Genomic DNA, 112926 nt, shown 5'->3' with positions numbered 1-112926 from the left:
CAGCGGCAGGTGCCGCGTGGCTGCCACCGAGCGCAGCTCGACCTCGGCATCGAGGACGAGCAGGGCAGGCACACCGTCGGCGGCCGGCGACGCGTTGCAGACATTGCCGGCGACCGAGGCGACGTTCTGGATCTGCACCGAGCCGACCTCGCGCGCCGCCTGTTTCAAGGCATCGAAGGCCGGCGGCAAGGGGTGGCGGACGATGTCGGTCCAGGTCGTGCGCGCGCCGATGACGAAATGGTCGCTCGTCTCGGCAATGCCGCGCAGCGAACCCAGGCCGTTAATGTCGAGAACATTGTCGCGGAAGGGTTTGCTGCCCTGTGCCGGATAGAAATCGGTGCCGCCGGCAAGGATGCGCCAGGCGCCCTCGCCAAGCAAAGCGAGCGCTTCGTCGACCGAGGTGGGTTTCGCGTAACGGATCACGCTTTGCCTTCCAGAAAAGGAACTTTCCGAATCCGGTATTTCCGGCGTTCAAGCCGAGAAATTCATTCGTATGCAAATGATATCAAGCCCGCAGGATTTGTCAAAGCCGGAGTTTGCAGCGACCCGGCCGGCACGCATTTGTTATGTCGCGAGAGGTTGACGCCGCCGGCCATCTGGTCAAGTTTCTGCGTCCGGTCGCGTCAGCGGCATTTTCCACTGGAGCCTGCATACGGAAGAGGAAAGCCCATGGCCGACGAAGCGCTTGTCGTCATCGACCTGCAGAACGATTTTTGTCCGGGCGGCGCGCTGGCGATTGCTGGCGGCGATGAGATCGTGCCGCTGGTCAACGACCTGATCCGGCGAACCGACCATGTCGTGCTGACGCAGGACTGGCATCCCGCCGGTCACTCCAGCTTTGCTTCGAGCCATCCGGGCGCGCATCCCTTCACCATGATCGAGATGCCGTACGGCCAGCAGACGCTGTGGCCGGACCACTGCATCCAGGGCAGCTTGGGCTCCGATTTCCATTCCGGCCTCGCCTGGACCAAGGCCGAACTCGTCATCCGCAAGGGATTCCGGCCTGATATCGACAGCTACTCGGCCTTCTTCGAAAACGATCGCACGACACAGACCGGCCTTGCCGGCTACCTCCGGGAGCGCGGCATCGACACGCTGACCCTGGTCGGGCTGGCGACCGATTTCTGCGTTGCCTTCTCGGCGCTGGACGCCGTTAGCCAGGGCTTTAAAACCATAGTGCGGCTCGATGCCTGCCGCGGCATCGATCTCAACGGCTCGCTCCATGCCATGCTGCAGCGCATGCGCGACGCCGGCGTGACGCTCGAAGACCCTTTGTCGGATTGAACGGATCGTGGGGCAACAGGTAGAGATCCGATGTTTAAAGGCAGGATTGTCGCCTTCGGTGAAGCCAGCCGAATTGCGAAGGGCAATTCGGGGCGATCCGACCTCTCCCCTAGGGGAGAGGAGGCTGCCGGCGCCGAAGCTCGTCTCTTCTCCCCAACGGGGAGAAGGTGGCCGCGTAGCGGCCGGATGAGGGGGCCTTTTTCATATCCGATTCCCCTGTTGGCTGCATGCGCTGCGATAATTGCCGCTACGCTGTTTCCGGCACAAGCTTTCGCGGCGGAGGAACACGGCCTGCCCGGCGCTTCGATGTCGCTGTGGTGGGCGCTGCCCTTTGCCGGGCTGTTGTTGTCGATCGCCACCGGTCCGCTGCTGTTTCCTCATGCCTGGGAGCATCACTACGGCAAGATCGCGGCCCTTTGGGGCGCTCTGGTGGTCCTGCCGCTGGCGGTTGCCTTCGGTGTCCCCACAGCGACCGAAGCGGTGCTGCATGCGTTGCTCACCGAATACATGTCGTTCATCATCCTGCTGTTTGCGCTGTTCACCATTTCGGGCGGCATTCTCATTGCCGGCAACATTCACGGCACGCCGCTGGTGAATGCAGGCCTGCTGCTGGTCGGCGCGCTGCTGGCATCGGTGATCGGCACGACCGGTGCCTCGATGATCCTGATCCGGCCGATCATCCGCGCCAACGACAACCGTCCGTTCAACGCCCATGTCGTGATCTTCTTCATCTTCCTCGTTTCCAACATCGGTGGCTCGCTGACGCCCTTGGGCGATCCACCGCTGTTCGTCGGCTTCCTCAGAGGCGTCGATTTCTTCTGGACGACCGCCAACCTCTGGCGCGAGACGCTGTTCGTCGGCGGTGCCGTGCTGACCGTCTTCCTGGGCATCGACATCATCCTGCACCGGCGCGAGGCTGGCGCGCCGAAGATCAAGGATCCGACACCGGATACCAAGGTGCGTCTGCGCGGCCTGGCCAACCTTCCGCTGCTGGCGGGCGTGATCGGCGCCATCCTGCTGTCGGCAACCTGGAAGCCGGGCGTCAGCTTCTCCGTGTGCGGGGTCAGCCTGGAACTGCAGAACCTGGTGCGCGACGCTCTCATCCTGGCGCTTGCCCTCTTTTCACTTGCCATTTCGCGCAAGGAATACCGCGAAGCCAACGGCTTCAACTGGGGTCCGATATCGGAGGTGGCGAAATTGTTTGCCGGCATCTTCATCTGCATCGTGCCGGTCGTCGCTATCCTGAGGGCCGGCCATGAGGGCGCGCTGGCGCCGCTGGTCGCCCTCGTCACTTCGCCTTCGGGCGGGCCCAATGACCTCGCCTATTTCTGGCTGACTGGGGCGCTGTCATCCTTCCTCGACAATGCGCCGACCTATCTGGTGTTCTTCGAGCTTGCCGGCGGCGACTCCCGGCACCTGATGACGGAATTCGCCTCGACTTTGGCTGCGATCTCGGCCGGTGCGGTGTTCATGGGCGCCAACACCTATATCGGCAATGCGCCGAACTTCATGGTCTACGCCATCGCCAGGCATCGCGGCGTCAAGATGCCGGGCTTTTTCGGCTATATGGCATGGTCGGGCCTGGTGCTGATCCCGACATTTTTGGGTGCGGGTTTTCTGTTCTTCGGCTGATCAGCCCACGCCGACATAACGGCGCACCGCCGACGGGTCGGCACGCAATTCCTCGACATCGACCGTCTCGCGGTTGCGGCCGTTTTCGATGAAGGCAACATGGTCGGCGACAGAAAGCACCGCATCGACACGCTGTTCGACTAGGATGGTCGAAACGCCCATGTCGCGCAGCTTCGACACCGTCTCGCGGATCTTGGCGATCATCGACGGCATCAGCCCTTCGGTCGGCTCGTCGAGCAGCAGCACCTGCGGCTCGAGGCAGAGCGCGCGCGCCATCGCCAGCATCTGCTGCTCGCCGCCGGACAGTGTGCCTGAACGTTGCCGCAGCCGCTGGCGCAGCAACGGAAAGAGGTCGAGCACGTTTTCACGCGCCGCCTTGCCCTTGCCGCGCGCCATCAGCCCGATCTCGATGTTCTCCGCCACCGTCATCTCGGCGAACAGCCGCCTGCCTTGGGGCACATAGGCGACGCCGGCCTTGGGCACCTCATGCGCCGGCAGCCCGGTCAACTCTTGGCCAGCCAGTTTGATCGAGCCGGCGCTCGAGGGAACCAGCCCCATGATGGCTTTGAGCGTCGTCGTCTTGCCGGCGCCGTTGCGGCCGAACAGGCACAGCACCTCGCCCTTGTTCAGCACCAGGTCGAGGCCATAGAGCACCTGGACCTCGCCATAGAAGCAGTCGAGCCCCGAGATGGTGAGTGCTTGAGACGTCGCCTCGGCCTTGTTTGTCTCGGTCATGGGGCGGTCCCCAGATAGGCTTCCTGCACCGCCACGTTCCCGCGGATTGCTTCGGGCGTGCCTTCGGCGAGGATCTTGCCGGCGTTGAAGACGGTGATGCGGTCGGCCAGTTGCATGACCACGGGCATGTTGTGCTCGATCAGAAGCACGGTGGCGTTTTTGGCGATCTCGCGCGCCAACGTGATGAAATTGTCGATCTCAGAGTCGGCCAGGCCTTGCGTCGGTTCGTCGAGGATCAGCAGGCGCGGCTTCAGCGCCAGGCCCATCGCCACTTCCAGCAGGCGCTGATGGCCGTAGGACAATTGGCCGGCCGGCATGTGGGCACGATCGGCTAGGCCGGTGCGTTCGAGTGCTGACATGACAGCGGCCTGTATCGCGCTCTTGGAATGGCTGCCATGCCGCAGCGTCAGTTGCGCGGGCAGCGCGACGTTGGCGTAAACGGACAGGTTGGCATAGACGCTGGTGAGCTGGAAGGTGTAGGCGATGCCTCTGCGCACCCTGACATAGGCAGGCAGATTGGTGATGTCGGCGCCGTCGAAGACGATCATGCCGGCAGACGGCTGGATGCGGCCGCTGACCAGGCTGACGAAGGTGGTTTTCCCCGCCCCGTTGGGGCCGATGACGGCGCGGATCTCGCCCGGCATCAGCGCGAAATCGACATTGTCGATGGCGCGCAAGCCGCCAAAGTTGCGCGACAGGCCCTTGGTGGTCAAAAGCGGCATCATGGCAGCCACCCGAGCCAGCGCTGGCGGATGCTGCCCAGAATGCCTTTGGGGAAAAACAGCACCAAAAGGATGAGCGCGATGCCGACGATCAGCAGATAGGCGGAGGTGTAGCCGCTGGTGATATCAATGACATAGTACATGAACAGCGTGCCGATCAGCGGCCCGAGCGTTGTTGCAGCACCGCCCAGCAGCACCCACAGCAGCGGCAGGATCGAATACTGCACCGAGGCGAAGCTCGATCCGACATAGCCGAACAGCAGTGCATAGGCGGCACCCGACGCCGCGCAGATGGTGCCGGAGATGACGACGGCGGCGAGCTTGTTGGAGAAAGTGTCGTATCCCAGCATCTTCGTCCGCTCCTCGTTCTCGCGGATGGCGACCAGCACGCGGCCATAGCGGGAGCGGACCATGGCCAACTTGACGAGAAGCACGATCGAAAACAGCCCGAGCGCTGTCAAGTAGCGCACCGTTGGATTGGTGAGCTCGAGCGATGTCGTGCCGAAGCTAAGCACCCGCGCCGGCTGCGGCACGACCATGCCCTGGTCGCCGCCGGTCCACGCCGCAAAATAAAGAATGAGGAGATAAAAAACCTGGGCGAACATCATGGTGACGATCATGAAGGCGACACCCGTGGTGCGCAGTGCCAGCAGGCCGATCACCAGTGCCAGGACTGCGCCGCAGGCAATTCCGCCGAGGAAGGCCAGGGGTACGCTCCAGCCGAGCTGGATGACGGCAAGGCCGGCGCCATAGAGCCCAGCGGCGAAGAGCATGGCATGGCCAAGGCTGAGCAGGCCGACATAGCCGAACAGCATGTTGTAGCCCATGGCAAAGACCGCCAGCACCATGATGCGGGCGAGCAGGCCGTGATAGTACTCCGGCAGCAGGAAGCTCAGCACGAAGAGCAGCGCGATGACGCCGAGATGCAGGGCATAGGCTTTTGCCGGCGAAGCTTCGCTCATCGCGATGCCGTCCCGAACAGGCCTTGCGGGCGGAACACCAGCACCATGGCGACCAGCAGCGTTGCGATGATCTTGGCCAAAGTCGGCGAGAAGAACATCGAGATGATGCCGTCGGAGAGGCCGATCAGCACGGCGGCGACGACCGTGCCGCGCAGCGAGCCGAGGCCGCCGATGATGACGACGATGAAGGAGAGCAGCAGCGGATCCTGTCCCATCAGATAATGCGCCTGGCTGATCGGCACGATCAGCACCGCGGCAATGGCCGCCAGCATGGCACCGAGCGCGAAGACACCGCCATAGACACGGCCGACAGGGATGCCGAAGGCCTGTGCGGTTTCGCTGTCATACTGGGTGGCGCGCATGACGAGGCCGATCCTGGTGTGCGTCAGCACCAGCCATGTCGCAATGAGCAGCAGCGCCGAAGTGGCGATAACAGACAGTTTGTAGCCAGAGTAACCGAACCAAGGCAAAAGGATGCGATAGCTGAACGGCGGCTCCACCGGCCGCGCCTCCGGGCCGTAAAAAGTCAGCGCCAATTGCTGGATGATGTAGAGCATGCCGATGGTGGCGACGATGGTGGCTTCCGGATTATAATTGAGCCGGCGCAGCACCAGCCGTTCGGCGACCAACGCAATGGCGCCGACGATCAGCGGCGCAATCACCAGCGCCGCCAGGAAACCGAGCGCAGGGTGACCGCCGATGGCCGTGGTGATCGCCCAGGCGAGCACCGCGCCCAGCATGAAGAACTCGCCATGCGCGACGTTGACGACGCGCATCACGCCGAACACAAGCGACAGGCCAAGCGCGGTCAGCGCCAGCACGGCTGATGTGACGAGGCCTTCGAGGGCGGCGAGGAGTAGGTGGGGACCGAAGTGCATCGGCTACGCACCGGCGGATGCGCGAGGCACCCCCCTCTGTCCTGCCGGACATCTCCCCCGCAAGGGGGGAGATTGGATGTCCTCACTGGTTTCGCCAACCATCAACGCTCGCAGATGGGCACCGCCGCACGAACTGCCGATCTCCCCCCATGCGGGGGAGATGTCCGGCAGGACAGAGGGGGGTGTCTTGGCGCTCACGCTGCTGGAGCTAAGCTCAAAGCGCCTGCGTCGTGTAATCCCCCTCGGCCTCGTAAAGCCCGTCCTCGATCTTGGTCTTGTGCACGACCTTGAGCTTGCCGCCCTCGACCTTGGAGATGTTCTGGATGCCAAAGCACTGGTGGATCTTACCGTTGAAGGTTTTCGGCCCCTGCGGATGCTCCGGACCTTCGGCGAACTCGGTCAGGGCCTCGGTCGCCTCGACCAGCTTGGCGCGGTCTTCCGGACCCTTGTAGCCGGCGTCTTCCATTGCCTTCTTGACGACGTAGAGCGTCTCCCAGCAGCCGAACATGTGGGCTGCGGTGGAGACATCCTTGGGATCGCCGACGGCAGCGCCATTGTCGTCGATGCCGACGGCGGCGCGATAGGCCTTCTGCGCTTCGGAATCGTTGGCCTGCGCATAGCGCGGCGAGCCTTCCCAGAAATGGCTGCCGTCCAGGAATTCGAGGCCGGGGCTGTTGATGTCGGTGGCCTCGAGCGAATCGATGAAGCCGAACAGTTGCGGCCGGTTGGAGCCGTAGAACTCGCCGAGCTCCTTGACGAAGGTGAGCACGGCCGGGCCGACCATGACGTGGTAGATCACCTCGGTCTCGGCCGGGATCTGCGGGAAGTATTTGGTGAAGGACGATTCCGTCGGCGGGATGGCGATCTGCGCGATGACCTCGGCGCCTTGCGCCTTCAGTGCCGGCGGCAGGTAGTCGCGATGGTCGTAGCCGAAGGCGAAATCNATGACCTCGGCGCCTTGCGCCTTCAGTGCCGGCGGCAGGTAGTCGCGATGGTCGTAGCCGAAGGCGAAATCGGGGAAGATCTGCGTCACCTTCTTGCCGGCATTGGCCGCGATCCACGGCGCCATCGACTGGATCTGGCTCTTCACGTCGGTGATGCCGGGCTGGAAGACATAGCGGTTCAGCTTTGTCGAGGCGACGTGATGGCCTTCGCTGACGACGAAATAGGGCATCTTGTTTTCGCCGGCGGCGGGCGCCGAGCCGATGACAACATGCGAGAACAGCGTGCCGAAGACGATGTCGGTCTTGTGCTGGGTGGCGAACTTGCCGACCACCTCGGCGCCACGGCCGGGATCGGTGCCGTCGTCCTCGATGATCACCTCGACCTGGCGGCCGTTGATGCCGCCGGCGGCATTGATCGCCTTGACCGCGGCAGCCGTGGTCTTCTCGTACCAGCGGCCATAGGCAGCGCCGATGCCGGTGCGGTGCGACTGGAAGCCGATCTTGATCGGCGCCGAGCTCTGCGCCTGGGAATAGCGGACGAAGCCGGGGGCCAGGCCGAGGCCGGCGCCCGCGGCCAGACCCTTCAGCGCCGTGCGGCGGGTGAGCGTGGATCTGGAGAGATCGAAAAACCCATTCTTGTCAGTCACGGCAGTTCCCCTGTTCTTGAGTTTTGACTGGCTGTAACGAGGCAAAAAATCGCATGTGTACAAACTAAATCACCAAAGCCCCGACGTGGCAAGCGGGCTTTCCCCCCAAGGCATGCTGGTCGCCTTTTCTCATCCGACCGTCGGCGTGGCAAGCAACCAGAGGCCGAAGACGGTGTAGGCGATCATCAGCAAGGTGAGAGGGAACTGGCTGAGTGCCGCGCGGGAGGGCTGTGGGTGCAGGCGCCAGGCGAAGCCGTGAGCGACGAGGACGGCGAGCACATGGCCCAGGATGATGGCGCCGGCCTGGATATTCCACAGCCACCACGCAGAGTCCGCCCCCGCAACGATGCCGGCCTCGATCTGCATGTCGGCGGTGCCGAACAGGTTCCAGCCCATCGCGAACGGATCGGAAAGTGCCGCAAGCGCATATTGGCCGTCGACGAGCAGCGCCATCAGATAATGCGCAACGTGATAGGCGAGCGCGATCGGCACGATCGACCACACCAGCACGCCGGCCGCCTGGGCGAGGGTGTGATCGCTGCCGGCAAGACGCTGGCCGAGCCGGACGGCAAGCAGGAACACCGCCGCCAGCAGCGCGAATGTCAGGATCAGCCCGAAAGTGCCGCTGCCGATCAGCGCGGTGCGGCCGGGAAATTCGAGCGGGTTGATGCCGAACAGGCCGAGCCAGAAGAAGGTCTTCGACAGGCCGTCGAAGGATACCGACGACAGGGCTAGCAGCAGGAAAGCTATGCCGCTGGCCGGCAAGGGCTCCGCGGCCAGCAGCTTGGCGCCGGGCCAGCAAAGTGCAAGCCGGCCGTCTTGGTTGCGTTCGGCCACGGCGAAGCGCGCCACCATCGAGAAGAAAACCGTCAGGAATTCACCGCTGCGGCTCCAGCCGCGATAGCCGAACGCCAGCATGGCGAGGAAAGAGAACAGCCAATATAGGCCGGCGGCAAAAGCCAGCCGTGCCGGATCGTCGGGCGCGGGATCGATGAGTTCGAACCAGGCGAAGGCGAAGAACAGGATGGCAGCCGGCCAGCAGCCGACCCATCGGGGCAGGCGCCATGCTCCGTGATCCCCGGTCCCGAACAGGCGCGAGGCGAGACGCCATGGTCCATACCAGGGGTTCAGCCATGACCAGAGGTCGCCGAAGACACCCTGCAGCAGCGTGACACCGGCCCACAACAGGGTCCAGATCACCAGTGGCAGAGGATTGGAAAGTGGGTCGCGGCTGCCGAAAAAGCCGGCGGCGATGAGAATTGCAAAGCCGGCGAAGGATAGCAGGCTGATGGCGGCGCGGGTGGCGTCTCTGAGGGCAAACAACGGCAGGCGCCGGCGCCAGAAACGGTCGAGCAAATCCGCAGGCAGCAGCGCCAGCACGAGGAAGCTGATGGCCACGGCGAAGGCGCCGCCGACCAGATAGTAGCCGGTCGGCAGGAGCAGGACATGGCCACGATCGGAGGCGTGCGCGAAGGCGGGGGTGGGGAGGGATACGAATAAGCAAATGAAGCTTGTGATCAAGAGGCGATAACCTTCGCCGCCGCGATCCTTCACACCCCCCTCTGGCCTACCGGCCATCTCCCCCGCAAGGGGGGAGATCGGATGTCGCCCAGGCTTTCGCCAATCTTCAACTTCGGAGAAAAAGGCGGACTGGTCGAAGCGGCCAATCTCCCCCCTTGCGGGGGAGATGTCCGGCAGGACAGAGGGGGGTGTGCGGGAACTCAAGCTATCCGAGATTCCATCTTTGCAGGCGATGCCAGGAGTCCCATCACCCCTCACACCTTGACCAATTGCTCCACGCGGTCCTTCTCGCCAAAGATACTGAGATACCGCTCGATCTCTTTCACATCGCCGGTCGCCTTGGCCGGATTGTCGGAAAGCTTGACCGCTGGTCTGCCATTGGCCTCGGTGACCTTGCAAACCAGCGATATGGCGTCGAGGCTGTCGGTTTCCGTCGGCGCGCAGCCTTCGAAATCATTGGTCAGATTGGTGCCCCAGCCGAAGGACATACGCACCTTGCCCTTGAAGTGGCGATAGGTCTCCTCGATCGTCTCGACCTCGAGCCCGTCGGAGAAGATCAACAGCTTCTGCTTGGGATCCTTGCCCTTGTCGCGCCACCAGGCGAGAATCTTTTCGCCGCCCTCGATCGGCGGTGCGCTGTCGGGGCGGAAACCCGTCCAGTCGGCCACCCAGTCCGGCGCGTCGCGCAGGAAGGAGGCGGTGCCGAACGCATCGGGCAGCACGATCAAAAGGTTGCCGCCATAGTAGCGCTGCCAGTCCTGCAGCACCTTGTAGGGCGACTGTCTCAGTTCTTTTTCCGAGTCGGCAAGCGCGGCGAACACCATAGGCAGCTCATGTGCATTGGTGCCGAGCGCTTCGAGGTCGTTGTCCATGGCCAGCAGCACGTTGGAAGTGCCGGTGAACGCCTCGCCGATGCCTTCCTTCAGCGCCTCGACACACCAGCGCTGCCACAGGAAGGAATGGCGCCGGCGCGTGCCGAAGTCCGAGATGCGGATGCCGGGCAGCGCCTTCAGCCGCTCGGTCTTGGCCCACATCTTGGACTTGGCGCGGGCATAGAGCACGTCGAGCGCGAAAGGCCCGAACGCCCGCATCGCCGCGCGCGATCGAAGTTCATTGATGATGGCGAGCGCCGGGATTTCCCACAGCGTGGTGTACATCCACGGCCCGCTGAAGGTCAGCTCATACTGCCCGTCGCGCTTTGACAGCTCATACTCGGGCAGCCGGAAGCCTTCCAGCCAGGCGAGGAACTCCGGCTCGAAGATCTGCTTGCGGCCATAGAAATTGTTACCGCCGAGCCAGATCATCTCCTTTTTGGAGAAGCGCAGCGTGCGGGCATGGTCGAGCTGTTCGCGCAATTCGCCCTCGTCGATCTCGTCAGCAAGGCGCACCGAGGTCGAGCGGTTGATCAGCGAGAAGGTGGTGTTGACCTTGGGGTACATGCCCCAGATCATCTGCAGCATCAGAAGCTTGTAGAAATCCGTGTCGAGCAGGCTACGCACGATCGGATCGAGCTTCCAGGTGTGGTTGTAGACGCGCCGCGCAATATCGGTCTTAGCCATGTTTCAACACCGCCTTCGCTGCCTGCCATCCACAATCGCGACAGGCCTCATAGCATCGAATCGGCCAGAACGCTGCCCGCTTTCAGGCTGGCCCGACAAAAAGAGCTGCCTGCACGCTGTGGCGCAGAGCCTGGCATCAGTTTGCGGATTTGCCGCCCATCACCCTGAGCGCCGGACGCTTGCGGCGGCTGACGATGCGGCCGGCCACCGGGGCGTCGGCGCGCCCGTCATCCCCGGCCTTCTCGGCGAACAGCCAGTCGATGAACACCTGCACGATCGGTGTCGCCCGCATCTCGTTGCGGCAGACGACATAGAAATCGTCGACCGCCGGCACCGACAGGCTGAACGGCGCGACCAGCATGCCCCTGGCCAGCAGCGCGCTTGCCGTCACGGAGTCGCCCAACGCCACGCCATGGCCGTGCACCGCCGCCTCGGTCGCCATACGCGCATCGCCGAGGTGATGGCGGCGACCCCGCTCCAGGTCCAGCGCATCGGCCGCCGCCAGCCAGGTGTGCCATTCGCGACCGTCGTCGCCATGCAGGAAGACATGGTCGGCAAGGTCCCTGACGCTGCGGATCGGGCGGTTGTTGATCAGTGTCGGGCTGACCACGGGAAACAGTTCGAGGCCCGACCATTTGCGCATCCAGCAATCGGTCCAGCTGCCGTCGCCATAATGCACGCAGACATCGATGGTGGGCGCCCGCAAATCCTTGGGATCGTTGGAAGGAATAAGCGTCAGCCTTATGTCGGGATATTGCGCCATGAAACTGCCGAGCCGCGGTGTCATCCACAACAACAGAAGCGCCGGCACGCAGGAGACCGAAAGTGTGCCGCTGCTCGCCGGCCTTGTCATGCGCTGGGTGGCGGCCGCGATGCCGTCGAAGGCGGTCGACACTGCCGGCAGAAGCTCCGCGCCATGCGGTGTCAGTTTGACCCGCTGACCGACCCGCTCGAACAGCTTGACACTGAGCGACTGCTCGAGCGCCTTGATCTGGTGGCTGACGGCGCCATGCGTGACATTCAGCTCATTGGCCGCCTTGGTCAGCGAGCCATGCCGGGCCGTTGCCTCGAAGGCGCGCAGCGGATTAAGCGGTGGCAGGCGCTTGGTCATGGGTATCAACTTTATTGTGAGATTTTCTCACAGAAAACACCCTAACAATATCAATTGATTTTTCAATGCCGCTGCCAGACACTGAGCCTGGAACAGCATCAAGACGTGAAATCTGCAGGCAGCCAGCGGGACAGCGGCCCGGCCGGATGACGGTCGGTTCGCAGGCGTCACCCGCGTCGGCACTGTATCAGCCCAGGAGGAGCGGACATGGGATACGATCGCGGCAAGCTCGACGCGTTGCGTCGCAAATATTGTGAAAGCCATGGCGGCGAGATGTTCGACCCGAAATTCCGCAAGGTCGCCGACAAGATATTCTCCAAAAGCGGCACGCGGCTGGCGCCCTATTCAGGCATCCCGACCTTCCTCGCCGCGCCCTACCGGGAAATATCGGCCGACAATCCGGATTTCGGCGACCTTCAGGTAGCGATGATCGGAGTGCCGATGGATCTCGGCGTCACCAACAGACCAGGCTCGCGCTTCGGGCCGCGAGCGCTGCGTGCCATCGAGCGCATCGGCCCTTACAACCACGTGCTGGAATGCGCGCCCACACATGAGCTCCGGGTCGCCGACATCGGCGACACGCCGTTCCGCAGCCGCTACCGGCTGGAGACCAGCCATGAGGATATCGAGCGCCGCACCAACCAGATCGTCGATGCCGGCGTCATCCCGCTTTCGATCGGCGGCGACCATTCGATCAGCCATCCGATCCTGAAGGCCGTCGGGAAGAAAGCTCCGGTCGGGTTGATCCATATCGACGCCCACTGCGACACCAGTGGCCTGTTCGACATGACCAAGTTCCACCATGGCGGCCCGTTCCGCAACGCGGTGCTTGACGGCGTGCTCGACCCGACGCGCACGATCCAGATCGGCATCCGCGGCTCGGCCGAATATCTGTGGGAATTCACCTACGAGTCCGGCATGACCGTGGTGCATGCCGAGGAGGTGACCGGTCTCGGCATTCCGGCCATCATCGAGAAGGCGCGCAGAATAGTCGGCGACGGCCCGACCTATGTCTCCTTCGACATCGACAGCGTCGATCCGGCCTTCGCGCCGGGCACCGGCACGCCTGAGGTCGGCGGGCTGACGACACGCGAGGTGCTCGAACTGCTGCGCGGCCTCAAGGGTCTCAACATCGTCGGCGGCGACGTCGTCGAGGTGGCACCGCAATACGACTCGACCACCAACACGGCGCACNCTGACGACGCGCGAGGTGCTCGAACTGCTGCGCGGCTTGAAAGGTCTCAACATCGTCGGCGGCGACGTCGTCGAGGTGGCACCGCAATACGACTCGACCACCAACACGGCGCACGCCGCGGCACAGGTACTGTTCGAGATCCTGAGCCTGATGGTGTTCAGCCCGGCGATCACAGGCAAGGGCGCCTGACTTTCAGAAAAGCAAAGGCGGCCGCCGCGCTGGAGCCGGCGGTCGTGTCAAACAAAGCGTCCAGACAGGGGAATAACAATGACAATCCGCAAGACATTTTCAGCCATCGCCGCCGTGCTGATGCTCGGCACGGCCGGCTTCGGCCTGTCGATTCAGGCCGCCAGCGCCGATGCACTGGCGGACATCACCAAGGCCGGCACCATCAATGTCGGAGTCTTCGCCGACTTTCCGCCCTTCTCCTCGGCCAGCGCCGACATGAGCCTCAAGGGCTATGACATGGACGTCGCGCAATACATTGCCGACACGCTCAAGGTGAAGCTCAATCCCGTCGCCGTCACCGGCCAGAACCGCATCCCGTATCTGAACGACAAGCGCGTCGACATCCTGATGAGCGTCGGCTACTCGAAGGAACGCGAACAGGTCATCGACTTTGCCGCCGCCTACGCGCCCTACTACATCGCCGTGATCGGTCCGGCGGCACTGACGGTCAAGGGCAAGGAAGACCTCGCCGACAAGTCGATCGCCGTCAATCGTGGCACGCTGGAAGACACCTCGCTCACCGAGGCAGCACCGGCGTCGGCCGACATCAAGCGCTTCGACAACTACAATTCGGTGATCCAGGCCTTCATCTCCGGCCAGACGCAGCTGATGGTCGTCGGCAACGATGTCGGCGCGCAGGTGCTGGCCAAGCAGGATGCGCTGAAGCCGGAGCAGAAGTTCCAGCTTCTGACCTCGCCTTCGCATATCGGCCTCAACAAGAACGAGGACGGCCTGAAGAAGGCCGTCAACGATGCGGTCGCCAAGATGCTGGCCGACGGCAAGCTGGACGAAAGCTCGAAAGCCTGGCTGAAGACGCCGCTCAATCCCGAAAACCTCAAGGATTGAGTTTCCGTGGCCTTTGCCTGGCTCCCGGATGCTCTGGGCGACATCGCGCACGGCGCGGCCACGACGATCCTGCTGATCGCCGTGACCACGCTTGCCGGAACGCTGCTCAGCATCCTGGGTGCCGCGGGGCGACGAAACGGCCCGGTTCTGCTCAAGCGGGCAATCGCCTGTTACGTCGAGGTGATGCGCAACACGCCGTTCCTGGTGCAGCTGTTTTTCATCTTCTTCGGGCTGCCCAGCCTCGGCATCCGGCTCGACCCGCTCCTGGCCGCCATGCTGGCAATGACGCTCAACATGGCGGCCTACACCATCGAGATCGTCGGCGCCGGGCTTGACGCCGTGCCTGGCGGGCAGACGGAAGCAGCGCTCGCATTGGGCTTGCGGCCACGCCAGGTCTTCATCAAGATCGTGCTGCCGCAGGCACTCAAGATCATCTATCCCGCGCTGACCAGCCAGATCGTCATCATGATGCTGGAGTCGGCCGTGGTGTCGCAGATCGCCGTGCGCGAGCTGACCTACGAGGCCGACATGCTGCAGGCACGCACCTTCCGCTCTTTCGAGACCTATTTCGTCGTGACGCTGGTCTATCTCGCTCTGTCGATGGCCTTGCGCCGGCTGCTGGTGTCAGGCGGGCGCCGTGCGCTCGGAGCCGGCGTGTCATGATCGAGTTCACCTTCTGGGACATCGTACGCAACCTGCTGCTCGCCGCCCGCTGGACGGTGCTGCTATCGCTGGCCGCCTTCATCGGCGGCGGCATCGTCGGCCTGGTCGTGCTGTTCTTCAGGATCGCCAAGGACAAGTGGAGCAGGCGTGTTGCTTCCGGCTACATCGCCCTGTTCCAGGGAACGCCGCTCTTGATGCAGCTGTTCCTGATGTTCTTCGGCCTGCCGATGCTCGGCCTGCGCATCGAACCGTGGACGGCGGCGGCGCTCGGCCTCACCTTCTTCGCCAGCGCCTATCTCGCCGAAATCTGGCGCTCGGGCGTCGCGGCGCTACCCCTCGGCCAATGGGACGCCGGCGCCAGCCTTGGCCTGCACTATCTGCAGGAGCTGAGGCTGATCATCCTGCCGCAGGCCTTTTCGATCACCCGCGCACCCACCGTCGGCTTCCTGGTTCAGCTGATCAAATCGACCGCGCTGACCTCGATCATCGGCTTCGAGGAACTGGTGCGTACCTCCAACGCCATCAACAATGCGACCTTCGAACCGTTCAAGGTCTACGGGCTGGTGGCTCTGATCTTCTTCGTCATGTGCTTTCCGCTGACGCAATACGCCCGCAGGCTCGAGAAACAGGCGGCTGCCCGCTGACGCGCCAAGGCAGATGTCCTTGCGGTTAGCGCTCGATTTCAGGCCGGCAGCCCAAGCTGCTTGCGCAGGCTCTTGTCGAATGCGGACGCGGGGACGAAACGGCGCAGGAAACTGACCTGGCGCGCCATTTTTCCCGCCGCATAGCGCTTCTTCGGCGCGGGATCTGTCGCCGCGGCCAAAACGGTGTTGGCGACCACTTCGGGCGCATCGCCTTTCTCCATCGATTTCCGCACGGATACAGTCATCCCGGCGCGCGCGGAGTCGTAGATTTCGAGCGACCGGTCGGGGGCGGCAAGATTGTCCTCGAATGCCGTTCGGGTATAGGCGGGCTCCACCAGCGAAACGCGGATGCCGAACGGGCGCAATTCGTGATCGAGCGACTCGGAATACCCCTCGATGGCAATTTGGTCGCTGAGTAAAGCGCGAAATAGGGAGCGGGGATGAACCCCTGCACCGAACTCAAATTCACGATTCTGCCCTTCCCTTGGCTTCGCATTGCCGGCAGCACCGCGTTGGTCACGCGCAAGACGCCGAAGACGTTCACGTCGAACAGCGCCTTGGCCTGGGCGGTCGAGGACTCCTCCGCGCCGCCAAACAGGCCCATACCGGCATTGTTGACAAGCAGGTCGATGCGTCCGGCCTTGGCCAGAACGTCATCGACCATTGTCGCAACGGACGCGTCGTCGGTCACGTCGCAGGTCAGCATGGTCACGCCGGCGGATTGCTGGGAGGCCGTGCGACGGCTGGTTCCGAAGACGAAAGCCGGCGCCCAGCAAGGCGTCGGCGGTAGCGCGCCCGATGCCGGAAGATGCCCCTGTCACCAGGGCGACGCCAGGATTGGTCTTGTTCATGGAAATCATATCCTTCTTTGCGTTGGATTGGATTGGGAAAAGCATGAGGGGCCGGGGCAAAGGGCGTTGGTCATGACTGCGTCTGGCGCTCGCGTCTGGCCACAGGTTAGTTCCAGCGTCTGAACAGGGCGCTGGCATTCACGCCGCCAAAGCCGAAGCCATTGGAGATCGCGTACTCCATCTCCATCGGCCGGGGCGCGTTTGCGACGAAGTCGATGCCGTCGCCGGCCGGATCGGCCTCGCCCAGGTTGAGGGTTGGCGGAGCAATCTGATCCCTGAGCGCCAGGATTGCGAAGATCGCACCAAGCCCGCCGGCCGCTCCGAGCAAATGTCCGGTCGCCGATTTCGTCGCACTGACAGCTATCGCGAAATCGCGCCCGAACACGCTCTTGATCGCTTCGATCTCACCCAGGTCGCCGACTGACGTGGAGGTCGCATGCGCATTGAGATGACGAACCTCGCGTGGCGAAATCCCTGCCTGGGCAATCGCGATCTGCATGGCCCGGCGCGCGCCGTCGCCGTCCTCCGGCCCGGAGGTGACGTGGTGGGCATCCGCGGTCGTGCCGTAGCCGACGAGCTCAGCCAACGGCTTTGCGCCGCGCGCCAACGCGTGGCTCAACGCCTCGATGACCAGCACGCCGGCCCCTTCGCCCATGACGAAGCCGTCCCGCGATGTGTCGAAAGGGCGCGAGGCTTGAGCCGGCGCCCAATTGAAGCCGGTTGAAAGAGAGCGAGCCGCGGCGAACCCGCCGAGACTGACGGTGTTGATGCACGCTTCCGTTCCGCCGCATACGGCGATGTCGGCTTCGTTGGCGCGGATCAGGCGGGCGGCGTCGCCGATCGCCTGGATGCCCGCCGCACATGCCGTCACCGGTGCGCCGAGTGGACCTTTGAAACCACGACGGATCGAGATGTGGCCCGCCGCGAGGTTCACCAGGAAGGACGGCACCGTAAAGGGAGACAGGCGGCGGGCGCCACGCAGGTCCACCGTGCGCACCGCCTCGGTGATGGCGGGGAACCCGCCGATTCCTGAAGCGATGATCGTGGCCGTGCGCAGGCGCTCCGTTTCCAGCGCAGGCTTCCATTGCGCCTGCGCAAGCGCCTCTTCCGCCGCCGCCAGTCCAAACAGAATGAACCGGTCCACCTTGCGCTGATCCTTCGCGGACAGGACGGCATCGGCATCGAAACCGGCCTCCGGATCTTCGCCCAGGGAGGGAACCACGCCGCCAATCTTAACCGGCAGCTCTCCCACCACATCGTCCGGAAGCCTGCGAACGCCGGACCGGCCGGCAAGCAGGCGTGACCAGGACGCTTCGACATTGGCGGCCAGGGGCGTGACCGCTCCCATGCCCGTGACGACAATCCGTTGCATCTGCTCTCCTGCCCTTGGTGTGCCGGCGGCGCTGCTCGCGCCGTTCAAGTGGCGACTGCTTCGCGAACCTGATCGGCCGCCGCATCAAGAAAAGCCCGCGCAAGGTCGGGATCGTTGACGACCCGCGAGAGCACGACCGCGCCGACCATCGTCGAGAGAACGGCCATTGCCTTTTTTCCGGTCTTTTCGCTGTCGCCCTCGCCAACCCAACCGCCGAGCATCTCAAGGTACGCCTTGATGCCGTCTTCGAATGACGCCTTCACCTCGGCACCCTGCCTGGCTGCATCCGAACCGAGCGCAACGACCGGGCAGCCGTCCATCTTTTCCTCGCGATGGTCCATGCTGAGGTAGAATGAGATCACCCCGTAGAGCGGGTTCCCAGGATGTGCCGCGGTCGCGGCTGACCATTTGTGGGTGGCGCTTTCCATCGCCCGCCTGGACGCCAGCGCCGCCAAATCGTCCTTCGACTCGAATTGCTTGTAAAAGGCGCCCTGGGTCAGCCCGGCACCCTTCATCAGATCCTTGAGGCCGATGCCGTCAAAGCCGCGCTCCCGAAAAAGCCGGCTTGCCACATTGATCACGGTCTCGCGGTTTTCCGCGGCCTGAGTGCGACTCACACGCATCGTCATCTCCTTTTTTAGATTGCATTCGTAATCTATACCCTGTATAGAGGGTGAACGCAATCTAAAAAAGGACAAATGAGATGATCCGCAAAACCCTGAGCGCCTCGCTCCTGGCGGCGCTGTTTCTTGCAACCCCGGCTCTCGCCGAGGAAGCCACCATCGGACGCCCGATCGAAGGCGGCAGCCTGCACCAGGGACACCTGGACATGGTGGCCTACTACGTTCCGCGCGGCGACCTGCTTGAGGTCACCGCCACTTTCGCACCGAAGACCGGGGGTGATCCGCTGCGGTTCGTCATGGGCCTCGCCAACAGTGACGCCGTGGCGTTTTCCATACCGGGCCACCCGGGCTCGCTCTACGCGTTCTCAAGGTCCGGTAAGGAAGTGACGGTCTCGACCGGGACCGGCACATCCCTGCGAGCCGATGCGACAACGCCCTGACCTGGCGCGCAGGCCGCGGCCGCGCGATGCTGGCCGGGGCTCTCGCGTCCGATCACGCCATCCCAATGAGCCTGGAGAGGTCACATGCTTTACAGCTATTTTGTCGAGAAATCGATCCGGCAGAGCTTCGACGACGTTAACAACCATCGCTGGGACGCGGCGGTGAAGGCCATCGCGCCGCATGTCCATCACCGGGTTGGTGGCGCCCACGCGCTTGGTGGGGAGCGCCACGACAAGCAAGCCCTGCGCCGGTGGTTCGAGCGCCTCGGCCGTGTTCTGCCCACTCTCCATCTCACGGTCAACCACGTCTGGGTGAAGGGCTGGCCGTGGCATACCACCGTGTTTGCCCAGTGGGATGGCGCCGCAACCCTGCTCAACGGCGATACGTCCTACGTCAACCATGGTCTCCACGTGTTCACGCTACGGTGGGGCAGGGTTCATGCGCTCGAGGAGTTTTACGATTCACAGGCGGCGGCGCGCGGTCTCGCCGCCCAGGCCGCAGCCGGCCTCGAAGAAGCTGTCGCCGAACAGATAACAAGCTAGCAGAAGCGCGGTCCGAGGACGGCCAAGGTTACGGGCCGGTCGCGCTGATCTTTTTCGTCGCGTGCCTTCCGCCTGCGCAGTATGCGCGGAGGGTCGGGAAGCGAGCGCCGGCGCTGGACTGCAAGCCAGGAAACCCAGTGCGGGAGCTGCATCGATGCCGGTGCTGTCGCGGCAACGGTCGAGCCGAGGCAGGCATATAGCTTTCCTGCTAGGAATAGGCCTTGACATCTTGCCGTTCGAATTGTCCATTTGATGCTTGACCGGGCCGAACGGGGCGGCGAGGGCGGACAGGGGCAAACCGGCGCGTGGATAGACAGTCGAGTCGAGTGCTGTTGAAGACGGTTGGGCTGACAAAAGCCTTTCGAGGGCTGGTTGCCCTGCGGGATCATTCCATCGAGCTGCACGAAGCTGAAATCGTTGGGGTAATCGGGCCGAATGGCTCGGGCAAGAGCACGCTTTTCAACCTGATCACCGGCTTCTCCCAGCCGAATTCCGGTAGCATCGAGATGGAGGGCCGTTCGATCGTCGGCCTGCGCACATCGCAGATCGTCGCGATGGGCATCGCCCGCACCTTCCAGGGTTCTCGCCTATTCGGCAGCCTCAGTGTCGCACAGAACGTGCTGACGGCGGCGCAGCTGCGCCATCCTGTCGGGCCCGCCGATACCGTGCTGCGCGGTCAGCGCTATCGCGAGCGGGTGGCCGCGACGCGGCAGCAGGCCGACGAACTCCTCGACCTCATGGGCCTGACAGATCAGGCCGGCAGGGTCGCCGCGGATCTTCCCTACGGCGATCAGCGGCGGCTGGAGATTGCGCGTGCGTTGGCGACCAGCCCGCAGCTGCTGCTGCTCGATGAGCCCGCAGCCGGGCTTGATTCCAACGAGACCAAGGTGTTGGCGGCGCTGATTCGGACGATCCGTGACCGCTACGGCGTAACGGTGGTCGTTGTCGAGCACGACATGGACCTGATCATGGCGCTGTGCGAACGCATCCAGGTGCTGGCGACCGGCGAGGTGATCTGCGTCGGAACACCGGAGCAGGTACGCGAACACCCGAAAGTGCGGGAGGCGTATCTTGGCCACGCCTAGCCCCGTTCTGCTCAGCGTCGAGAACCTCGAGGTCAATTTCGGCGCGGTGCGTGCGCTGAAGGGCATTTCGCTCGACGTCCATGCCGGCGAGGTGGTGGCGTTGGTGGGGGCCAACGGCGCCGGCAAGAGCACGACCTTGCGCACCATTTCCGGCCTGTCGCGGCCGCGCGGCGGCAAGATCATCTTCGATGGCAAGCCGATCGGAGGTATCGCTCCGTCGCGTATCGTAACTCTGGGCATCGCGCAGAGCCCGGAGGGCAGGCGCCTGTTCGGCGGCCTGACGGTGGCCGACAATCTGCGGCTCGGCGCCTGCACCCGCACCGACAAGGAGGCCATCGTCAGAGATAGCGAGCGCATGTTCATGCTGTTCCCGATTCTCAAGCAGCGGCTGAAGCAACTGGCCGGCACGCTGTCGGGCGGCGAACAGCAGCAGCTTGCTCTGGCGCGCGCGCTGATGGCGGCGCCGCGCCTGCTGCTGCTCGACGAGCCTTCGCTCGGCGTTGCGCCGCTGCTGGTGCGCCACATCTTCAGCGCGCTTGCCGAACTGAAGCGCCAGGGCATGACGATGCTGCTGGTGGAACAGAACATCACGCTGGCGCTGGACCTCGCCGACCGTGCCTATGTGCTGCGCACGGGTCAGGTGGCGCTGTCGGGCCGGTCCGCGGAACTGCGCGACAGCGAACGCGTGGCGCAGGCATATCTCGGGGCGGCAACATGACCCAGCTGGACTATATCCTGCAGCAGATCGTCAACGCGGTGAGCCTCGGCAGCCTCTACGCGCTGGTGGCGGTCGGCCTGTCGATCGTCTTCGGCGTCCTCAAGCTTACCAATTTCGCGCATGGCGACGTAATGATGGTGGGCGCCTTCGGGGTAGCTCTGCTGGTCGGGATCGGCGTTCCGTTCCCTGTCGCGGTGATCTGCGGCATCGCCGCGGCGGCCGTCGCGGGCTTCCTCATCGAACGCATCGCCTATCGTCCGATCCGCGACGCGCCCGACGTTGCGCGACTGCTCACCAGCCTCGCCGTCACCTACATCATCGAGAACGTCGGAATCCTGGTGTTCACCTCCTCGCCGCGCAATTTTCCACTCCCCGATATTCTCAACACCTCCTGGGAAATGTCGAACGGCGCCATCACCTTCACTAGCATCAATCTCCTGACCATCGCGCTGACCTTCGTGTCGCTGCTGCTCCTCGGCTGGTTCATCACGCGCACCACGACCGGGCTCGGCATGCGCGCCGCAGCCGAGGACATGTCGGCGGCACACCTTGTCGGACTCAACGTCAACCGGCTGATCATCGTCGCCTTCATCGTCGCATCCGCCTATGCCGGCCTTGCCGGCATTTTGTGGGCGGCACAGGCCGGCGTGGTGCAGCCGCAGATGGGCTTCACGCCGCTCCTGAAGGCTTTCGTGGCGGCGATCATCGGCGGCTTCGGGTCGATCGCGGGCGCCCTGGTGGGCGGCTACATATTGGGCGCGCTGGAGATCTTCATCGTCGCATTCCTGCCGAGCAGCGTCTCGTCCTATCGCGACGCAATCGTCTTTGCCGTGCTGATCGCCTTTCTCCTGGTGCGCCCGGGCGGGCTGCTCCAGCCAAACCGGGAGATAAAGCTGTGAGCCGGGAAGCGCGGATCACACTCCTCGTCCTCGTCGCCCTGGTGGCGGGAGCAGCTGTCGCTTTCGGTGCGCCGCACGTGCTGAGCGACTATTTCGTCCGGATTATCCTGCTGATCGCGCTGAATGCAATCCTGGTGCTGGCGCTGTCGCTGAGCAACGGTTTTACGGGCGTGTTTTCGCTCGGTCATGTCGGCTTCATCGGCGCCGGCGCGTATATATCGGGGATACTGTCGATTCCCGTACAGCAGAAGATGGCACTGCTGCCGCATCTGCCGGCGTTTCTGCATGCTTTCAGCCTCCCCTTCCTGCCGGCGACGCTGGTGGCAGGTCTTCTGACGGCGCTGCTTGCCGTGGTCGTCGGTTATCCCTTGATGCGCCTGTCGGGCTATTTCGTTTCGGTGGCGACGATGGGATTCTTGATTATCGTCAACGTGGTGCTGATCAATGCGTCGGATTTCACCCGAGGCGCCCGCACTTTCACCGGTGTGCCGCTGGAGACGACGTTGCCCTGGGTGATGGGTTGGCTCGCCATCACGGTGTTCGTTCTGGCGCGCCTGGTCTATTCGCCTTTCGGGCGCGCCATGAAGGCGGTGCGCGACGACACAATCGCGGCCAGCGCTGTCGGCATCGGCGTGTTGCGGACCAGACTGATCGCCTTCGTCATCGGCGCGTTCTTCTCAGGCGTCGGCGGGTCGCTCTACGCACATTATCTCGGCTCGTTTTCGCCGAACACCTTTTACTTCGCGCTGACCATGAGCCTGATCACAATGCTGGTGCTAGGCGGCATGGGCTCCCTGACCGGCGCGGTGGTTGGCGTCATCTGCGTTTCGCTGTTGTCGGAGGTCCTGCGCTCGGTCGAACGCGGCTTCACGATCGGCGATTTCGCGGTGCCGGCCCTGTTTGGCGCCAGCCAGATCGTGCTTGGCTTCATCTTCATTCTAGTCATGATCTTCCGGCCGAAGGGGATCATGGGGGACCGGGAACTTACGTTCGGATTAACCCAAAGATCGGCAACGGTGAACCAGACAGAGGAACGAAAACGATGATCAAACTCACTCGACGCGACACCATCGGCCTAGGACTGGGCGCATTCTTCGCGCTTGCCTCGGCCAGCACGGCACTTGCTGCCGACACGATCAAGATCGGCTATCCGGCAAACCTGACCGGCATTCAGGCCTCGCTCGACGGTCCGATGCTGAATGGCGCCAAGCTGGCGGCAAGCGAAATCAACGCCGCCGGCGGCGTGCTCGGCCAACAGATAGAACTGGTGATCTACGACTCCAAGAGCGATTCGACGACGATCTCGACCGTCGCCAGCCAGTTGATCGACAGCGACAAGGTCGTCGGCATCATCGGCTTCGCCGATTCCGATTCGGTGCTGGCCATCGGACCGCAGGTCCAGAAGGCGCAGATCCCGTTCATCACGCCCGGCGCGACCTCGCCGAAATTGCCGAGCCAGCTCGGCAACGAGATCTTCCTCGCCGCCTTCGGCGACAACGTTCAGGCTGCGGTTGGCGCGGAATTTGCGCTGAACAAGCTGAACGGCAAGACCGCCTACCTGCTGACCGACATCGGCACCGAATACACAACGCTGCTGTCGGACTACTTCGTCACCGCCTACGAGCATGGCGGGGGCAAGATCTTGGAGCGCGACACCTACAAGATCGGCGACAAGACCTTTACCGCGCAGATCGCCAAACTGAAGGCGCTGTCACCGCAGCCCGACTTCGTCTATGCCTCGTCGAATGCCGAGGAAATCGGCCTGATCTTGAAGCAGATGCGCCAGGCCGGCATCAACCTGCCGGTGGTCGGCGGCGACGGTTACGACACGCCCTTGCTGATCCAGGTCGGCGGCGACGCGGCCAAGGACACCTACTTCACCACCCATGCCTATATCGGTGAGGGCGCCACCCCGAAGGTGCAGGCCTTCATCGACGCCTACACCAAGTCGGCCGGCAATGCCCCGGAGAACGCGTTCGCTGCGCTCGGCTACGATTCGGTCAAGCTGATGACCGACGCGATCAAGCGTGCCGGTGCGCCGGATCCGGCCAAGATCCGTGACGCGCTGGCCGCTACGTCCGGGCTCGACGGCGTGACCGGAACGATCACCTACCGCCCGGGCATTTCGGTGCCGGACAAATCGGTCTCGGTCATCGGTGTCAAGGACGGCAAGCTTGTCCTTGCAAGTGAAGCGGCACCGACCTTCGTCGCGGAGCCGTGATCTTGTCCACTCCGGGTTCCCTTTGGGACATCTACAGGTCGCGGCTCTCCGCCGCGACCTTCACCGACCTGACGCATGCGTTTCATCCGGGCCAGCCGCACTTCCCGGCCTTCCCGGACGAGGAGCGCCGTGCGTTGCTCGATTTTTCGAAGGGCGACGCCTTCCAGGTCCACCACTACGCCTTCGTCGGACAGTGGGGCACCCATGTCGATCCGCCGGTGCACTTCATCGACGGCGGCCGCTCGATCGACCAACTGTCGGTGGCGGAGATGCTTCTGCCGTTGGTCATCCTCGACATCAGCGACAGGGTCGCCGCCGATCCCGACGCGACGCCGACGCTCGACGACATTTCCGCCTGGGAGACACGGAACGGCCGTATCCCGGAAAAGTGTTTTGTCGCGCTTCGCACCGGGTGGTGGCCGCGCTGGCCAGACCCCGTGGCGTTTCAGAACAAGTCGGCCGACGGTATCTCGCATGCGCCGGGCTGGTCGAAGCCGGTGCTGGAGGAACTTTTGGAACGCCGCGGTGTCGCTGCCATCGGGCACGAGGGCATGGACACCGATCCCGGCCGCGCCACTTCCGCGGGTGACGCAAGCCTGGAATACTATGTGCTGTCCCGCGACTGCTGGCAGATCGAGCTCCTGGCCAATCTCGACAAGGTGCCTGACGCCGGCGCGTTGATAATGGCAAGCTGGCCAAAGCCAAAGGCCGGATCCGGCTTCCCGGCTCGCGCTGTCGCCATCCATGAAGCGGCCGGCTGAACGCGTGAAACCGCAGCTGGCGGCGTCTAGGGGCCGCCACACAACGATCACCAGACACACGGAATTCAGACATGGATATAGACACAGTCCGCGATGCTTTTCCGGCGATGGCGAGAGGTGCCGAGCCGAAGAAGCGGATTTTCTTCGACAATCCCGCGGGAACCCAGATGGCGAGCCGTTCGATCGAGAGCATGACGCGTGCCATGATCGAGACCAACGCCAATCTTGGTGGCTATTTCGAAACCTCACTCGCGGCCCAGGCGATGGTCGACGACGCGCATCAGGCGATGGCCGATTTCTTCAATGCCGCGGACCGGCGTGAGGTGGTGTTCGGCCAGAACATGACGACGCTGACTTTCGCCGTCTCGCGCGCCATCGGCCGCGATCTGAACGCCGGCGACGCCATCGTGTTGACGCGCATGGATCATGACGCCAACGTCGCACCCTGGCTGATGCTGGCGGAGGATCGCGGGCTTGAGGTACGCTGGATCGACCTCGATCCAAAAACGTTCGAACTCGACCTGTCGACGCTGGAGGCCACTATCGACGAGGAGGTCAAGCTGGTCGCCGTCGGCTATGCCAGCAACGTTACCGGCACGATCAACGACGTGAAGCGGATCGCGCAGCGCGCACGCGCGGTCGGGGCGCTGAGCTATATCGACGCGGTGCAGTTCGCGCCGCATGGAGTGATCGACGTCCAGGAGATTGGCTGTGATTTCCTGGTTTGCTCGGCCTACAAATTTTTCGGACCGCATCACGGGGTGTTGTGGGGCCGGTTCGATCTGCTGCAGGCGCTGACCGCCTACAAGGTGCGCGCGGCTTCGAACACGCCACCTGGAAAATTCGAGACGGGGACGACAAGCCGCGAGGCGCTTGCCGGGGTGCTTGGCGCCGTCGAGCACTATGCCTGGCTCGGACAGTCCTTCGGCAACGTCCACCCGCAGGCGACGCGGCGCGAGCGCATCGTCGCCGGCATTGAAGTCGCCGACCGTTATGAGCGTGTCCTGACAGCACGGCTGATTGCCGGATTGTCCAGAATTGATGGCGTCTTGGTCCAGGGTATAACCGATGTGGCGGCGCTGGCGCGCCGGGTGCCTACCGTGTCGATCACCGTTGACGGAACCGATCCCGCCGATATCGCCAAGGCGATGGCAAAGGAAGGCATCTATCTCTGGCATGGCCACAATTACGGTTTGGAGCCAATCAAGCGGCTGGGGCTTGCGGACCGCAACGGCGTCGTCCGCATCGGGCTGGCCCATTATAACACCGAGGCGGAAGTCGATTTTCTGTTGGCGAAGCTGGCGGACTGGATGAAGACGCGGACCTGACATGCGCGACAGAAACGGAACCCCGAGGATCGGCGTCAAGCTGCGCCATGCCAGACAGGTGCTTGGCCTCAGCCTGGAAGAGCTCGGCGCCCGCATCGGGCTGACAGAGGGTTATCTCTCGAAGATCGAAAACGACCGCGCGACGCCCTCGATGGCGGCTCTGCACCGGCTGGTGCAGGCGCTGGGCATCAACATGAACGCTATGTTCGGCACGCTGCAGCACAATGCCTCGGAAGTGTTCGTGTTGCGGCAAAACGAGCGTCCGCACATGGAGACGGGACATCGGCGCTCGGGCAACCATGTCGTGCTCGAGCAATTGGTGCCATCCGGTCCGGAATATCTGCTGCAGATCAATGTCCACGTGATCGAGGCCGGCGGCGGCAGCCTCGAGTTGATCAGCCACAAGGGACAGGAATTCGGCTACGTGCTCGAAGGTTCCGTCGAGTTGCTGGTCGAGACGAACGTGGTGGCGCTCGAGGCAGGCGACGCGTTTTATTTCAACTCCGAACTCGGCCACGGCTACCGCAATATCGGTTCGACCACGGTCCGTATCCTCTGGGTCAACACGCCGCCGACATTCTGACCGCCTCTATCGCGGAGTTGTGAAGGCGTTGTTCAATGAGCCAACGCCCACAGGACAACAGCCGCCGGGCCATCGGCCGTTCTGTTTCAATGCCCGAACGCGAGCGGCGGCGCCAACCGGTCGCGCCGCAGCCAGCGCGCCAGCAGCAGCGCGGCCACCACGGCCAGCCCCGTCGACAGGCCGATCCAGATGCCGACGCCATGCAGGCCGAAATGGAAGGCGAGCAGCACGCCGAGCGGCAGGCCGACGCCCCAATAGCCGATCGCGGCATAGATCATCGGCACCTTGGTGTCATGCAGGCCGCGCAGCATGCCGGCGGCCACCGCCTGGGCGCCGTCGAAGACCTGGAACAGCGCCGCGAAGACCAGGAACGACACGGCAAGTTCGATCACCCTGGCATTGGCCGGATTGCCCAGATCGATGAAGGCGCTGATCAGCGGATGCGGCCACAGGATCATCACCAGCCCCATCAGCGCCATGAACGAGACGCCGATGACAAAGGCGGTCCAGCCGGCGCGCGAGACGCCTTCCGGATTGCCGGCGCCGTGCGCAAGGCCGACGCGCACCGTCACCGCCTGGTTGAGGCCGAGCGGCACCATGAAGGAGATCGAGGCGATCTGGATGGCGATCGCGTGCGCGGCCAGGGAATCCGCGTCGATCAGGCCCATCAGCAGGGCCGCCGCATTGAAGATCGTCACCTCGAAGGCGAGGATGCCGGCAATCGGCAGGCCGAGCCGCAACAGGCCCTTGAAGCGCGGCCAGTCGGCGCGCCAGAAACGGCCGAACAGACGGTAGCGGCGGAACTTCTTCTCCAGCATCACCACGGCAGCCATGCCGATGAACATCAGCGCTGAGGACAGCGAGGTGGCAAGGCCCGACCCGGCAATGCCCATTGCCGGCACGCCGAGATTGCCGAACATGAACACCCAGTTGAAGAAGACGTTGCAGGCGACGGCGACGAAGACGATGACCAGCGCCCAGCCCGGCCGTTCCAGCGCCGAGATGAACGAGCGCAGCACGATATAGAAGTAGAAGGGCAGCACCGCCCATTCGAGCCAGCGCAGATAGATGCCGGCCTGATGGGCCAGAACCGGGTCCTGGCCCATGGCCAATAGAATGCCCTCGCCGTGCCAAAGCACGAGCCAGATCGGGATCGAGATCAGGATCGCCAGCCACAGGCCCTGGCGCACGGTGCGGCGCAGGTCGCGCACCGAATAGCGGCGGCGGCCGAGCTCGGTAGCGATCATCGGCGAGGTCGCCAGCATCAGGCCGAGGCCGAAGATCAGCGGCATGAAATAAAGGTTGGCGCCAAGCGCGCCGCTGGCCAGCGTATCCGGGCCCAGACGACCCATCATCATGACGTCGGTGGCCGTCATCGCGGTCTGGCCGAGATTGGTCAGCACCATCGGCCAGGCGAGCGCCAGCGTCGCCCTGATTTCCTGACGCCAAAGATTTTCCGGCGCGCGAGCGCCGGCTTCGATCGCAGACATTGTTCCGCTCTTTCCAGCTACGGCACGTCGGCCAGAGCCGGAAGCCGCATGTCAAACGGCAAAACCTTCGGTTTCGCCACGTTTGCGTCAGCTTCTGGACGAAACGCGACATGAAGGCAAGAGAGGAGGGACGGGAACGGATTGAGCCAGCGACCGGCCCGATGCTCTAGCGGATCGCGTCCAGCATCCGGCGCTGGCGGTGCATCTCGAGGAAAACCTTGTAGTCGCGCTCGAAACGCCCTGATGATTTCGGGTTCGACGGGCGCGTCCTGCCGCCTTGCTGCATGGCAAGACAGGCGGCGTTGAGGTCGGGAAACAGCCCGGCAGCGGTGGCGGCGATCATGCCGGTGCCGAGCAGCACCGCCTCGTCGGCCAGCGGCTCGATCACCGTGCAGCCGGTGGCGTCGGCGTAGAGTTCCATCAGCAGCGGGTTCTTGGTGTGGCCGCCGGTGACGTGCAGCGTGTCGATCAGATAGCCGTTCTCGTTCAGTGCCTCCAGCACGTGGCGCACGCCGAGCGCGATGCCGACGGCGGTGCGCCAATAGAGCTTGCACAGGCTGTCGAAGGAGGAATCCAGCGTCAGCCCGCTGACGACGCCGACGGCATGCGGATCGGCGAGCGGTGAGCGGTTGCCATGAAAGTCGGGCAGCACATGCAGCCTTGCGGCGAGGCTGTCGCCCTCGATGGCGCGCAGCTCGGCGACACGCCTGGCGATCTTCGCATGCATGGCGGCATCCGGCTCGCCGCCGGCGCCGTGCCAGCGGATGATGTGGTCGAGCAGGGCGCCGGTCGCCGACTGGCCGCCTTCCGACAGCCACAGCCTGGGCAGCGCCGCGCCGTAATACGGCCCCCAGACGCCGGCGAAAGGCTGCGGATCCGGTGACATCGCCATGACGCAGCTCGACGTGCCGGCGATCAGCGCCAAATGCCGGCCGATGTCCTGTTCGTCGCCGGCAAAGCCGCCGAGCACGCCAAGCGCGCCGGCATAGGCATCGATGACGCCGGAGCCCACCCGGCATTTCTCGCTCAGCCCAAGCTCGGCCGCCGCTTGCGCCGTCAATCGACCGATATCGGCGCCGACGGGACTGGCCTTTTCCGGCAGGCTGCCGTGCTCGAAAAGATCGCCGAGGCCGACGAGCTCGAAGAAGTCGCGCCGCCAGCCTGTCTCCTCATGCGCCAGATAGGTCCATTTGGCGGTCAGCGTGCATTGCGAGCGGGCCAGCGAACCCGTCGCTTGCCAGGTCAGGAAATCGGTCAGGTCGAATAAATAGCCGGCTTCATTCCACGTGTCCGGCAAATTGCGCTTCAGCCACATCAGTTTCGGCGTCGCCATTTCCGGCGACATGACGCCGCCGATGTAATTCAGCACGGCGTGGCCGCTTGCCGTGCATTCGTCGGCCTCGGCGATGGCGCGGTGGTCGAGCCAGACGACGGTGTCCCAGCGCTTGTCGCCCGTGACCGAGACACTGAGCTGGCTGCCTTGCCGGTCGCGCACCACCAGCGAACAGGTGGCATCGAAGGAGATGCCGACAATGTCCTCAGGCTCGACACCGGCTTTTTCGCGGGCAGCGCGCACGGCGGTGCAGACGGCCGACCAGATATCGCGCGAATCATGCTCGGCGTGATCGGGCTTCGGCTGGTTCATGGCGATCGGCCGCTCGGCGCGGCCGAGCAAGGTGCCACTGGTGTCGAGAATGCCCGCGCGAGCGCTCCCGGTGCCGACATCGACCGCGCAAACGAACTGTTTCGTCAAGATGCTCTGTCTCTCGCTCCCAAGCCTGCAATCAGATCGGGCAATTGCAGCATGTCAGCGAATATAAAGTCCGGTTCACTCGACGCAAGCCGCGCTTTCAAGGCGGGATTGCCGGCATGCGATCCGCCGGTGAAGGCGAGCACGCGCATCCCTGCCGCCCGCGCAGCAGCGATGCCGGCCGGGCTGTCCTCGATGACGAGGCATTTGCGCGGATGGGCCCGCATGCTGGCGGCGGCATGCAGGAACAGATCCGGCGCCGGCTTTCCCTTGGCCACCATGGTGGCACTGAACAGATGCGGCTCCATCAGCCCAAGCAATCCGGTGACGTCGAGCGCGTAGCGGATGCGGTCGAGCGTGCCTGAGGACGCGACACAGTACGGCAGCCCAAGCTTGGGCAGCATCTTCCTGACGCCGGCGATCGGCTTCAGCTCCTCGCGGAATTTGCGCATCAATTCGACGCGCATCTCGGTCAGGTGCAGGTCGGTGATATCGAGCCCGAAGTCGCGGCCGAGGATCTCGCGCACGCTTTTCATGCTCTTGCCGAGGAAATGCTCGTAGGCGGCGTCCTCACTGACGCTGCCGCCGGCAAGTTTGACCATGCCAAGCAGCGCCGAGACGGAGAGCGCCTCGCTGTCGACCAGCACGCCATCACAGTCGAAGATGACCAGCTCAGGCGTCATGATGGAGAATGGCTCTCAGAGCTTGCCGGCGAGGTAGCGCGTCAGCGTCGCGCGCGCGCCATTCGCCCACAGCACGTTGAGCGCATGGGCAAAGGCCTCGACAAACGCCGTCGCGCGGCCGACATCGCCATAGATGTCCTCCATGGCGAGCCAGGCGGCGGGAGCATCCTTTGCCGCCTTTGCCGTCGCTTGCAGCCGGTCCCAGCTCGGATCGTTGGGCTCGATGACGGCACCGCTGTCGGTCGTACCGAAGCAATAGCGGCACCAGAGCGCTGATTCCAGCGCCAGGCCGACGACGCTTTTCCCGGCCTTCAGCCGGTCGGCGATGGTCGGGATGATGAATTTCGGCTGGCGGTTGGAGCCGTCGAGGCAGAGCCGGCGCACCGTGTCGCCGATCTTGGGATTGGAGAAGCGGCTCTCGATGAGCTGGTAATAGTCTTCCAGGACCGTGTCCGGCACCGGCGGCACGGTCGGGATGATTTCGTCCCGTTCGAGCTTGGCCAGAAACCCGCTCACCAGCGGCTCCTGCATCGCCTCATGGACGAAATGGATGTCCATCAGCCCGGCCGGATAAGCGATGGTGGCGTGGCCGCCATTGAGGATGCGGATCTTCATCAATTCGTAGGGCGCAACGTCTTTGACGAACTGCACGCCGACCTTTTCCAGTGGCGGCCGGCCGCCGGTGAAATGGTCCTCCAGCACCCACTGCCGGAACGGCTCGCAGAACACCGGCCAGTTGTCCTCAAGGCCAAAATCCTTGGCGAGAATGCCGCGTTCGCGATCGGTGGTCGCCGGCGTGATGCGATCGACCATGCCGTTCGGAAAGGCGACATGCTCGCTGGCCCAGTTCGCCAGATCCTCGTCGATCAAACGGGCCAGGCCGATGACCCCGTCCGAGGTGACATGGCCGTTGTGGGGGATGTTGTCGCACGACATCACCGTGAACGGCACGGTACCCTCGTCGCGGCGGCGCACCAGCCCGGCAAGGATGATGCCGAACACCGTCTTCGGCGTCGCGCCGGGCTGCGCATCGGCGACGATGTCGGGATGGGTCGGGTTGAACACGCCGGAGGCCGGGTCGATGAAATAGCCGCCTTCGGTGATGGTCAGCGAAACGATCTTGATGGCCGGGTCGGCCAGCTGTTCGATGATGCCGGCCGCATCGCCGGGCATCAGGAAGTCGATCATGGCGCCGGTGACGCGTGCGCTCATATGGCCGCTGTCCTGCTCGACCACGGTGGTCAGCCAATCCTGCTCTTCCAGTTTGCCGCGACCGATCTTTTCACCGTCGAACACGCCGGCGCCGATCAGCGCCCAGTCATGGCCGATGCCCGCATTGAACAAATCGTCGAGATAGACGGCCTGATGCGAGCGGTGAAAATTGCCAACGCCGAAATGCACGATGCCGGCCTTCAATGTTGCGCGGTCATACTTCGGACCGGCGACCTCAGTGGGCAGCTTGGAGAGGTTTGAGGACGAGAGTTTCACGGTCATCTGTTTTACCCTTTGGCCGGATTTCGGCCTTCGTTACGCTCCTCTCCCGGTCGGGGAGAGGATAAGGGGTGGCACTTGCTACGCGCCCGCTGATGTCGGCCTCTGCTCCTCGCGGAGGTACGAGGAGCAGAGGCCGTCCCCCGCCCTCAACTCATCCACTGGCCGCCGTCGACATTGTAGGTCTGGGCGACGACGTATTCGGCGTCGGCGCTGGCGAGAAAAACCGCCATGCCGGTAAGGTCCTGCGCCGTGCCCATGCGGCCATAGGGCACCGCCTCGCCGACCAGTTTCTTCTTCTCGCCCCTCGGCCGGTTTTCATATTTGGCGAACAGCGAATCGACGTGATCCCAGTGCTCGCCGTCGACCACGCCAGGGGCAATCGCGTTGACGTTGATGCGGTGCTTGATGAGGTCGAGCCCCGCCGACTGGGTCAGCGAGATGACGGCGGCCTTGGTGGCGCAGTAGACGCCGACCAGCGCCTCGCCGCGGCGTCCGGCCTGGCTCGCCATGTTGATGATCCTGCCGCCCCGGCCAGCGGCGATCATCGAGCGGGCGGCAGCCTGCAGCATGAACAGCGTGCCGGCGACATTGACGGAAAACAATTTGTCGTAGCTTGCCTTGGTGATCTCGACGATCGGCGCCAGGTCGAACAGGGCGGCGTTGTTGATCAGGATATCCAGGCCACCGGTCTTCGTCTCGACGGCTTTCACCGCCGCTTGCCAATGGCGACCGCGTCNACAGCGTGCCGGCGACATTGACGGAAAACAATTTGTCGTAGCTTGCCTTGGTGATCTCGACGATCGGCGCCAGGTCGAACAGGGCGGCGTTGTTGATCAGGATATCCAGGCCACCGGTCTTCGTCTCGACGGCTTTCACCGCCGCTTCGATCGAGGCGAGGTCGGTGACGTCGAGCTTGACCGCATAGGCCTTGCCGCCGATCTCGGCGGCTGTCTTCTGCGCCGCCTCGAGATTGATGTCGGCGATGGCGACGGTTGCGCCTTCGCCGGCATAGGCTTCGGCGAAGGCTCTGCCGATGCCGCGGGCCGAACCCGTGATCAGCGCGGATTTGCCGGCCAGTCTCATGCTCACATCGCCTTTCCGTCGGCGCCGAAGCGGTGCAGCTTGGCCTTGTCCGCTGTCAGATAGATGGTGTCGCCGTGACGGACGGCGAGTTCGCCGTCGGCGCGCACTGTCAGCGGACCGACGCCATCGGACTGGACGTGCAGGAAGGTGTCGGAGCCGAGATGTTCGGCGACGCCGACAGTGGCTTTCCATTCGCCCGCCGTGGTCGAGATCTCCAGATGCTCGGGACGGATGCCGATGGTCTTGGCGCCGTTTTTGGCAGCCGGCGCGCCTTCTATCAGGTTCATCTTCGGCGAGCCGATGAAGCCGGCGACGAACAGGTTCTTCGGCGTCTTGTAGAGCTCCATCGGCGAGCCGACCTGCTCGATGTTGCCGGCGTTCAGCACGACGATCTTGTCGGCCATGGTCATGGCTTCGACCTGATCGTGGGTGACGTAGATCATGGTGGTCTTGAGCTGATGGTGCAACTCGCTGATCTCCAGCCGCATGGTGCCGCGCAGTGCCGCATCGAGGTTGGACAGCGGTTCGTCGAACAGGAAGGCGGTCGGCTGACGCACGATGGCGCGGCCGATGGCGACGCGTTGGCGCTGGCCGCCGGAAAGCTGGCCGGGCCGGCGTTCGAGATAGTTGGTCAAGTTGAGCACGCGCGCCGCGTCTCCCACCTTCTTGTCGATGGTCGCCTTGTCCTCACCGGCCATCTTCAGCGGAAAGCCGATGTTCTTGGCCACCGTCATGTGCGGATAGAGCGCGTAGGACTGGAACACCATGGCCAGCTTGCGCTTGGCCGGTGCCTCGCCGGTGACGTCGCGGCCGTCGATGTTGATGGAGCCGCCGCTGGTGTCCTCGAGCCCGGCGATCAGGCGCAGCAGCGTTGACTTGCCGCAACCCGACGGGCCGACGAAGACGACGAACTCGCCATTCTCGATCACCAGGTCGAGACCGGGGATGATGGACGTCGCTCCGAAGGATTTGGAGACGTTCTTGAGCGTGATGTTTCCCATGATTTCCTCCCCGAGGGGTTATTTCTGCCGATTGCTTCGAACAATTCCGTTATTTCACCGCACCACCAATTATTTGACCGCACCAAATGTCAGGCCGCGCACCAACTGCTTCTGGCTGAACCAGCCCATGATCAGGATCGGCGCGATGGCCAGCGTCGAGGCGGCCGAAAGCTTGGCCCAGAACAGGCCTTGCGGGCTGGAGAACGAGCTGATGAAGGCGGTCAGCGGTGCGGCTTCCGTCGTCGTCAGCCGGATTGTCCAGAACGCCTCGTTCCAGGCCAGGATGATGTTGAGCAGCATCGTCGAGGCGATGCCCGGCACCGCCATCGGCGTCAGCACATAGACGATCTCGTTCCACAGCGAGGCGCCGTCCATGCGTGCCGCTTCCAGGATCTCTCCCGGTATTTCGCGGAAATAAGTGTAGAGCATCCACACCACGATCGGCAGGTTGATCAGCATCAGCATGATCATCAGGCCGATGCGGCTGTCGAGCAGTCCTGTGTCGCGGAAGATCAGGTAGATCGGGAACAGCACCGCGACCGCGGGCATCATCTTGGTGGACAGCATCCACATCAGGATGTCCTTGGTCCGCTTGGTCGGCGAGAAGGCCATCGACCATGCCGCCGGTATGGCGACCAGCAGGGCCAAGATGGTCGAGCCGACCGAGAGCAGCACCGAGTTGAAGAAGAACTTGAAGTAGCCGCTTTGCGCCTGAACCTCGGCATAGCTCTCGAACGTTCCCGACGGGATGATGCTGAAACCCTGGATGGCTTCCTGCTCCGACTTGAACGAGGTGATGATCGTGTAGAGGATCGGGAAGAAGATCAGCAGGGCGACAATCCAGGCGGCAACTGTCGCAATCGTCTTGTGCTGGGTGGTGACTGAGCGTGCCATCGTAGCCTCCCTTACTTGTCCAGGTTCTTGCCGACCGCGCGCATGGCGAAGAAGGCAACGATGTTGGCGAGAATGACGGCGATCACACCGCCGGCGGATGCCTGGCCGATTTTGAACTCCAGCAACGCCTTCTGGTAGACGAGGAAGGGCAGGTTGGTGGAGGCGTATCCCGGGCCGCCATTGGTGGTGACGAGGATCTCGGCATAGACGGAGAGGAGGAAGATCGTCTGGATCAGGATGACGACCGTGATGGCGCGCGACATGTGCGGCAGCGTCAGATAGATGAAACGGCTGATGAAGCCGGCGCCGTCCATCTCGGCAGCTTCCTTCTGCTCACCGTCGAGCGACTGCAACGCGGTCAAGAGAATGAGCGTCGCGAAAGGCAGCCATTGCCAGGCGACGATGATGATGATCGCCAGCATCGGATGCTGCCCGAACCAGTCGATCGGCTGGGCCCCGAAGAAGCGGGCTATATCGGCGAACACCCCGTATTGCGGGTGCATGATCATGTTCTTCCAGACCAGTGCGGCCACCGGCGGCATGACGAAGAACGGTGAGATGACGAGAATGCGCACGATGCCCTGGCCCCACATCGGCTGGTCGATCAGCAGCGCCAGAAGGATGCCGCCGATCACCGTGATCAGGAGCACGCTGACCACCAAGGTGAGCGTGTTGAGGATCGATTGCAGGAAGGCCGGGTTGGAATAGAACAGCGCGTAGTTCGAGAAGCCGACGAAGCCGTCGCGGATCGGATTGAGCGGGTTGTACTGCTGGAAGGAGAACCAGATGGTGATGACCAGCGGCACAATCATCCAGACGAACAGCAGCACCACGGATGGCGCCATCATGAAACGGGCAAGCGAACGGGTCTGCTGAGTAGCCATGACGGTCACCCTTCACTGGTCAGACGGAATTTTCAAAAGGCGTTAAAGGCGGCCGCCCGAACTGGGAATTCGGGCGGCCGTTGCCGGTCAGGAGGCGACCGGCATTCGGCGCCGGGAGGAGCCTTACTTGATGTATCCGCCTTCGGTCATTGCCGCGGTGGCAGCGTCCTGGGCCTGCCTCAGGGCATCGTCGACGCTCGACTGGCCGGCAAGAGCCGCCGAGAAGAGCTGGCCGACAGTGGTGCCAAGACCCTGGAACTCAGGGATGGCGACGAACTGCACGCCGACATAGGGCACCGGCTTGACGGTCGGATGCGTCGGATCGGCGGCGTTGATGGAGTCCAGCGTCATCTTGGCGAACGGAGCCGCCTTCTGGTATTCGGCATTGGCGTAGAGCGAGGAGCGCGTGCCCGGAGGAACGTTGGCCCAGCCTTCCTTCGAAGCGACGAGTTCCGCATAATGCTTGCTGGTCGCCCAGGAGACGAATTTCTGGGCGGCATCGGCCTTCTGCGTGCCGGCGGGGATCGCCAGCGACCATGCCCACAGCCAATTGCCGCGCTTGCCCAGGCCATTGTCGGGTGCCAGCGCATATCCAACCTTGTCAGCGACCTGCGATGCCTTGGGATCGGAGACGAAGGACGCAGCGACGGTGGCGTCGATCCACATGCCGCATTTGCCCTGCTGGAACAGCGCCAGGTTTTCGTTGAAGCCGTTGGAGGACGCACCCTCAGGGCCGTCGGCCTTCATCAGGTCGACATAGAACTGCAGCGTGTTCTTCCATTCCGGCTGATCGAACTGCGGCTTCCAGTTCTCGTCGAACCAGCGCGCCCCGAAGGAGTTCGACATGGCGGTCAGGAAAGCCATGTTCTCGCCCCAGCCGGCCTTGCCGCGCAGGCACACGCCGTTCACGCCATTGGCGCGATCGGTCATCTTGTCGGCGGCCTGCCTGATGAAGTCCCAGGTGGGCGTGTCGGGCATCTTCAGTCCGGCCTTCTCGATCAGGTCCTTGCGGTACATGACGAAGGAGCTTTCGCCGTAGAAGGGCGCGGCATAGAGCTTGCCGTCGACCGAAAGGCCGCCGGCGATGGCCGGGATGATATCCTTGGCGTCGTAGTCGTCGCCGAGCTTGTCGAGCGGCAGCAGCCAGCTCTGCTTGGCCCAGATCGGAACCTCATAGGTGCCGATGGTCATCACGTCGTACTGGCCGCCCTTGGTGGCGATGTCGGTGGTGACGCGCTCGCGCAGCACGTTTTCTTCGAGCGTAACCCAGTTGAGCTGGATGTCGGGGTTCGCCTTGGTGAAGTCCTCGGTCAGCTTTTGCATGCGGACCATATCGCCATTGTTGACGGTGGCGATGGTGATGGATTCGGCATGTGCGGCGAACGCAAGCGTGCTGGCCGTCAACAAGCCCAGGGTGAGCGTGCGAAGTTTCATCAAATTCCTCCCTTGAACCAAGATGAGCATTTGCCTTGGCTTTGGGCAATTACTCACTTGGCGTGAATTATGTCAAGCCGGATTCGATGCTGCAGCGCAGCACTTGGGCGACACCGCAGGCCGGGACGAGCGAAATTGCCAGGGCGCGGATCGTCCCGGCCGCATACAGTGAGGCAACGGCGGATACATCTGCGAGAACCAGGTGCAGCCCGGAAGCTTGCCGGTCAGCAGGCGATCTCGGCCAGCAGCCAGTCGCGGAAGGCACGGATCTTCGGCACGTTGCGGCGCGCCTCGGGATAGACCAGCCAATAGGCATGGCCGTCGTCGCCAACCAGATCGAAAGGTTGGATCAGACGCCCGTCCGCGAGTTCCGCCTTGAACAGCGCCCTGGTCAGGATCGCGACGCCATGACCGGCGATCGCCGCATTGGCCTCATAGGCCTGCGCGCCCATGCTGCTGCCGGGCCGCTTGGCAAGATCGTGCGAGTGCACGCCAGCAGCCGAGAACCATTCCGTCCACCAGATGTCGCCGGGATCGAGGATAGGCAGCCGCAAGAGGTCGGCCGGTTCCCTGACGCCGCCGATGGTCGCCGCGAGTTTCGGGCTCAGCATCGGCGTGAAGTCGGCATCGAGCAGCTTGTGCGCTTCCAGGCCCGGCCATTTGCCGCCGCCCGAGCGGATGGCAATATCGGTATCCTCGCGGGCAAAGTCGGTCAGGCGGCTCGACGTTTCGAGCCGCACCGCCAGCGACGGATGGGCGATCTGGAACGACCCCAGCCGGTGCGCGAGCCAGTTCGAGGCGAATGTCAGCACCGTCGTGACGCACAGCAAGCCGTCGGCCCCGCCACGCACCGCGGCATAGGCCTGGCCAAGGATGGCGAAGGCCTCGCTGACCGCAGGTGCCAGGCGCTGCCCGGCCTCGGTTAACACGATCTGCCGCGGCCGGCGTAGGAACAGCGGCGCGCCGACACGCTCCTCCAGCACCTTGATCTGATAGCTGACCGCCGCTTGCGTCATGGCGAGTTCGCCGGCGGCCTTGGTGAAGGAAAGATGCCGCGCCACCGCGTCGAACACCCGGATCGCCTGCAGCGGCGGGAGTGGCGAAACCTGTCGCGAGCCGAGGTCCGGCATAAGGCCTCCTTATGGATCATGATCGATGTTCGATTGGCAAAGACCGCCGGCAAGACCGACATTCCCAGTCAACCCGTCATTCGGGTCCAGGATAGCGAAGGTTGACGATCATGACCATGGCGCAGCAAAAATGCACTCCCGCACCGGATCACCGCTGGTTTTCGTGGCTGACGGATGGATTCGGCTGGTTCGCGACCAAAAAACGGGCACATCTCGATATCAGGGACCTGTCGCCGCATCTGCAGCGCGATCTCGGGTTTCTCGATGGCAACGACCCTTTCGGGCGGCACGGCTAGTGCGGTTGGCCTTATCGCAAACCGGTTGTGGGTCCGGTCAGATGCCAGCCAGCAGGGCGGCGGCGGTCCGTTCATCGGTGATGAGGCCGTTGATCAGCCGCCGGTTCGCGGCCGCTAGGATGCCTGGCAGCTTTCGTTCGCCCATGGCCAGTGCGATGACCAGCGATTTCTCGCGTGACGGTAGCGAAGCCGACGACACCCGGTCGTTGGTGATGCCCTCGATCATGCGGCCCTCCCTATCGAACACCCAGCCGACGATCTCCGCGATGCCGCCGGCCTTCTGCAGCGCCTTCAATTCGCTCTCCGAAATGAAGCCGTCTTCGTAGAGCGGCGCCTTGGGGCCGAGATCGCCGATGCCGATGAAGGTGACGTCGGCTTCCGCCGCCAGCGCCAGCGTCGGCTGGATCATCGGCTGGTTGAGCAGCATCTCGCGCTCCTCCGGCGACGAGGCGATGACCGGCAGGGGCATCGGGAAGGAGCGCGCCTTGACCCTGTCGGCCATGGTGAAGATGACGTTGTAGAAGGCGGCCGAGCCGTCCGGCGAGATGTTGCCGGTCAACGACACCACCTTGTGCTGCGGGCATTCCATTGGCGGCAGCTGCTCGATCGCCGCCTTTAGCGTGCGACCGGTGCCGATCGCCATGACGATCGGGGTCGGAGACCGCAACCGCCGCTCGATCTCGGCGGCAGCCGCCTCGGCGATGCCGATCGTGGTCGAGGACGAATTGGGGTCGCTCGGCACCACCTCGACCAGATCGAGCGCAAAGCGCGATCTCAGCCGTGCCGCCAGATCGAGGCAGTTGGCGATCGGATGGTCGACGCGAACCTTGATCAAGCCCTCCGACACCGCCAGCGATACCAGCCGCTGCGCCGTCTGCCGCGAAATGCCGAGCGTCGAAGCGATCTGGTCCTGTGTGTTGCCGGCAACATAATAAAGCCAGCCGGCGCGCGCCGCATCGTCCAGCCTGTTGCTGCCACCATCCTGCCGGCTATTCAAAGTCCTGCCTCCCGAGACCGCCGGTTGTGAGAGCGGCCCATGCCCCACTTTCGCAGGGAACGGCCAACTGCGCAATTGTCAATCTCCGGAGCAATTGCTTGCTGTTCATCGACGTAAGCACGGCCCAGTTTTTCTTCTCCCACGAAGTCTCTGTCGCCAAAGAGACTTGGCCGCGGTCCCGGCAGGCGGCAGGTTCTTGCGCTCCGAAGGTTTATCTCCCGGCTCAAACCCTTTAAGGGATGGCAAAAAGGAGCCTCACATGATGCCGAAAGCGGTTTTCTGGGACATGGACGGCACGCTGGTCGACAGCGAACCGCTGCACGAAGCAGCCCTGATGGCGGCGATGCGCAATGTCGGCCTTGTCCCGCCGGACGATCTGCATAAGCGCGTGCTCGGCGTTGCCGCCTGGCCGGTCTACGAGATGATGCGCGACGAGTTCGGCCTGGACCTGCCTTTCGACGACTGGATCGTGCGCAAATACGAACACTACCTGCCGCTGGTGGAGAGCTTGAAGCCGCGCCCCGGCGCGATCGAGATATTCAACGAGCTGCGTGCAAGAGGCATCCAGCAGGCCGTGGTCTCGAATTCGGACCGGATGATCGTCGACGCCAATCTGAGCATGGTCGGCCTGATCTACCCCGGCATGAAGACGATCAGCCGCAACGACGTGCGCGAAGGCAAGCCGCATGCCGAGCCGTTCCTGCGCGCCGCGTATTTGGCCGGTGTCGACCCCGCGCACGCCGTGGCGATCGACGACAGCTGGCCGGGCGCCATGGCGGGACTGGCGGCGGGCATGAAGACGATCTTCTGGCCGGAAAAGCCGATGGAGGGCCCGCCCGGCGCTGTCGTCATCAACAGCGCCGATCAGCTCCGGGCAGAACTAGGCCTGTAAGGCAATCAGTTTCGGTAGACCGGTTCCTGCTCGTCGAGGATCGCCTTCAACTCGCTGAGATGGCGTTCGGCCTGGCCGGGATAGTCGTCCATCTCGCTCGCCGCCTTTTCGGCGGTCGCATCTGACAGCGTGCGCAGCGGGCGGCCGGTCCACAGCGCCTTGATGTAGGTCTCGGCGGCGCGCTCGAAATAGAACATGCGGTTGAAGGCATCGGCGACCGTGTCGCCGATGACCAGCACGCCGTGATTGCCCATCACCATCACCTTGACCTTGGGATCGACGAGAAGCTGCGAGCAGCGCTCGCCCTCCTCCTCGAAGGCCAGCCCGCCATAATGCGCGTCCACGACGTGGCGATTGAAGAACATCGCCGAATTCTGGTCGATCGGCGGCAGTGTCGAGTCAGCGAGCGATGCCAGCACCGTGGCGTGGATCGAGTGCACATGCATGACGCAGCGCGCGTGGCGCACATTGCGATGGATGGCGCCATGCAGCCCCCACGCCGTCGGGTCGGGCGCATTGGGGCCGGAGAGCGTTTCTGGATCGTTGGCATCGATCATCAGAAGGTCGCTCGCCTTGATGCGCGAGAAATGCACCTGGTTGGGGTTCATCAGGAATTGTGTGCCGCCATCATTGACGGCCAGCGAGAAATGATTGGCCACAGCCTCGTGCATGTTGAGCCGCGCCGTCCAGCGGAAGGCGCAGGCGAGATCGACGCGCTCCTCATAGTAGGGCAGGTTGGTCAGCGTTTCCTTTTGCAGACGGGCAAGGCTCATCGAAAAATCCTCCGGTTTCGGCAAGAATGCCGTGGCCAGTCGATCCCCGCAACCGGTTTTGGTTGGTGCAGGGATAGCTGTCTCACGCCGCCGTGCTGGCAGCGGCAGCGCCGGCTCGCAGGCCGCCATGCTCGATGATGAAATCGATCACCTCCTGCAGCCCCTTGCCGCGCGAAAGGTCGGTGAAGCCGAACGGCCGCTTGCCGCGCATGCGGCCGGCGTCGCTCTCCATGACATCGAGGTTGACGTTCACGTAAGGAGCAAGGTCGCTCTTGTTGATCACCAGGAAATCGGAGCGGGTGATTGCCGGCCCGCCCTTGCGCGGGATCTCCTCGCCCTGGCAAACCGAGATGACATAGAGCGTCAGGTCGGCGAGATCGGGCGAGAAGGTGGCGGCGAGGTTGTCGCCGCCGGATTCGATGAAGACGATGTCGAGATCCGGGAATTTCCTGTTCATCTGCGCGATCGCCTGCAGATTGATCGACGCGTCCTCGCGGATGGCGGTGTGCGGGCAGCCGCCGGTCTCGACACCCATGATGCGGTCCTCGGGCAGCGCCTGCAGCCGCGCCAGCATCATGGCGTCTTCCTTGGTGTAGATGTCGTTGGTGACGACGGCGATGGAAAACTCGTCGCGCAGCGCCTTGCACAGTTTTTCGGTCAGCGTCGTCTTGCCCGAACCGACCGGGCCGCCAATGCCGACGCGCAGCGGACCATTTGTCTGTGTCATGTCGGAAACTCCGTGATGGCGAGGATGGCAAAGCCGAGCCCGATCAACAGGCACAGCGGCGAATAATAGCGGACATCGAGCCGCGCGAAAGGCTGTTCCGGCGTCAGCCGCCGCCACCACGGCGTGAAGCCGGCTATGCCGCGTCCCAGGAACACCAGACCGATGAGCAGCGAGGTGGCGGCGAGCCCCTCCTGGGGGAAGGGCGAGGCAAAGACGCCTATGAGCGCAAGCGGCCACAGCGTCGCCAGGCACAGGCACGCGGCGACGGCGAAACTGGCGAACGGCGTCGGCATCTCATCGACGCCGCGAAAGCCGACGACGGCGCGGGCGCAGGAGGCCGCATCCTGGCCCGGCCAGATGCCGCCAAGGCCCCAATAGGCGTGCAGCGCGGTAATCAGGAGTAGAACGGTCGAAAGCGAGAAGGCGAGAAGGATCATGAACGGAACAATCGCGAATACTGGGTTTCGTGCTTCATCGCCATGACATCGGAAACGAAGGCGCAGCCACCGAGGTCGTCGAGTGTCGAGCGCGCGGCGCGGGTCGCGGTCGCCAGGGCCAGTGGCTCGAAGCCGGCCAACAGAGCTGTGGCTTTGCTCTGGCCGACGATGCCAAGCCGGATCGCTGCCTGCACGAGGTTGGAGAAGAAGGTTTGCAGGAAGGCCGACAGCGCGTCCTGAAGCCCGATGCCGTTGCCGCCGGCAATGGCGCCGACGGCGACGCAATAGGCGCATTCAGCCGGCAAGCGCTCCAGCACTGGATTTGGCCAGGCCGCCGCCGCTTTGAGGAAGGCCGCACCCTGCAGCATGGTTTCGGTGTGGCGTTCGCGCGAGCCGGCCAGCGCCTCCGCGAGTGCCGCTACTTCATCGAGATCGCCTGCGTTGCGCGCGCGGCGCCAACTCTCGGCGAACAGCACGGCATCGTTCCAGCCGGAGCCCATCTCGACCAGCGTTTCCAGCCAGCAGGCGAGGCTGTCGGCATCGGCAATCAGCCCGTCATGCACCGCGCGCTCGAGACCATGGCTGTAGGAAAAGCCGCCGACCGGAAAGGCAGGCGACAGCCACGCCATCAGCCGCAGCAGGGCGATGTTCGAAGGCTGGTCAGTCATGATCGTGGCGATGGCCGGCATGACTGTGCGAATGGGAATGCGCTTCGCCATGAGAATGGCTGTGCGCTTCCGCGTGGCTGTGCGCATGCGCATGGCCGTGATCATGGCTTTGCCCATCATGGCCGGAATAGGCACCGCGCACCGGTTTGAACGGTTCGGACACGTCGGTCACGGTGGCGCCCAGCCCCTCCAGCATCGCCTTGATGACATGGTCGCGCAGGATGAGGATGCGCCCGGCCTCGATGCTCGCCGCGAGATGGCGATTGCCGATGTGCCAGGCGAGCTCGGCCAGATGCACGCCGTCGCGGGCGCGGATGTCGTAGACCTCTTCCGGCGCCGCGATGATCTCGATATGGCCGCCATCCTCCAGCACCAGACGGTCGCCATCGTTCAAGGCGACGGGCTCGGGCAGGTCGACCAGCACCTTGCTGCCGTCGGCAAGCTCGATGGCGCGGCGGCGCAGATGGCGTTCGTCATGGGCGAGAATGGCCCGGCCGGACGGTAGGGTGGTTCCGGCATTGCCGGCGGACAGCACGGAGACGGCGCGCGGGAATTTGGTGAAGTCGGTGTTGAGGTTGAGCTTCATTTCATGGATCCTCCATTTGCTTGTGCCCGCACACGCGCAGGCCGCGCCAGCACGCGGTCGAAATAGGCGTTGACGCGTTCGGACTCGATCTCAAACCGGCCGGCACGCGCCCAGCCGCCCATGTCGCCGAGCAGCACGTCGACGGCGGAAAACCGAGCGCCCAGCGCAAACGGTTTGTCGCCCAGCCGCCGCTCCAGCGCCTTCAGCTCCGAGGCAAAATCGTAAGCCGCCGCAGGACCGACATCGACGCGTACGTCCTTCGGCAGCAGGAAGCGATGGCGCAATTTGTTCCACAGCGGCGCTTCAAGCTCGCTCTGCGCAAAATGCATCCAGGAATCCATTTCGGCGCGACCGGCTAGGCCTGGGTTGGCGCTCATGCCCATGTCCGCGTGCTTGTCGGCGAGATAGACGCAAATCGCCGCCGAATCCGTCACCGTCAGTTCGCCATCGATGAGGATCGGCACCTTGCCCGATGGGTTGAGCGCATAGGCTTCCGGTGAGCGCAGCCTGACCTCGACGAATTCATAAGGCTGCCCGAGCTCCTCGAGCATCCAGAGAACGCGGCTGACCCGGGATCCGCGCGATCCAACGGCCTTGTACATGTCGAACCCTGCCTTTCCCCAACAAGCTAGACCATCGCGTTCGTTCAGACGATGGTGTCGAAGAGCCGCAGGATGAACGATATCTGATAGATGAGCGCCGCCGTCACGAAGGCGATATGGAAGCGGCGGTCGCGCACCAGGATCGCAATGATGCAAAGCGCGACGAAGACCGGCGTGCGGAACAGGTACTCGCTGCCGAAGCGGGCGAAATGCTCCGGCCCCTTCAGCAGCGTGTCGACCACGTCGAGCATATAGGTCGCCGCCAGCAGGCCGAAGAACCACGCCCGGCGCGAATAGAAGAAATCCTCGTAGCTGGTGTAGTCCAGCATCGAATCGGGAAACAAAAGCGCGCACAGCAGGAACAGCGTGATCGCGTAGAAGATGATGAACAGATACTTGCCGAAGGTCCAGGTTTCGATGGCGTAGAGGCCGAACTCCCACCACCAGAAATGCACCAGCATCAGGAGCACCGAGACGACCCAGGCCAGATGCACGGGATAGAGCTTGTATTGGCCGGGATGCTGGACGATCCGCGCCACCCCCGACAGCAGGCGGGCGACGCCAAGCCCGATCACCATGCCCATGACGATGCGGATATGCGGGAAGATGTCGTGGGCGGAAGCGATTTCGGTGGCCATGCTCGATCACAATGCAACTGGTGGTCGGCCGCATATTGCTGCCTCCCACCAAGGGCTGCAACGGATAAGGCTCGCCCGGTCGAATCGCCGCTTCAAAACAGAAAATACCTCTGCGCCATCGGCAGCACCGTCGCCGGTTCGCAGGTGAGCAATTCACCGTCGGCACGGACCTCGTAGGTTTCCGGGTCGACTTCGACATGCGGCGTGGCGTCGTTGAGCACCATCGAATGCTTGCCGATGCCGCCGCGGGTGTTTTCAACGGCGACGAACTGCTTGTCGACGCCAAGCCTGCCGTGCAGGCCTGATTCGAGCGCGGCTTTCGAAACAAAGGTCACCGACGAGTTGGTCCTTGCCTTGCCATAGGCGCCGAACATGGGCCGGTAGTGCATCGGCTGCGGCGTCGGGATCGAGGCGTTGGGGTCGCCCATCGGGGCGGCGGCGATCATGCCGCCGATCAGCACCATGTCCGGCTTGACGCCGAAGAAGGCAGGGTTCCACAGCACCAGGTCGGCGCGTTTGCCCACCGCGATCGAGCCGATATCCCTGGACAGCCCATGCGCGATGGCCGGGTTGATCGTGTATTTGGCGATGTAGCGGCGGACGCGGAAATTGTCGTTGTTGCCGGTCTCCTGCGGCAGCGAGCCGCGCTGGCGCTTCATCTTGTCGGCGGTCTGCCAGGTACGGATCGCCACTTCGCCGACGCGGCCCATGGCTTGGCTGTCCGATGAGATGATCGAGAAGGCACCGATGTCGTGCAAAATGTCTTCCGCCGCGATGGTTTCCTTGCGGATGCGGCTTTCGGCAAAGGCGATGTCTTCGGGGATCGACGGCGACAAATGATGGCAGACCATCAGCATGTCGAGATGCTCGGCCAGCGTGTTGACCGTGTAGGGCCGCGTCGGGTTGGTCGAGGACGGGATGACGTTGGGCAGGCCGCAGACCTTGATGATGTCGGGCGCGTGGCCGCCGCCGGCGCCCTCGGTGTGGAAGGCGTGGACGGTGCGGCCCTTGATAGCCGCGACGGTGTTCTCGACAAAGCCGGATTCGTTCAGCGTGTCGGTGTGGATCATCACCTGCACGTCATAGTCGTCGGCGACCGACAGGCAGCAGTCTATCGCCGCCGGCGTCGTGCCCCAGTCCTCGTGCAGCTTCAGCGAGCAGGCGCCGCCCAGCACCATTTCCTCGAGGGCTGCGGGCAGCGAGGCATTGCCCTTGCCCGACAGGCCGATGTTCATCGGGAAGGCATCGAAGGACTGGATCATGCGGGCCATGTGCCATGGCCCCGGCGTACAGGTGGTGGCCAGCGTGCCGTGCGCCGGACCGGTGCCGCCGCCGAGCATAGTGGTGATGCCTGACATCAGCGCCTCTTCGATCTGCTGCGGGCAGATGAAGTGGATATGCGCATCGAAGCCGCCTGCGGTCAGGATCTTGCCCTCGCCGGCGATGATCTCGGTGCCGGGACCAATGATGATGGTGACGCCATCCTGCGTGTCCGGATTGCCGGCCTTGCCGATGGCCGTGATGCGCCCGTCCCTGAGGCCGACGTCGGCCTTGAAGATGCCTGCGCTAGCATCGATCACCAGCGCGTTGGTGATGACGGTATCGACGGCGCCTTGCGCCCTGGAAACCTGGCTCTGGCCCATGCCGTCGCGGATCACCTTGCCGCCGCCGAATTTCACCTCTTCGCCATGGATGGTGAGATCCTTCTCGACCTCGATGAACAGTTCGGTGTCGGCAAGGCGCACTCTGTCGCCGACCGTCGGGCCATACATCTGCGCATAGGCGGCGCGGGTAATTCTGGCCATCAGCGATTGCTCCTGAAATGCGGTTTGCCGAAATGCGGTGGGATTGAAGCGCGGCTGCACATTGCTGCCATCCTATGGTCACGCAATGACCCGCTGGGCGACACCTTCTGATCCCATTTGGCGGTTGAGGTTAGGGGGTCACCCCAGACCGACCGTTTGCCAATCGATGGAAAGGAAAATGCATGCGCAAAACAATAATTCTTGCCGCTGCTGCCGGCCTGATGCTGGCGGGCGCCGCGGGTGCCCAGCAGCAACCCGCGCCACAGCCCGCTCCGGCGCCGGCAACGCCTGCTCCAGCCACGCCCCAGGCTCAGCCTGCGGTGCCGACGATCCAGAGCGTCAACATCGTCGACATCACCGAGCTGCCGAAGGACACCCAGACGCAGGTCAACCAGGTGATCGCCCAGCGTGGCAATGACGGCCTGAAGAAACTGCGCAGCTCGATCGACGCCACGCCCAAGGTGAAGTCGGCGCTGGAAGCCAAGGGGCTCAGTTCGGCGCAAGTCGTCGCCGCCAGCATGGAACCCAATGGCGCACTGACCCTGATCACCAAGAAGGCGAGCTGACGAGACGGCACGGCGGGCCGGCATCCGGCCTGCCGGCCGCATCGGGAAAGGAACCTTCGCCGGGCGGGATTCGTTTTGTTCTTTTCGCGCTAACCCGCGCCCCGAAACGACTTCTCTCAGGAGCGAGCGATGGCGATCACTTCTTTCTCGACCAGAATGCAGGCAGTCGCCGCCACGGCGTTCCTGGCGGCGGCAGGGTCTGTTGCCGGATTGAAAGCGCAAGGGCTGGAAAGCACGGAGACCGTCAACCGCATCGTCGGCTCGCAGGTCAAGCAGGAAGAGGCCAAGGCCACCGCCGAAGCCCGCAGCGTCAACACGGCGATCGACCGCACGCGTGAAAACATCGGTACGGTGCGCAAGACGTCCAAGCTCGACAAGGTCGACATCGTGTTCCTCACCGACGCCGCGCGCAGCGAAGGCGGCCCGCCGCCGGAGATCGAAAGCAAGGTCAAGCAGCATCAAGACGACATCACGGAGCTGCGCAAGGAGATCGAGGCCAACGCGCTGCTGTTCAACGCCATCGAATCGCGGCGCGTGCAGGCGCAGGATGTCCTCGCCGTCGAATTCGACAATCCCGGAAAGATCGTCATCTACGCCGCGGCCAAGCCATCGAACTGAGCTGAGCGCGCCGGGAGATCTCACAGCTTGCCCATCACCTTCTGCTGAAATCCGTAGACCTCGCGCTTGCCGCCGAGCCGCACCAGCGTGACGTCGCGCTCCTGTCCGGGCTCGAAGCGCATGGCCGTGCCCGCGGCAATGTCGAGGCGCATGCCTCTGGCACGCTCGCGGTCGAACTTCAGTCCGTCATTGGTCTCGAAGAAATGGTAATGGCTGCCGACCTGGATCGGCCGGTCGCCGCTGTTGGCCACTTTCAAGGTGACGGTCGGCAGGCCCCTGTTGAGCTCGATGTCGCCGTCCTTGGTGATGATTTCGCCGGGGATCATCGTGCCTCACAACACGCCGAAGACGAGGCCGACGCCGATCGCCGCGCAGGCGGCACCGGCAGCGCGGGCCAGGCCACGGAACCGGATGCCGAGACCGAGACCGGCGGCGATGCCGGTGGCATGCAGCAACAGCGTGGCGATGGCAAAGCCGGCCATGTATTCAAGCCCGCCGGCATTCTCCGGCACCTCGGTGCCATGCGCGTGGCCGTGGAACAGTGCGAACAGGCCGATGATGGCGACGCCGACCGAGACTGGCAGATCGATCGCCAGCGCCACCAGCAGCCCGAGCGCCACGATTGAGGCCAGTATGCCGGGTTCGACAAAAGGCAGCGGCATATGCAGCATGCCCAGCGCGCCGCCGACCAGCATGACACCGACAAAGGCCGCCGGCCAGGCAAGAACCGCCTTGCCGCCCTTGATCGCCGCCCACAGTCCGACCGCGATCATCACCGTCATGTGATCGAGCCCGGAAAGCGGGTGCATGAAGCCGGCCGTGAAGGAGGAGGCCGTGCCGATGCCGACATGGGCATAGGCCGGCATGGCAGCGGCCATCAGCAGGATCGCCGACAGGCAGAGGCGTTTGGCAGGGATCATTCTATTGCCTTTCGTTTTGCTCGGTCTGGTGTTTACGCCGCCTTGCGGGGGCCGCAGCCTTCGGCCTTGAGAACGCGCCTGGGCGACGCCGGGTATTTCTTCAGCATTGCCGCCGGCCGGATCGGCCGCGCCGAAAAACCACCGCCGCAATTGGGGCAGATGCCGCCCAACACCTGTTCCACGCATCCGGCGCAAAAAGTGCACTCGAAGGTGCAGATCAGCGCATCCGTCGCCTCGGGCGGCAGGTCCTTGTCGCAGCATTCGCAGTTGGGACGCAGCTCCAGCATCCTGTCCTCCTCAACGGATCGGTTCGTGCACGGTCACCAGCTTGGTGCCGTCGGGAAAAGTCGCCTCGACCTGCACGTCATGGATCATCTCGGCGATGCCTTCCATGACTTGCGCGCGGCTGACGACATGAGCGCCGGCTTCCATCAGTTCGGCGACCGGACGGCCGTCGCGGGCGCCTTCGACGACGAAGTCGGTGATCAGCGCGATCGCTTCCGGATGGTTGAGCTTGACGCCGCGTTCGAGCCGCTTGCGCGCCACGATCGCCGCCATGGCGATCAGCAGCTTGTCCTTTTCCCTTGGCGTCAGGTTCATGCGTTTCCCTGGATTGGTAGAGACAGGCCTATAGTGACCATAATTTGGGCAACCCCGCCCTTCCGTTGAGCAATTCGACGAGTGGAACCAGCCGCTGGCGCAGCCGGTAGCCGTCCCCGGCGTAGAGCCTCGCAAGAAGCTTGCCAGATTTCTTCACGCACCAGGCGCTGGCGCTGCCTTGGTCGCCGACGATCTCCAGAACCTGGTCGAGCAGGGCCTCGGCGCGCGGCGACACCAGAAGCAGCGTCGCCACCGCGATCGCGCCGCCGGCAACGGCCGGGCGGTCGAGCCTGGCGGCGATATCGGGTCCGATGCGGAAATCCTCGGCATGAATGAGGGCGCCATCCTGGCGCACGCGCCAGCGGTCATGGAAGTTGCCCTGCGTGGCGCGCTCGCCCATAGCCAGGCGACCGAAGACGGCGGCTTCCAGCACCAGCGCCTCGGCGCCGACGGCAAGCTCGACGTCGAGCGTGCGGGCAAAGGCCGCCCGGTCGAAGACGATGGTTTCCTGCGGCAGCCAGGCGATGCGCCCGTTTTCGCCGACCGACAAATTGACCCGCACTTCGGCACGGTCGGATGCCGCCCGGTAGATCTTCTCGCAGGCCTGGGTCGTGATCGAAGCCGAAGCGGCCGCGCCGACATCCACGTCCCAGGCGATACGATCGCCGCCGGTCATCCCGCCGGCGGTGTTGATCAGCACCGCTTCGAGCGGATCGGTCGAGACGGCCGGCATTCTTATCTTGGCGGCGCCGTCCTGATAGAGGCGCCGCAGGCGCGTGCGGCCCTCACGGAGCGCGCAGGAAAGCCGCGCGACGCCCGCAACGCGCTGCGTCGAAATCCCGTCATGTTCGCCGCTAGGTTCGCCCATATCCATGCCTGCACGTTAAGCACTCCGTCGGCTTTGTCGATATGGAGTTCGATATAGCTTGTTGCTTGACAACGTTTCGGTTTCTATAGAGGGAACCACCTTGGTACGGTCATGCTGCGCTTGGCGGGGGTATTAAACGACGACGGCGGCTTGATACCAGGAGAAAAAGGGGCGCTGCTCAGTTGGCGTCGGGAAACGTCGAGATAGTGGGGAAGGAACCGAATGGCCGACCAGCTGGCAACGGATATCATCGCGAAGATCAAGGCTCATGCCGAGCCGGGCGGCGAAGAAATCACCACCACCACCGAATTGACCTCGCTTGGCATCCATTCGCTCGAGCTGACGGAGATTATCTTCGATCTTGAGGAAGAGTATGGCATCGAGATCGAGATGAACACGGTCGACGCCTGGAGCAATCTGAAGAATGTCGGCGACATGGTCGAAGCTGTGCGCGCGCTGATCGCGAAAAAAGCCTGAACTGAATGCGGCAGCGCGTTGTCATCACCGGCATGGGCGGCATTTGCGGGCTCGGCACCAGCGCGTCCGCGATCTGGAACGAGATGCGCGCCGGCCGCTCGGCCATCGGCCAGATCACAAGTCCCCAACTGCATGATTTGAAGGTCAAGGTCGGCTGCGAAATCAAGACGCTTCCAGATCACGGCATCGACCGCAAGCAGACCGTATCGATGGACCGCTTCAGCCTGCTGGCGACGATCGCAGCCAGGGAAGCCATGCAGCAGGCCGGCCTGGTTTCGAATGAAGCCACCACCTATCGGATGGGCACCGTCGTCGGTGTCGGCGTCTGCGGCTGGGAGGCGATCGAAGAGAGCTATCGCGCCATCCTGGTCGAGGGCAAGAACCGCGCCGGTATCTTCACCGTGCCAAAGGTCATGCCAAGCGCGGCCTCCGGCCACGTCAGCATGAATCTGGGCCTGCGCGGCCCGGTCTTCGGCGTCACCTCGGCCTGCTCCTCATCCAACCACGCCATCGCCTCGGCCGTCGACCAGATCAGGCTTGGCCGCGCCGACGTGATGGTCGCCGGCGGCACCGATGCGCCGCTGGTCTGGGGCATCCTGAAGGGCTGGGAAGCATTGCGCGTGCTGGCGCCCGACACCTGCCGGCCATTCTCGGCCGACCGCCAGGGACTGTCGCTCGGCGAGGGCGCCGGCATGGCGGTCCTGGAGACGTACGAGCACGCCACGGCGCGCGGCGCCACCATCCTTGCCGAGGTCGCCGGCGCCGGCCTCTCCGCCGACGCCTCCGACATTGTCGCTCCGACCGTCGAAGGGCCGACAGCGGCCATGCGCGCCTGCCTGGCCGATGCCGGCTTCAATCCCGAGGATGTCGACTACCTCAATGCCCATGGCACTGGCACCAAGGCCAACGACCAGATCGAGACGGCAGCGATCAAGCGCGTCTTCGGCGACCATGCCTACAAGCTTTCGGTGTCGTCGACCAAGTCGATGCACGCCCATTGCCTGGGCGCATCGGGTGCGCTGGAGATGATCGCCTGCGTGATGGCGATCCGCGAAGGCATCGTGCCGCCGACGGCCAATTTTCGTGAGGCCGATCCCGATTGCGACCTCGACGTCACGCCGAATGTGCCGCGCGAGCGCAAGGTGCGCGCCGCGATCAGCAACGGCTTCGCGTTCGGCGGCACCAATGCCGTGCTGGCCTTCAAGGCCGTCTGAACGCAAAGGCCGGGCGCGCGATCTGCCCCAAGCAGGCCGTTCCGTTGACTGTTCGCGTGCAACGAAACCCTTGCACGCCATTGATCGTGCCGTGCGCCGCGTCTAATCCTTGGCCGACCCGCCAAAACCGCGCCGCTCGGCGCGAATCCTCATTCAGGAGTTTCCATGGCCGACCTGTCCGCCTTTCCGATCGCAACGCGTTGGCCGGCCAAGCGTCCGGATCAGCTCCAGCTCTATTCGGCGACAACGCCGAACGGCGTGAAGATTTCGATCGCCCTGGAGGAACTCGGCCTGCCTTACGAGCCGCATTGGGTCAACATCGGCCAGAACGAAAGCTGGACACCGGAATTCCTGTCGCTCAATCCCAACGGCAAGATACCGGCGATCATCGATCCGAACGGTCCGGACGGCAAGCCGATCGGCCTGTTCGAATCCGGCGCCATCCTGCTCTACCTCGCTGAAAAGACCGGCCTGCTCATGCCCATCGATGCTGCGCGCCGCTACGAGACCATCCAGTGGGTGTTCTTCCAGATGGCCTCGGTCGGGCCGATGTTCGGCCAGGTCGGCTTCTTCCACAAATTCGCCGGTCGCGAGATCGCCGACAAACGCCCTCTGGAGCGCTATCGCGACGAGTCAAAGCGACTGCTCGGCGTGCTCGACGGCAGGCTGAACGGGCGCAAGTGGATCATGGGCAATGACTACACCATCGCCGACATCTCGCTGCTCGGCTGGGTGCGCAACCTGATCGGATTCTACGAAGCGCGCGAACTCGTCGGCTTCGACGATTTCGCCCATGTGGGAACATGGCTGGAACGCGGCCTGGCGCGGCCGGCGGTGCAGAAAGGCCTGACCATCCCCGCCAAGGGATAGCCGAACCAGCCTCCGGAGCGCGGCTATTTCGCCTTCGCTTTGGCCTTCGAACCGCCTTTGCCCATGACGGAAGCAGCGAGCGACGCAGCACCTCGGGCGGCGACCATGACCGCGCCGGCAGCGACGTTGGCCGTCGCCTTGGCCGTCCGCATCGCGCTGCCGCTCACGGAGTCGCTGGAGCTTGCGGGCTTCTTCGGCTTTGCGGCTTTCGGCGCGGCTTTCGCTGCCGTCGGCACCACTTTCTTCGGCGCTGCCTTGCCGAAGGCCGGCTTGGCGTCCTTCGAACTAGCTGTCATCGCCGGGCCGGCGCCGGCCTTGGATTGGGTCGCCTTGCCCTTGGCGGGCGCGGGCTTTCTTGCCTTCATTGCCATTGGACCGAATCCCTCTTCTGGCACAATTGCCGTGTCGGGATAACGGCCTGAAAGTCTTAAGGTTCCCCTTGCGCAATCCGTCGAATCAAGCTGAAAGGCCGATCACCAGATCGGCAGCCCGGCGCCGCGCGAGCACGCGTTCGATGTTGGGCAGGTCGTTGGACGCGATCCAGGCGCGCGCATCTTCGTCGGAGCGGCCATGTCCGTGCCAGCGCTCCATCAGGCGGCGCTCGAGTTCGTTGCGCGGCACGTCGACGAAGATCGAGAAATCGAACAGCGGCGCCAGCCGCGACCACGGCTCTTCGTCGAGCAGCAGATAGTTGCCCTCGACCAGGATGAACTTGGTTTCCGTGGCGACGATCGAGGCGGCGGCGCGCGACAGCTCCATGCTGCGGTCGAAGACCGGGATGGCGATGTCGGGTTCACCGGCACGGATACGCTTCAGCAGGGCCTCAAACCCGGCAAAGTCGAAGGTTTCCGGCGCGCCCTTGCGCGCGCGCAGGCCGCGCCGCTCGAGCACGGCGTCGTCATAGTGGAAGCCGTCCATCGGCACGACTTCCGAAGCACCTTCGGGCAGCAGTTCATGCAGCCTTGCCGACAGCGTCGACTTGCCGGAGCCTGGTGGCCCGGCAATGGCCACGATGAAGCGGTTTGCCTTGCCGGCACGCTTGAAGATGGTGGCGGCGAGATGGGCGATTTCGGACATGAGAGCCTCTCTGGCAGGAGCTTCAAATCCACCATGTTCCGCATGATGATTTCGGCCACATCTTGGCGGCAGTTCACGGAAATTTCAAACCCTGCGGCCGCGCAATCCCATCAAGCGGGCGCAGGCTGGCCAATGCGCAGGAAATCGCTGTCGAAGGGAACCTCCCGCGTCGCGCCACCCGTCACCAGTCGTATGCGGCCATCCGCCGTCGTGATCGCCTGTGGCGGCTCGCCGCCGGCCAGCGGAATGGCGCCGATGACATGGCGAAAGGACACGCTTTGGCCTTCGCCCAGTGCAAAGGCGGTCGCGACCCCTTCGCGCTTCAGCCAGTTGTCGCCGATCGAGGCGGCATGGCCGACGGCGGCGCGGCCATCCTCGATGCCGAGCACGCCCAGGTGGCGACCGCTCCAGGGCGCGTAGTCGCGCCCGCCATTGCTGAGCCACAGCATGGTGATCGGCAGTTCGGCCGGGTTCTTCAGCACCAGCACCAGATCGTCTTCGGCCTCTCGTGCAAGCGCGGTCCAGCCCGGCCCGCCATGATCCGCCTCGACCAGCGTGAGGAAATCCTCGCAGCGGTCGTCCATGCGGTATTCCGTCAGGTCGAGCGTACCGCCGCCGGCGGCGGGGAATTGGCTGAGATCGGCGGATCGTGCCGGATAGGCCAGCAGGAAGCGGCCGCGCGCGGGATCCGGCTCCAGCGGGTCGTCCAGCGTCGCCGCAAACCGCTTCGGCGAAAAGGCCAGCCTGCCGCCGCCCGTCATCGCCGTCATCGGGTGATGCGCGACCGAGATGGCACCATGGCCGCCGGAAAACGCATGCTCCTGGTAGAGGAAGGGATGGCCGTCGCGCAGCGTCAGGATCTTGTCGACGCTGGCACCCATCACCTTGTGCCGCAGGCGGTAGACCGCGCGCCAGCCATCATCCGTCGCGGCACTTTCGGCGATGTCCCAGGCGCTGTTGGCCGGCCAGCCATGCAGCGGCGCTTCCTCGACATCGCTGCGCGAAAACGGCGCGCAGAGAAAATCGCCGGACAGCCGAACCGTACCTTCCGGCAAATTGTCCGGCAGCGTCTCATTCGCATCAACCCAGGGCGCGCGGTGCAGCGGCTTCAACTGCCGTCCGCCACCCTCGACGACCATGTCGGCGATATGGCCGACCGTGAGGTCGAGCGAAACCGAAATGCCTCGGGCCTTGATGGTCTGGATGGTCATCGCGCTCTCACCGATTCTGCAGGCGCAAACTGGCCTGTTCGGCGGCACTTGCGCAAGCACCGCGACAGGCATTTTGCATCAGTTCTCACCCTCCCACATCGCATATGGATTCTTTCGAAGAGGACCCCCACCCTAACCCTCCCCACAAGGGGGAGGGAACGCTGTCGCGTGCCTTAATTGTTCTTTCTTTGGCGCCGAAAAGACAGGCGACTAGCCTGGGTCGGCGCCAACGGAAGTCTCCCTCCCCCTTGTGGGGAGGGGTTAGGGGTGGGGGTCCGTGCCGGGCAGACATCTCAGGAATTCCATATGCGATAGCCCTGCCACTTGTGGGGNGCGCCAACGGAAGTCTCCCTCCCCCTTGTGGGGAGGGGTTAGGGGTGGGGGTCCGTGCCGGGCAGACATCTCAAGAATTCCACGTGCGATAGCCCTCCCCACAAGGGGGAGGGTGAGCGCAGCTACTGCCGCTTGTATTCCCGCACCGGCGACTTGGTGCCGTCGGTGTAGGTGACCTGCACCGACATCGATTTCACGCTGTCGGCGACCTTGAAATAGGGCTGGTAGTCGTAGGGGATGGCGTAAGGGTCCTTCTTGTCGCAACGCGGCATCTTGATCTCCTTGTCGAGCGCCGCGCCGTTCAGGCTGTAGTGCACCTGTTTGATGGCGCAGCGGTAGGACAGCATCTGGGTGAAATAGACCAGCCCGTGATTGCCGCTGGCATCGAAGGCGATCCACGAGGTCCAGAACTGGTCGAGGATCTGCTTGTTGCCCTGCTGGAGTGCCGCCTCCGGGTCGAAGCGGATGTCGAACGGGCCGGTCTCGCGGCCCCTGATGTCGAGATATTTGATCGCGATGATGCCGGCCACGGTGCTGTCGGGCATCTCGAAGCTCGGATTGGCCATCGGCTTGCCGGTGGTCTGGTCGTTCATGGCCAGGAAACCGGTGTCGGTGAACGGACCGCTGTCGCCCATGCGCCACGAGATGGCGGTCGCCGGCTCCGGCAGCGAGATGGTCATCGACCAGCCCTGGTTCGAGCGCATCGGCGTCAGCGAAGGCACGAAGCGGGCGGGATCGAGCACGTCGCCGAGTGCGGCCAGCCGGCTGCGGCTGCGGTCCAGCCAGTCGGCCAGCTGCGTCTGGTCGACGAAATATGTGAGCAGCCCGCCATCCTTCTCGTAGGACGTGAACTTGGTCAGCGCCTTGGCCTCGTTGCGCTTGTCGGCCAGCGTCTGGGCGCCGAGCCGGTCTTCGGAAAACTCCTGCGCCAACAGGAAATAGGCCGGCGCGAAATCTGGATTGGCTGATATGAAGGCGTTGAGCTTGTCGACGCGCTGGGCGTCGTCGAACTGCTGGATATGCACCAGCTTGATCGACAGCGCCTTGCCCTTGTCGGCAAGCGCGCCGAACACTTCGCGGGCGCCGGCCTTGCCGTCCTGCACCCGAAGCAGCGTGGCAAAGCGCGTGTAGGGGTCGATGGCGTCGACGTCGAAACCGGCAAAGGCGAGGTAGGAGCGCCGTGCATTGAGCATGTCGCCGGAAAGCTCGTATACGCGGGCATTGTGGTAGAACTCGTCCGGCCGCTTCGGCTCGGCGATCGCCCCGCCTTGTACGGCCAAGGCGGCAAAGCCCTTGGCAATGGTGTCGATCGAGGCCGCGATTTGCTGCGTCGTCGCCTGCAGCTTCTCGGTCTGGGCCTGCTGCTGCGCCTGGCCGGCGGCCAGCGTCTCGGTCTGCTTCTTCACCTCTTCGGTGGTCTTTTGCACTTCCGCCGTCTGCTGCGTCTGCTGCTGCTGGGCGTTAGCGATCTCATCGGCCTTCTTCTCCACCGTGTCGGTCGTCTGCTTGACCTGTTCGACCGTCTTCTGCGTTTGCGTGACGGTCTGCTCGATCTTGGCCACCTTTTCGGACACGATTCCCATCGACTGTTGCAGCCCGGCAATGGCCGGCACCAGGCTTGCGATCACCCCGTTCTGGGCGTTGGTCTGCTGCTGCAGGCCGTAGACGCCGCCGGCGACGGCCGCCGCTGTTGTGGCGAAGATCAAGGCCGGCAGCGCTCTGGCCGCCAGCACCAGTCTGAGCACGATGGCAATGGCGATGATGATTGCGGCCACCGCGGCGATCAGCGCGATATAGGCGGCGAACGGCGCCAGCGGATTGAGGATGTCGGATACGGCACCCCCGATAAAGGCGACGCTGCCGGCCCATTTGCCGGTGCGGCTGAGCGATGCCCTGATAAGCGAGGGCGCAGCGCCCCCGGCCCCGATATTCGTCATGCCAAGCCCCCAAGCCCTGAGATACCACGCCCCTTCCCACGGGAAACGCGGCCCTGGCAAGGAAAGACACGGGAAAACCGGCGTTTTCGGGGCGGCTTCGCAGGCTTGGGTTCCTCGCCCCCACGAATGTGGGGGAGAGGTGGTCGGCGGAGCCGAGACGGAGCGGGGGAACGGCGCCGGCCGTGCCAGGTAAGGTTCCGATACATTTCGTTTAGAGATGGCGCCCGACGAAATCCCCTCTCCGTCCGCTGCGCGGCCACCTCTCCCCACTTCGTGGGGCGAGGAACCAGATCGATGCCCTCGACAATCCTGGGACTGTCGGCCATTAACCAAATGGACGCATCACTTGCGTTACGTTAGCTTCGTCTTATCTCCGCAACAGCCGACCCCAGAACAGTCCAGCCCTTGTCCAATACCCTTCCGCTCATCCAGAGAGTTTTTGCGGCACTCGCCCTGCTGGTGCTGCTTGCCGGCTGCGCCACGACGCCGCCCGACAGCGTGCTGGCCGTGCCGGCGCCGGCGCAGAAATATGCCGCTATCGTCGTCGACGCCAGGACCGGCAAGCAGCTGTTCGAAGTCAGCTCGACGGCGCAGCGCTATCCGGCCTCGCTGACCAAGATGATGACGCTCTATCTGCTGTTCGATGCTCTGGAGTCCGGCCGCGTCACCAAGCAGACGCAGATCCCGGTGTCGGACCATGCCGCCTCGCAGCCGCCGACCAAGATGCGCTTCCGGCGCGGCGAGAGCATCGACGTCGATTCGGCGATCCGCGCCATCGTCGTCAAATCGGCCAATGACGTGGCGGTGGCGGTCGGCGAATATCTCGGCGGCTCGGAGGATCAGTTCGCCGCCATGATGACATCCAAGGCGCGCCAGCTCGGCATGACCAGCACCATTTTCCGCAACGCCTCGGGCCTGCCCGACGATGGCCAGATGACGACGGCGCGCGACATGGCGGTGCTCGGCATGGCGCTGCATCGACGCTTTCCCCAGCAGTTCCACTATTTCTCCGAAAGCGACTTCATGTTCCGCGGCCGGCTGGTGCGTGGCCACAACGACATGCTCGGCCGCGTGCGCGGCGTCGACGGCATCAAGACCGGCTACATCAGGGCGTCCGGCTTCAACATCGTCACCTCCTACAATGCCGACGGCCGCAATTTGATCGTCGTGGTGATGGGCGCCGACTCAGCCCGCCAGCGCAACGACCATGTCGAAGCGCTGATCCAGCGGAGCCTGTCGCCGACCATGGACGGCGCCAAGACCAGGCTGATGTTCGCCGAGCAGTAGTAGGCCGCGGCGCGATTCGCGTCTGGGCGCACGGTGACGGGTAGGAATTTTTTCTTGACTCGGTGAGGGCAGCTACGCTACTGTTTTGGGTAGGGTGCTGAGTCGCGCCAATCGACCCACTGGAAACGTGACCCGCCCGCAAGGCGGGTTTTTTGTTGCCCGCCGCGTGCAGAACCTTGCGCACGTTGGCGGGACAGCACCCCCCTCTGTCCTGCCGGATGTTCGTCGCTCGGAAAGCCAAGCAATTGGCTTTCCGCCCGCTGCGCGGACCGCTCCTCAACCCCCGCAAGGGGGGAGATCAGCGGCTTCGGCGCTACGCTCACTCATGTGACGGTGGAAATTGGCGAAAGCCGGGATGACAGCCAATCTCCCTCCTTGCGGGGGAGATGTCCGGCAGGACAGAGGGGGGTGATTGGCGCAAACATCGGGCAAGTTCTTCACCGCAAGCGACAGCTTATGGCATGGCCCTCCGGTCTTCGCTCCCGCTCCGCCCATGGATGACGAAGTTGGGCAATCTCGAACCTCGCCCTGAGCCTGCGAAGAGTGGACTGCCGGCAGCATCGAAGCCCATCGCCTCCTGCCCTCGATCAAAAACACTTGTAGTCCCACGAAATCCGTCGCGATGCTGGCGATGTTGCGGCATACGTCGCCCAGCACCACCAGGAGCCCGCACCATGAGCACCGTCCCCAAAACGCCCGAGCAACCGGCAGACAACCAGCACGACAGCGGCGGCGAATATTTCGAGGCGCCGATCATCGGTGAGCTTGAGGCCGATCCGGTGTCGGACGAGCACTTCGAGACGCCCGAAGTGCCGGACTCCGAACCCGCAGGCCCAGGCGCCCAACGCGGCAAACCGAAGAAAAAACCGTCGGCGATCTCAGGCCGCAAATTCCGCAAGCGCGATCTGGTGCGCATCGACACGCTGCGCCCGAGCCTCGCCGACCGCATCCGGTCGGACCATCCCGACCTGCCGGCCGGCGCCCGCATCAGCCGCGCCGAGCTCGGCCGCTACCGCATGCGCTACATGGAGGAGCTGCTGCAGCAGGAGCACGGCGAATTCTCCGAGCTCGACCGCCAGGTGGTCGAATCGATCGCCAGGCAGGACACGATTTCCGAAAACTCGGAAGAAGAGTTCGAGGAGCACCGCACCTTTGCCGACCGCGTCTCCGACAACATGGCGGCCTTCGGCGGCAGCTGGTGGTTCCTGATCTCGTTTGGCAGCGTGCTGCTGGTGTGGATCGGCATCAACCTGATCGCCGGCATGAGCAGCGCCTTCGATCCCTACCCCTTCATCCTGCTCAACCTGCTGCTCTCCTGCATCGCCGCCATCCAGGCGCCGATCATCATGATGAGCCAGAGGCGGCAGGAGTCCAAGGACCGCCTGCGCTCCTTCAACGACTACCGCGTCAACCTCAAGGCCGAGCTCGAAGTGCGCCATCTGCACGAAAAGCTCGACTACCTCATCTCGCGCCAATGGACACGCCTGGCCGAAATGCAGCAGATGCAGCTGGACGCGATGCACGAACTGACCGGCGCGAAGAAACCCAAGCGCGCGGTGCGCAGGCGGCGGGTGGTGAAGAGTGGGGCGGGGTGAGGAGTGGTCCGCGCAGCGGACGAAAAGCCAATTGCTTGGCTTTTCGAACGACGAACGCCCTGAGCCTGCGAAGGGCGGGCGGGCGCGAACCTCATAGGCCGTAGCCAGGGCGTATCGAGCCAAGTCGCGGAGCCAATCTCCAATTGCCCGTTGAAGCCCGCGCCTGCTTCCGCTAAGAAGCCGTGACTTGCCGGTTCATCGGCTGGTTCGTTTTCCGGATTCCGGAAAGCACCCGTAGCTCAGCTGGATAGAGCGCTGCCCTCCGAAGGCAGAGGTCACAGGTTCGAATCCTGTCGGGTGCGCCAACGCTCATACCTTCCGCCCAGTTAGCCGAGTTACGCTGACGAGTTCGACCGATAGTCTCGTCGGATCAGTTTGCATCCGGCGCATTGCAAAAAGGAAAATAGAGGCAAAAAGGGGGACAATTTGGGCAGGTGGTTGACCTCGCTCCAATAATTGATTCGAATAGTTGTTTAGCCTGTTCAGAACGACAGGCGGGGAGGAAGAAATGACGACTGATGCTCAGGAGGCCGTGACCGAGAGCGAGGAAGCGATAGCTCCTAAAATTGACTTTAAATCAGTTTCGTTTGCCCTCAAGCCACTGCTAATAGACGGCGGGGCTCTTTCCAAGGCCTACAAGACGCGCAAGTCTCCGGTCGTCAAGAAAACAGTACATATCGCCGACACCGACGATGCAGAGTCCAAAGGTTGGAAAGTTGTCAGACGCCAAAAGCGGGTCACTGTTGTTCAAAAAACTAAACCCATTTCTGTCAGCTTAGAAGATCGCGTGTGGTGCCTATGCAGAGATATGGGATATCCTGTACTTAGCGGAGGGGCTTTCAAAGTTTCCTATTCGCGAAATGATGGGTCCGCCGGTACAAAACAGATTGACGTCTTTGCCAAAGATTCTGAGACAGCAATTGTATTCGAATGCAAATCAAAAGAGGTGAGAGGTAGAAAATCGCTACAGAAGGACTTACATGAAACCGCATTCTTGAAAAAGCCTACCGCCAACGCGATCAGAGCTCATTTTGGTGACGGTTATAACCCCAAGATATTGTGGATATATGTTACGGATAACATAATATGGACCGAGCCTGATGTTACACGAGCTTTGGCTGACGGAATAAGAATAATAACTGAAAATGAACTTCAGTACTTCGAGGCGTTCGTCAAGCACGTTGGAACAGCTGGAAAATACCAGTTTTTAGCCGAGTTCCTTAAGGGGCAAGAAATCCCTGCACTAAGCGGATATAAGGTCCCCGCTGTCAAAGGAAGATTGGGAACTGAGAACTTCTACTCATTCACCATTCCTGCCGGCCATCTTCTGAAAATAGCTTTTGTAAATCACCATGCTTTAAATAATCCTGATGGCACTCCTGCCTATCAGCGTATGGTAGATAAAAAGAGATTGCAAAGTATAGGTAAGTTTATCAAGGATGGTGGGTATTTCCCGACGAACATTCTAATTAATTTTACCAAGAAATGTACCTTTGAGCCTCTTGCAAAAAATGACAATACGATAGACGGGCTCAAATTCGGCCATTTAGTTCTTCCGAATGAATTCAAAAGCGCCTGGGTGATCGATGGTCAACATCGGCTCCTGGGGTTTACAAATCTATCTGAGGAGTATCTGAAGCAACCTCTTTTCGTTGTTGCCTTCGAGCAAATGGCCACAGTGAAAGAGGCGGAACTTTTTATTACGATTAATCACAAGCAGAAGAGTGTTCCCGCAAGCCTTTTGGTCGCCTTGCAGGCAGATCTCCAAATGGGTAGCGACGATCCTGACGAGGCTCTTTCTGCGCTGTCATCGTTTCTCATTCGGAAGCTGGCGCTAGACGCGACGAGTCCCTTCTACGGACGCTTTCAGACACCGGGTGTGCCGGCATCTGACTTACAGGTACTCACGGTACCCGAGATTCAAAAAGGTTTGAAGCGATCCCAACTCTTGGGCCGGGTCGTAAAGAAGGTCCGTCTTGGTGGGTATCTCTCAGGAGCAACTGATTCTGCCACTCTCGACAGGGCGCGACGAGCGATAAACAGCTATTTTAGGATGATTGAAGATGCTGTGCCGGAAAGATGGATGACAGGTCGCGCGTCCCATGTCGTGACGAACCCGGGAATACGCGCTCATCTTATGCTGTTTAATGAAGTGCTCAGATTCCAGCACGCCGCAGGGAAGATAGACCCCATTCTAGCTTCGTTGGACGAGATAGATGTCTGTGTGACCGCCTTTTGCAAGCCGCTCATCGACTGGCTAAAGGCTGCAAACGACTCCGAGATCGAAGCTCGATTTGCCAAGCAATACGGGGAAGGAGGCGTTCGGGACTATTTCTTCCACCTTTGTGATCTGATCGCGACTGCAACGCCAACATTCGGACCGGACGAATTTCGTGACTATAAGGCAAAATCAAGCGACGAGAGGCGAGCCCAAGCGAAACTAGATGTTGAGGATGTGACCAAGTTAATTTCTGGGGTCGTGATCGAAAAACTCAAGGAAATCTACGGTAAGGACGAACTTCCTTCCGGCGAAAAGAAATATTGGGAGCTTGGCATCGCAGACAGTAAGATTAAGCAGGCCGCCTACAATTCGCAACAGCAGGCCAAACCAGAGAAGCGAGCGCCTAGAGAGGCTTACCTCCATATCATAGATTTTGAAACGGTAATAAAACAGAAAGGAAACTGGGAATTCCTAAAGCCAATTTTCAATATCCCGCTTCGGGGAGTTAATCCAAAATCCAAGGAATATCACGTCGATTGGATAAAGGACTTCAATGACATCCGCAATATCGCGTCCCATAGCTCGATATATCGGCAATTATCAGACGCCGACTTAGATTTTCTTGCCTGGCTGAAGGGCGCCCTTTATGAGCGCTGCGAGGCCGCCGGGATTCCCGTCGACGAATACTAGGTTGGTCGGCCTACCGATGGCGCGACAGGGTGGAATAGGCAGATGTCTCCAGCGAATGAAATTGTGGTGCCGTTTCTTAAGTGGGCCGGGGGCAAGAGGTGGTTTTGTGAAAAATACCTGCATCTTATCCCCGCATTTGAGGGGCGCTATATCGAGCCATTCCTGGGCGGAGCCGCCGTTTTCTTCGCGTTGAGTCCGAAAAATGCTCTGCTAAGCGACCTGAATTTCGACCTGATTACCACCTACAACGCGATCCGCAGCGCCCATGTGGATGTGTCTAGATTGCTGCAAATTCACCACGAGAAACATAATCCAGAATATTACTATGCCACCAGAGCCCACAAGCCGGCGGAAGAAATCTCGCTTGCTGCGTGGTTCATCTATTTGAACAGAACTTGTTGGAACGGGTTGTACCGCGTTAATCTGCGTAATCAATTTAACGTGCCGATTGGAACAAAAACAGATGTGGTAATGGCGGGAGACAATTTCGAAAAGACCTCTGCTCGCCTGCAGTCGGTTGACTTATCTGTAGCTGATTTTGAAGAGACCATTGATACTGCGGAGAGAGGTGATTTTGTATTTGTGGATCCTCCGTACACGGTTAAGCATAATTACAATGGATTTATCAAATACAATGACAAGATTTTTTCTTGGGATGACCAGATACGACTCCGGGATGCTGTGGTGCGCGCCGCAGGGCGTGGGGCTTCAGTAATGGTGCTGAACGCCAACCACGGGTCGATACGCGATCTCTATTCGGGCGTTGGCGAGCAAACAAAGTTAGCACGAGCTAGTGTGATTGCAGCCAGCGCGGCAAACAGATCATCCGTTGAGGAATTGATGATTTTCACAGCCGAATAATAAGTGAGCTTGCGTCGGGTGCAAGTCGGGTTAGGCTTAGATTATGTTCATCGTGCTAAGTCGTGTTGGACGCCTTTTTAACCCGCCACCCCACGCACACTCTCCCGCTCCACCAGCGGGCACTCCAGCTTCGTAATCGGATACCGCCCTCGTCCAGGCGGCGACGGCGCCTCCAGTTGCTCGATCGCCCATTGGCCCATTGCCATGTGCGGCAGGATCGAGGTCGTCAGCGGCGGGAACAGATGGCGGGCGATTTCCTCGTCGTCGTAGCCGACCACGGAAATATCCCCAGGGATGTGCAGACCGGCCTCCTTCAGCGCTTCGTAGCAGCCGATCGCGGTGCGGTCGTTCTGGCAGAAGATGGCGGTCGGCCGGTCTTTCAGCGCCAGCAGCTTGACGGTCGCGGCGTAGCCGGCGCTGGCCGACCAGTCGCCCTCGACCACCAATTCGCCGTCGAACGGGATGTCGGCGGTGGCGAGCGCGCGGCGGTAGCCTTTCAGCCGGTCTTGCGCCGCCTGCATCCACGGCTCGCCGGTGATGGTGGCGATGCGGCGGTGGCCGTGGCTGATCAGGTGGCGGGTCGAGCTCTGGCCGCCGGCGATCTCGCTCGGCACCACGGCCGGGAAGGCATAGTCCGCCGTGTAGCAGTTGAGCAGGATCACCGGGATGTCGAGGCCGTAGAGATAGTCGGGCGCGGTGATCTCGCGCGTGAAGATGGTCATGTAGATCAGCGCTGAAATGCCCCGCTTGGTGAGTGCGGCGATGGCGCGCGGCTCCATGACGGAATCGCCCAGCGTCTGCGCAACCAGCAGTACGTTGCCGGCGTTCCAAGAGGCCTGGCGCGCGCCCTCGATGGCGACCACGGCTTCCGGGCTGGTGGCGAGCTGGTCGACGGCAAAGCCGATCACCCCGTCGAGTCCTTCGAAGGCGGGCCCCTCGAAGGCAGGCAACGCCGGGTGAAGGGCCTCGAAGGCGGGCGCGGTGTAGCCAAGCGTCCGCGCGGCTTCGATCACCCGTTCGCGGGTCTGCTGCGACAGCTTGATCCCCGGCGAATTGTTGAGCACGAAGGAAACGGTCGCCTGCGAGCAGCCGGCCGCCCTGGCGATATCGATCATGGTCACGCGGCCCTTGGCGCCCTTGGCCGCCGCCTTGCGCCGCCTCGCCGTGTCGCTGGCCCGATCCGTCGTCTCGCTCATGGCAAATCCCAGTCTGGCAGGCCGGTCAGGCCGGCAAGATGGCGTGACGCCGTCGATTCATAGAGATATCGTCAAGGGCGTTTATAACTATTAGTATGCCGTAGGTCCATCCGCCATGCATCTCCATACAAGCCAAAACTCAAATGACAAAGGCTTGGGCGGTGGCCTTAGCGGTGAGGACGGCTCGCCGATGGATACGTCGCGAAACGCCGGCATTTGCCCCGCAACTAATACTGTTTACTAATACAAAAATGCGCTGTACCGTCAATCCGTCGCGTCCGGCCGGTCACGTCCGGGGCGGCGGGAGAGTACGAAAATGGCCCGGTGGCGAGCGGGTACTACCTTCGCGAGCCTCGTCTCGGATATGTGATATGTCAGACAAATCGGACTATTTACGAACGAAGGATGAGTCTCTAAGGTCCATGATCGTGGCTGGAACGACGCCATTCTTTCGGTGCCGGGAACCCCTTTGAGGAGGAGGGCGTCCACGCTGCAAACGGCAAATCAGGTCAGTGCAAGATCGGCCGGTCCAACGACTGAGCCAAACGGGAGGTTGAACATGAAATCCTTGATACGCAATGCATCCGTAGCCGCGGCCGCGCTGCTGCTTGGCCTGTCGGCCACGGCAATCGCGCGCGCCCAAGACAAGCCGACGCTGGCCTTCGTCGTCAACGGCGCTTCCGATTTCTGGAAGGCCGCCGAAGCCGGCGTCAAGAAGGCGCAGGGCGAACTGCCCGACTATACGCTCGAGCTCAAATATCCCGAGCAGTCCTCGGTCGCCATCCAGCAGCGGCTGATGGACGATCTGGTCACCGCCGGCGTCAAGGGCATCATGGTCTCGGCTGTCGATCCCAAGACCTCGACCGACGGCCTCAACAAGATCGCTTCGGAAACGGCGCTGTTCACCACCGACTCGGACGCCCCGCAGACCAAGCGCGTCGCCTATATCGGCTCGTCCAATGTCGATGCCGGCAAGCAGGCGGCCGAAATCGCCAAGAAGGCGATGCCCGATGGCGGAAAATGCCTCGGCTTCGTTGGCCTGCTCGGCGCCGACAATGCCAAGGAGCGCATCCAGGGCATGAAGGACGGCCTCGCCGGCACCAAGATCGAGCTGATCGACGTGCGCGGCGACGACATCGACCAGGCGCGCGCCAAGAAGAACGTCGAGGACGCGCTGGTTGCCAGCCCCGACGTCACCTGCATGGTCGGCTTCTACTCCTACAATACGCCGCGCATCTATGAAGCGCTGCGCGACGCCGGCAAGCTCGGCTCGATCACCGTCGTCGGCTTCGATGACGATCCGATCACGCTGGGCGGCGTCAAGGAAGGCACCATTGCCGCCACCGTCGTGCAGCAGCCCTTCGAATGGGCCTATCAGGGCATGAAGCTGATGGCTGCCTATCTCAAGGGCGACAAGTCGGGCATCCCGGAAGGCAACCTCATCATCATCCCGACCAAGATCATCGGCAAGGATGACGTCGACGCCTACGCCGCCAATCTGAAGGCGATGGCCGGAAAATAAGACTTGAAGCAGTTCAGCCGGCTCAACGTCGCTTGGGCCGGCTGCTCGCATTGACGAACCGCACGCGGATCGTCAGTCTGCCAAAAAGTCGGCCCGCCAATCGCTGTCAGGCATGATGAATTATTCCGACACATCCATCGCAGCAACGACGCCGTTCCTCAGCCTCGAGAACGTGCGCAAGACCTATCCGGGCGTCGTCGCGCTCGACGGCTTCTCCATGGAGGTCAGGCCGGGCGAGGTCATCGGCCTCGTCGGTGAAAACGGCGCCGGCAAATCGACCTTGATGAAGATTCTCGGCGGCGTCACCAAGCCGGACAGCGGCACGATCACCGTCGACGGCACCGCGCATGACAGGCTCTCCGTCGAAGGCAGCCTGGGTTCGGGCATCGCCTTCGTCCACCAGGAACTCAACCTGTTCGACAATCTCGATGTCGCCGCCAACATCTTTTTCGGCCGCGAGCCGTTGCGCGCCGGGCCGCTCAGGCTCGTCGACCGCGCCAAGCTGCGCACCATGGTGGCGCCGCTTTTGAAGCGCGTCGGCGCCAATTTTTCCGCCGACACGCCGGTCGCGACCCTGTCGCTGGCCCAGCAGCAGATGGTCGAGATCGCCAAGGCGCTGTCGATCGAGGCGCGGCTGGTCATCCTCGACGAGCCGACGTCCAGCCTGCCGCTCGCCGAGACCGACAAATTGCTCGACGTCATCAAGGCGCTGAAGGCCGACGGCATCAGCGTCATCTTCATTTCGCACCGCCTGCACGAGGTCGAGCGCGTCGCCGACCGCGTCGTGGTGCTGCGCGACGGCATGCTGGCCGGTACCTTGCCGAAGAGCGACATCGGCCACGACCAGATGGTCAAGCTGATGATCGGCCGCATGCTGAAGGAGCGCGAGAAAGCTTCGGAGGCGGCGCGTGCGCCCGGCGCCACGGCGCTTGCGGCCAAGGCCATCCGTACGCCTGCCTATCCCGGCCGGCCGGTCGATCTCGACGTCAGGCGCGGCGAAATCCTCGGCCTTGCCGGCCTTGTCGGCTCCGGCCGCACCGAACTGGCGCGGGTGTTCTTCGGCATTGACTCGAAGCTCGGCGGCGCGCTGGAACTCGACGGCAAGCCGCTTGCGCTGGCTTCCGCGGCGGATGCCGTCGCGCAAGGCATCTTCCTGGTCCCGGAAGACCGCAAGCTGACCGGCATCCTGCTCGACCTGTCGATCGCGCAGAACATTTCGCTGCCCAATCTGCCGGCGCATGCGCGCCGCTCCCTGGTGTCCTCAAGCGCCGAGACCGCCACCGCCGAGAAACAGAAGAAAGATCTCGGCATCAAGGCGCCTTCGGTGCAGACGCGCACCGGCACGCTGTCGGGCGGCAACCAGCAGAAGGTCGTGCTCGGCAAGTGGCTGGCCATGAATCCGAAGGTGATGATTCTCGACGAGCCTACGCGCGGCATCGACATCGGCGCCAAGGCGGAAATCTACGGGCTGATGCGGGCGCTCGCCGATGCCGGCGTCGCCGTGCTGATGATCTCCTCCGACATGGAAGAGGTGATCGGCGTGTCCGACCGCATCGCCGTCATGCATGAGGGCCAGATCTCCGGCATTCTCGACAAGGACCGGTTCAGCCAGGAAAACGTGCTGCTGCTGGCAGTGGGCAAGCAGCCGAAATAGTTTCTTGTTTGCCACGGGTTCCGGTCCGGAACCTTCCAGGGCGGGCATTGGGGAGAAGACGATGAGCAAGAAAGATCTCGGCCTGCTGATCCTGATCCTGGTGGTCGGGGCGATCGTTGCGATCATCAATCCGCGCTTCCTGCTTCCGATCAACCTCGCCAACACCTCGAACCTGATCGGCCTGTTCGGCATCCTGTCGATCGGCCAGGCCTTCGTCATCATCACCGGCGGCATCGAATTGTCGGTCGGCTCGGTGGTCGCGCTGCTCGGAACGCTATTCATCGACTTTATCGCCGTGCGTGGCATGGGATGGCCGGTTGCCTTCGTGCTCATCCTGGTGCTTGGCGCCATCATCGGCCTGGCACATGGCTGGCTGATCACAAGGCTCAAGCTGCAGCCCTTCGTCGTCACCCTGTGCGGCCTTTTGATCTACCGCGGCGTCGCCCGCTTCTACACTGGCGACGGCACGGCGGGTTTTGCGTTCGGCCAGAATTTCCCCGACCTCGAATTCCTGACCGCCGGGCGCTCTTATGGCGTGCCGAACAGCTTCATCGCGCTGATCGTCATCTCAATAGTCATGTGGGTGGTGCTGCACCGCTCGGTGTTCGGCCGCTATCTCTACGCCATCGGCAAGAACGAGGAGGCGGCGAAATATTCCGGCATCCGCACCGGCCGCGTCGTCATCGCCGCCTATGTCATCTGCGGCGTGCTGACGGCGCTGTCGGCGATCTATTTCGCCATGTACACGCGCTCGATCTCACCGGCCAGCCACGGCCAGTTTTACGAGCTCTACGCAATCGCCGCCGCCGTGCTCGGCGGCTTCTCGTTGCGCGGCGGCGAAGGCTCGCTGATCGGCGTCATCCTCGGCACGGTGCTGCTGCAGGAACTGCAGAACCTCGTCAATCTGCTCGGCATCCCGTCCTCGCTCAACTTCGCGGTGATGGGCGGCGTCATCCTCATCGGCGTGCTGGTCGACCAGCAATGGGGCGTGTTCCGGGAACGGCGGCTGATGGTCGACGCCACGCGCAAGAGCGCTTCCGGCGCGGCCGCGGAATAATCGCCCTGCCAAGACGCGCCGCGCGTTTGTCGGCGCCTGGCGGCATGAATGAAATGGTTGCGGCCTTGCCGCCCTTCTGCGATTGCGGGACGTCTCCACATCATGCCGGATGTCGGTGGCGGACGAGTGGCAAGCCATGAGAGCGAAACCTGAACTGTTGATGTTGAGGGCAGGGGCGCTTGAAGCCGAACTGGCGCCGCAAATCGGCGGCAGCGTGAGCGCGCTGCGCTGGCGCGGCATCGATCTCCTGCGCCGGCTTTCGGACGGGGATCGCGATACCGGCAATGTGCTTGGCGTGGCCATGTTTCCAATGACGCCCTACGCCAATCGCATCACTGGGAACGCTTTCGACTTCGGGGCGCAGCGCTGGCAGGTCCTGCCCAACAATCCGCCGGAGAAATTCAACGTGCACGGCAGCGGCTGGCAACACGCCTGGACTGTCACCGAGACAGCAGCCGCGAACGCGACGCTGACGCTGGACATTGCCGCCGGAGCCGAGCCCTATTCCTATCGAGCGACGCAGGCTTTCGCGGTCACCGAAGAGGGGCTGAGCGTCACCATTACGCTCACCAACACCGGACCGGTTACCTTGCCGTTCGGTTTTGGCCTGCATCCCTGGTTCGATCGCGATCCGGACGTGACATTGCAATTCGAGGCGAAGCGCTTCTACCTCGAAGAGCCGGATGGCATTTCCGGTGATCCGATCACACTTCCGCCCGAACTCGACTTTGCCGAGGACCGGCCTTTGCCAAACGGCTGGCGCAACAGTGATTACGGCGGCTGGAGGGGCGAGGCGATCATTCGTTTTCCAACCCGCGGTGCCGGCTTGCGGATCAAGGCCGACCCGGTCTTCAAGCATCTGATGCTCTACGCCGATCCGACAAAACCGTATTTCTGCGTCGAGCCGCAAACGAATGCCTCCGGTGCTTTCAACCGGGGCCGGTGGGACGATCCGGAGGAAGGCGTGATCGTGCTGGCCCCTGGCGAAAGTGCTGCCGGCACCGTCTTGTTCATGCCTTTTGCGCTTGAAGGCTAGCCTAGATCAGGCCCGACATGTCGGAAAAAGCCATCGCCTTGCGCAGCACCTCGGCGAAACGGTCGCCGGCCGCCTCGCGTGGGCCGCTGTTGTCGATCGAGGTGACGCCAGGTCCCGACAGGCTCACATTGGCGCTGCGCGCCAGTCGCGCCAGCACCTCGCCGCGTGACTCGCGACCGCGCATTGCCAGCCGCTCTGCCAGAACCTCCGGCGAGGCGGTGATCTCGACGATGGCCAGATTGGCATAGCGTTCGCGCAAGGAGGGGATGATCGCGCGCGACACATTGGCGACAGCGACACGGCCATTGGCAACGGACCAGTCGACATCGACGGGGATGCCGTAGCGCAAGCCGTGCGCTTCCCAGGAGATGGCGAAGGCGCCATCGGCTTCGGCCTCGACGAAGGCGGCATCGGCCAGCGTGTCGTGGTCCTCGCTGGCGACATCGCTCGGCCTGGTGATGACGCGGCGGACGAACTCCAGCCTTGTCTCATCGGCAAAGCGGGCGCGGGCGTAGCCGATCACCGTGTCCTTGCCGGCGCCGCTTGGGCCGACGACGGCGACGAAAACGCCATCGCGGATCGGAAACGTCTCGGCCGACAATTCCCGCTCGATCGATGCCGACACCATCATGCGACCCGGCTTCCCTGCCGCCACACGGTGCGCACCACCGGGACATGGTCGTCGACGCGCACGCGCACCAGATCGGCGCGGCGGCCCTGTTCGATGACGCCGCGATCGGTCAGGCCAACCGCATCGGCCGGGTTCTTCGAGACCATGGCGACGGCCTGCGGCAGGGAAATGCCTTCGACGACATCGCCGAGGAAGAACGCCGACTGGATCAGGCTGAAGGGAATATAGTCGGACGACAAGATGTCGAGCAGGCCGTCGCCGGCCAGCGTACGGGCGGAGACATTGCCCGAATGCGAGGCGCCGCGCATGACGTTGGGCGCGCCCATCAGCACGCCCATCCCGGCCTCTTTCGAGGCCCTGGCGGCCTCTTCCGTGGTCGGGAATTCGGCGACGCGCACGCCCTGTTCGATCGCCTCGTCGACATGGCCTGATGTGGCGTCGTCGTGACTGGCCAGCACGATGCCGCGCTCCTGGCAGGCGGCGGCGATCACCGCCCGGTTCGGCGCCGAATTGCGCGCCGATTCGGCCATCCGCTTTTCGCAGAACAGCTTGAAATCGCGATCGGTCAGCTGCAGCTTGCGCTGGTAATAGTAGGCATAGGTCTCGAGATTGACGAACTGGCGCTGGCCTGGCGCATGGTCCATCAGCGACGCCAGCTTGACCCGCTCGTCGCCGTCGAAATTGGCGAAAGCCCCGAGGCAGTCCGGTGCCGAAACCTCGCAGCGCAGATGGATGAAATGGTCGGCGCGCAGACGGTCCTGCTTCACACTGTCCTCGATCGCGTCGGCCAGCTTGCGGATGTCGGCCGATGTGAGGTCGGCGTCTTCGTCCATGCCGACGCGCAAGGCGTCGAGCACAGTGGTGATGCCGGCGGTCGCCACCTGCGCGTCATGGGCGAGCACGGCGGCGATCGGATTCCAGCGCACCTTGGGCCGCGGCGCGTAGTGGCCTTCGAGATGGTCGGTGTGCAATTCGACCAGCCCGGGAATGATATAGTCGCCGCCCATATCCTCGCCGATGCGGCCGATGCCGGATTCGATGCCGGCGATAAAGCCGTCGCGCAGCACCAGCGAACCCTCGACGATCTCGTCGGCAAGCACGATGCGGGCATTGTGGAGAACAGTCTCGGCGGTCATTTCAGGCAGTCCTTCAGGCGGTTTTTCTGGCCGGGCGGCGCCCGAGCGCGTGATGCGAGAGCACCATGAACGGTGCACCCGGTTCGGTTTCGACAAACAAGGTCAGCGCATCCACCAGCACCTTCTGTTGCAGCACTTCCGCGAACAGGCTGTCGATCGCTGCGCGCAAACGAGGGCTTTCCCGTGACCCCGCCCGGCCGGACAGCGTCATGTGGAAGCGAAAGGTTTCGAAGACATAGGGGTAACCCCATTGGCAGAGGTTGCGGAACTCGGCCGGCTTCAGCGAATCCGGGCTGCGCCGCTCGATTTCCGCTTCGCTCAGCGGTGCGCGAAACCGGTCGAAATCGCGCACCACGTCATCGGCGAACCGGTTGAGCGCAGGCAGCGGCCCTTCCGGCACCAGTGCGAAGAAGCCGTCGATCTGGCTGACCACGAGACGCGGGATGGTCACCACCGGCGTCACCTCGGCAAAATGGTCGAGTGCGGCGCGCAGCGAGGTTTCGGTCTCGTTGGTAGCCAGGCGGAAGGGGGCTTTCAGCGTTGCGTGAAAGCCATAGCGGCGTGCCGAAGCGGTGTGGAAAGCGACTTCCGCCGCCGACAGGTCTGCCACCGCTTCGACCGGCCTCGTCGCGGCGCCGAACGGGTCGCGGCCCAGCCAGTCGGCGGCGATCCGCGCCAGCGGCTCGTCCTGCCGGGGGGTGAAATAGAGGGCATAACGCATGGAAAGTCCTTGTCAGCTTCGCTGCCATAGGTGATTTCCATGACGAATTGACGAAGCCTTGCTGGCTTTCAGGTAACAAAACGCTGCGGCGGGGTCATTAGCCGACGATTTTTTCGTGCTGGACCAGGGAGCGAGTGCTCACGCAGCGACCGGTCAGGCCTTCATCAGCCATTCATGCTCAGGCGCATTGTGGAATTTCCACGTCCGCTTCGGTCCGGCCATGACGTTAAGATAATAGAGGTCGTAGCCGTGGCAGGCGGCGCAGGGGTGATACCCCCGGGGCACCAGCACGACATCGCCATCCTCGATCGCCATTGCTTCATCGAGCGCGCGATGGCCGTTCTTGTCGGCATCGGTATAGACGCGCTGGAAGGCAAAACCCTGCGGCGGGTTGAGACGGTGATAGTAGGTTTCCTCGAGATAGGATTCGGCGGGCAGATTGTCCTGGTCGTGCTTGTGCGGCGGATAGCTCGACGTATGCCCGCCGGGCGTGATGACCTCGACCACCAGCAGCGAATCGGCCGGCTCGCCCTCCGGCAATATGTTGGTGACGTAGCGCGTGTTGGTGCCCTTGCCGCGCACATCCTGGCCGAGATCGTCCGGTGCGATCACCCGCACCGGCAGCCCGCCGCCAAGGCCCGGCGCCGAGCAGACGGCGAGTTCCAGTTCGGTGTCCGCTGTCACCGACCAGTCCGAACCCTCAGGCACATACACCGACCACGGCTTGCCCTCGAAGGGCGACATGCGCTCGCCAAGCAGGCCCAGATCCTTGCCGCCGGCGGACGCCGTGCCCTTGCCGGTGACGAACACCAGGCAGACTTCGCGATCGTCGGTTTTTCCGGACGCGCTCTCGCCGGGCTTCAGCCGGTGCAGGTCGAAACCGACATAGGTCCAGCCGGCGATTTGCGGTGTCACATGGGCGACCCGGCCATGGCCTTTATTGGCTTTGACGAGCAGCTTCGACATTTTTGTCTCCTATTCCAGTGGCCTGACGGTTGCAGGCCTGTAAAGCCAAGTCGTTTGTTTGAAAGGACCATCGCAAACGTTCGGAAATTGGCCGGCGCCCTTCCAACTTCGTCATCCTAGGGCGAAGCAGGAGCGAAGCTCCGTCGCGGAGACCCTAGGATCCATGCCGTTGCCTCGGCCGAAGGGCACAGCGGAGCGGAATCTGCACCGTCACACCAGCTTCAAAGTCATGGCATGGATCCTAGGGTCTGCGCCGCGTCGCTGCGCTCCTTGCTCCGCCCTAGGATGACGAAGTTAGAAGCACTGCAAGCCAATCGCCAACGCATGCGATCAGTCACTCCTTCGGTTCGGCCTCGGCCTTCGCCTCGTCGGCCGGCTTATAGAGATAAAAAAACTGCCAGACGGCGTAGCCGGCGAAGCCGAGCGCGATCATGCCCCAGAACGGCGTGCCGGTGGCGAACTCGATGATCGACCAGATGACGCAGACCGCGACGATGGCGACGCGCCGCCACAAAGGCCGGAAGAAGGGGTGTTCGGAATCTTTCATCGGGCCAATCTACAGCAATCGGCCTCGCCGGGAACCCGTCGCACCAGCCATTGGGAAACTAGACATTTGGAAAGCCTTGCGTCTCGACCGTATAGCCGGCGGCGGTCATGACGCGCATCAATTCCTTGTAGCCAACCTGCGCCATCCTGAGTGGCGGGTTCTTCTTCGGGTCCTGCTCCGCCTCGACCACGAACCAGCCCTCATAGCCATGGTCGGCGAAGCGCTGCACGATGGCGCCGAAATCCAGCGAACCATCGCCCGGCACGGTGAAGGCGCCCAGCGCCACCGCGTCGAGGAAGGATTGTTTGGTGCGATCGAGCTTTTCGATCACCCCCATGCGAACGTCCTTCACATGCACATGGCTGATCCGGGTATGATGGTTGTCGATAGCGCGCAGCACGTTGCCGCCGGCGAATGCCAGATGTCCAGCATCGAGCAGCAGGGGAATGCCGGCTCCGGAATAGCGCATGAAGGCATCGAGTTCCGGCTCGGTCTCGACCACTGCCGCCATATGGTGGTGGTAGGAGAGCGGCATGCCTTGCTCGGCGCACCATTCGCCAAATTCGGCGAGCCGCCTGGCATAAGCCTTCATCTCGTCATCCGACAGCTTCGGCTTGGTGGCCAGCGGCTTTGAGCGGTCGCCCTGGATCGAGCGGCCGACCTCGCCATAGACGATGCAAGGCGCATTCACCGCCTTGAACAGGTCGATCATCGGCTGGATGCGATCCTTGTTGTCGGCCATCTCCCCATCGACCAGCGTGCCCGAGAACCAGCCGCCGCACAGCGTGACGTCGGCGGCCTTCAGGATCGGCAGCATGATTTCGGGGTCATTGGGAAAACGCCGGCCCATCTCCATGCCGGTGAAGCCGGCCGACCGTGATTGGCGCAGGCATTCTTCCAGCGACACGTCATCGCTGAGTTCCGCAAGATCGTCGTTCCACCACGCAATGGGGGACATGCCCAGTTTGGCTTTCAAGTAGTCACTCCGGTTCTTGTTCACCCTCCCCCTTGTGGGCAGGGTCGCTGCGAAGCAGCGGGGTGGGGGTGGCGCCGGACCCCCACCCGGACCTTCGGTCCGACCTCCCCACAAGGGGGAGGTAGGGGTGGCAGCGCCTATATCAATCGCCAANGGCAGCGCCAGTACCCCCACCCGGACCTTCGGTCCGACCTCCCCACAAGGGGGAGGTAGGGGTGGCAGCGCCTATATCAATCGCCAACGGTCTGCATCTTCCGCTTCTCGTCATACGCCTTGCGCGCCGCGTTGACCTGCGGCCGTACAGACACTTCCGGCACCGCCACGTCCCACCAATGGCCCCCGGCATCGGTGGAAACCAGCGGGTCGGTGTCGATGACCAGCACGGTGGTGCGGTTGTTCTTCTTTGCCTTCTCCAGCGCGTTTTCCAGCCCGGCGATCGACGGCACCTTCTCGGCGATCGCCCCCATGCTCGCCGCATGCGCGGCAAAGTCGATGTCGGGCAGGACCTCGTGGCGCGAGTCCTTCAGGAGATTGTTGAAGTTGGCGCCGCCGGTCGCCATCTGCAGCCGGTTGATGCAGCCGTAGCCGCGATTGTCGAGCAGCACGATGGTCAGCTTCAATCCGAGCATCACCGAAGTGGCGATTTCGGAATTCATCATCAGGTAGGAGCCAGATCGGAAGAGCACACGTCTGNACGACGATCTCATCGCCGGGCTTCGCCATCTTGGCTCCGAGCCCGCCGGCAATCTCGTAGCCCATGGTCGAGAAGCCATATTCGCCATGATACGATCCGGGCGCGCCCGCCTGCCAAAGTTTGTGCAATTCGCCCGGCAGGCCGCCGGAGGCATTCAGCAGCGTCACACCGGAGCCCATGGCGCGCTGCACGGCGCCGATCACCTGCGCGTCGGACGGGTAGGCGGCATTGGTCGACGCCGTCACCTTGGCCGCCTCGGCCTGCCAGGCCTTCTTGCCGGTGGCCGCATTGTCGGTCCAGGTGGAAGGTGCCTTCCAGCCGTTCAGCGCAGCACTGAGTTCGGCCAGGCCCTCGGCCGCATCGGCCACCAATGGCAGCGCGCGGTGCTTGCCGGCGTCGAAGGGCTGCACGTTGAGCCCGATGATGGTCTTGCCGGAATTCTTGAACAGCGCCCACGAGCCGGTGGTGAAATCCTGAAGGCGCGTGCCGATGGCCAGCACGACATCGGCTTCCTCAGCCAGCCGGTTGGCGGCAGAAGTGCCGGTGACGCCGACCGCCGCCATGTTGAGCGGATGGTCGTCCGGCAGCGAGGATTTGCCGCCTTGCGTCTCGCAGACCGGGATGCCGGCGCTCTCGGCGAATTTCGCCAGTTCGTCCGACGCCTGCGAATAGAGGACGCCGCCGCCGGCGATCACCAGCGGTTTTTTCGCACCCTTGAGCGCGCCGACTGCAGCGGCAAGCTCATGGCGGTCAGGGCGCGGCCGGCGCTGGTGCCAGACCCGCTCGGCAAAGAAACTCTCGGGATAATCACAGGCCTCGGCCTGGACGTCCTGGCACAGCGACAGCGTCACCGGCCCGCATTCGGCCGGATCGGTCAGCACTTGCATGGCGCGGCTGAGCGCAGGAATGATCTGCTCCGGCCGGGTGATGCGGTCGAAATAGCGCGAAACCGGACGGAAGCAGTCGTTGACCGTCGCCGTGCCGTCGGAGAAATCCTCAGCCTGCTGCAGCACCGGGTCGGGAATGCGGTTCGCGAAGACGTCGCCCGGCAAAAACAGGACGGGCAACCTGTTTACATGGGCGAGCGCCGCCGCCGTCACCATGTTGAGCGCGCCAGGGCCGATCGAAGAGGTCGCGGCCATGAAGCGGCGGCGGAAATTGGCCTTGGCGTAGGCGATCGCCGCATGCGCCATCGCCTGTTCATTGTGGGCGCGGAAGGTCGGCAATTCGTCGCGCAGCTGATAGAGCGCCTCGCCGATGCCGGCGACATTGCCGTGGCCGAAGATCGCCCATACGCCGCCGAAGATGGGGACTTTGCTACCGTCGATCTCGGTCATCTGGCGCGACAGGAAGCGGGTCAGCGCCTGCGCCATCGTCAGGCGGATTGTCTTGCTCATGGTGGTTTCCTCCGCAGTCCTTGTGCCGGGCTTTCTTATGCCGCCTTACGGCCGCGCGCGGCAAGCCACGCTTCGGTCAGCTGTTCGAAGCGCTGCGCCATATCGGCGATCGCCTCGTCATCCGACATCTTGCCGGCCAGCCATTGCTCGGCCGCATGGACGAAGATGGTGCGGCCGACCGCAAAGCCCTTAACGATGGGTGCCTTGGCGGTGGCGGCGAAAGCCGCTTCCAGCTCGTCCTGCGGCGCCTCCAGGCCAAGCAGCACGACGCCTCGGCACCACGGATCGTGCTTCAGGATCACCGCTTCGATTTTGGCCCAGGCGCCGGCCGACGCCTGCGGCTCGAGCTTCCACCAGTCCGGCTTGATGCCGAGCGCATAGAGCTCCTCCAGCGCGCGCGGGATCGTCGTGTCGTCGAGCTTGCCATGCTTGCCGGCAATGATCTCGACCAGCAATTCGCGGCCGACCTTGCGCGCGGCTTCGAACAGCGCGCGCAGCTTCTGCTGCTGTTCGTCCTTCAGCGCCGCCGGATCGTCGGGATGGTAGAAGCACAGGCACTTGATGCAGTGATCGACCGGCCACTCCACCAGCTGCGAGCCGATGTCCTGCGAGAATTCGAAGCGCAGCGGCCGCGAACCCGGCAACTCCACCGGCCGCCCGAGCCAGGCGAAGGAATGCCTGGCGAATTCGAACATCGCCTTGCGGCCATGTTTCTCGTCGATCAGCATGCCGTAGCCGTCGCGGCCGGCAGCGACCTTCGCCGCGGCCTTGACCGCCAGCACCTTGAATTCTTCGATCCGCGCCGGATCGGCGCCGGCCTTCGCCGCCACATCCTCCAGCTGCACGCGATGGTCGCAGGCGAGCGCCATCAGCGAGGCGACGTCGCGCCGGCGCGTCGTCGCCCGATGGATGTGGTTGATCGCCTCGTCCTTGCGCAACGCCAGATGCTTGCTGCCGTTCTTGAGGAAGAACCGCAGTTCCTCGAAGGTCGGATATTCCGGCGCGCAGAGCAGCCGCGACACGGCGAAAGCGCCGCAGGCGTTGGCCCAGGTCGCCGCTGTCGCATGATCTTCGCCACCCAGCCAGCCGCGCAGGAAACCGGACATGAAGGCGTCGCCGGCGCCGAGCACATTGTATATCTCGATCGGAAATCCCTTGCCGACGACACCGTCCTCGAGATCGTCGCTGATCGGTCCGTCATAGACGATGCAGCCCATGGCGCCGCGCTTCAGGACGATAGTGGCGGACGACAGCGAGCGGATCGTCTTCAGGGCGCTCAGGCAATCGTCGGCGCCCGACGCGATCATGATCTCTTCCTCGGTACCGACGATGAGGTCGCAGTCGGGCAGCACCGTCTTCAACTGTGCCGAGACTCGGTCCGATTTCACATAGCGCTCGAACCCTTCGGCATGGCCGGCAAGGCCCCACAGGTTCGGCCGGTAGTCGATGTCGAACACCACCTTGCCGCCCTTGGCCTTCATGATGCGGATCGCCTTGCGCTGCGCGGCATCGCTGTCGGGCCTGGAAAAATGCGTGCCGGTGACGACGATCGAGCGCGCCGAGGCGATGAAGGCCTCGTCGATGTCTTCCGGCGCCAGCGCCATGTCGGCGCAATCGGAGCGGTAGAAGATCATCGGCGAAACGCCTTCGTCCTCGACCGACAGCAGCACCAAAGCGGTCAGCCGCTCCTTGTCGGTCTTCAGGCCGTCGACATTGACGCCTTCACGCGTCAGCTGCTCGCGGATGAAGCGGCCCATCTGCTCGTCGCCGACGCGGGTGAGCAGCGCCGAGCGCAGGCCGAGCCTGGCGGTGCCGACAGAGATATTGGCCGGGCAACCGCCGACCGACTTGGCGAAGGAGGTGATGTCCTCCAGCCGCGAGCCGATCTGCTGCCCATAAAGGTCTACGGAAGCGCGACCGATGGTGATGACGTCGAGCGGCGCGTATTCAGCGTCCACGGCTTCGCTCATTGGAACCTCCCGTCGGCCTTGTTGTGTTGGGGTACACGCGCGAGCGGCAGCGTGGCGCCGGGAATATGAAATAATAATTCCAATCCATAGTCAATATGGAATGAGCGTTCCTTCGGGGAAAAGTACCTTTCGGCGGTGGATCAGGCCTTGCGCTTCCGACCCGTGTCGCGTCGCTTCTCGCCGACGCCGACGGTCAGCGCCATGGCCAGCGCCATTGTCGCCGACAGCGAGCGGAAGCCGGCGAAATCGGCCTCGGCAACCTCGAACCAGACCTTGGCGAACTGGGCGAGCGGGGAAAACGAGCTGTCGGTGATGGCGACGATCGGCACGCCCTGTTCCGAAATACTGCGCGCCTCCTCGATGGTGGCAGGCGCATAGGGCGAGAAGGAGATGGCGATGACGGCATCCGCCGGCGTTGCGAAGCCGATCATCTCGGCATTCAGCCCGGCCGCCGATTCGATCAACTGGTTGCGGATCTTCAGCTTGCCCAGCGCATAGGCGATGTAGGACGCCACCGGATAGGAGCGGCGCTTGGCCAGCACGTAGATGGTTTCCGCCTTTGCCAGCAGGGAAATAGCATCTTCCAGATGCGCTTCGTCCAGCGTGCGCGAAATGTCGTTGAGCGAGGTGCTGGCCGCGGCGACGAAGCCGTCGAAGATCGCCCGATGGCCGGCGCCGCCCTCTGCCTTGGCGCGCAACGCCTGCAGCCTTTCGTCATAGGATGAGTTGCGCTCGCGCAGCCGTTCGCGAAACACCTGCTGCAGGCTGGTGAAACCATCGAAGCCAAGCTGCTGGGCAAATCGGATCAGGGTTGAAGGCTGCACGCCGGCCGAAGCGGCGATGCTGGCGGCCGTGCCGAAGGCGATATCGTCGGGATTGTCGAGCGCATGGGCGGCGATCTGGGCGATGCGCTTCGGCAGGCTTTCGCGCCGCTCCAGGATGGTGGTGCGCAGCGTCTCGAAATCGCGAGGTACCCGTTCGTCCATCGTCGCTGTGTCCAAGCTCATGCGTGAAGCGTCCCTCTCTGCATCATCATAGCGAGCCTGCGCAAGAACGCCATAAAAAATGAGGCAGACATTCCATTTCGGATGAAAATGGACTAATTCATCCACGTAACGCTTCAAGCAGTGGAGAAACGGAAAATGGTCGGCGTCGGTCTCATCGGTACGGGTTTCATGGGCAAGTGTCACGCCATAGCATGGAGTGCCGTCAGCGCCGTCTTTCCCGACGTTGCCAAGCCACGGCTGGTCCATCTCGGCGAGGTCAATGAAGAGCTCGCCCGGCGCAAGGCGGGCGAGTTCGGTTTCGCCAAGGCGTCCGGCGACTGGCGTGCCGTAGTCAACGATCCCGAAGTCGATATCGTCTCGCTGACCACGCCCAACCAGTTCCATCCGGAAATGGCCATCGCCATCCTCGAAGCAGGCAAGCATCTGTGGTGCGAAAAGCCGATGGCGCCGAGCTTTGCCGAGGCCGAGGCGATGGCTGCGGCGGCGAGCAAGTCCGGCAAGGTCGCGGCGCTCGGCTACAACTACATCCAGAGCCCGGCCATCCGCCACATCGGCGCTTTGCTGGAAGAGAAGATCATCGGCGAGGTCAACCATCTGCGCATCGAGATGGACGAGGACTTCATGGCCGATCCCGAGGCGCTGTTCTTCTGGAAGCACGAGGCGGCCTCCGGTTATGGCGCGCTCGACGATTTCGCCGTGCATCCGCTGTCGCTGGTCTCAGCCCTGTTCGGCCGCGTCGCCAGCGTCATCTGCGACATGGCCAAACCCTATGCCGATCGCAAGCTGGCCAGCGGCGGCCGTCGCGTGGTCGAAACCTACGACATCGCCAGCGTGCTGATGCATCTGGAAAATGGCATTGCCGGCACGCTGCTGGTCAACCGCTCGGCCTGGGGCCGCAAGGGCCGCATCGCCATCCAGATCTTCGGCTCGAAGGGGTCGATCTTGTTCGACCAGGAGCGGATGAATGAAATCCAGCTCTATGTCACCGCCGATCGACCGACCGAGCAGGGCTACCGCACCATACTGGTGGCGCCCCACCACAAGCCGTACGACGCTTTCCTGCCGGCGCCCGGCCATGGCCTCGGCTTCAACGACCTCAAGATCATCGAGTGCCACGAATTGCTGACGCGCCTGGCCGGTAAGCCTGCGCGGGTCATCGAATTCGCCGAAGGGCTGGAGATCGAGCGCACCGTGCACGCGATGGCGCGCTCGTTCGAGGAAAAGCGCTGGGTGGATGTGAGGTGATCATTCTTGGGGAGCACGACTGGTGATGGGCGCTTCAGCTGCGGAAATTGCGATCGGCTGGCGGAACTCACCAAGCGACGATGTTGGTGGTTTCGGCATAGCGGATAGGCGCAATTCGGGCAGATGAGGCTCCTTGGCGCAGCCGATTTCGTCGTGATGGGAAAAGTGATATCCCATGCAAGGCAAAATTTAGGAATTTCACCGGGCTAAATAAATGATCAAACTCGGAGCGAGAAACTTCTGGTTCTTACTTGCAGTTGCAAGTTACCTTTCCTTGAGTATGATCGCAACAGGTGCTTCTGCCGAAGGTATAGGTCAAAGCGTTAAAGGCGCCTCATTGAGGTATTTGTCACATTTGGATCAAGGGGCGAAAATTTTAGTATGGCCATCTTACACCAGAACGTATGAAATTATCAACGCTGGCCTGAGATAGATGGTTCCGTAAGTGAATATAGAACTAATCGAGATGGCATTTTCGACCTAGTTCGGACGAGTGGAACAACTCAGATTTCCATTATATCAGTTTCCCCAGGCGTCTTTGCAAATGACATAGAGAAATTATTGGGGAATTCGAAATTACTGCAGGGTTATAAATCATTTGCCTATACGGCGCGCCTCAGTGGTGATGGCTGCACAGCATATAAATTTACCAGCAGAAAGACGTGGATCTCGGTTGGCTTGGTTTTTGTTGATAAGACTAAATTTGGGATAGGCAACAAGGTGGAAACTAACGCGTGCGTCTTTGGAGCTCTTGATTACGTGAACGGCTTTCCGACCAAGGACACGTATTTCGAGTATATGTCACTCCCGCAAGAGCCTGTCAGAAAGCTTATCTTAGAGGCGATTCATCGCTGCGCTGCCGATGGCGACAACAGGTCCCGGCAGGACGAGATAACAAAGGATGGTATCACTCCGCTGCCCTCGTTGGGGTGCGTAGCGGCGAAGATAGGGCAATAGAACTATCTAGCTTGGGTCGGTGGCAGAACCAAAGCGCTGGAACTCAACTCGCGGCGGTCGAGGCGTTCGTCTCCCAGCCGTTGACCCAGACCTGTCGCAAGCGGTCGCCTTCGCCCTTGAACCGCAGCCCCGTCGCCTGGCAATCCTCGATCCGGTCGCTGCGGAAATTGCGGATCGCCTGGCGCAGCTCGCACCAGGCGACGATGTTGGCGGTTTCGGCGTAGTAGATGAGCGCGATCGGGCGGATGAGGCGCTCGGAGGCGCGGCCCATTTCGTCGCGATAGGAGAGGTCGAGCTTCTCCTCATCGCGGATGGCGCGACGCACCAGCGCCAGATCGATCGCACCGGTCGAAGGCGCGGCGAACCCCCACGCATGCAGCGCATTGGCATCGAATGCCTGGCGCAGGGGCGGCGGTACCGCGCCGGCGATCTTGGCGCTGACGCGCTTGGCCGCCTGTTTGAGCTCGCTGTCCCCGGTGCGCTCCAGCAGCGCCAGTGACAACACGATCGCCTCCATCTCCTCGATCGAAAACATCAGCGGCGGCAGGTCGAAGCCGGGGCGCAGGATATAGCCGATGCCACGCCCGCCCTCGATCGGCACGCGCATCGCCTGCAGCGCTGCGATGTCGCGATAGATCGAGCGCACCGTCACTTCCAGCCGCTCGGCAATCGTCGCCGCCGTCACCGGCTGCCGCGCCAGCCGCACGATCTGGATGATCTCGAACAGGCGTGACGCCTTGCGCATTTTTTCCCCCGGGTTGCGAGCCCAACTGACACAGCATTGTCAGTTGGGCTGATCTATAGGAGCGCCTATCGAATTGAAAATCAACAGGTTCCGCTGCGGTTTGGCGGAGCGAGGCGGCAGGCAACTGACATGGATTATGCGGAAAATCTCTGGCTTTTCTTTATCCTGCTGTTCGGCATCATCGCCGTTCCAGGCATGGACATGCTCTTCGTGCTCGCCAATGCACTGACCGGCGGACGCGACAGGGGTCTCGCCGCGACTGGCGGCATCATGGTCGGCGGCATGGTGCACACGCTGAACGGCGCCATCGGCGTCGGCCTGCTGATGCATTTCGTGCCGATCCTGTTCAAGCCGCTTCTGCTTGCCGGCGCCGCCTACATGGCCTTTATCGGCATCACGCTGATGCGCAGTTCCATCACTGTCGGTCAGGAGGGGCCTGCCGGCAGCCGTTCCGCATGGAAGGCCTTTCGCCAGGGTTTTGTGACCTGCCTGATCAACCCGAAGGCATACCTGTTCGTGCTTGCCGTCTACCCGCAGTTCCTGAAACCGGACTACGGTCCGATCTGGATGCAGGCGACGATCATGGGACTGCTGACCGTGGCGACGCAGGCTGCGATCTATGGCGGACTGGCGATCACGGCCGGCCGCAGCCGCAATCTTCTGATCGCCAATCCGAGGGCGACGATTTTTGCCGGCCGGGCGGCCGGACTGCTGCTCTTTGCCGTGTCGGTGTTCACGGCATGGGAGGGGTTAAGGGCGGCGTAGGGATTTCTTGCGAAGAGGACCCCCACCCCTAACCCCTCCCCACAAAGGGGGAGGGGGACTCCAGTCGGCGCTGACAACGGCAAACTGCCGACGTTTTTCAGGCGTCAAAGGTTCGAGTAGGAGTGCGCGGCAGCGTTCCCTCCCCCTTGTGGGGAGGGTTAGGGTGGGGGTCCTTCTTCGCAAGAATCCATATGCGATTGCCCTCCCTCTTGTGGGCAGGGGTTAGGGTGGGGGTCGTGCCGGGCAAAGGCCGGCATCAGTGGCTCAAGCGGCTCCCTGCCGGTTGTCGATCATGGCGCGGCGTGTCGAGCGGCGCCATTCGACAGCACCCGCAAGGCCGTGCAGCACCGTCTCGGTGGTCGCCCAGTCGATGCAGCCATCGGTGATGCTCTGGCCATAGACCAGCGGCTTGCCCGACACCACGTCCTGCCGGCCGGCGATGAGGTTGCTCTCGATCATGAGGCCGATGATGCGCTCGTCGCCTACCGCGACCTGGCCGGCGACATCGGCCGCCACCTTGGGCTGGTTTTCGGGCTTCTTGGCCGAATTGGCGTGGCTGACATCGATCATCAGCCTGGGCGCAACGCCGATATGAGCGAGTTCCACAGCGGCGGCTTCGACGCTCGCCGCATCATAGTTGGGCTGAACGCCGCCGCGCAGGATGACGTGGCAGTCCTCATTGCCCGTGGTCGTGGCGATGCCGCTGCGCCCGCCCTTGGTCACCGCCATGAAATGATGCGGCTGGGCGGCGGATTTCACCGCCTCGGCGGCTATGCGAAGATTGCCGTCGGTGCCGTTCTTGAAGCCGACCGGGCAGGAGAGGCCCGAGGCGAGTTCGCGGTGGATCTGGCTCTCGGTTGTGCGCGCGCCGATCGCGCCCCAGGCAACCAGGTCGGCAATGTATTGCGGCGTGGTCATGTCGAGGAATTCGGTCGCCGCCGGCAGGCCGAGATTGTTGACGGCCGACAGCACGTTGCGTGCCATCCGCAGCCCCTTGTCGATGTTGAAGCTGCCGTCGAGGTCGGGATCGTTGATCAGGCCTTTCCAGCCGACCGTCGTGCGCGGTTTCTCGAAATAGACCCGCATCACGATCTCCAGCCGGTCCGACAGGCTCTCGCGCAGCGCTGCCAGGCGGCTGGCATAGTCGACGGCCGCGACCGGATCGTGGATCGAACACGGGCCGACAATGACGAGCAGCCGGTCGTCGGTGCCGTTCAAGATGGCATGGGTTGCGTTGCGCGATGCGCTGACGGTGCGCGTCGCGGTCAAAGTGCGCGGGATCTCCCGCATCACCTCGTCCGGCGTACTCAGTTCTCGGATTTCCTTGACCCGAAGGTCGTCTGTGGTGGTCAACACGGCTTTCTGCTCCTGTCGAGAGCATGATGCCGAAAAGTGTGAAGCGGTTTTCGGACGACATCATGCTCCTCTTTGATTTAGAGGGAACCTGCCGGCTGAAAACAAAAAAGCCGCCAGGTATGGCGGCTGTTCGGATCTTGTTGCTGCAATCTTCAGATCGAGCGCAATCCTCCCGCCGCCAGCGAGCTCCTAAAGTACCAATACGTGGCGGTCAGGTTGATCATGAGGCTCATATAGTCGATGCGGAGGCGCTTGTCACGTGGGTGATGCGGAGACAATTCGGGATGGCCGAAGCACCCAAACTTCGTCATCCCTGGGCGGAGCAGGAGCGAAGCTCCGTCGCGGAGACCCTGGGATCCATGCCGTGACCTCAGCCGTGGAGTGCATCGGAGCAGAATTTCGCACCGCAGCAACGCTCAGAAGTCGCGGCATGGATCCTCGGGTCTGCGCCGCGTCGCTACGCTCCTTGCTCCGCCCGTGGATGACGAAATTATGGTCGTTTCCGCTAGACTCGCCGATCCTATTCCGGCGAAGCCCCCGCAATGCTCTGGTCATAGTCGACCAGCGATCCGGTCATGACGCCCGACTGCGGGCTGACCATGTAGCTGATCAACCGTGCTAGCTGGTCCGGCTTCACCAACTGGCCCATCGGCTGCGCCGCTTCGGCCTTTGCCAGCCAGTCGTCCGGCGCATCGTGCCATTTCTTCTGCACGATGTCCTCGCCCTCTGTGTCCATCCAGCCGGGCAGCACCGCGTTGCAGCGGATGCGGTTGTGGCGATAGGCATTGGCGACGTTCTTGGTCAGCGTCATCAGCGCCCCCTTGCTGGTCGAATAGGGCGTCAGGAACGACTGGCCGGTATGCGCAGACATCGACAGCACATTGACGATCGAGCCGGGTGCCTTCTTTTCCAGGAGATGCGCCACCACGCCCTGCATCAGGAAGAACGGGCCGCGCACATTGGTGTCGAAGATGGTGTCGAACAGCTCTTCGCTGGTTTCGACCAGCGAACCGCGCGCCGATGTCGCGGCGGCGTTGACCAGCGCGTTGATGGTGCCGAAATGCGAGATCGCGTTGGCAACGGCGCGCTTGCAGTCGGCCACTTTAGAGACGTCGGCGCTGATGAAGATCGCGTCGACGCCCGCTTTCTTGAAATGGGCGACGGCCTTGTCGCCCTTCTCTTGCGAGCGGCCGATGAGCGCCAGTGCCCGGCAGCCCTCGTCGGCCAGGGCTTCGGCAACGGCAAATCCGATCCCCTGGGCGCCACCGGTGACGATGGCGCGTGTCTGTGAATTGCGATCGGCTGATGCGCTCATCGCTCTGCTCCTGTGGTTATTTCCAAGGGTTCTTACTTGTCGAGACGGACGGTCTTGCCGGTCGTTGCTGATTTCAGCGCCGCGTCGGCCAGCTTCAGCGCCACCAGCCCATCCGCACCGCTCGGCGACGCTTTCTTGCCCGAGGTCGCGGCTGTGATGAACGCGGCGATCTCAATGGCATAGGCGTCGAGGTAGCGGGTCATGAAGAAGTCGTGCAGCGGCGGGCGGGTGTAGCCCTTCTCGTTGGCCAGTTCGATCGACACCGGCCGCTGGTTCTCGGCCGCGATCATGCCTTTCGAGCCATGCACCTCGATGCGCTGGTCGTAGCCATAGGTGGCGCGGCGCGAGTTGGAGATGACGGCCTGCTTGCCGGAAGCGGTTTCGAGGATGACGCTGACGCTGTCGAAGTCGCCGGCGGCACCGATCTTCTTGTCGACCAGCACCGAGGCATGCGCGCTGACCGCCACCGGCTCTTCGCCGAGCAGGAAGCGCGCCATGTCGAAATCATGGATGGTCATGTCGCGAAAAATGCCGCCCGAGCGTTTGATGTAGTCGATCGGCGGCGCGCCGGGATCGCGCGAGGTGATGGTGACCATCTCGACGGTGCCGATGGCGCCGTCGTCGATAGCCTTGCGCACGGCGGCGAAATGCGGGTCGAAGCGCCTGTTGAAGCCGACCATCAGCGTCGCCTTGGTCTTCTCGACCACGGCCAGGCACTTCTCGACGCGCTTGACGTTGAGATCGATCGGCTTCTCGCAGAAGATCGCCTTGCCAGCCTTGGCGAAGCGCTCGATCAGATCGGCATGGGTGTCGGTAGGCGTGCAGATGACGACGGCGTCGATATCCCCGGATTTCTCGATGGCGTCGATGGTCCGCACCTCGGCGCCATAGGCGCTCGCCAGTTCAGTTGCCGCCTTCTCGAACGCATCGGCGACAGCAACCAGTTTGGCCTGCGGATTGGAGCCGACGGCGCGGGCATGGACCTTGCCGATGCGGCCGGCACCGAGGAGGGCGAANGGCGACAGCAACCAGTTTGGCCTGCGGATTGGAGCCGACGGCGCGGGCATGGACCTTGCCGATGCGGCCGGCACCGAGGAGGGCGAAGCGAACAGTCATGATATTTCCTCTGGGGGGATGGGTTAGAGAGAGTTGTGTCCACACCTTCCCTGAGGAAGGGGCAAGATTGCTTCAAGCACGCATATCGTCCTCAAAACAGGATGACCATCCTGTTTAGGCCGCGAGTTCCGCCTCCCCGGTCTTGGCGCCGGTGATGTAGGAGACGATGTCGTTTCCGTCGGTGTTCTCCTTGCGCAGATTGGCGACGATGCGGCCGCGCCGGAACACGACGATGCGGTCGCAGAGATCGAACACCTGGCGCATATTGTGGCTGATCAGGATCAGCGGCTCGCCATTGTCCTTGAGCGTGCGGACGATGTTTTCGACCTGCGCGGTCTCCTGTACGCCAAGGGCGGCGGTAGGCTCGTCCATGATGATCAGCTTGGAGGCGAACGTCGCCGTCCGGGCGATCGCCACGCACTGGCGCTGGCCGCCCGACATGTGGCGGATGGTGTTGGACAGATTGGGGATCTTCACCGCCGTGCGGACGAGCGCCGCCTCGGTCGCCTTGCGCATGTATTTGCGGTCGAGGATCGAGAACGGGCCGAGGTTGAACAGCACCTTCTCGCGGCCGAGGAACAGGTTCGACGGCACGTCGAGATCGTCGGCCAGCGCCAGGTTCTGGAACACGGTCTCGATGCCCGCCGTGCGAGCCTCGATCGGCCCGGCAAAATTCACTTCCTTGCCGTCGAACCAGATCTGGCCGCTGGTGCGCTGCTCGACGCCGGTGATCTGGCGCACGAAGGTCGACTTGCCGGCGCCGTTGTCGCCCATGATGGCGACATGCTCGCCCTTGCGCAGCTCGAAATTCGCGCCTTCCAGCGCGTGCACGCCGCCATAGCGCTTGGTCAGGTTTTCGGTCTTCAGGACGATGTCTGACATGGTCATGCCCTCATTGCCCGCAGGCGTTGGCGCCACTGGTCGAGAACCACCGCACCGACGATGATCACGCCCTTGACCATCTCCTGGTAGTAGGCGTCGAGGCGCAGGAAGGTGAAGCCGGAGATGATGACGCCGAAGATCAGCGAGCCGATCACCGTGCCGATGATCGAGCCGCGGCCGCCCGACAGGGAGACGCCGCCGATGACCGCCATGGCGATGGCGTCGAGCTCGTACATCACGCCCATGCCGGACTGCGCGGTCAGGTTCTTGGAGCTCAGCACCACGGCGGCGAGCGCGGCGAGAATGCCGGCGATGACGTAGACCAGGATCTTGTGGTTGGCGATCTTGATGCCGGACATGCGCGCGGCATCTTCGTTGGAGCCGATCGCATAACAGTGCTTGCCGTACCTGGTGTAGGTCATGATCAGCTGGAACAGGATGGCCAGCGACAGGAAGATGACGACGGGCATCAGGCCTTTGCCGATGCCGGCGAAACTCTCGGTGGGAAACGAGATCGGCTGGCCCTTGGACCACCATTTGGCGATGCCGCGCGCGGTCACCATCATGCCGAGCGTGGCGATGAACGGCGGAATGCGCGTGTAGGCGATCAGCGCGCCATTGACCAGGCCGGCAAACAGGCCGCAGGCGATCGCCACCAGCAGCGGCACGATGACAGGCAGGTCCGTCCAGCCTTGCGCCAAAAACATCGCCTTGGGATTGGGGTTGCCGTTGACCGTCGCCACCTGGGCGAAGCTCATGGCGATCATGGCGGTCGCGCCGACGATCGAGCCCGAGGACAGGTCGATGCCGCCGGTGATGATCACTTGCGTCACGCCGATGGCGATGATGCCGACGATCGACACCTGCAGGATGATGATCTGCAGGCGCGCTTCGTTGAAGATGCCGCCGACGTCGCTGCGGGTGTTGAACAGGAAGCTGTCGCCGAGAAAGACGCGGCCGATCAGTTCGAAGATGACGACGAGAATGACCAGCGCTAGGAAAACATTGAACTCGGCCGGCCATGTGCGCTTCCTCGCATCATAACCGACGCCGCCGACGCCATGAGATGTCTGTGCCACGTATCCTGTCCTCCATCAGCCGCGGTCGCCCTCGCGCCGTGCCGGCGCCGAGGGAGAGAGGGGAGCGGCGCTGTCTTGGTCGAGCGCCGCTCCGTATCGAACCGTTGGCGGCTCAGTTCTTCTTCAGGAACTTGTCGATGTTGGCCGGCGTCACCAGCTGGAAGGGCACGTAGACCTTGTGCTCGATCTTCTCGCCCTTGGAGAGCTTGAGCGCCGCATCGAGAGCGCCGGCGCCCTGGCCGGCCGCGTCCTGGAACACGGTTACGTCGAGGTCGCCCGCCTGCATTGCCGCCAGCGCGTCCTGGGTGGCATCGACGCCGCCGACGACAACCGCCTTCATGTCGATGCTGCCGGCCTTCATCGCCTGGATGGCGCCGATGGCGCTTTCGTCATTGTTGGCGATGACGCCGTCGAACGGCTTGCCGGTCGACAGCCAGTTGGTCATCAGGTTCTGCGCCTCGTCGCGGTTCCAGTTCGACGTCTGCTTGTCGATGATCTTGATGAAGCTGCAATCCGGCGTCGCGATCACATCGTCGATGTCCTTGGTGCGCTGCACGGCGGCCTGGTTGGAAAGCTCGCCCATGATCACATAGACATTGGCTTCCTTCTTGCCGGCTTCCTTGAACAGGCGGCAGACTTCCTTGGTCTCGAGCGTGCCGGAATCGGCTTCGTTCGAGGCGACGAAGGCCTGGTTGTCGGGCAGCGTATCGACATTGACCGGCTCGCGGTTGACATAGACCAGCGGGATCTTGGCTGCCGCGGCTGCGTCCGACATCGCCTGGGTGGCCGAAGTGTCGACCGGGTTGACGATGATGGCATCGACGCCGGAGGCGGCGAAGTTCTTGATCTGGTCGAGCTGCTTGGCAACGTCGTTCTGCGCGTCCTCGACCTGCAGCTCCACGCCGCTCATGCCCTTGGCCTGCTCGATCATGCCGTTGCGCAGCACGGTCAGGAAGTTGTCGTCGAACTTGGCCATCGACACGCCAACCTTGGCGGCCAGGGCGGATGAGCTCATCAGCGCCGCGAAGGCGACGCCCAAAATCAATTTCTTCATTGTGTTTCTCCTCCACATATTGGTGTCCGGTTTCACCGATTTATCCGGAATCCCCGATCTCCCCGGGGAATCTCTCCCTGATATCTTTTCTATTCCGGATGACGCTTGCCTCCTGGCTGGAACGTCAAACCCTCTGTTTGAAACAGATGTTCCGGAACGAAAGAACCAAAATACACAGATGATGAAATATTTATTCCATTTCACATCGGGGCGTCAAGGGCGATTCCGCGGCCTGCCGGCCGATTTACGCATCGCTCTGATGGATTCTATCATTTGCCTCGGCGGCCTTGCGCGGCGGCGGGCTAGATGTTTTCCGGCAGGTAGATGTCAAAGGGCAGGAAGGTCTGGCCCGGAGCGTTGGCGGCGCCGGTTTCGATGGCATGCGCCATCAGGTCGACAAGCTCACGGCACAAAGCGGCGAGCGGGGTCGAGATCACCATGGTGAGGATGTTGTCGGCGAGTGCCGCGCGCGACTCGGCGTTGATCTCGTTGCAGACGACCACCGGCATGGTCGCGGGCTTCGCTGCCCGCAGCGCCGAGACTGCGCCTTCCATGCCGCCGCCCGCGACGTAGCAGCCGGCAAGATCCGGATAACGTGCCAGAAGATCGATCATCGCGTCATGGGTCACCTGGTTGGCTTCCAGATTGACCAGCGTCTCAAGCACGCTGAACTCCGGCGCGTGCTCGCGGAAGAAGGAGCGAAAGCCGATCTCACGCAGCTCATGGCCGTGGAAGCGGTGGCTGCCGACGAAGAGGGCGACCTTGCCGGGCCGCTTGGCTGCTTTGGAGATCATCCATGCGGCGGTGCGCCCGACCTTGCGGTTGTCGAGGCCGATATAGCCCTCCCGGATGCCGGCGGCAAAGTCGGACAGCACCGAAAAAACCGGCTGCCCTCTCGCCTTCAAGGTTTCCACGACCGCTGTCAGGGTCGGATGGTCCGGACCGACAACGGCGATGGCCCTCGATTTCGCCGCCAGCCTGCGCATCTGGGAGGCGATCTCGTCGGGAGCCAGGGAACTGGCGAAATCGATGGTCGCAACGCCGCGGAAGCGCTGCGATTGCGAGATGGCCAGTTCAAGTTCCCGCGCGAAGTCGCCGTAAAAGGCATCATTGCCCCGCAGCAGCAGGAAGCCCAGCCGGTACTCCGGCAATTCCTGGCGCATGCGCTGCTTGATAAGGCCGGCGGCGTGGTAGCCGATATCGGTAGCGGTCTCGTAGACGCGGCGCGCTGTCTCTTCGCGCACCGGCAGCCGGTTGTTCAGCACGCGGTCGACGGTGGCGACACTGACGCCCGAGATGCGCGCCAGATCTGATATTGTCGGCCGCTTCACCATGCTCGCCTCGTCGGGTTTGCTTGAGCCTTCGTATATCATCCTGATGGGAAATGATAGAAACTATCTTTGTGATGTTGAGTCCATCATCGGTCGGCGTTACTTTGATGCTCGAAACCAAGGGATTTCACGGCATCGCTCTGGCGGATGCCTTTGCCGAGGGAGGCAATCATGTCCACTGCGCCGTCCCGGCGTGACTACAGCCTGATCGGCCGCGACGCCAGGCTCGCCGTCGAGACCGGCCTGTCGGCGGCCGAGTGGTATCACACCGACGTACCGCGCAAGCAGATGAAGGAGCTGATGCAGCGCTCCGACGGGCCGGCGATCCGCGATACCATCATCTGGATCGCAGCCATCCTGGGCTCGGCCGCCGGCATCATCTGGTTCTGGGGCACGTGGTGGGTGGTGCCGTTCCTGCTCGTCTATGNGCCGTTCTTCTTCGTCTATGGCGTCCTCTACGGCTCCTCGACGGATTCGCGCTGGCACGAATGCGGTCATGGCACCGCCTTCCGGACGCAGTGGATGAACGATGCGGTCTATCAGATCGCCTGCTTCATGATCATGCGCAATCCGGTGACCTGGCGCTGGAGCCACACGCGCCACCACACCGACACCGTCATCGTCGGCCGCGACCCGGAAATCTCGGTCATGCGGCCGCCTGATCTGGTTCGCGCCATGCTGGGCTTCGTTGGCGTGCTCGACGCCTGGCGTGCGATGTCAGACATGCTGCGCAACGCCGCCGGCAACATCAGCGCCGCCGAAAAGACCTTCATTCCCGAACAGGAACAGCCCAAGGCGATCCGCGTCGCCCGCATCTGGACGGCGGTCTATGCCGCCATCGTCGGGCTGGCGCTCTACACCGGTTCGTTCCTGCCGCTGATGCTGGTCGGCCTGCCCAGGCTCTACGGCGCCTGGCACCATGTCATGGTCGGGCTGCTGCAGCATGGCGGCCTGGCCGATAACGTCACCGACCACAGGCTGAACAGCCGCACCGTCTACATGAACCCGATCAGCCGCTTCATCTACTGGAACATGAACTACCATGTCGAGCATCACATGTTCCCGATGGTGCCGTACCATGCGCTGCCGAGGCTGCACGAACTGATCAAGCACGATCTGCCGGAACCGACACCGTCGATCTTGGCCGGCTATCGCGAGATGATACCGGTCTTCCTGCGCCAGCTGCGCAATGAGGACTATTTCCTCAAGCGCAAGCTGCCGCCGACCGCACGGCCATATCGCGAAGAATTCCACAACGACACTGTCGCCGCCGCGGCGGAATGATCGTGCTTCCATCCGATCTGGAATATTTATTTAACGCAATTCCGGACGGAAAGCCGCTGCGCACTTTTCCTGGATTTGCTTTGGGAGGACTTGAATGAGCGACTGGGTCGAGGCCTGCGCCACCGGCGACATAGACGAGGAGGATGTGATGCGCTTCGATCATGGCGGCCGCTCCTTCGCCATCTATCGCAGCCCCGACGACGAGTTCTTCGCCACCGACGGCCTCTGCACGCATGAAAAGGTGCACCTGGCCGATGGGCTGGTGATGGACGACATCATCGAATGCCCCAAGCACAATGGCCGCTTCAACTACAAGACGGNACCTGGCCGATGGGCTGGTGATGGACGACATCATCGAATGCCCCAAGCACAATGGCCGCTTCAACTACAAGACGGGTGACGCCCGCGGCGCCCCGGTCTGCGTCAATCTCAAGACCTATCCGGTCAAGGTCGATGCCGGCAAAGTCCTGATCCAGATCGGATGACTGACATGGCGGGGGGGATGCTCATCATCGGCGCCGGCGAATGCGGCGGGCGGGCGGCATTGGCGCTGCGCGACCTCGATTATCGGGGGCCGGTGACGCTGGTCGGCGACGAGCCGCATCTGCCCTACGAGCGCCCGCCTCTGTCCAAGGAGGCGATGGCCAGCGATGCGCCCGAGATCAAGGCGATCGCCAGCGACGCAATTCTGGCCGAGAAATCGATCCGGCATATACATTCCGTCCAGGCCGTGGCGATCGATCGCGCGGCGCATGCGGTGCGCCTGTCGGACGGATCGGTCCTGCCCTACGACAAGCTCCTGCTGGCAACCGGTTCGACGCCGCGCAAGCTGCCGATGCCGGGGTTGGGTCCGCGCTGCGTCTATCTCCGCACCTTTGCCGATGCGCTCGCCATTCGTGCGCATCTCACCGCCGGCAACCGCATCGCCATCATCGGCGGCGGTTTCATCGGTCTCGAACTCGCGGCCGCGGCCCGCAAGCTCGGCACTGATGTCACCGTCATCGAGGCGCAGCCGCGCATCCTGATGCGCGGCGTGCCGGCGGAGATCGCAGAAATCATCCATGATGCGCACGTCGCCGAGGGTGTGGATATCCTGTGCGGGGATGGCATCGCGTCCATCGCCGACGACGGCAACAAGGTGCGCATAGCGCTTGCCGGCGGCCGGGAAATCGTCGCCGACCTCGCGATCATCGGCATCGGCGCCGTGCCGGTGACCGGGCTTGCGGCCGAAGCTGGGCTGGCGATCGACAACGGCATTGCCGTCGATGCCGAGCTGCGCAGCAACGATCCCGACATCTTTGCCGCCGGCGATTGCTGCTCGTTTCCGCTCGCCGTCTATGGCGGCCGCCGCGTACGGCTGGAAGCCTGGCGCAACGCCCAGGAGCAGGGCGCGCTGGCGGCCAGGAACATGCTCGGCGCCGGCGAGGCACATACGGCGGTGCCGTGGTTCTGGTCGGATCAATACGGCCTGAGCCTGCAGATCGCCGGGCTGTCCGACGAAGGCCGCAGCACCGTGCGCCGCGACCTCGGCGATGGCGCCTTCATCCTCTTCCATCTGGCTGAAGACGGCAGGCTGGTGGCGGCCAGCGGCGTCGGCCCCGGCAATGCGGTCGCCCGCGACATCAGGCTGGCCGAAATGCTGATCGGCAAACGGGCGAAGCCGGCGCCGGAAGCGCTGGGATCGCAGGATGTGAAGCTGAAGTCGTTGCTGGCGGCCTGAGCTCAAACCCGCTAAAACAACGCCTTCAGCTCAGCCAGCTTGTCGTTGACCAACCAGCCGTAATAATTCTCCTCGGGCAGCTTCTCCGGCTCGCCGGCGGCGCGGCGCCTGTCGTTCTCCGCCTTCAGCGCGTCGGCGCGCTGCTCCGGATTGCCGACATTGTAGAGCGTGGCGGTCAGCCCGGGATTGCCCGAAATGTCGAAGCCGGCAATGCTTTTGTAGGCATCGATCGATTTCCTGATCGTCGCGGCGACGTAAGGCAGCGTCAGGTCGGGATCCATGATGGTCTTGTAGACCGAATTGGGATCGCCGACGTCGAGCCTGGGCAGGCCCGAAACCTTGTGCACCAGATCGCTCATCTGCAGGGCGGTCAGCGGATTGAGCTGACCCAGGCCGAAGGTCTGGCCGGCATAATAGGGCTGGAAGAAGGTGGCGCCGAAACGGTCGTCGGGAAAGTTCGTCCCGCCGACCGACTTGCCGCGAAACGAACGGTTCCACACCTGTTCGCGGCATTCCCACAGATCGTAGCTGTCGGACATTGCGGCGCATTTCTTGAATTCCGGCCGCTGCACGAAATCGGTGATGTCCTCGCCGTCATAGGCGAAGGACAGCTTGCTGGAGAGATAGGAGATCGCCTTGACGTAGTAGGTCTGCAGCCGGTCATAGGCATCGACATTGTAAGTGTGCTCGCCGACGATGGCGCCGACGATGTGCAAGGGATCGATGCCGTAGGTGGCGGCTGCCTTCTTGATCTTGCCGCGCAGATCGGCGTCGTTCTGCAGCAGGGCGTAGACCTTGCGGTACTTCGCCTGGAAGCTGGTGTTGGTCGCTTGCGTGCGCCGGCTGGAGGCGCCCGGAATATCGGGCTGCACGGCATTGCGATTTCCCGGCGGCACCAATGTCGCTGCCTCGGCGGCGAACAGCGTCGCCGCCAGCGTCAAGCCGAGAATAACCAGAATCAGTTTTTTCATGCACCCGCCGCCCAAGCAATTCCAGGAAAAGTGTGAAACGGTTTTCCGGAATTGCGTCAAACCAAGAGATCGAGAATTGCCGCGCAAACTAGGTAAAGCTCTTGGTCGAGTCGAGAGCGCCCCTTCACCCGGCACTACGAAAGCTGCCAGATGATACCATCTGGCCACACATGATTTTGCTGGCCGGAAAATGTTGCCTGGACCGGCGCCGGAACGTTCCGGCGCCGTCGTTCAAAGGATGAACCGCGACAGGTCGGTATTCCTGGACAGGTCGCCGACATGCTTTTCCACATAGGCGGCGTCGATGGTGACGCTGGTTCCGTTGCGGTCGGGCGCGTCGTAGGAGATTTCGTCCAGCACCCGTTCCATCACTGTCTGCAGTCGTCTTGCGCCGATGTTCTCGACGCTGGCGTTGAGGTCGACGGCAATGCCGGCCAGCGAATCGATCGCGTCGTCGGTGAAGGTCAGGTCGACGCCCTCGGTCTTCATCAGAGCGATATACTGCTTGATCAGGCTGGCCTCTGTCTCGGTCAGGATACGGACGAAATCGTCCTTCTCCAGCGCCCGCAGCTCGACCCGGATCGGCAGGCGGCCCTGCAATTCCGGCAACAGGTCTGACGGCTTGGACACGTGGAACGCACCCGAGGCGATGAACAGGATGTGGTCGGTCTTCAGAGGTCCGTATTTGGTCGCCACCGTGGTGCCTTCGATCAGCGGCAGCAGGTCGCGCTGCACGCCTTCGCGGGAAACGCCGGCGCCCATGCCGCCTTCACGCGACGCGATCTTGTCGATCTCGTCGAGGAAGACGATGCCGTCATTCTCCGTCGCATCGAGCGCCCGGCGCACCACCTCGTCCTGGTCGAGCAGCTTGTCGGACTCGTCGTTGACCAGCAGGTCGTAGGATTCCTTCACCGTCGTCTTGCGCATCTTGGTCTTCTTGCCGCCCATCGCCTTCGACAGCATGTCGTTGATGTTCAGCACGCCGATATTGGCGCCCGGCATACCGGGGATTTCGAAGCCGGGCATGCCGCCAGCGCCGGTGTCGGCGACCTCGACCTCGATCTCCTTGTCGTCGAGTTCGCCGTCGCGCAGCTTCTTGCGGAAACTATCGCGGGTGGCCGGGCTCGCCGTCTTGCCGACCAGCGCTTCCAGCACGCGTTCCTCGGCGTTGACGTGGGCGCGCGCCTTGACGTCCTCGCGCATCTTCTCGCGCACCAGGCCGATGGCGATCTCGACCAGGTCTCGGATGATCTGCTCGACGTCGCGGCCGACATAGCCGACCTCGGTGAACTTGGTCGCCTCGACCTTGACGAAAGGCGCACCGGCGAGCCGCGCCAGGCGGCGCGAAATCTCGGTCTTGCCGACGCCGGTCGGCCCGATCATCAGGATGTTCTTCGGCATCACCTCTTCGCGCATCTGGCCCTCCAGCTGCTGGCGGCGCCAGCGGTTGCGCAAGGCGATGGCCACGGCGCGCTTGGCGTCTTTCTGGCCAATGATGAAACGGTCGAGTTCCGAAACGATTTCGCGGGGAGAAAATGTGCTCATATCACTAAATTCCACTTTGCCACTGCTTGATGGCCTCGAACGGATGCAGCAGCATGATCACGTTGAGTGTCAGATTGTCCCGGATGAGATAGCCGGTACCGAGTTCGAAGATGATGGCAAGGCTGACGATCACCCATATAGGTAGCCTTCGCGCCATCACAAATCCCAGCACCATGGCCAGTGTGTCGGACACCGAATTGATGATGCTGTCGCCGTAATAGTCGAGCGAGATGGTGCCGGCGCGGTAGCGCTCGATGATGAACGGGCTGTTTTCGAGCAGCTCCCAGCCGCCTTCGATGAAGACGGCGAACGCCAGCCTCAGTCCGATCGGCGAACGCGGGAACAGGAATTTGGCCAGCGCATAGAACAGGAAGCCGTGGATGATGTGCGAGAACGTATACCAGTCCGAAATGTGCTGGGAATTCTCCGAACTGTTCACCACGCCGTGCCAGAGTTTCACATAGCCGCAGGTGCAGATCGGCGCTCGCCCCATGCCGTAGAGCGCCCCAGCCTGGAAGATGACCAGGGCAAGCACCAGCAGAAGCCCCATCCGCCAGCTGTCTTCATAGGCCGAATAGCTGCTCTCCGTGGCCGGTGTCGTCATCGGTTCATTCCCCCTCGTTTCGCGTCGCCGTGTCGATCATCACAAAGCCTTGTCACGCCTTCAGCGGCGGTAGCCGGCGGATCACGGCAGCCGGCAAGGTGGGTTTGACCACAATCCGCCGGATACGCTGCCAGCCAGCCCCGAACAGAATAATCAGCGCGCCAACAACGACCAGGATCAAGGCAAAAGGCGGGATACCCGTCGAATCGGAGGCGGAATTCACCAGATAGTAGATGCCCAGCGAGCCGAAGTAAGCCAATGTCGGAACCAGAAGCGAACGGCGGTCGATGGCAAGCGCGACATAGAGGAAGCCAAGGATCAGAATCGTCAGCATGATGGTTGCATTGGCATCCGGCGCGATATGTCCGAATACGACGTTCTGGCCGGTTGCCATGATAAACAGCGGATGCACCAGCATGGGCGCCGAGACGACATGCAGCCAGAAAGCGCAATCAGACCAGATCTTGCGTCGATCCCTGTCGTAAATGTCAAAAGCTACACCCGTTGCGAACACGATCAGGCCGCAGATCAGCGGCATGTAAAGTGCCGCGCGGAGCAATTCGGGAACATCCTCAATACGCGGCGGCGCAATCGCACCCGCTGTCACGCTGTCATACAGGATTATCGCCGTTTGCAGGAAGGCAAGCAGTGTAAAGGCGATGGCGATAGCCCCGGCAATGATGGGGACGCGAAAACGCCAGAAATAGATCGCCGCCGCGATTATTCCTCCGCCCAGGAACAGATATCCGGCCTGGGACGCCTTCTGGCGCAACGCCAATAGCTGCCAGATAGTCTCCGGCTTGCGTATGCCGAAGCTGGACTCCACCTGTAGCGCCAGAGCGGCCAGAATGGCGGCCATGAAAATCAGGGCAAGCACGGACGACGATAATTTCATCCGGTGCTGACGCGTGACAATTTCGGCAAGCCCCCAGGCGAAAACCGCGAGGATGCCGGCGATCCAGAATGTCTGGCCTGGAAGCAAGGTGGTGAGGACAAAGAAGAAGCCGGCGCTGAGCAGAACGGTTCCAACGGTGACGAACAGATCGTTGCCGCCGCCGACCAGCCGCAGGTTTTCCTCGTCACCCTCGTCATCGGCGCGCCTGACCTCGGGGGCGAGAGCGACCGCGCGTTCCATGGCCTCCAACTGATCGCGCAGGGTCTGCGAGATCAAACCTTTCGCGACTGCCTTGTCGAGTGTTTCGGCGCTGATCAATTGGGCTCCTGCGTCGCGTCGCGCGCCATCATCAAGGCAGGCCCGTACTCCGATGTTCTGGTGTCAAAGGCAACAAAGCCAGCCTTTTCATAGGCGCGGATGGCCCTGACATTGGCGGGATCAGGATCGATGATGACGCGCGGCACGCCTTCGTCGAAAAGCTGTTCGACGAACTGGCGCACGATTGCCGAGCCATGGCCGAGCCCGACCAGCTCCGGCCGGCCGATCGACAGGTCGATGCCGAGCGTGCCGAACGGCTGGTCGGCATAGGGATGGCCGTCCTCCAGATGCGGATCATAGGTCTGCAGATAACCGATCGGCTTGCCGTCGAGTTCGATAATCAGCGGCTCGACGGAAATCGAGTCGATGTGCTCGCGGATCTGCGCGATCTCGATCTCGGGATCGTCCCACCACTCGGCGACATGCGGTTCGGCGAGCCAGCCGGCGATCATCGGCAGGTCTTTCTCGGTCACCGGCCGAAAATCATAGCTATCTTCTTGTTGGACCATGATCTCTGGACGAACGGAACCGTTCGTCCGAGAAAACCGGTTTCCACGTTTCGGGATCATGGTCGGCCCGCTCAGCCGACATCGAGCGTTTCGACGACGAAGCTGTTGTTGGTGTAGACGCAGATGTCGGATGCGATCTGCATCGCCTTGCGGGCGATCTCCTCGGCATCCTTGTCGCTGTCCATCAGCGCGCGTGCCGCCGCCAGCGCGTAATTGCCGCCCGAACCGATGGCCATGACGCCGAATTCGGGTTCGAGCACGTCGCCGGTGCCGGTCAGCGCCAGCGAGACCGACTTGTCGGCCACCAGCATCATCGCCTCGAGCCGGCGCAGATAGCGGTCGGTGCGCCAGTCCTTGGCGAGTTCGACGCAGGCGCGCGTCAGCTGGTCTGGATATTGTTCGAGCTTGGCCTCGAGCCGTTCCAGCAGCGTGAAGGCGTCGGCGGTGGCACCGGCGAACCCGGCGATCACATTGCCGCCCTTGCCGATGCGGCGCACCTTCTTGGCGTTGCCCTTCATGATGGTCTGGCCAAGGCTGACCTGGCCGTCGCCGGCGATCACCACCTTGTTGCCCTTGCGCACCGTCACGATGGTCGTGGCGTGCATGGTCAGTTCATTGGACATTTCCTGGCTCCGAGCAGCGCCATCCCGATAAGGCGATCGGCGCGGTACGAGTAACTTTGATCGGCCATATGTATGCATGGGGCCGGTGATTGCAAATCGCTCTCTGGCAAGGCCGATACCGCTGTCAGAGGCAACTGGCAATCGCCGGATCATGCTGCTAGAAGGCTTTCGTTTTCAAGCCTGCGAGCGCTTGAAGCCTCTGAGCCGGTCACGATGTGAACCTCTGGGACAAGGATAGAGTGATGCCGCCCCGTTCCGCCGAAGCAAGCCGCAAGACCAAGGAAACCGACATCTCCGTGTCGGTCCATGTCGACGGCTCCGGCAAGTCGGATATCGCCACCGGGGTCGGCTTCTTCGACCATATGCTGGACCAGCTGTCGCGCCATTCCCTGATCGACATGACGGTCAGGGCCAAGGGCGACCTGCATATCGACGATCACCACACGGTCGAGGATACCGGCATCGCGCTCGGCCAGGCGCTGGCCAAGGCACTGGGCGAGCGGCGCGGCATCATGCGTTATGCCTCGATCGACCTTGCCATGGACGAGACGCTGACGCGNCAAGGCACTGGGCGAGCGGCGCGGCATCATGCGTTATGCCTCGATCGACCTTGCCATGGACGAGACGCTGACGCGCGCCGCGATCGACGTGTCCGGCCGTCCCTTCCTGGTCTGGAACGTTGCCTTCTCATCGCCGAAGATCGGCACCTTCGACACCGAGCTGGTGCGCGAGTTCTTCCAGGCGCTGGCGCAGAATGCCGGCATCACGCTGCATGTCACCAATCACTATGGCGCCAACAACCATCACATCGCCGAGACCTGCTTCAAGGCGGTGGCGCGCGCGCTGCGCGTTGCCCTCGAACGCGATCCGCGCCAGCCGGATGCGGTTCCCTCCACCAAGGGATCGTTGAAGGGATGAGGCCATGGCCACCTATGTCGTGATGGAACCGGCAGGCCGCAGCGAGAAGGCCGATGCAACGGCCTTTGTCCGCGATGGCTTCACCTGGCTGGGCCTCCTGGTGCCGCCGCTATGGTTCGCCTGGCATCGGCTGTGGATCGAGGCAGCGCTTGCCTTCGTCGTCATGGGCCTGCTTTCGATGCTGGGCCAGAAGCTCGGCCTTGGTCTGGCCGGCTCGCTGCTGTCACTGTTGGTTTCGCTCTATGTCGGACTGGAAGGGCAAGGCCTGCGCATCGCGGCACTTCGCCGGCGCGGTTGGCACGAATGGGGCGCGGTCGAAGCCGGTTGGCTCGACGACGCCGACACACGCTATGCGCTGGAAGCGGAAGCGCTTGCCGATGAGGTTGTGCCGGCGCCGCGCATGGTCCCCGATGCTGCCCTGGCGCGGCCAGCGCAGCCGGGCATGGCGCTGGGGCTGACCCACATTCCGGGAAGAAGCTGATGCGGGTTGCGATCATCGATTACGGTTCGGGCAATCTGCGCTCGGCCACCAAGGCTTTCGAGCGCGCGGCGCGGGAAGCCGGCATATCGGCTGCTATCGACCTGACATCGGATGCCGAACGGGTGCGCACGGCCGACCGCATCGTCCTGCCCGGCGTCGGCGCCTATGCCGACTGCGCGGCCGGCTTGCATGCCCTCGAAGGCATGTGGGAAGCGGTCGAGGAGGTGGCTATCGACAAGGGCCGGCCGTTCCTCGGCATCTGCGTCGGCATGCAGCTGATGTCCGAGCGCGGCCTGGAAAAGACAATCACCAACGGCTTCGGCTGGGTATCAGGTGACGTCAAGGAGATCACGCCGGCCGATCCGACGCTGAAGATCCCGCAGATCGGCTGGAACACGATCGAGCTCAAGCGCCAGCATCCGCTGTTTGCCGGCATACCGACTGGCGCAAGCGGGCTGCATGCCTATTTCGTGCATTCCTACCATCTCGATGCGGGCAAGGCGGAAGAGGTTCTGGCGGTCGCCGACTATGGCGGCCCGGTGACGGCGGCCGTCGCCCGCGACAATCTCGTCGGCACGCAGTTTCACCCGGAAAAGAGCCAGGCGCTGGGCTTGGCGCTGATCACCAATTTCCTGCGCTGGAGCCCTGAAAACCGATGAGCAAGAAGGGCTACTGGATGGCGATGGTCGAGGTGACCGATCCGGAAAATTATCCGCTATACATTGCCGCCAACAAAGCGGCTTTCGACAAATATGGCGCAAAATTCCTGACCCGCGGCGGTCGGTCGTCGAGCCCGGAAGGGCCATCGGGCAATCGCCATGTCATCATCGAGTTCGAGAGCTACGCGGTCGCACTCGCCTGCTTCCATTCGCCCGAATACCAGGCGGCGCTGAAATTCCGACGCCTCTATTCGACGTCGCATTTCGCCATTGTGGAAGGCGCCTGAACGGATGATCCTTTTCCCGGCGATAGATCTCAAGGACGGCCAGTGCGTGCGCCTCAGGCATGGCGACATGGCGACCGCGACCATCTACAACGATGATCCTGCCGCCCAGGCGCGAGCCTTCGAGCAACAGGGCTTCGAATGGCTGCATGTCGTCGACCTCAACGGCGCCTTCCAGGGCCAGAGCGTCAACAGTGCGGCGGTCGGCGCCATCCTCAAGGCAACGAAGAACCCGGTGCAGCTCGGCGGCGGCATCCGCACGCTGGCGCAGATCGAGGATTGGCTCGATCGCGGGCTGGCCCGCGTCATCCTCGGCACGGTGGCGGTGCGCGATCCCGACCTGGTCAAGCAGGCCTGCAAGGCGTTTCCGGGCAAGGTCGCCGTCGGCATCGACGCCAAGGGCGGCAAGGTCGCCGTCGAGGGCTGGGCCGAGGCGTCGAGCCTTGGCGTCATCGAACTGGCGAGGAAATTCGAGGGCGCCGGCGTCGCCGCCATCATCTACACCGACATCGACCGCGACGGCGTTTTGACCGGCATCAATTGGGACGCCACCATCGACCTCGCCGATGCCGTGTCGATCCCGGTGATCGCTTCCGGCGGCCTCGCCTCGATCGCCGACATCGTGCGCATGACCATGCCCGATGCGCAAAAGCTCGAAGGCGCGATCTCCGGGCGCGCGCTCTATGACGGCCGCATCGATCCGGCCGAGGCCCTGGCGATCCTCCAGGGCAGGGCGGAGCCGCGGACGTGAAAATTTCCATCATCCTGGCCTCCTATGACAGCGGCCATTACCATGGCGGCATGGGCCAAGGTCCGGACGCGCTGGTCTCGGGCGGGCTCGTCGAAGCCTTGACGATGGCCGGTCACGACGTCGCGGTCGGGGACATCGGCAAGGTCGGAGACGATCAGGAGCGCGAGATCGCCACCGGCTTTGCCGTCTGCAACGCGGTTGCGAGCGAGGTTCGCCTTGCCCGTGACGCCGGTCGGTTTCCCATCGTCCTTGCGGGAAACTGCCTGACCAGCGCCGGCGCGGTCGCCGGTGAGGACGCCGATGCGATCATCTGGGCCGACCAGCATGGCGACCTGAACACGCCCGAGACATCCACATATGGCTTTCTCGACGGCATGGCGCTGGCGACGGTGCTTGGCCTGTGCTGGCGGCCGATGGCGTCGGCCATTCCCGGCTTCAGGCCGATCGATCCGTCGCGTTGCGTGCTCGTCAACGCGCGCGATCTCGATCCGGCGGAAAGACAGCTTCTCGAGACCTTGCCGATCGTGCGGACGGAATGCTCCGGGGTGGCCCAGGCGGCCGAAAGACTGAAGATCGCCGGCGCCAGACGCGTGCACATGCATCTCGATATGGACGTGCATGATCCCCGGGAGCTGCAGGCCAACCGCTATATCACTTCGGGCGGCCCGAGCCCGGAACAGCTGCGCGACGCCACTTGCGCCATGGCGCTGGCGGTGCCGGTCGTCGGCATCACCGTCTCCGCCTACGACCCGGCCTTCGACGCCCAGGCCGATGTTCCGCCGCTGGTTGGCCAGTTGCTGAACGATCTCATCGCCACGATAGAGGGCCGCTGATGCTGAAAGCCCGTGTCATCCCCTGTCTCGACGTCAAGAACGGCCGTGTCGTCAAGGGCGTCAACTTCGTCGATCTCGTCGACGCCGGCGATCCGGTCGAGGCGGCCAAGGCCTATGACGCGGCCGGCGCCGACGAACTCTGCTTCCTCGACATCACCGCTTCGTCGGACAATCGCGAAACCATCTTCGACGTCATCGCACGCACCGCCGAACAATGTTTCATGCCGCTGACCGTCGGGGGCGGCGTGCGCCAGGTCGCCGATATCAGGAAGCTGCTCTTGGCCGGCGCCGACAAGGTGTCGATCAACACGGCCGCGGTGAAGAACCCGGATTTTGTTGCCGAGGCCGCCGACAAGTTCGGCAACCAGTGCATCGTCGTCGCCATCGACGCCAAGAAGGTGTCGAGCACCAGTGAGACCGACCGCTGGGAGATCTTCACCCATGGCGGCCGCGAAAAGACCGGCATCGATGCGGTCGAGTTCGCCCGGAAAATGGTCGATCGCGGCGCCGGCGAGATCCTGCTGACCTCGATGGATCGGGACGGCACCAAGGCCGGCTACGACATCGCGCTGACCCGCGCGATATCAGACGCCGTGCGCGCGCCGGTGATCGCTTCCGGCGGTGTCGGCACGCTCGACCACATGGTCGAAGGCATTCGCGACGGCCATGCCGGCGCGGTTCTGGCGGCGTCCATCTTCCATTTCGGCACCTACACGATAGCGCAGGCCAAGGCACATATGGCCGCCGCGGGGCTGCCGATGCGGCTGGACTCTGTGAATAATCGGCCCTAAAGCATGATCCCGAAAAGTGGGAACCGTTTTTCGGAAAAAGATCATGCTTAAACAAGCAGATAGATGACGGCCATGACCGAGTTTTCACTGTCAGATCTGGAAAAAATCGTCGGGGAACGCGCCCATTCCGGCGACCCGGACTCGTGGACGGCAAAACTGTTCGCGCGCGGCATCGACAAGGCGGCGCAGAAGCTCGGCGAGGAGGCGGTCGAGACGGTGATTGCCGCCGTCAAGGGCGACAAACAGGCCATCGTTTCGGAAAGTGCCGATCTTATATATCATTGGCTTGTCGTTCTCGGCCTCTCCGGGGTTCCGCTGAGCGACGTGCTCAGGGAACTCGAAGGCCGCACCGGGCGTTCGGGGATCGCCGAGAAGGCGTCACGGCCCAAGGGCTGACCGCGAGGAGGGCAGGTATCTCGATGGATCAGCTCGCGCCGACCGAGAAGTATTCCCCCTTTCGCTTCTTCTCCGCCGAGCAATGGTCGCAATTCCGCGCCGATACCCCACTGACGCTGAGCGCGGACGAATTCCGCCGCCTGCGCTCGCTCAACGATCCGGTCGATCTCGAGGAGGTCACGCGCATCTATCTGTCGCTGTCGCGGCTGTTGTCGGCGCATGTCGAAGCGAGCCAGCTGCTGTTCCGGCAACGCCAGGCCTTCTTCAACGCGGTCGACGTGGTCAAGACACCCTTCATCATCGGCATCGCCGGTTCTGTCGCCGTCGGCAAATCGACCACCGCACGCGTGCTGAAGGAACTGCTGGCGCGCTGGCCGTCGAGCCCCAAGGTCGATCTCATCACCACCGACGGTTTCCTGCTGCCCAACGAGGTCCTGCGCCGCGAGAACCTGATGGAGCGCAAGGGTTTCCCCGACAGCTACGATGTGGGCGCGCTGCTGCGCTTCCTGTCGGGCATCAAGTCGGCGCTGCCCGATGTCCGCGCGCCTGTCTATTCGCACCTGACCTATGACGTCATTCCCGGCGAGTTCGTCACCATCGACAGGCCGGACATATTGATCTTCGAAGGCATCAATGTCCTGCAGCCCGGCAAGCTGCCGCAGGACGGCAAGATCGTGCCTTTCCTGTCGGACTTCTTCGACTTCGCCATCTACATCGATGCCGACGAGAAGCTGATCCACAACTGGTACATTTCCCGCTTCATGCGGCTGCGTGAGACCGCCTTCCGCAATCCGGACTCCTTCTTTCACCGCTATTCGCAGCTGTCGGAGGGGTCGGCGCGCGCCATCGCCGAAGGCCTGTGGACCAACATCAATTTGAAGAATCTGCGCGAGAACATCCTGCCGACGCGGGCCCGCGCCGACTTGATCCTGCGCAAGGGCGCCGACCACCTGATCGAGGAAGTGGCGCTCAGGAAGCTGTGACGGCCGGCTTCGTCACCCGTCGCAATGTCAGATTGATCCGCCCGCCGTTTTTCAGCAGCGCCGAGGTCGAGGGATAGATCCGATCGACGCCGTGAAAGCACAGCCGCCCCTCGCCGCCGAGCACCACGACGTCACCGCTTTGCAGCCTGAACGACTTGGTGGCGCCATCACGCGTAGTCTGGCCGACTCGGAACAGGCAGTCGTCGCCGAGCGAGACGGAGACGACCGGCGCCGAAAAATCGGCCTCGTCGCGGTCCTGATGCAGCCCCATTTTTGCATCCGGCGTGTAGAAATTGATCAGGCATGCTTCCGGCGGGTGCGGATAGCCCGAGACCTCGCGCCACAGCTCGAGCAGCGCATCCGGAATTGGCGGCCAAGGCGCCCCGGTTACCGGATGCGCCGGCTGGTAACGATAGCCGTGCTCCTTGTCGGTGACCCAGCCGAGCGGCCCGCAATTGGTCATGCGCACGCTCATCTCCTTGCCGGTGCGCGGCATGGCCGGCACGAACAGCGGCGCCTGCTGCACGATCCGTCTCACCTCATCGACCAGCGCTTCCTGCACGGTGCGTGACAGATAGGCCGGCATGTGGCGGACACCTTTGGGCAGAACGAGCACGGATTCGGTCACCTCCCGGATGGTTCGGAACCGTAAAATGTCACGATCAAAAGAAAACGGCGACCCGAAAGCCGCCGTTCTAACTCTTTGTTTGGCACAATTCCGGACGGAAAACCGTTTCACACTTTTCCTGGAATTGCTTTTCGCAAATTGGCATCGCCTTGATCAGGCGAGATCTGGGATGCGCAGCACCTGGCCCGGATAGATCTTGTCGGGATGGGTCAGCATCGGCTTGTTGGCCTCGAATATGACCGTGTTCTTGACGCCTTGGCCCTGGCCGTAGCTTTTCTCGGCGATCTTCCAGAGATTGTCGCCCTTCTTCACCGTGTAAAAGGTGGGCTCCTTGGCCGGGGCGGCGGCCGTGCCAGACGCTGGCGCGACCTGCAATTCGTCCGCCTGCACCTTGGAGACGCCGAGCGTGTTGCCGACGGCGATGACTGCCTTTTCGAAGATCGATTGATCCTTGACCACGCCCTTCAGCACCGCCGTGTCACCCTTGACGACGACCTCGACGCCATCGGTGCCGAGTTTGTGCGAATCGAGCTCCTTCTTGAGTGTGTCGGCCGAGGGTGCGGCTTCGTCGTCACCGCCGATGCCCAGTTTCTTGCCGACGCTCTTGACGAAATCGAACATGCCCATCCTTGGGTCTCCCTTGCTAATGGCAATGGTTGAACCTTGCATCTGCGGTCCAAAATGGGAAGTCGTTTTGTGCGCGTGCCTAGATCCAAGAGATAGAGCATGATGTCGCCCGAAACCGCTTCACACTTTTCGGCATCATGCTCTGGTGTGGTGCTTAATCGTTCTCCACCCGGCCGCGCAGCTTCTTGATCGTGCCGCGCCCGGCCTTGCTCTTCAGCCGCCGCTCCACGGCGCCCTTCGATGGCCGTGTCTTCTTGCGCGGCGGCGGTGGCGGTTCGGCGGCCTTGGCGACCAATGCCGTCAGCCGTGCCCGCGCATCCGCCCGGTTCTGTTCCTGGGTGCGGAAGCGGCCTGCCTCGATGACGATGACACCGTCCTTGGTGGCACGCTGGCCGGCAAGTTTGATCGTCCGCTCGCGCACGCGCTCCGACAGACCCGTTGCGTTGGCCGCGTCGAAGCGCAGCTGCACCGCCGTCGCCACCTTGTTGACGTTCTGGCCGCCGGGGCCGGACGAGCGGATGAAATCCTCGTGCAGGTCGCCCGGATGGATAACCGCATCGCCTGATATGATGATGTTGTCGTCGCTCGCCATGCCGCAGTCATGGCGCGGCGGATCGAAAAAGAAAAGGCCCGATCGAACCGGGCCTTTCAACGAAAGCTGAACCCTGTGGCGCGATTACTCCGCCGCTTCCTGCATGCGCGGCGCGGCGCCCAGCACCACGGCATCGACATGGCTTTCGAATTTCTCGAAATTGACGGCGAACATGCCGACCAGCCTTGCCGCCTGCCGGTCATAGCCGGCCTTGTCGGCCCAGGTCGCCCGGGGGTCCAGAATCATCGGGTCGAGAATGCCGCTGTCGACGCCCGGGACAGCCACCGGCACCGCGAAACCGAAATGAGGGTCGGTGCGGAACTCGGCCGTCTTCAGCGAGCCGTCAAGTGCGGCGGCAAGCAAGGCGCGCGTCGCCTTGATCGGCATGCGCTTGCCGGTGCCGTAGGCGCCGCCGGTCCAGCCGGTATTGACCAGCCAGCAATCGGCGCCGTGGCCTGCAATCAGCTCGCGCAGCAGATTGCCGTATTCAGAGGGATGGCGCGGCATGAACGGCGCACCGAAACAGGTCGAAAACGTCGCTTCGGGCTCGGTTACCCCCTTTTCGGTTCCGGCCACCTTGGCGGTGTAGCCGGAGAGGAAGTGATACATCGCCTGCGCCGGGGTCAGCCGCGCGATCGGCGGCATCACGCCGAAGGCGTCGGCGGTCAGCATGATGATGTTGTTGGGATGGTTGGCGCGGCCGGTCTTGCTGGCATTGGGGATGAAGTCCAGCGGGTACGCGCAGCGTGTGTTTTCGGTCAGCCTTCCGTCGTTGAAATCCGGCACGCCATCGGCGTCGAGCACGACATTTTCCAGCACCGTGCCGAAGCGCTGCGTGGTGGCGAAGATTTCCGGCTCGGCTTCCGCCGACAGCTTGATCGTCTTGGCGTAGCAGCCGCCTTCGAAATTGAAGATGCCGTGCGGTCCCCAGCCATGCTCGTCGTCGCCGATCAACGTGCGCGAGGGATCGGCCGAGAGCGTCGTCTTGCCGGTGCCCGACAGGCCGAAGAAGATGGCGGCGTCGCCGGCCGCACCCTCATTGGCCGAGCAATGCATCGGCATCACGCCTTTCGCCGGCAGGAGATAGTTGAGCATGGTGAACACCGACTTCTTCATCTCGCCGGCATAGGAGGTGCCGCCGATCAGCACGATCTTGCGCGAAAGATCGACGGCGATCACCGTTTCGGTGCGGCTGCCGTGACGGAGGGGATCGGCGCGGAAGGACGGCAGGTCGATGATCGTCATCTCGGGCACGAACTGCTCGAGTTCGGTGGCATCGGGACGAATGAGCAGATTGCGGATGAACAGCGAGTGCCAGGCAAATTCGGTGATCACCCTGGTCGGCAGCCTCGACTCCGCATCGGCGCCGCCGACCAGATCCTGGACGTATAGATCCTTGTCCGCGGCGTGCGCCTGGAAATCGGCGAGCAGCGTGTCGAACTGGGCCGGCGAGATCGCCTTGTTGTTCTCCCACCAGACATGTGGTTCGGTGTCACCGTTGCGGACGACGAACTTGTCCTTGGGCGAGCGGCCGGTGTGCTGGCCGGTCTCGGCGACCAGCGCGCCATGGGCGGTCAAGCGGGCCTCGCCGCGCCGGATCGATTCCTCATAAAGGGTAGCCGCACCGAAATTATAGCGCACCACGCCGGTGGTTTTCAGGCCGATATGATCGATCGCGCAGGCGGAATTGCGTTTGCCGACTTCCGACATCGAGTGTCCCTCTTGGATTTGCCGCATCTTTGCCGGCACGTTTCCAGCACGCCCACTACGCGGGCTGAGATGGTCAGAACCAGAAAAGGCAAATGATATCAAATCATTAATCGATTTAAATATTTTGAAAGTTGTTTAAATCGTTTATATGTGCAAAAAGTTTCGCGGTTGCCCAAAGGATTGGCGATGTACGTTCGTCCAACCCATGTCGAGGTAGGATTGTGGCCGCCGGCATGCCGCGCGTGACAGCGGACAAGGCCTATGCCACATTTTGTACCTAATTTGTCCTGCAAAAGCCCCTTCTCTACGACAGAAGGGACAGCTCATGAGGGAGCCGCTTGAAATGGCAACAATCGCGCTTGTCGATGACGACCGCAACATTCTGACATCGGTGTCGATCGCCTTGGAATCCGAGGGGTATCGCGTCGAGACCTACACGGATGGTGCGTCGGCGCTGGAAGGCCTGGCGGCACGCCCGCCGAACCTTGCCATCCTCGACATCAAGATGCCGCGCATGGACGGCATGGAACTGCTGCGCCGGATGCGCCAGAAGTCCGACCTGCCGGTGATCTTCCTGACCTCCAAGGACGATGAGATCGACGAGTTGTTCGGTCTCAAGATGGGCGCCGACGACTTCATCCGCAAACCCTTCTCACAGCGCCTGCTGGTCGAGCGCGTGCGCGCCGTGCTGCGCCGCGCCAGTGCCCGCGAGGCTGCCGCCAAGACGCCAAGCCAGCAGGCCCGCTCGCTCGAGCGCGGCCAGCTCGTCATGGACCAGGAGCGCCACACCTGCACCTGGAAAGGCGAGCCGGTGACGCTCACCGTCACCGAGTTCCTGATACTGCATTCGCTGGCGCAGCGTCCTGGCGTCGTTAAAAGCCGTGATGCGCTGATGGATTCGGCTTATGATGAACAGGTCTATGTCGACGATCGCACCATCGACAGCCACATCAAGCGGCTGCGCAAGAAGTTCAAGGCCGTCGACGACGACTTCGAGATGATCGAAACCCTTTACGGAGTCGGATACCGGTTCCGCGAAGCGTAAGTAGCAGGGCCTGCTATTCGATGGCAGTGGAAACACAGCGAACAAGACCGGCGGGCGCCTCCAGGCGGCCGTCCCGGATCATGCCGTCCTTCGTCTCGAAGATCACGGTGCCGATGCGCCGCTTCCTCGGCCATCATATCTTTTCCAGCCTGACGCGGCGTATCCTGTTCCTCAACCTTGCCGGCCTCGCCGTCCTGGTGACCGGCATCCTCTATCTCAACACCTTCCGCGACGGACTGATCGACGCCCGCGTCGAAAGCCTGATGACCCAGGGCGAGATCATCGCCGGCGCCATTGCCGCGTCGGCGACCGTCGAGACGGATTCGATCAGCATCGACCCGGAAAAGCTGCTTGAGCTGCAGGCCGGCGAAAGCCTGGGACCCGGCTCCGACCAGCTCGACAATCTCGACTTCCCGATCAACCCGGAGCGGGTCGCGCCGGTGCTGAGAAGGCTGATCTCGCCGACCAGGACCCGCGCACGCATCTATGACCGCGACGCCAATCTGCTGCTCGATTCGCGCCACCTCTATTCGCGCGGCCAGATCCTGCGCTACGATCTGCCGCCGGTTGAAGAGGAAGAGCCCGATCTTGTCGAGCGCATCCAGAAATTCGTCTTCGACTTCTTCCGCAACACCGAGCTGCCGGTCTATCACGAGCAGCCGGGCGGCAATGGCGCCGCTTTCCCGGAAGTGGTCAAGGCTCTCACCGGCAGCCCGTCGACCATCGTGCGCGTCAGCGAGCAGGGCGAGCAGATCGTTTCGGTGGCGGTGCCGATCCAGCGCTTTCGTGCCGTCCTGGGC

General features: G+C 63.1%; 109 protein-coding genes, 1 tRNA gene and 7 pseudogenes (2 of these 117 running past the window's edge). 48 read left to right on the top strand and 69 right to left on the bottom strand.

Features of this window, described 5'->3' with window-relative positions:
• A protein-coding gene (locus X735_RS154105) for a xanthine dehydrogenase family protein subunit M (RefSeq protein WP_023810736.1) crosses the window boundary here: on the bottom strand, nucleotides 1-423 show its start. Its footprint begins 438 nt before the window's first position; the window shows 423 of its 861 coding nt (coding positions 1-423); it begins with the start codon at nucleotides 421-423; its stop codon lies beyond the left edge, outside the window.
• 246 nt (nucleotides 424-669) lie between these two features.
• Here X735_RS154105 and pncA point away from each other — a divergent pair, with 246 nt between their 5' ends.
• Both pncA and X735_RS154115 read left to right on the top strand, forming a co-directional pair.
• Nucleotides 670-1284 carry a bifunctional nicotinamidase/pyrazinamidase gene (gene pncA / locus X735_RS154110; RefSeq protein ID WP_023810735.1) on the top strand — a complete coding sequence of 205 codons (615 nt, stop codon included), beginning with the start codon at nucleotides 670-672 and terminating at the stop codon, nucleotides 1282-1284.
• 219 nt (nucleotides 1285-1503) lie between these two features.
• On the top strand, nucleotides 1504-2916 hold the full coding sequence (locus tag X735_RS154115) for a sodium:proton antiporter (RefSeq protein ID WP_023810734.1): 1413 nt from the start codon (nucleotides 1504-1506) through the stop codon (nucleotides 2914-2916).
• Here the strand turns inward: X735_RS154115 and X735_RS154120 are convergent, their stop codons facing one another.
• The 8 genes from X735_RS154120 to gcvA (X735_RS154155) all read right to left on the bottom strand — a co-directional run bounded on the left by X735_RS154120 (nucleotide 2917) and on the right by gcvA (X735_RS154155) (nucleotide 11995).
• Nucleotides 2917-3651: an ABC transporter ATP-binding protein gene (locus tag X735_RS154120; protein WP_023810733.1), complete on the bottom strand. Its 735-nt coding sequence runs from the start codon at nucleotides 3649-3651 to the stop codon at nucleotides 2917-2919. It lies immediately after the preceding gene.
• Nucleotides 3648-4376, bottom strand: a complete 729-nt coding sequence (locus X735_RS154125; protein ID WP_023810732.1) for an ABC transporter ATP-binding protein — start codon at nucleotides 4374-4376, stop codon at nucleotides 3648-3650. The genes X735_RS154120 and X735_RS154125 overlap by 4 nt, the downstream gene beginning before the upstream one ends.
• Nucleotides 4373-5335 carry a branched-chain amino acid ABC transporter permease gene (locus X735_RS154130; RefSeq protein ID WP_023810731.1) on the bottom strand — a complete coding sequence of 321 codons (963 nt, stop codon included), beginning with the start codon at nucleotides 5333-5335 and terminating at the stop codon, nucleotides 4373-4375. The genes X735_RS154125 and X735_RS154130 overlap by 4 nt, the downstream gene beginning before the upstream one ends.
• Nucleotides 5332-6213: a branched-chain amino acid ABC transporter permease gene (locus X735_RS154135; RefSeq protein ID WP_023810730.1), complete on the bottom strand. Its 882-nt coding sequence runs from the start codon at nucleotides 6211-6213 to the stop codon at nucleotides 5332-5334. The genes X735_RS154130 and X735_RS154135 overlap by 4 nt, the downstream gene beginning before the upstream one ends.
• A 214-nt stretch (nucleotides 6214-6427) precedes the next feature.
• Nucleotides 6428-7804, bottom strand: coding sequence for an ABC transporter substrate-binding protein (locus tag X735_RS154140; protein ID WP_023810729.1), 1377 nt, complete (start codon nucleotides 7802-7804; stop codon nucleotides 6428-6430).
• 129 nt (nucleotides 7805-7933) lie between these two features.
• Entirely contained in the window at nucleotides 7934-9382 is a 1449-nt protein-coding gene (locus X735_RS154145) for a hypothetical protein (RefSeq protein ID WP_023810728.1), read from the bottom strand.
• Nucleotides 9383-9579: 197 nt separating this feature from the next.
• The gene (gene pncB / locus X735_RS154150) at nucleotides 9580-10884 is read right to left on the bottom strand and encodes a nicotinate phosphoribosyltransferase (RefSeq protein ID WP_023810727.1); all 1305 of its coding nucleotides are present in this window, start codon (nucleotides 10882-10884) and stop codon (nucleotides 9580-9582) included.
• A gap of 136 nt (nucleotides 10885-11020) precedes the next feature.
• Nucleotides 11021-11995, bottom strand: coding sequence for a transcriptional regulator GcvA (gcvA, locus tag X735_RS154155; protein ID WP_023810726.1), 975 nt, complete (start codon nucleotides 11993-11995; stop codon nucleotides 11021-11023).
• A gap of 207 nt (nucleotides 11996-12202) precedes the next feature.
• On the opposite strand from gcvA (X735_RS154155), the pseudogene speB reads away from it, so the two are divergent.
• The 4 genes and pseudogenes from speB to X735_RS154170 form a co-directional block, all read left to right on the top strand.
• Nucleotides 12203-13189: pseudogene (speB, locus tag X735_RS0134075) on the top strand (agmatinase); the annotation flags it as partial.
• A 268-nt stretch (nucleotides 13190-13457) separates the two neighbouring features.
• The gene (locus X735_RS154160) at nucleotides 13458-14264 is read left to right on the top strand and encodes a transporter substrate-binding domain-containing protein (RefSeq protein WP_023810725.1); all 807 of its coding nucleotides are present in this window, start codon (nucleotides 13458-13460) and stop codon (nucleotides 14262-14264) included.
• 6 nt (nucleotides 14265-14270) lie between these two features.
• Nucleotides 14271-14927 carry an amino acid ABC transporter permease gene (locus tag X735_RS154165; protein ID WP_023810724.1) on the top strand — a complete coding sequence of 219 codons (657 nt, stop codon included), beginning with the start codon at nucleotides 14271-14273 and terminating at the stop codon, nucleotides 14925-14927.
• Entirely contained in the window at nucleotides 14924-15571 is a 648-nt protein-coding gene (locus X735_RS154170) for an amino acid ABC transporter permease (RefSeq protein WP_023810723.1), read from the top strand. The genes X735_RS154165 and X735_RS154170 overlap by 4 nt, the downstream gene beginning before the upstream one ends.
• A gap of 38 nt (nucleotides 15572-15609) precedes the next feature.
• Here the strand turns inward: X735_RS154170 and X735_RS01000000165770 are convergent.
• From X735_RS01000000165770 to X735_RS154180, 3 genes and pseudogenes are all read right to left on the bottom strand, one after another.
• Nucleotides 15610-16422: pseudogene (locus tag X735_RS01000000165770) on the bottom strand (oxidoreductase).
• Between the two features lie 106 nt (nucleotides 16423-16528).
• Complete coding sequence (fabF, locus tag X735_RS154175; protein ID WP_023810722.1) at nucleotides 16529-17794, bottom strand: beta-ketoacyl-ACP synthase II; 1266 nt, start codon at nucleotides 17792-17794, stop codon at nucleotides 16529-16531.
• A gap of 44 nt (nucleotides 17795-17838) precedes the next feature.
• Complete coding sequence (locus X735_RS154180; RefSeq protein WP_023810721.1) at nucleotides 17839-18417, bottom strand: TetR/AcrR family transcriptional regulator; 579 nt, start codon at nucleotides 18415-18417, stop codon at nucleotides 17839-17841.
• An 80-nt stretch (nucleotides 18418-18497) separates the two neighbouring features.
• Between X735_RS154180 and X735_RS154185 the strand changes: the two genes are divergently transcribed.
• From X735_RS154185 to X735_RS154230, 10 genes are all read left to right on the top strand, one after another.
• Entirely contained in the window at nucleotides 18498-18857 is a 360-nt protein-coding gene (locus tag X735_RS154185; protein WP_023810720.1) for a hypothetical protein, read from the top strand.
• 84 nt (nucleotides 18858-18941) lie between these two features.
• Nucleotides 18942-19400, top strand: a complete 459-nt coding sequence (locus tag X735_RS154190) for a nuclear transport factor 2 family protein (protein WP_023810719.1) — start codon at nucleotides 18942-18944, stop codon at nucleotides 19398-19400.
• Between the two features lie 326 nt (nucleotides 19401-19726).
• Complete coding sequence (locus X735_RS154195; protein ID WP_032909077.1) at nucleotides 19727-20485, top strand: ABC transporter ATP-binding protein; 759 nt, start codon at nucleotides 19727-19729, stop codon at nucleotides 20483-20485.
• Entirely contained in the window at nucleotides 20472-21203 is a 732-nt protein-coding gene (locus X735_RS154200) for an ABC transporter ATP-binding protein (protein WP_081734824.1), read from the top strand. Before X735_RS154195 ends, X735_RS154200 begins: the two co-directional genes overlap by 14 nt.
• A complete protein-coding gene (locus X735_RS154205; protein WP_013528427.1) occupies nucleotides 21200-22102 on the top strand; it encodes a branched-chain amino acid ABC transporter permease in 903 nt (300 codons plus the stop codon). Before X735_RS154200 ends, X735_RS154205 begins: the two co-directional genes overlap by 4 nt.
• Entirely contained in the window at nucleotides 22099-23148 is a 1050-nt protein-coding gene (locus tag X735_RS154210) for a branched-chain amino acid ABC transporter permease (protein ID WP_023810716.1), read from the top strand. Before X735_RS154205 ends, X735_RS154210 begins: the two co-directional genes overlap by 4 nt.
• The gene (locus X735_RS154215) at nucleotides 23145-24323 is read left to right on the top strand and encodes an ABC transporter substrate-binding protein (protein WP_023810715.1); all 1179 of its coding nucleotides are present in this window, start codon (nucleotides 23145-23147) and stop codon (nucleotides 24321-24323) included. The genes X735_RS154210 and X735_RS154215 overlap by 4 nt, the downstream gene beginning before the upstream one ends.
• Before the next feature lie 2 nt (nucleotides 24324-24325).
• The gene (locus X735_RS154220) at nucleotides 24326-25084 is read left to right on the top strand and encodes a cyclase family protein (protein ID WP_023810714.1); all 759 of its coding nucleotides are present in this window, start codon (nucleotides 24326-24328) and stop codon (nucleotides 25082-25084) included.
• Between the two features lie 71 nt (nucleotides 25085-25155).
• A complete protein-coding gene (locus X735_RS154225) occupies nucleotides 25156-26412 on the top strand; it encodes a cysteine desulfurase-like protein (RefSeq protein WP_023810713.1) in 1257 nt (418 codons plus the stop codon).
• A 1-nt stretch (nucleotide 26413) separates the two neighbouring features.
• A complete protein-coding gene (locus X735_RS154230) occupies nucleotides 26414-26995 on the top strand; it encodes a cupin domain-containing protein (RefSeq protein ID WP_023810712.1) in 582 nt (193 codons plus the stop codon).
• A gap of 86 nt (nucleotides 26996-27081) precedes the next feature.
• Here X735_RS154230 and X735_RS154235 read toward each other — a convergent pair whose 3' ends face one another.
• The 11 genes and pseudogenes from X735_RS154235 to gcvA (X735_RS154275) all read right to left on the bottom strand — a co-directional run bounded on the left by X735_RS154235 (nucleotide 27082) and on the right by gcvA (X735_RS154275) (nucleotide 38838).
• A complete protein-coding gene (locus X735_RS154235) occupies nucleotides 27082-28485 on the bottom strand; it encodes an MATE family efflux transporter (RefSeq protein WP_023810711.1) in 1404 nt (467 codons plus the stop codon).
• A 166-nt stretch (nucleotides 28486-28651) separates the two neighbouring features.
• Nucleotides 28652-30238, bottom strand: coding sequence for an FGGY-family carbohydrate kinase (locus tag X735_RS154240; RefSeq protein WP_023810709.1), 1587 nt, complete (start codon nucleotides 30236-30238; stop codon nucleotides 28652-28654).
• On the bottom strand, nucleotides 30235-30918 hold the full coding sequence (locus tag X735_RS154245) for an HAD family hydrolase (RefSeq protein ID WP_023810708.1): 684 nt from the start codon (nucleotides 30916-30918) through the stop codon (nucleotides 30235-30237). Before X735_RS154245 ends, X735_RS154240 begins: the two co-directional genes overlap by 4 nt.
• 15 nt (nucleotides 30919-30933) lie before the next feature.
• Nucleotides 30934-32412, bottom strand: coding sequence for a mannitol dehydrogenase family protein (locus X735_RS154250; protein ID WP_023810707.1), 1479 nt, complete (start codon nucleotides 32410-32412; stop codon nucleotides 30934-30936).
• 146 nt (nucleotides 32413-32558) lie between these two features.
• Nucleotides 32559-33125: pseudogene (locus X735_RS0134060) on the bottom strand (L-iditol 2-dehydrogenase); the annotation flags it as partial.
• Between the two features lie 25 nt (nucleotides 33126-33150).
• Nucleotides 33151-33495, bottom strand: a pseudogene (locus X735_RS1000000167390) (SDR family NAD(P)-dependent oxidoreductase); the annotation flags it as partial.
• A 2-nt stretch (nucleotides 33496-33497) separates the two neighbouring features.
• Complete coding sequence (locus tag X735_RS154255) at nucleotides 33498-34496, bottom strand: ABC transporter ATP-binding protein (RefSeq protein WP_023810706.1); 999 nt, start codon at nucleotides 34494-34496, stop codon at nucleotides 33498-33500.
• A gap of 69 nt (nucleotides 34497-34565) precedes the next feature.
• Nucleotides 34566-35390 carry a carbohydrate ABC transporter permease gene (locus X735_RS154260; RefSeq protein ID WP_023810705.1) on the bottom strand — a complete coding sequence of 275 codons (825 nt, stop codon included), beginning with the start codon at nucleotides 35388-35390 and terminating at the stop codon, nucleotides 34566-34568.
• An 11-nt stretch (nucleotides 35391-35401) separates the two neighbouring features.
• Nucleotides 35402-36274, bottom strand: a complete 873-nt coding sequence (locus X735_RS154265; protein ID WP_013528414.1) for a sugar ABC transporter permease — start codon at nucleotides 36272-36274, stop codon at nucleotides 35402-35404.
• 123 nt (nucleotides 36275-36397) lie between these two features.
• Nucleotides 36398-37708 (bottom strand): sugar ABC transporter substrate-binding protein, encoded by a 1311-nt coding sequence (locus X735_RS154270; RefSeq protein WP_023810704.1) that lies wholly within the window; start codon nucleotides 37706-37708, stop codon nucleotides 36398-36400.
• A 224-nt stretch (nucleotides 37709-37932) separates the two neighbouring features.
• Complete coding sequence (gcvA, locus tag X735_RS154275) at nucleotides 37933-38838, bottom strand: transcriptional regulator GcvA (protein ID WP_023810703.1); 906 nt, start codon at nucleotides 38836-38838, stop codon at nucleotides 37933-37935.
• A 110-nt stretch (nucleotides 38839-38948) separates the two neighbouring features.
• On the opposite strand from gcvA (X735_RS154275), the gene X735_RS154280 reads away from it, so the two are divergent.
• The gene (locus tag X735_RS154280) at nucleotides 38949-39134 is read left to right on the top strand and encodes a hypothetical protein (RefSeq protein ID WP_023810702.1); all 186 of its coding nucleotides are present in this window, start codon (nucleotides 38949-38951) and stop codon (nucleotides 39132-39134) included.
• A 37-nt stretch (nucleotides 39135-39171) separates the two neighbouring features.
• Here the strand turns inward: X735_RS154280 and X735_RS154285 are convergent, their stop codons facing one another.
• On the bottom strand, nucleotides 39172-40131 hold the full coding sequence (locus X735_RS154285; RefSeq protein WP_023810701.1) for a sugar-binding transcriptional regulator: 960 nt from the start codon (nucleotides 40129-40131) through the stop codon (nucleotides 39172-39174).
• A 259-nt stretch (nucleotides 40132-40390) separates the two neighbouring features.
• Between X735_RS154285 and X735_RS154290 the strand changes: the two genes are divergently transcribed.
• Entirely contained in the window at nucleotides 40391-41023 is a 633-nt protein-coding gene (locus tag X735_RS154290) for an HAD family phosphatase (RefSeq protein WP_023810700.1), read from the top strand.
• A 5-nt stretch (nucleotides 41024-41028) separates the two neighbouring features.
• Here the strand turns inward: X735_RS154290 and X735_RS154295 are convergent, their stop codons facing one another.
• From X735_RS154295 to ureC, 8 genes are all read right to left on the bottom strand, one after another.
• Nucleotides 41029-41796 carry a class II aldolase and adducin N-terminal domain-containing protein gene (locus tag X735_RS154295; protein ID WP_023810699.1) on the bottom strand — a complete coding sequence of 256 codons (768 nt, stop codon included), beginning with the start codon at nucleotides 41794-41796 and terminating at the stop codon, nucleotides 41029-41031.
• Between the two features lie 82 nt (nucleotides 41797-41878).
• Nucleotides 41879-42523 carry an urease accessory protein UreG gene (gene ureG / locus X735_RS154300; RefSeq protein WP_013528407.1) on the bottom strand — a complete coding sequence of 215 codons (645 nt, stop codon included), beginning with the start codon at nucleotides 42521-42523 and terminating at the stop codon, nucleotides 41879-41881.
• Entirely contained in the window at nucleotides 42520-42960 is a 441-nt protein-coding gene (locus X735_RS154305; RefSeq protein WP_023810698.1) for a DUF3995 domain-containing protein, read from the bottom strand. The genes ureG and X735_RS154305 overlap by 4 nt, the downstream gene beginning before the upstream one ends.
• Nucleotides 42957-43628: an urease accessory protein UreF gene (locus X735_RS154310; RefSeq protein WP_023810697.1), complete on the bottom strand. Its 672-nt coding sequence runs from the start codon at nucleotides 43626-43628 to the stop codon at nucleotides 42957-42959. The genes X735_RS154305 and X735_RS154310 overlap by 4 nt, the downstream gene beginning before the upstream one ends.
• The gene (ureE, locus tag X735_RS154315) at nucleotides 43621-44214 is read right to left on the bottom strand and encodes an urease accessory protein UreE (RefSeq protein WP_023810696.1); all 594 of its coding nucleotides are present in this window, start codon (nucleotides 44212-44214) and stop codon (nucleotides 43621-43623) included. The genes X735_RS154310 and ureE overlap by 8 nt, the downstream gene beginning before the upstream one ends.
• On the bottom strand, nucleotides 44211-44816 hold the full coding sequence (locus X735_RS154320; protein WP_023810695.1) for a glutathione S-transferase family protein: 606 nt from the start codon (nucleotides 44814-44816) through the stop codon (nucleotides 44211-44213). The genes ureE and X735_RS154320 overlap by 4 nt, the downstream gene beginning before the upstream one ends.
• Before the next feature lie 44 nt (nucleotides 44817-44860).
• Nucleotides 44861-45454, bottom strand: a complete 594-nt coding sequence (locus tag X735_RS154325) for a hypothetical protein (RefSeq protein ID WP_023810694.1) — start codon at nucleotides 45452-45454, stop codon at nucleotides 44861-44863.
• A 92-nt stretch (nucleotides 45455-45546) separates the two neighbouring features.
• On the bottom strand, nucleotides 45547-47262 hold the full coding sequence (gene ureC, locus X735_RS154330) for an urease subunit alpha (RefSeq protein WP_023810693.1): 1716 nt from the start codon (nucleotides 47260-47262) through the stop codon (nucleotides 45547-45549).
• 179 nt (nucleotides 47263-47441) lie between these two features.
• On the opposite strand from ureC, the gene X735_RS154335 reads away from it, so the two are divergent.
• Both X735_RS154335 and X735_RS154340 read left to right on the top strand, forming a co-directional pair.
• Nucleotides 47442-47825 (top strand): hypothetical protein, encoded by a 384-nt coding sequence (locus X735_RS154335; protein ID WP_023810692.1) that lies wholly within the window; start codon nucleotides 47442-47444, stop codon nucleotides 47823-47825.
• A 129-nt stretch (nucleotides 47826-47954) separates the two neighbouring features.
• The gene (locus tag X735_RS154340; protein ID WP_023810691.1) at nucleotides 47955-48443 is read left to right on the top strand and encodes a hypothetical protein; all 489 of its coding nucleotides are present in this window, start codon (nucleotides 47955-47957) and stop codon (nucleotides 48441-48443) included.
• A 20-nt stretch (nucleotides 48444-48463) separates the two neighbouring features.
• On the opposite strand, the gene X735_RS154345 is transcribed toward X735_RS154340, so the two are convergent.
• Genes X735_RS154345 through X735_RS154365 form a run of 5 tightly spaced genes read right to left on the bottom strand, consistent with a single transcriptional unit; the run spans nucleotide 48464 to nucleotide 50831 of the window.
• Nucleotides 48464-48769, bottom strand: a complete 306-nt coding sequence (locus tag X735_RS154345; protein ID WP_023810690.1) for an urease subunit beta — start codon at nucleotides 48767-48769, stop codon at nucleotides 48464-48466.
• Between the two features lie 6 nt (nucleotides 48770-48775).
• Nucleotides 48776-49363 carry a HupE/UreJ family protein gene (locus tag X735_RS154350; RefSeq protein WP_023810689.1) on the bottom strand — a complete coding sequence of 196 codons (588 nt, stop codon included), beginning with the start codon at nucleotides 49361-49363 and terminating at the stop codon, nucleotides 48776-48778.
• Between the two features lie 32 nt (nucleotides 49364-49395).
• Complete coding sequence (locus tag X735_RS154355) at nucleotides 49396-49650, bottom strand: DUF1272 domain-containing protein (RefSeq protein WP_023810688.1); 255 nt, start codon at nucleotides 49648-49650, stop codon at nucleotides 49396-49398.
• A gap of 10 nt (nucleotides 49651-49660) precedes the next feature.
• Nucleotides 49661-49963, bottom strand: a complete 303-nt coding sequence (locus tag X735_RS154360) for an urease subunit gamma (protein ID WP_015314510.1) — start codon at nucleotides 49961-49963, stop codon at nucleotides 49661-49663.
• Nucleotides 49964-49991: 28 nt separating this feature from the next.
• Entirely contained in the window at nucleotides 49992-50831 is an 840-nt protein-coding gene (locus X735_RS154365) for an urease accessory protein UreD (RefSeq protein WP_031213039.1), read from the bottom strand.
• A 222-nt stretch (nucleotides 50832-51053) separates the two neighbouring features.
• Here X735_RS154365 and X735_RS154370 point away from each other — a divergent pair, with 222 nt between their 5' ends.
• The 3 genes from X735_RS154370 (at nucleotide 51054) to X735_RS154380 (ending at nucleotide 53392) form a co-directional block, all read left to right on the top strand.
• The gene (locus tag X735_RS154370) at nucleotides 51054-51308 is read left to right on the top strand and encodes an acyl carrier protein (RefSeq protein ID WP_013528393.1); all 255 of its coding nucleotides are present in this window, start codon (nucleotides 51054-51056) and stop codon (nucleotides 51306-51308) included.
• Between the two features lie 5 nt (nucleotides 51309-51313).
• Nucleotides 51314-52522, top strand: coding sequence for a beta-ketoacyl-[acyl-carrier-protein] synthase family protein (locus X735_RS154375; RefSeq protein ID WP_023810686.1), 1209 nt, complete (start codon nucleotides 51314-51316; stop codon nucleotides 52520-52522).
• Nucleotides 52523-52687: 165 nt separating this feature from the next.
• A complete protein-coding gene (locus X735_RS154380; RefSeq protein WP_023810685.1) occupies nucleotides 52688-53392 on the top strand; it encodes a glutathione S-transferase N-terminal domain-containing protein in 705 nt (234 codons plus the stop codon).
• A 23-nt stretch (nucleotides 53393-53415) separates the two neighbouring features.
• Here the strand turns inward: X735_RS154380 and X735_RS154385 are convergent, their stop codons facing one another.
• The 4 genes from X735_RS154385 to X735_RS154400 form a co-directional block, all read right to left on the bottom strand.
• A complete protein-coding gene (locus tag X735_RS154385) occupies nucleotides 53416-53763 on the bottom strand; it encodes a hypothetical protein (protein ID WP_023810684.1) in 348 nt (115 codons plus the stop codon).
• 85 nt (nucleotides 53764-53848) lie between these two features.
• On the bottom strand, nucleotides 53849-54469 hold the full coding sequence (locus X735_RS154390) for a nucleoside triphosphate hydrolase (protein ID WP_023810683.1): 621 nt from the start codon (nucleotides 54467-54469) through the stop codon (nucleotides 53849-53851).
• Between the two features lie 110 nt (nucleotides 54470-54579).
• The gene (locus X735_RS154395; protein ID WP_023810682.1) at nucleotides 54580-55680 is read right to left on the bottom strand and encodes a hypothetical protein; all 1101 of its coding nucleotides are present in this window, start codon (nucleotides 55678-55680) and stop codon (nucleotides 54580-54582) included.
• 455 nt (nucleotides 55681-56135) lie between these two features.
• Complete coding sequence (locus X735_RS154400) at nucleotides 56136-57950, bottom strand: chemotaxis protein (RefSeq protein WP_023810681.1); 1815 nt, start codon at nucleotides 57948-57950, stop codon at nucleotides 56136-56138.
• Between the two features lie 405 nt (nucleotides 57951-58355).
• On the opposite strand from X735_RS154400, the gene X735_RS154405 reads away from it, so the two are divergent.
• The 5 genes from X735_RS154405 (at nucleotide 58356) to X735_RS154425 (ending at nucleotide 64604) form a co-directional block, all read left to right on the top strand.
• On the top strand, nucleotides 58356-59237 hold the full coding sequence (locus tag X735_RS154405) for a D-alanyl-D-alanine carboxypeptidase family protein (protein WP_023810680.1): 882 nt from the start codon (nucleotides 58356-58358) through the stop codon (nucleotides 59235-59237).
• Nucleotides 59238-59911: 674 nt separating this feature from the next.
• Nucleotides 59912-60832, top strand: a complete 921-nt coding sequence (locus X735_RS154410) for a DUF1003 domain-containing protein (protein WP_023810679.1) — start codon at nucleotides 59912-59914, stop codon at nucleotides 60830-60832.
• 228 nt (nucleotides 60833-61060) lie between these two features.
• Nucleotides 61061-61137: transfer RNA gene (locus tag X735_RS154415), tRNA-Arg, on the top strand.
• A 203-nt stretch (nucleotides 61138-61340) separates the two neighbouring features.
• Nucleotides 61341-63743 carry a DGQHR domain-containing protein gene (locus X735_RS154420; protein WP_155930573.1) on the top strand — a complete coding sequence of 801 codons (2403 nt, stop codon included), beginning with the start codon at nucleotides 61341-61343 and terminating at the stop codon, nucleotides 63741-63743.
• Nucleotides 63744-63785: 42 nt separating this feature from the next.
• On the top strand, nucleotides 63786-64604 hold the full coding sequence (locus X735_RS154425; protein WP_023810677.1) for a Dam family site-specific DNA-(adenine-N6)-methyltransferase: 819 nt from the start codon (nucleotides 63786-63788) through the stop codon (nucleotides 64602-64604).
• Between the two features lie 77 nt (nucleotides 64605-64681).
• Here the strand turns inward: X735_RS154425 and X735_RS154430 are convergent, their stop codons facing one another.
• A complete protein-coding gene (locus X735_RS154430; RefSeq protein WP_023810676.1) occupies nucleotides 64682-65800 on the bottom strand; it encodes a LacI family DNA-binding transcriptional regulator in 1119 nt (372 codons plus the stop codon).
• Between the two features lie 559 nt (nucleotides 65801-66359).
• Between X735_RS154430 and X735_RS154435 the strand changes: the two genes are divergently transcribed.
• The 4 genes from X735_RS154435 (at nucleotide 66360) to X735_RS154450 (ending at nucleotide 71069) form a co-directional block, all read left to right on the top strand.
• Nucleotides 66360-67322, top strand: a complete 963-nt coding sequence (locus X735_RS154435) for a sugar-binding protein (RefSeq protein ID WP_023810675.1) — start codon at nucleotides 66360-66362, stop codon at nucleotides 67320-67322.
• A 115-nt stretch (nucleotides 67323-67437) separates the two neighbouring features.
• Nucleotides 67438-68976 carry a sugar ABC transporter ATP-binding protein gene (locus tag X735_RS154440; protein ID WP_023810674.1) on the top strand — a complete coding sequence of 513 codons (1539 nt, stop codon included), beginning with the start codon at nucleotides 67438-67440 and terminating at the stop codon, nucleotides 68974-68976.
• A gap of 61 nt (nucleotides 68977-69037) precedes the next feature.
• Complete coding sequence (locus X735_RS154445) at nucleotides 69038-70033, top strand: ABC transporter permease (RefSeq protein ID WP_023810673.1); 996 nt, start codon at nucleotides 69038-69040, stop codon at nucleotides 70031-70033.
• A gap of 136 nt (nucleotides 70034-70169) precedes the next feature.
• Entirely contained in the window at nucleotides 70170-71069 is a 900-nt protein-coding gene (locus tag X735_RS154450) for an aldose 1-epimerase (protein WP_031213037.1), read from the top strand.
• A gap of 1 nt (nucleotide 71070) precedes the next feature.
• Here the strand turns inward: X735_RS154450 and phnN are convergent, their stop codons facing one another.
• The 9 genes and pseudogenes from phnN to X735_RS154490 form a co-directional block, all read right to left on the bottom strand.
• Complete coding sequence (gene phnN / locus X735_RS154455; protein ID WP_023810671.1) at nucleotides 71071-71700, bottom strand: phosphonate metabolism protein/1,5-bisphosphokinase (PRPP-forming) PhnN; 630 nt, start codon at nucleotides 71698-71700, stop codon at nucleotides 71071-71073.
• Nucleotides 71697-72836: an alpha-D-ribose 1-methylphosphonate 5-triphosphate diphosphatase gene (locus X735_RS154460; RefSeq protein ID WP_023810670.1), complete on the bottom strand. Its 1140-nt coding sequence runs from the start codon at nucleotides 72834-72836 to the stop codon at nucleotides 71697-71699. The genes phnN and X735_RS154460 overlap by 4 nt, the downstream gene beginning before the upstream one ends.
• Nucleotides 72837-72849: 13 nt before the next feature.
• Complete coding sequence (locus X735_RS154465; protein WP_023810669.1) at nucleotides 72850-73557, bottom strand: DUF1045 domain-containing protein; 708 nt, start codon at nucleotides 73555-73557, stop codon at nucleotides 72850-72852.
• A 153-nt stretch (nucleotides 73558-73710) separates the two neighbouring features.
• Nucleotides 73711-74523 carry a 5-deoxy-glucuronate isomerase gene (gene iolB, locus X735_RS154470; RefSeq protein ID WP_023810668.1) on the bottom strand — a complete coding sequence of 271 codons (813 nt, stop codon included), beginning with the start codon at nucleotides 74521-74523 and terminating at the stop codon, nucleotides 73711-73713.
• A 334-nt stretch (nucleotides 74524-74857) separates the two neighbouring features.
• Nucleotides 74858-75070, bottom strand: coding sequence for a DUF3329 domain-containing protein (locus X735_RS154475; protein WP_023810667.1), 213 nt, complete (start codon nucleotides 75068-75070; stop codon nucleotides 74858-74860).
• A gap of 58 nt (nucleotides 75071-75128) precedes the next feature.
• Nucleotides 75129-76046, bottom strand: coding sequence for a myo-inosose-2 dehydratase (gene iolE, locus X735_RS154480; RefSeq protein ID WP_023810666.1), 918 nt, complete (start codon nucleotides 76044-76046; stop codon nucleotides 75129-75131).
• A 230-nt stretch (nucleotides 76047-76276) separates the two neighbouring features.
• Nucleotides 76277-78137: pseudogene (iolD, locus tag X735_RS01000000165765) on the bottom strand (3D-(3,5/4)-trihydroxycyclohexane-1,2-dione acylhydrolase (decyclizing)).
• A gap of 35 nt (nucleotides 78138-78172) precedes the next feature.
• Nucleotides 78173-80107 carry a 5-dehydro-2-deoxygluconokinase gene (gene iolC, locus X735_RS154485; RefSeq protein WP_023810665.1) on the bottom strand — a complete coding sequence of 645 codons (1935 nt, stop codon included), beginning with the start codon at nucleotides 80105-80107 and terminating at the stop codon, nucleotides 78173-78175.
• Between the two features lie 140 nt (nucleotides 80108-80247).
• Nucleotides 80248-81093 carry a MurR/RpiR family transcriptional regulator gene (locus tag X735_RS154490; protein ID WP_032909097.1) on the bottom strand — a complete coding sequence of 282 codons (846 nt, stop codon included), beginning with the start codon at nucleotides 81091-81093 and terminating at the stop codon, nucleotides 80248-80250.
• A 156-nt stretch (nucleotides 81094-81249) separates the two neighbouring features.
• On the opposite strand from X735_RS154490, the gene X735_RS154495 reads away from it, so the two are divergent.
• Nucleotides 81250-82359, top strand: coding sequence for a Gfo/Idh/MocA family oxidoreductase (locus tag X735_RS154495; protein WP_023810663.1), 1110 nt, complete (start codon nucleotides 81250-81252; stop codon nucleotides 82357-82359).
• Between the two features lie 1000 nt (nucleotides 82360-83359).
• Here X735_RS154495 and X735_RS154505 read toward each other — a convergent pair.
• The gene (locus X735_RS154505) at nucleotides 83360-84061 is read right to left on the bottom strand and encodes a YafY family protein (protein WP_023810661.1); all 702 of its coding nucleotides are present in this window, start codon (nucleotides 84059-84061) and stop codon (nucleotides 83360-83362) included.
• A 129-nt stretch (nucleotides 84062-84190) separates the two neighbouring features.
• Between X735_RS154505 and X735_RS154510 the strand changes: the two genes are divergently transcribed.
• A complete protein-coding gene (locus X735_RS154510; RefSeq protein WP_023810660.1) occupies nucleotides 84191-84826 on the top strand; it encodes a LysE family translocator in 636 nt (211 codons plus the stop codon).
• A gap of 264 nt (nucleotides 84827-85090) precedes the next feature.
• Here the strand turns inward: X735_RS154510 and X735_RS154515 are convergent, their stop codons facing one another.
• The 7 genes from X735_RS154515 to X735_RS154550 all read right to left on the bottom strand — a co-directional run bounded on the left by X735_RS154515 (nucleotide 85091) and on the right by X735_RS154550 (nucleotide 92962).
• A complete protein-coding gene (locus tag X735_RS154515) occupies nucleotides 85091-86182 on the bottom strand; it encodes a 3-deoxy-7-phosphoheptulonate synthase (protein WP_023810659.1) in 1092 nt (363 codons plus the stop codon).
• A gap of 520 nt (nucleotides 86183-86702) precedes the next feature.
• Nucleotides 86703-87497: an SDR family oxidoreductase gene (locus X735_RS154525; protein ID WP_023810657.1), complete on the bottom strand. Its 795-nt coding sequence runs from the start codon at nucleotides 87495-87497 to the stop codon at nucleotides 86703-86705.
• A gap of 32 nt (nucleotides 87498-87529) precedes the next feature.
• Nucleotides 87530-88525 (bottom strand): inositol 2-dehydrogenase, encoded by a 996-nt coding sequence (iolG, locus tag X735_RS154530; RefSeq protein ID WP_023810656.1) that lies wholly within the window; start codon nucleotides 88523-88525, stop codon nucleotides 87530-87532.
• A gap of 202 nt (nucleotides 88526-88727) precedes the next feature.
• Complete coding sequence (locus X735_RS154535) at nucleotides 88728-89495, bottom strand: ATP-binding cassette domain-containing protein (protein ID WP_023810655.1); 768 nt, start codon at nucleotides 89493-89495, stop codon at nucleotides 88728-88730.
• 2 nt (nucleotides 89496-89497) lie between these two features.
• A complete protein-coding gene (locus X735_RS154540) occupies nucleotides 89498-90574 on the bottom strand; it encodes an ABC transporter permease (protein ID WP_023810654.1) in 1077 nt (358 codons plus the stop codon).
• 112 nt (nucleotides 90575-90686) lie between these two features.
• The gene (locus X735_RS154545; RefSeq protein ID WP_023810653.1) at nucleotides 90687-91628 is read right to left on the bottom strand and encodes a sugar ABC transporter substrate-binding protein; all 942 of its coding nucleotides are present in this window, start codon (nucleotides 91626-91628) and stop codon (nucleotides 90687-90689) included.
• A gap of 302 nt (nucleotides 91629-91930) precedes the next feature.
• On the bottom strand, nucleotides 91931-92962 hold the full coding sequence (locus X735_RS154550; RefSeq protein ID WP_023810652.1) for a LacI family DNA-binding transcriptional regulator: 1032 nt from the start codon (nucleotides 92960-92962) through the stop codon (nucleotides 91931-91933).
• A 168-nt stretch (nucleotides 92963-93130) separates the two neighbouring features.
• Between X735_RS154550 and X735_RS154555 the strand changes: the two genes are divergently transcribed.
• From X735_RS154555 to X735_RS154560, 3 genes and pseudogenes are all read left to right on the top strand, one after another.
• Nucleotides 93131-94243, top strand: coding sequence for a fatty acid desaturase family protein (locus X735_RS154555; protein WP_023810651.1), 1113 nt, complete (start codon nucleotides 93131-93133; stop codon nucleotides 94241-94243).
• A 94-nt stretch (nucleotides 94244-94337) separates the two neighbouring features.
• A pseudogene (locus X735_RS01000000165760) lies at nucleotides 94338-94728 on the top strand (MocE family 2Fe-2S type ferredoxin).
• Nucleotides 94725-95963: an FAD-dependent oxidoreductase gene (locus X735_RS154560; protein WP_031213034.1), complete on the top strand. Its 1239-nt coding sequence runs from the start codon at nucleotides 94725-94727 to the stop codon at nucleotides 95961-95963. Before X735_RS01000000165760 ends, X735_RS154560 begins: the two are co-directional and overlap by 4 nt.
• A gap of 11 nt (nucleotides 95964-95974) precedes the next feature.
• On the opposite strand, the gene X735_RS154565 is transcribed toward X735_RS154560, so the two are convergent.
• The 6 genes from X735_RS154565 to hslV form a co-directional block, all read right to left on the bottom strand.
• On the bottom strand, nucleotides 95975-96934 hold the full coding sequence (locus tag X735_RS154565) for a DUF1402 family protein (protein WP_023810649.1): 960 nt from the start codon (nucleotides 96932-96934) through the stop codon (nucleotides 95975-95977).
• Nucleotides 96935-97165: 231 nt separating this feature from the next.
• Complete coding sequence (gene hslU, locus X735_RS154570; protein ID WP_023810648.1) at nucleotides 97166-98479, bottom strand: ATP-dependent protease ATPase subunit HslU; 1314 nt, start codon at nucleotides 98477-98479, stop codon at nucleotides 97166-97168.
• Between the two features lie 4 nt (nucleotides 98480-98483).
• Nucleotides 98484-99083, bottom strand: a complete 600-nt coding sequence (locus X735_RS154575) for a DUF2585 domain-containing protein (protein ID WP_023810647.1) — start codon at nucleotides 99081-99083, stop codon at nucleotides 98484-98486.
• Between the two features lie 52 nt (nucleotides 99084-99135).
• The gene (locus tag X735_RS154580; protein ID WP_023810646.1) at nucleotides 99136-100296 is read right to left on the bottom strand and encodes a hypothetical protein; all 1161 of its coding nucleotides are present in this window, start codon (nucleotides 100294-100296) and stop codon (nucleotides 99136-99138) included.
• Nucleotides 100293-100805, bottom strand: a complete 513-nt coding sequence (locus X735_RS154585; protein ID WP_023810645.1) for a GNAT family N-acetyltransferase — start codon at nucleotides 100803-100805, stop codon at nucleotides 100293-100295. The genes X735_RS154580 and X735_RS154585 overlap by 4 nt, the downstream gene beginning before the upstream one ends.
• 71 nt (nucleotides 100806-100876) lie before the next feature.
• Nucleotides 100877-101428: an ATP-dependent protease subunit HslV gene (hslV, locus tag X735_RS154590; protein ID WP_023810644.1), complete on the bottom strand. Its 552-nt coding sequence runs from the start codon at nucleotides 101426-101428 to the stop codon at nucleotides 100877-100879.
• A gap of 242 nt (nucleotides 101429-101670) precedes the next feature.
• Here hslV and X735_RS01000000165755 point away from each other — a divergent pair.
• From X735_RS01000000165755 to coaA, 9 genes and pseudogenes are all read left to right on the top strand, one after another.
• A pseudogene (locus X735_RS01000000165755) lies at nucleotides 101671-102346 on the top strand (imidazoleglycerol-phosphate dehydratase).
• A gap of 4 nt (nucleotides 102347-102350) precedes the next feature.
• The gene (locus tag X735_RS154595) at nucleotides 102351-102827 is read left to right on the top strand and encodes a DUF2628 domain-containing protein (protein ID WP_023810643.1); all 477 of its coding nucleotides are present in this window, start codon (nucleotides 102351-102353) and stop codon (nucleotides 102825-102827) included.
• Nucleotides 102827-103486 (top strand): imidazole glycerol phosphate synthase subunit HisH, encoded by a 660-nt coding sequence (gene hisH, locus X735_RS154600; protein WP_023810642.1) that lies wholly within the window; start codon nucleotides 102827-102829, stop codon nucleotides 103484-103486. The genes X735_RS154595 and hisH overlap by 1 nt, the downstream gene beginning before the upstream one ends.
• Complete coding sequence (locus X735_RS154605) at nucleotides 103483-103773, top strand: DUF1330 domain-containing protein (protein WP_023810641.1); 291 nt, start codon at nucleotides 103483-103485, stop codon at nucleotides 103771-103773. The genes hisH and X735_RS154605 overlap by 4 nt, the downstream gene beginning before the upstream one ends.
• A gap of 4 nt (nucleotides 103774-103777) precedes the next feature.
• Complete coding sequence (hisA, locus tag X735_RS154610; protein WP_023810640.1) at nucleotides 103778-104521, top strand: 1-(5-phosphoribosyl)-5-[(5-phosphoribosylamino)methylideneamino]imidazole-4-carboxamide isomerase; 744 nt, start codon at nucleotides 103778-103780, stop codon at nucleotides 104519-104521.
• Nucleotides 104518-105354 carry an arginase family protein gene (locus X735_RS154615; protein ID WP_023810639.1) on the top strand — a complete coding sequence of 279 codons (837 nt, stop codon included), beginning with the start codon at nucleotides 104518-104520 and terminating at the stop codon, nucleotides 105352-105354. Before hisA ends, X735_RS154615 begins: the two co-directional genes overlap by 4 nt.
• Entirely contained in the window at nucleotides 105351-106145 is a 795-nt protein-coding gene (gene hisF / locus X735_RS154620) for an imidazole glycerol phosphate synthase subunit HisF (RefSeq protein ID WP_023810638.1), read from the top strand. Before X735_RS154615 ends, hisF begins: the two co-directional genes overlap by 4 nt.
• A 72-nt stretch (nucleotides 106146-106217) precedes the next feature.
• Nucleotides 106218-106541 carry a phosphoribosyl-ATP diphosphatase gene (locus X735_RS154625; protein WP_023810637.1) on the top strand — a complete coding sequence of 108 codons (324 nt, stop codon included), beginning with the start codon at nucleotides 106218-106220 and terminating at the stop codon, nucleotides 106539-106541.
• Between the two features lie 23 nt (nucleotides 106542-106564).
• Nucleotides 106565-107524 (top strand): type I pantothenate kinase, encoded by a 960-nt coding sequence (gene coaA / locus X735_RS154630; RefSeq protein WP_013528342.1) that lies wholly within the window; start codon nucleotides 106565-106567, stop codon nucleotides 107522-107524.
• Here the strand turns inward: coaA and X735_RS154635 are convergent.
• The 4 genes from X735_RS154635 to X735_RS154650 form a co-directional block, all read right to left on the bottom strand.
• Nucleotides 107511-108140 (bottom strand): alpha-ketoglutarate-dependent dioxygenase AlkB, encoded by a 630-nt coding sequence (locus X735_RS154635; RefSeq protein WP_023810636.1) that lies wholly within the window; start codon nucleotides 108138-108140, stop codon nucleotides 107511-107513. The two genes, coaA and X735_RS154635, sit on opposite strands and share 14 nt — an antisense overlap.
• A 165-nt stretch (nucleotides 108141-108305) precedes the next feature.
• A complete protein-coding gene (lysM, locus tag X735_RS154640; RefSeq protein ID WP_023810635.1) occupies nucleotides 108306-108779 on the bottom strand; it encodes a peptidoglycan-binding protein LysM in 474 nt (157 codons plus the stop codon).
• A gap of 154 nt (nucleotides 108780-108933) precedes the next feature.
• Entirely contained in the window at nucleotides 108934-109371 is a 438-nt protein-coding gene (arfB, locus tag X735_RS154645) for an alternative ribosome rescue aminoacyl-tRNA hydrolase ArfB (RefSeq protein WP_023810634.1), read from the bottom strand.
• A gap of 84 nt (nucleotides 109372-109455) precedes the next feature.
• Nucleotides 109456-111081, bottom strand: a complete 1626-nt coding sequence (locus X735_RS154650; protein ID WP_023810633.1) for a phosphoenolpyruvate carboxykinase — start codon at nucleotides 111079-111081, stop codon at nucleotides 109456-109458.
• Nucleotides 111082-111424: 343 nt separating this feature from the next.
• Here X735_RS154650 and X735_RS154655 point away from each other — a divergent pair, with 343 nt between their 5' ends.
• On the top strand, nucleotides 111425-112126 hold the full coding sequence (locus tag X735_RS154655; protein WP_013528337.1) for a response regulator transcription factor: 702 nt from the start codon (nucleotides 111425-111427) through the stop codon (nucleotides 112124-112126).
• A 20-nt stretch (nucleotides 112127-112146) separates the two neighbouring features.
• On the top strand, nucleotides 112147-112926 hold the beginning of the coding sequence (locus X735_RS154660; protein ID WP_023810632.1) for a sensor histidine kinase. Its footprint extends 1005 nt past the window's final position; the window shows 780 of its 1785 coding nt (coding positions 1-780); the start codon lies at nucleotides 112147-112149; its stop codon lies beyond the right edge, outside the window.

Source organism: Mesorhizobium sp. L2C084A000, from assembly GCF_000502875.1.
Taxonomy (GTDB): Bacteria; Pseudomonadota; Alphaproteobacteria; order Rhizobiales; family Rhizobiaceae; genus Mesorhizobium.
This window is presented reverse-complemented; position numbering and strand designations above follow the sequence as displayed.

Bases quoted from the DNA above. Each gene is read 5' to 3' on its own strand.
- pncA (WP_023810735.1), top strand. From the start codon at position 670: ATGGCCGACGAAGCGCTTGTCGTCATCGACCTGCAGAACGATTTTTGT.
- X735_RS154120 (WP_023810733.1), bottom strand. From the start codon at position 3,651: ATGACCGAGACAAACAAGGCCGAGGCGACGTCTCAAGCACTCACCATC.
- X735_RS154125 (WP_023810732.1), bottom strand. From the start codon at position 4,376: ATGATGCCGCTTTTGACCACCAAGGGCCTGTCGCGCAACTTTGGCGGC.
- X735_RS154130 (WP_023810731.1), bottom strand. From the start codon at position 5,335: ATGAGCGAAGCTTCGCCGGCAAAAGCCTATGCCCTGCATCTCGGCGTC.
- X735_RS154135 (WP_023810730.1), bottom strand. From the start codon at position 6,213: ATGCACTTCGGTCCCCACCTACTCCTCGCCGCCCTCGAAGGCCTCGTC.
- X735_RS154145 (WP_023810728.1), bottom strand. From the start codon at position 9,382: ATGGCCGGTAGGCCAGAGGGGGGTGTGAAGGATCGCGGCGGCGAAGGT.
- pncB (WP_023810727.1), bottom strand. From the start codon at position 10,884: ATGGCTAAGACCGATATTGCGCGGCGCGTCTACAACCACACCTGGAAG.
- gcvA (WP_023810726.1), bottom strand. From the start codon at position 11,995: ATGACCAAGCGCCTGCCACCGCTTAATCCGCTGCGCGCCTTCGAGGCA.
- X735_RS154160 (WP_023810725.1), top strand. From the start codon at position 13,458: ATGACAATCCGCAAGACATTTTCAGCCATCGCCGCCGTGCTGATGCTC.
- X735_RS154170 (WP_023810723.1), top strand. From the start codon at position 14,924: ATGATCGAGTTCACCTTCTGGGACATCGTACGCAACCTGCTGCTCGCC.
- fabF (WP_023810722.1), bottom strand. From the start codon at position 17,794: ATGCAACGGATTGTCGTCACGGGCATGGGAGCGGTCACGCCCCTGGCC.
- X735_RS154180 (WP_023810721.1), bottom strand. From the start codon at position 18,417: ATGCGTGTGAGTCGCACTCAGGCCGCGGAAAACCGCGAGACCGTGATC.
- X735_RS154185 (WP_023810720.1), top strand. From the start codon at position 18,498: ATGATCCGCAAAACCCTGAGCGCCTCGCTCCTGGCGGCGCTGTTTCTT.
- X735_RS154190 (WP_023810719.1), top strand. From the start codon at position 18,942: ATGCTTTACAGCTATTTTGTCGAGAAATCGATCCGGCAGAGCTTCGAC.
- X735_RS154205 (WP_013528427.1), top strand. From the start codon at position 21,200: ATGACCCAGCTGGACTATATCCTGCAGCAGATCGTCAACGCGGTGAGC.
- X735_RS154215 (WP_023810715.1), top strand. From the start codon at position 23,145: ATGATCAAACTCACTCGACGCGACACCATCGGCCTAGGACTGGGCGCA.
- X735_RS154225 (WP_023810713.1), top strand. From the start codon at position 25,156: ATGGATATAGACACAGTCCGCGATGCTTTTCCGGCGATGGCGAGAGGT.
- X735_RS154230 (WP_023810712.1), top strand. From the start codon at position 26,414: ATGCGCGACAGAAACGGAACCCCGAGGATCGGCGTCAAGCTGCGCCAT.
- X735_RS154235 (WP_023810711.1), bottom strand. From the start codon at position 28,485: ATGTCTGCGATCGAAGCCGGCGCTCGCGCGCCGGAAAATCTTTGGCGT.
- X735_RS154245 (WP_023810708.1), bottom strand. From the start codon at position 30,918: ATGACGCCTGAGCTGGTCATCTTCGACTGTGATGGCGTGCTGGTCGAC.
- X735_RS154250 (WP_023810707.1), bottom strand. From the start codon at position 32,412: ATGACCGTGAAACTCTCGTCCTCAAACCTCTCCAAGCTGCCCACTGAG.
- X735_RS154255 (WP_023810706.1), bottom strand. From the start codon at position 34,496: ATGGGAAACATCACGCTCAAGAACGTCTCCAAATCCTTCGGAGCGACG.
- X735_RS154260 (WP_023810705.1), bottom strand. From the start codon at position 35,390: ATGGCACGCTCAGTCACCACCCAGCACAAGACGATTGCGACAGTTGCC.
- X735_RS154265 (WP_013528414.1), bottom strand. From the start codon at position 36,274: ATGGCTACTCAGCAGACCCGTTCGCTTGCCCGTTTCATGATGGCGCCA.
- X735_RS154270 (WP_023810704.1), bottom strand. From the start codon at position 37,708: ATGAAACTTCGCACGCTCACCCTGGGCTTGTTGACGGCCAGCACGCTT.
- gcvA (WP_023810703.1), bottom strand. From the start codon at position 38,838: ATGCCGGACCTCGGCTCGCGACAGGTTTCGCCACTCCCGCCGCTGCAG.
- X735_RS154280 (WP_023810702.1), top strand. From the start codon at position 38,949: ATGACCATGGCGCAGCAAAAATGCACTCCCGCACCGGATCACCGCTGG.
- X735_RS154290 (WP_023810700.1), top strand. From the start codon at position 40,391: ATGATGCCGAAAGCGGTTTTCTGGGACATGGACGGCACGCTGGTCGAC.
- X735_RS154295 (WP_023810699.1), bottom strand. From the start codon at position 41,796: ATGAGCCTTGCCCGTCTGCAAAAGGAAACGCTGACCAACCTGCCCTAC.
- ureG (WP_013528407.1), bottom strand. From the start codon at position 42,523: ATGACACAGACAAATGGTCCGCTGCGCGTCGGCATTGGCGGCCCGGTC.
- X735_RS154305 (WP_023810698.1), bottom strand. From the start codon at position 42,960: ATGATCCTTCTCGCCTTCTCGCTTTCGACCGTTCTACTCCTGATTACC.
- X735_RS154310 (WP_023810697.1), bottom strand. From the start codon at position 43,628: ATGACTGACCAGCCTTCGAACATCGCCCTGCTGCGGCTGATGGCGTGG.
- ureE (WP_023810696.1), bottom strand. From the start codon at position 44,214: ATGAAGCTCAACCTCAACACCGACTTCACCAAATTCCCGCGCGCCGTC.
- X735_RS154320 (WP_023810695.1), bottom strand. From the start codon at position 44,816: ATGTACAAGGCCGTTGGATCGCGCGGATCCCGGGTCAGCCGCGTTCTC.
- X735_RS154325 (WP_023810694.1), bottom strand. From the start codon at position 45,454: ATGGCCACCGAAATCGCTTCCGCCCACGACATCTTCCCGCATATCCGC.
- X735_RS154335 (WP_023810692.1), top strand. From the start codon at position 47,442: ATGCGCAAAACAATAATTCTTGCCGCTGCTGCCGGCCTGATGCTGGCG.
- X735_RS154340 (WP_023810691.1), top strand. From the start codon at position 47,955: ATGGCGATCACTTCTTTCTCGACCAGAATGCAGGCAGTCGCCGCCACG.
- X735_RS154345 (WP_023810690.1), bottom strand. From the start codon at position 48,769: ATGATCCCCGGCGAAATCATCACCAAGGACGGCGACATCGAGCTCAAC.
- X735_RS154350 (WP_023810689.1), bottom strand. From the start codon at position 49,363: ATGATCCCTGCCAAACGCCTCTGCCTGTCGGCGATCCTGCTGATGGCC.
- X735_RS154355 (WP_023810688.1), bottom strand. From the start codon at position 49,650: ATGCTGGAGCTGCGTCCCAACTGCGAATGCTGCGACAAGGACCTGCCG.
- X735_RS154360 (WP_015314510.1), bottom strand. From the start codon at position 49,963: ATGAACCTGACGCCAAGGGAAAAGGACAAGCTGCTGATCGCCATGGCG.
- X735_RS154365 (WP_031213039.1), bottom strand. From the start codon at position 50,831: ATGGGCGAACCTAGCGGCGAACATGACGGGATTTCGACGCAGCGCGTT.
- X735_RS154370 (WP_013528393.1), top strand. From the start codon at position 51,054: ATGGCCGACCAGCTGGCAACGGATATCATCGCGAAGATCAAGGCTCAT.
- X735_RS154375 (WP_023810686.1), top strand. From the start codon at position 51,314: ATGCGGCAGCGCGTTGTCATCACCGGCATGGGCGGCATTTGCGGGCTC.
- X735_RS154380 (WP_023810685.1), top strand. From the start codon at position 52,688: ATGGCCGACCTGTCCGCCTTTCCGATCGCAACGCGTTGGCCGGCCAAG.
- X735_RS154385 (WP_023810684.1), bottom strand. From the start codon at position 53,763: ATGGCAATGAAGGCAAGAAAGCCCGCGCCCGCCAAGGGCAAGGCGACC.
- X735_RS154390 (WP_023810683.1), bottom strand. From the start codon at position 54,469: ATGTCCGAAATCGCCCATCTCGCCGCCACCATCTTCAAGCGTGCCGGC.
- X735_RS154395 (WP_023810682.1), bottom strand. From the start codon at position 55,680: ATGACCATCCAGACCATCAAGGCCCGAGGCATTTCGGTTTCGCTCGAC.
- X735_RS154400 (WP_023810681.1), bottom strand. From the start codon at position 57,950: ATGACGAATATCGGGGCCGGGGGCGCTGCGCCCTCGCTTATCAGGGCA.
- X735_RS154410 (WP_023810679.1), top strand. From the start codon at position 59,912: ATGAGCACCGTCCCCAAAACGCCCGAGCAACCGGCAGACAACCAGCAC.
- X735_RS154420 (WP_155930573.1), top strand. From the start codon at position 61,341: ATGACGACTGATGCTCAGGAGGCCGTGACCGAGAGCGAGGAAGCGATA.
- X735_RS154425 (WP_023810677.1), top strand. From the start codon at position 63,786: ATGTCTCCAGCGAATGAAATTGTGGTGCCGTTTCTTAAGTGGGCCGGG.
- X735_RS154430 (WP_023810676.1), bottom strand. From the start codon at position 65,800: ATGAGCGAGACGACGGATCGGGCCAGCGACACGGCGAGGCGGCGCAAG.
- X735_RS154435 (WP_023810675.1), top strand. From the start codon at position 66,360: ATGAAATCCTTGATACGCAATGCATCCGTAGCCGCGGCCGCGCTGCTG.
- X735_RS154440 (WP_023810674.1), top strand. From the start codon at position 67,438: ATGAATTATTCCGACACATCCATCGCAGCAACGACGCCGTTCCTCAGC.
- X735_RS154445 (WP_023810673.1), top strand. From the start codon at position 69,038: ATGAGCAAGAAAGATCTCGGCCTGCTGATCCTGATCCTGGTGGTCGGG.
- X735_RS154450 (WP_031213037.1), top strand. From the start codon at position 70,170: ATGAGAGCGAAACCTGAACTGTTGATGTTGAGGGCAGGGGCGCTTGAA.
- phnN (WP_023810671.1), bottom strand. From the start codon at position 71,700: ATGATGGTGTCGGCATCGATCGAGCGGGAATTGTCGGCCGAGACGTTT.
- X735_RS154460 (WP_023810670.1), bottom strand. From the start codon at position 72,836: ATGACCGCCGAGACTGTTCTCCACAATGCCCGCATCGTGCTTGCCGAC.
- X735_RS154465 (WP_023810669.1), bottom strand. From the start codon at position 73,557: ATGCGTTATGCCCTCTATTTCACCCCCCGGCAGGACGAGCCGCTGGCG.
- iolB (WP_023810668.1), bottom strand. From the start codon at position 74,523: ATGTCGAAGCTGCTCGTCAAAGCCAATAAAGGCCATGGCCGGGTCGCC.
- X735_RS154475 (WP_023810667.1), bottom strand. From the start codon at position 75,070: ATGAAAGATTCCGAACACCCCTTCTTCCGGCCTTTGTGGCGGCGCGTC.
- iolC (WP_023810665.1), bottom strand. From the start codon at position 80,107: ATGAGCGAAGCCGTGGACGCTGAATACGCGCCGCTCGACGTCATCACC.
- X735_RS154490 (WP_032909097.1), bottom strand. From the start codon at position 81,093: ATGGACGAACGGGTACCTCGCGATTTCGAGACGCTGCGCACCACCATC.
- X735_RS154495 (WP_023810663.1), top strand. From the start codon at position 81,250: ATGGTCGGCGTCGGTCTCATCGGTACGGGTTTCATGGGCAAGTGTCAC.
- X735_RS154505 (WP_023810661.1), bottom strand. From the start codon at position 84,061: ATGCGCAAGGCGTCACGCCTGTTCGAGATCATCCAGATCGTGCGGCTG.
- X735_RS154510 (WP_023810660.1), top strand. From the start codon at position 84,191: ATGGATTATGCGGAAAATCTCTGGCTTTTCTTTATCCTGCTGTTCGGC.
- X735_RS154525 (WP_023810657.1), bottom strand. From the start codon at position 87,497: ATGAGCGCATCAGCCGATCGCAATTCACAGACACGCGCCATCGTCACC.
- X735_RS154535 (WP_023810655.1), bottom strand. From the start codon at position 89,495: ATGTCAGACATCGTCCTGAAGACCGAAAACCTGACCAAGCGCTATGGC.
- X735_RS154545 (WP_023810653.1), bottom strand. From the start codon at position 91,628: ATGAAGAAATTGATTTTGGGCGTCGCCTTCGCGGCGCTGATGAGCTCA.
- X735_RS154550 (WP_023810652.1), bottom strand. From the start codon at position 92,962: ATGGTGAAGCGGCCGACAATATCAGATCTGGCGCGCATCTCGGGCGTC.
- X735_RS154560 (WP_031213034.1), top strand. From the start codon at position 94,725: ATGACTGACATGGCGGGGGGGATGCTCATCATCGGCGCCGGCGAATGC.
- X735_RS154565 (WP_023810649.1), bottom strand. From the start codon at position 96,934: ATGAAAAAACTGATTCTGGTTATTCTCGGCTTGACGCTGGCGGCGACG.
- hslU (WP_023810648.1), bottom strand. From the start codon at position 98,479: ATGAGCACATTTTCTCCCCGCGAAATCGTTTCGGAACTCGACCGTTTC.
- X735_RS154575 (WP_023810647.1), bottom strand. From the start codon at position 99,083: ATGACGACACCGGCCACGGAGAGCAGCTATTCGGCCTATGAAGACAGC.
- X735_RS154585 (WP_023810645.1), bottom strand. From the start codon at position 100,805: ATGGTCCAACAAGAAGATAGCTATGATTTTCGGCCGGTGACCGAGAAA.
- hslV (WP_023810644.1), bottom strand. From the start codon at position 101,428: ATGTCCAATGAACTGACCATGCACGCCACGACCATCGTGACGGTGCGC.
- X735_RS154595 (WP_023810643.1), top strand. From the start codon at position 102,351: ATGGCCACCTATGTCGTGATGGAACCGGCAGGCCGCAGCGAGAAGGCC.
- hisH (WP_023810642.1), top strand. From the start codon at position 102,827: ATGCGGGTTGCGATCATCGATTACGGTTCGGGCAATCTGCGCTCGGCC.
- X735_RS154605 (WP_023810641.1), top strand. From the start codon at position 103,483: ATGAGCAAGAAGGGCTACTGGATGGCGATGGTCGAGGTGACCGATCCG.
- hisA (WP_023810640.1), top strand. From the start codon at position 103,778: ATGATCCTTTTCCCGGCGATAGATCTCAAGGACGGCCAGTGCGTGCGC.
- X735_RS154625 (WP_023810637.1), top strand. From the start codon at position 106,218: ATGACCGAGTTTTCACTGTCAGATCTGGAAAAAATCGTCGGGGAACGC.
- coaA (WP_013528342.1), top strand. From the start codon at position 106,565: ATGGATCAGCTCGCGCCGACCGAGAAGTATTCCCCCTTTCGCTTCTTC.
- lysM (WP_023810635.1), bottom strand. From the start codon at position 108,779: ATGGGCATGTTCGATTTCGTCAAGAGCGTCGGCAAGAAACTGGGCATC.
- arfB (WP_023810634.1), bottom strand. From the start codon at position 109,371: ATGGCGAGCGACGACAACATCATCATATCAGGCGATGCGGTTATCCAT.
- X735_RS154650 (WP_023810633.1), bottom strand. From the start codon at position 111,081: ATGTCGGAAGTCGGCAAACGCAATTCCGCCTGCGCGATCGATCATATC.
- X735_RS154655 (WP_013528337.1), top strand. From the start codon at position 111,425: ATGGCAACAATCGCGCTTGTCGATGACGACCGCAACATTCTGACATCG.